The sequence below is a fragment of the Pseudoduganella sp. GW821-FHT05F09 genome (assembly GCF_059419605.1).
Genome location: NZ_JBWKSD010000001.1, coordinates 916,044 through 1,029,296 on the forward strand (window position 1 = coordinate 916,044; position 113,253 = coordinate 1,029,296).

Annotated in this window: 96 protein-coding genes and 1 pseudogene (2 of these 97 running past the window's edge); 51 read left to right on the top strand and 46 right to left on the bottom strand. The window is 66.7% G+C overall.

Features of this window, described 5'->3' with window-relative positions; translation table 11 throughout:
• From AC07S4_RS03860 to AC07S4_RS03940, 17 genes are all read right to left on the bottom strand, one after another.
• Positions 1-383: the 5' portion of an ATP-binding protein gene (locus tag AC07S4_RS03860; RefSeq protein WP_494985333.1), read on the bottom strand. The gene continues 34 nt to the left of window position 1, outside the view; 383 of the gene's 417 nt are visible here — the first part of the coding sequence; it begins with the start codon at positions 381-383; its stop codon lies beyond the left edge, outside the window.
• A complete protein-coding gene (locus AC07S4_RS03865; RefSeq protein WP_494985334.1) occupies positions 380-736 on the bottom strand; it encodes an STAS domain-containing protein in 357 nt (118 codons plus the stop codon). Before AC07S4_RS03865 ends, AC07S4_RS03860 begins: the two co-directional genes overlap by 4 nt.
• Before the next feature lie 7 nt (positions 737-743).
• Positions 744-1,607 carry an STAS domain-containing protein gene (locus AC07S4_RS03870; protein ID WP_494985335.1) on the bottom strand — a complete coding sequence of 288 codons (864 nt, stop codon included), beginning with the start codon at positions 1,605-1,607 and terminating at the stop codon, positions 744-746.
• A gap of 109 nt (positions 1,608-1,716) precedes the next feature.
• On the bottom strand, positions 1,717-3,855 hold the full coding sequence (locus tag AC07S4_RS03875; RefSeq protein WP_494985336.1) for a TonB-dependent receptor plug domain-containing protein: 2,139 nt from the start codon (positions 3,853-3,855) through the stop codon (positions 1,717-1,719).
• A gap of 103 nt (positions 3,856-3,958) precedes the next feature.
• Positions 3,959-4,798, bottom strand: coding sequence for a citrate synthase family protein (locus AC07S4_RS03880; protein ID WP_494985337.1), 840 nt, complete (start codon positions 4,796-4,798; stop codon positions 3,959-3,961).
• Positions 4,795-5,652 carry a citrate synthase family protein gene (locus AC07S4_RS03885; RefSeq protein ID WP_494985338.1) on the bottom strand — a complete coding sequence of 286 codons (858 nt, stop codon included), beginning with the start codon at positions 5,650-5,652 and terminating at the stop codon, positions 4,795-4,797. The genes AC07S4_RS03880 and AC07S4_RS03885 overlap by 4 nt, the downstream gene beginning before the upstream one ends.
• A gap of 10 nt (positions 5,653-5,662) precedes the next feature.
• Positions 5,663-6,412: an SDR family oxidoreductase gene (locus tag AC07S4_RS03890; protein WP_494985339.1), complete on the bottom strand. Its 750-nt coding sequence runs from the start codon at positions 6,410-6,412 to the stop codon at positions 5,663-5,665.
• A gap of 10 nt (positions 6,413-6,422) precedes the next feature.
• Complete coding sequence (locus AC07S4_RS03895; protein ID WP_494985340.1) at positions 6,423-8,279, bottom strand: thiamine pyrophosphate-binding protein; 1,857 nt, start codon at positions 8,277-8,279, stop codon at positions 6,423-6,425.
• Between the two features lie 204 nt (positions 8,280-8,483).
• Positions 8,484-10,595, bottom strand: a complete 2,112-nt coding sequence (locus tag AC07S4_RS03900) for a TonB-dependent receptor plug domain-containing protein (RefSeq protein WP_494985341.1) — start codon at positions 10,593-10,595, stop codon at positions 8,484-8,486.
• A 137-nt stretch (positions 10,596-10,732) separates the two neighbouring features.
• On the bottom strand, positions 10,733-15,193 hold the full coding sequence (locus AC07S4_RS03905) for an EAL domain-containing protein (protein WP_494985342.1): 4,461 nt from the start codon (positions 15,191-15,193) through the stop codon (positions 10,733-10,735).
• 27 nt (positions 15,194-15,220) lie between these two features.
• On the bottom strand, positions 15,221-16,375 hold the full coding sequence (locus AC07S4_RS03910; protein WP_494985343.1) for an ABC transporter substrate-binding protein: 1,155 nt from the start codon (positions 16,373-16,375) through the stop codon (positions 15,221-15,223).
• 180 nt (positions 16,376-16,555) lie between these two features.
• Positions 16,556-17,515: an ABC transporter substrate-binding protein gene (locus tag AC07S4_RS03915; RefSeq protein ID WP_494985344.1), complete on the bottom strand. Its 960-nt coding sequence runs from the start codon at positions 17,513-17,515 to the stop codon at positions 16,556-16,558.
• Between the two features lie 103 nt (positions 17,516-17,618).
• Positions 17,619-18,245: a hypothetical protein gene (locus AC07S4_RS03920; protein WP_494985345.1), complete on the bottom strand. Its 627-nt coding sequence runs from the start codon at positions 18,243-18,245 to the stop codon at positions 17,619-17,621.
• Positions 18,246-18,285: 40 nt separating this feature from the next.
• Positions 18,286-19,146 (bottom strand): DMT family transporter, encoded by an 861-nt coding sequence (locus AC07S4_RS03925; protein WP_494985346.1) that lies wholly within the window; start codon positions 19,144-19,146, stop codon positions 18,286-18,288.
• 54 nt (positions 19,147-19,200) lie between these two features.
• Positions 19,201-20,658 carry a PA domain-containing protein gene (locus tag AC07S4_RS03930; protein ID WP_494985347.1) on the bottom strand — a complete coding sequence of 486 codons (1,458 nt, stop codon included), beginning with the start codon at positions 20,656-20,658 and terminating at the stop codon, positions 19,201-19,203.
• The gene (locus AC07S4_RS03935) at positions 20,645-21,655 is read right to left on the bottom strand and encodes a choice-of-anchor J domain-containing protein (protein WP_494985348.1); all 1,011 of its coding nucleotides are present in this window, start codon (positions 21,653-21,655) and stop codon (positions 20,645-20,647) included. Before AC07S4_RS03935 ends, AC07S4_RS03930 begins: the two co-directional genes overlap by 14 nt.
• A 146-nt stretch (positions 21,656-21,801) precedes the next feature.
• Positions 21,802-22,614 carry a crotonase/enoyl-CoA hydratase family protein gene (locus tag AC07S4_RS03940; protein ID WP_494985349.1) on the bottom strand — a complete coding sequence of 271 codons (813 nt, stop codon included), beginning with the start codon at positions 22,612-22,614 and terminating at the stop codon, positions 21,802-21,804.
• Between the two features lie 55 nt (positions 22,615-22,669).
• On the opposite strand from AC07S4_RS03940, the gene msbA reads away from it, so the two are divergent.
• Positions 22,670-24,547, top strand: a complete 1,878-nt coding sequence (gene msbA / locus AC07S4_RS03945; protein WP_494985350.1) for a lipid A export permease/ATP-binding protein MsbA — start codon at positions 22,670-22,672, stop codon at positions 24,545-24,547.
• On the opposite strand, the gene AC07S4_RS03950 is transcribed toward msbA, so the two are convergent.
• Positions 24,544-25,638, bottom strand: a complete 1,095-nt coding sequence (locus AC07S4_RS03950; protein WP_494985351.1) for an AI-2E family transporter — start codon at positions 25,636-25,638, stop codon at positions 24,544-24,546. The two genes, msbA and AC07S4_RS03950, sit on opposite strands and share 4 nt — an antisense overlap.
• Positions 25,639-25,683: 45 nt before the next feature.
• Complete coding sequence (locus AC07S4_RS03955; protein ID WP_494985352.1) at positions 25,684-26,508, bottom strand: c-type cytochrome; 825 nt, start codon at positions 26,506-26,508, stop codon at positions 25,684-25,686.
• Between the two features lie 131 nt (positions 26,509-26,639).
• Here AC07S4_RS03955 and AC07S4_RS03960 point away from each other — a divergent pair, with 131 nt between their 5' ends.
• From AC07S4_RS03960 to AC07S4_RS03970, 3 genes are read left to right on the top strand one after another with little or no spacing between them, the layout of a single operon-like run.
• Positions 26,640-26,987, top strand: a complete 348-nt coding sequence (locus tag AC07S4_RS03960) for a c-type cytochrome (protein WP_494985353.1) — start codon at positions 26,640-26,642, stop codon at positions 26,985-26,987.
• 53 nt (positions 26,988-27,040) lie between these two features.
• Positions 27,041-28,015 (top strand): cytochrome c oxidase subunit II, encoded by a 975-nt coding sequence (locus tag AC07S4_RS03965; RefSeq protein WP_494985354.1) that lies wholly within the window; start codon positions 27,041-27,043, stop codon positions 28,013-28,015.
• Positions 28,012-30,531, top strand: a complete 2,520-nt coding sequence (locus AC07S4_RS03970) for a cbb3-type cytochrome c oxidase subunit I (RefSeq protein WP_494985355.1) — start codon at positions 28,012-28,014, stop codon at positions 30,529-30,531. Before AC07S4_RS03965 ends, AC07S4_RS03970 begins: the two co-directional genes overlap by 4 nt.
• Here the strand turns inward: AC07S4_RS03970 and AC07S4_RS03975 are convergent.
• Positions 30,528-31,271, bottom strand: a complete 744-nt coding sequence (locus AC07S4_RS03975; protein ID WP_494985356.1) for a DUF481 domain-containing protein — start codon at positions 31,269-31,271, stop codon at positions 30,528-30,530. The genes AC07S4_RS03970 and AC07S4_RS03975 overlap by 4 nt on opposite strands.
• Positions 31,272-31,375: 104 nt before the next feature.
• Positions 31,376-32,146: an SDR family oxidoreductase gene (locus AC07S4_RS03980; RefSeq protein WP_494985357.1), complete on the bottom strand. Its 771-nt coding sequence runs from the start codon at positions 32,144-32,146 to the stop codon at positions 31,376-31,378.
• 109 nt (positions 32,147-32,255) lie between these two features.
• Here AC07S4_RS03980 and AC07S4_RS03985 point away from each other — a divergent pair, with 109 nt between their 5' ends.
• Positions 32,256-33,185, top strand: a complete 930-nt coding sequence (locus AC07S4_RS03985) for a LysR family transcriptional regulator (RefSeq protein WP_494985358.1) — start codon at positions 32,256-32,258, stop codon at positions 33,183-33,185.
• Positions 33,186-33,202: 17 nt separating this feature from the next.
• On the opposite strand, the gene AC07S4_RS03990 is transcribed toward AC07S4_RS03985, so the two are convergent.
• From AC07S4_RS03990 to AC07S4_RS04015, 6 genes are all read right to left on the bottom strand, one after another.
• Complete coding sequence (locus tag AC07S4_RS03990; RefSeq protein WP_494985359.1) at positions 33,203-33,673, bottom strand: Lrp/AsnC family transcriptional regulator; 471 nt, start codon at positions 33,671-33,673, stop codon at positions 33,203-33,205.
• A gap of 92 nt (positions 33,674-33,765) precedes the next feature.
• Positions 33,766-33,978: a hypothetical protein gene (locus AC07S4_RS03995; protein WP_494985360.1), complete on the bottom strand. Its 213-nt coding sequence runs from the start codon at positions 33,976-33,978 to the stop codon at positions 33,766-33,768.
• A 46-nt stretch (positions 33,979-34,024) separates the two neighbouring features.
• The gene (locus tag AC07S4_RS04000) at positions 34,025-35,323 is read right to left on the bottom strand and encodes an NCS2 family permease (RefSeq protein WP_494985361.1); all 1,299 of its coding nucleotides are present in this window, start codon (positions 35,321-35,323) and stop codon (positions 34,025-34,027) included.
• 33 nt (positions 35,324-35,356) lie between these two features.
• Positions 35,357-37,039, bottom strand: coding sequence for an ABC-F family ATP-binding cassette domain-containing protein (locus AC07S4_RS04005; protein ID WP_494985610.1), 1,683 nt, complete (start codon positions 37,037-37,039; stop codon positions 35,357-35,359).
• A gap of 194 nt (positions 37,040-37,233) precedes the next feature.
• On the bottom strand, positions 37,234-39,159 hold the full coding sequence (locus tag AC07S4_RS04010) for a phytase (protein ID WP_494985362.1): 1,926 nt from the start codon (positions 39,157-39,159) through the stop codon (positions 37,234-37,236).
• Positions 39,159-41,696 carry a TonB-dependent receptor gene (locus AC07S4_RS04015; protein ID WP_494985363.1) on the bottom strand — a complete coding sequence of 846 codons (2,538 nt, stop codon included), beginning with the start codon at positions 41,694-41,696 and terminating at the stop codon, positions 39,159-39,161. Before AC07S4_RS04015 ends, AC07S4_RS04010 begins: the two co-directional genes overlap by 1 nt.
• 175 nt (positions 41,697-41,871) lie before the next feature.
• On the opposite strand from AC07S4_RS04015, the gene AC07S4_RS04020 reads away from it, so the two are divergent.
• The 3 genes from AC07S4_RS04020 to AC07S4_RS04030 all read left to right on the top strand — a co-directional run bounded on the left by AC07S4_RS04020 (position 41,872) and on the right by AC07S4_RS04030 (position 45,773).
• Entirely contained in the window at positions 41,872-42,810 is a 939-nt protein-coding gene (locus AC07S4_RS04020; protein WP_494985364.1) for a GGDEF domain-containing protein, read from the top strand.
• Positions 42,807-43,850: an AraC family transcriptional regulator gene (locus tag AC07S4_RS04025; RefSeq protein ID WP_494985365.1), complete on the top strand. Its 1,044-nt coding sequence runs from the start codon at positions 42,807-42,809 to the stop codon at positions 43,848-43,850. Before AC07S4_RS04020 ends, AC07S4_RS04025 begins: the two co-directional genes overlap by 4 nt.
• Before the next feature lie 201 nt (positions 43,851-44,051).
• Entirely contained in the window at positions 44,052-45,773 is a 1,722-nt protein-coding gene (locus AC07S4_RS04030) for a sensor histidine kinase (RefSeq protein WP_494985366.1), read from the top strand.
• Here AC07S4_RS04030 and AC07S4_RS04035 read toward each other — a convergent pair.
• Positions 45,763-47,031 (bottom strand): heme oxygenase-like domain-containing protein, encoded by a 1,269-nt coding sequence (locus AC07S4_RS04035; protein WP_494985367.1) that lies wholly within the window; start codon positions 47,029-47,031, stop codon positions 45,763-45,765. The two genes, AC07S4_RS04030 and AC07S4_RS04035, sit on opposite strands and share 11 nt — an antisense overlap.
• A 199-nt stretch (positions 47,032-47,230) precedes the next feature.
• Here AC07S4_RS04035 and AC07S4_RS04040 point away from each other — a divergent pair, with 199 nt between their 5' ends.
• From AC07S4_RS04040 to AC07S4_RS04055, 4 genes are read left to right on the top strand one after another with little or no spacing between them, the layout of a single operon-like run.
• Positions 47,231-47,590, top strand: a complete 360-nt coding sequence (locus AC07S4_RS04040) for an STAS domain-containing protein (protein ID WP_494985368.1) — start codon at positions 47,231-47,233, stop codon at positions 47,588-47,590.
• Positions 47,587-48,552 carry an MBL fold metallo-hydrolase gene (locus tag AC07S4_RS04045; RefSeq protein ID WP_494985369.1) on the top strand — a complete coding sequence of 322 codons (966 nt, stop codon included), beginning with the start codon at positions 47,587-47,589 and terminating at the stop codon, positions 48,550-48,552. The genes AC07S4_RS04040 and AC07S4_RS04045 overlap by 4 nt, the downstream gene beginning before the upstream one ends.
• A gap of 21 nt (positions 48,553-48,573) precedes the next feature.
• A complete protein-coding gene (locus AC07S4_RS04050; protein ID WP_494985611.1) occupies positions 48,574-50,694 on the top strand; it encodes a CHASE2 domain-containing protein in 2,121 nt (706 codons plus the stop codon).
• 39 nt (positions 50,695-50,733) lie between these two features.
• Positions 50,734-52,404, top strand: a complete 1,671-nt coding sequence (locus tag AC07S4_RS04055) for an alkaline phosphatase family protein (protein WP_494985370.1) — start codon at positions 50,734-50,736, stop codon at positions 52,402-52,404.
• Between the two features lie 65 nt (positions 52,405-52,469).
• On the opposite strand, the gene AC07S4_RS04060 is transcribed toward AC07S4_RS04055, so the two are convergent.
• Entirely contained in the window at positions 52,470-53,063 is a 594-nt protein-coding gene (locus AC07S4_RS04060) for an OmpA family protein (RefSeq protein WP_494985371.1), read from the bottom strand.
• Positions 53,063-53,551, bottom strand: a complete 489-nt coding sequence (locus AC07S4_RS04065; protein ID WP_494985372.1) for a FecR family protein — start codon at positions 53,549-53,551, stop codon at positions 53,063-53,065. Before AC07S4_RS04065 ends, AC07S4_RS04060 begins: the two co-directional genes overlap by 1 nt.
• Positions 53,552-53,590: 39 nt before the next feature.
• Between AC07S4_RS04065 and AC07S4_RS04070 the strand changes: the two genes are divergently transcribed.
• A complete protein-coding gene (locus AC07S4_RS04070) occupies positions 53,591-54,046 on the top strand; it encodes an ATP-binding protein (RefSeq protein ID WP_494985373.1) in 456 nt (151 codons plus the stop codon).
• Positions 54,047-54,062: 16 nt separating this feature from the next.
• On the opposite strand, the gene AC07S4_RS04075 is transcribed toward AC07S4_RS04070, so the two are convergent.
• Together AC07S4_RS04075 and AC07S4_RS04080 are read right to left on the bottom strand one after the other, a co-directional pair.
• A complete protein-coding gene (locus AC07S4_RS04075) occupies positions 54,063-55,544 on the bottom strand; it encodes a methyl-accepting chemotaxis protein (RefSeq protein WP_494985374.1) in 1,482 nt (493 codons plus the stop codon).
• Positions 55,545-55,665: 121 nt separating this feature from the next.
• Entirely contained in the window at positions 55,666-58,374 is a 2,709-nt protein-coding gene (locus AC07S4_RS04080; protein ID WP_494985375.1) for a sensor domain-containing diguanylate cyclase, read from the bottom strand.
• A gap of 200 nt (positions 58,375-58,574) precedes the next feature.
• On the opposite strand from AC07S4_RS04080, the gene AC07S4_RS04085 reads away from it, so the two are divergent.
• The 3 genes from AC07S4_RS04085 to AC07S4_RS04095 are packed head-to-tail and all read left to right on the top strand — an operon-like array spanning position 58,575 to position 63,172.
• A complete protein-coding gene (locus AC07S4_RS04085) occupies positions 58,575-61,304 on the top strand; it encodes a polysaccharide deacetylase family protein (RefSeq protein WP_494985376.1) in 2,730 nt (909 codons plus the stop codon).
• Positions 61,304-61,966: an HAD family hydrolase gene (locus tag AC07S4_RS04090; protein WP_494985612.1), complete on the top strand. Its 663-nt coding sequence runs from the start codon at positions 61,304-61,306 to the stop codon at positions 61,964-61,966. The genes AC07S4_RS04085 and AC07S4_RS04090 overlap by 1 nt, the downstream gene beginning before the upstream one ends.
• 3 nt (positions 61,967-61,969) lie before the next feature.
• Complete coding sequence (locus AC07S4_RS04095; protein ID WP_494985377.1) at positions 61,970-63,172, top strand: glycosyltransferase; 1,203 nt, start codon at positions 61,970-61,972, stop codon at positions 63,170-63,172.
• Positions 63,173-63,174: 2 nt separating this feature from the next.
• Here AC07S4_RS04095 and AC07S4_RS04100 read toward each other — a convergent pair whose 3' ends face one another.
• From AC07S4_RS04100 to AC07S4_RS04110, 3 genes are all read right to left on the bottom strand, one after another.
• Positions 63,175-64,077 (bottom strand): hypothetical protein, encoded by a 903-nt coding sequence (locus AC07S4_RS04100; protein ID WP_494985378.1) that lies wholly within the window; start codon positions 64,075-64,077, stop codon positions 63,175-63,177.
• 77 nt (positions 64,078-64,154) lie between these two features.
• Positions 64,155-65,225, bottom strand: a complete 1,071-nt coding sequence (locus AC07S4_RS04105; RefSeq protein ID WP_494985379.1) for a flavodoxin family protein — start codon at positions 65,223-65,225, stop codon at positions 64,155-64,157.
• A gap of 83 nt (positions 65,226-65,308) precedes the next feature.
• Positions 65,309-67,012: a methyl-accepting chemotaxis protein gene (locus AC07S4_RS04110; RefSeq protein ID WP_494985380.1), complete on the bottom strand. Its 1,704-nt coding sequence runs from the start codon at positions 67,010-67,012 to the stop codon at positions 65,309-65,311.
• 175 nt (positions 67,013-67,187) lie between these two features.
• On the opposite strand from AC07S4_RS04110, the gene AC07S4_RS04115 reads away from it, so the two are divergent.
• The 3 genes from AC07S4_RS04115 (at position 67,188) to AC07S4_RS04125 (ending at position 69,183) form a co-directional block, all read left to right on the top strand.
• Positions 67,188-68,570: an ATP-binding protein gene (locus tag AC07S4_RS04115; RefSeq protein WP_494985381.1), complete on the top strand. Its 1,383-nt coding sequence runs from the start codon at positions 67,188-67,190 to the stop codon at positions 68,568-68,570.
• A gap of 66 nt (positions 68,571-68,636) precedes the next feature.
• Complete coding sequence (locus tag AC07S4_RS04120) at positions 68,637-68,825, top strand: hypothetical protein (RefSeq protein WP_494985382.1); 189 nt, start codon at positions 68,637-68,639, stop codon at positions 68,823-68,825.
• 10 nt (positions 68,826-68,835) lie between these two features.
• A complete protein-coding gene (locus AC07S4_RS04125; protein WP_494985383.1) occupies positions 68,836-69,183 on the top strand; it encodes a GFA family protein in 348 nt (115 codons plus the stop codon).
• A gap of 8 nt (positions 69,184-69,191) precedes the next feature.
• On the opposite strand, the gene AC07S4_RS04130 is transcribed toward AC07S4_RS04125, so the two are convergent.
• Entirely contained in the window at positions 69,192-69,890 is a 699-nt protein-coding gene (locus AC07S4_RS04130; protein ID WP_494985384.1) for a LysE family translocator, read from the bottom strand.
• An 80-nt stretch (positions 69,891-69,970) separates the two neighbouring features.
• Here AC07S4_RS04130 and AC07S4_RS04135 point away from each other — a divergent pair, with 80 nt between their 5' ends.
• The 10 genes and pseudogenes from AC07S4_RS04135 to AC07S4_RS04180 all read left to right on the top strand — a co-directional run bounded on the left by AC07S4_RS04135 (position 69,971) and on the right by AC07S4_RS04180 (position 76,187).
• Entirely contained in the window at positions 69,971-70,924 is a 954-nt protein-coding gene (locus AC07S4_RS04135; RefSeq protein ID WP_494985385.1) for a helix-turn-helix transcriptional regulator, read from the top strand.
• Positions 70,925-70,955: 31 nt separating this feature from the next.
• Positions 70,956-71,723 carry a DNA/RNA non-specific endonuclease gene (locus AC07S4_RS04140; RefSeq protein ID WP_494985386.1) on the top strand — a complete coding sequence of 256 codons (768 nt, stop codon included), beginning with the start codon at positions 70,956-70,958 and terminating at the stop codon, positions 71,721-71,723.
• An 11-nt stretch (positions 71,724-71,734) separates the two neighbouring features.
• Positions 71,735-71,986, top strand: a complete 252-nt coding sequence (locus AC07S4_RS04145; protein ID WP_494985387.1) for a hypothetical protein — start codon at positions 71,735-71,737, stop codon at positions 71,984-71,986.
• A gap of 55 nt (positions 71,987-72,041) precedes the next feature.
• On the top strand, positions 72,042-72,515 hold the full coding sequence (locus AC07S4_RS04150) for an Lrp/AsnC family transcriptional regulator (RefSeq protein ID WP_494985388.1): 474 nt from the start codon (positions 72,042-72,044) through the stop codon (positions 72,513-72,515).
• Positions 72,512-73,165: a LysE family translocator gene (locus tag AC07S4_RS04155; protein WP_494985389.1), complete on the top strand. Its 654-nt coding sequence runs from the start codon at positions 72,512-72,514 to the stop codon at positions 73,163-73,165. The genes AC07S4_RS04150 and AC07S4_RS04155 overlap by 4 nt, the downstream gene beginning before the upstream one ends.
• Positions 73,162-73,608 (top strand): hypothetical protein, encoded by a 447-nt coding sequence (locus tag AC07S4_RS04160; protein WP_494985390.1) that lies wholly within the window; start codon positions 73,162-73,164, stop codon positions 73,606-73,608. The genes AC07S4_RS04155 and AC07S4_RS04160 overlap by 4 nt, the downstream gene beginning before the upstream one ends.
• Positions 73,609-73,618: 10 nt before the next feature.
• The gene (locus tag AC07S4_RS04165) at positions 73,619-74,368 is read left to right on the top strand and encodes a YoaK family protein (RefSeq protein WP_494985391.1); all 750 of its coding nucleotides are present in this window, start codon (positions 73,619-73,621) and stop codon (positions 74,366-74,368) included.
• Positions 74,369-74,410: 42 nt separating this feature from the next.
• Positions 74,411-74,983 carry a helix-turn-helix domain-containing protein gene (locus tag AC07S4_RS04170; RefSeq protein WP_494985392.1) on the top strand — a complete coding sequence of 191 codons (573 nt, stop codon included), beginning with the start codon at positions 74,411-74,413 and terminating at the stop codon, positions 74,981-74,983.
• Between the two features lies 1 nt (position 74,984).
• Positions 74,985-75,497 (top strand): annotated as a pseudogene (locus tag AC07S4_RS04175) (GNAT family N-acetyltransferase); the annotation flags it as partial.
• Positions 75,498-75,893: 396 nt separating this feature from the next.
• On the top strand, positions 75,894-76,187 hold the full coding sequence (locus AC07S4_RS04180) for a GNAT family N-acetyltransferase (RefSeq protein WP_494985613.1): 294 nt from the start codon (positions 75,894-75,896) through the stop codon (positions 76,185-76,187).
• Between the two features lie 8 nt (positions 76,188-76,195).
• On the opposite strand, the gene AC07S4_RS04185 is transcribed toward AC07S4_RS04180, so the two are convergent.
• Positions 76,196-79,030 (bottom strand): M16 family metallopeptidase, encoded by a 2,835-nt coding sequence (locus tag AC07S4_RS04185; RefSeq protein ID WP_494985393.1) that lies wholly within the window; start codon positions 79,028-79,030, stop codon positions 76,196-76,198.
• Between the two features lie 151 nt (positions 79,031-79,181).
• Between AC07S4_RS04185 and AC07S4_RS04190 the strand changes: the two genes are divergently transcribed.
• Complete coding sequence (locus tag AC07S4_RS04190) at positions 79,182-80,882, top strand: DUF4214 domain-containing protein (RefSeq protein ID WP_494985394.1); 1,701 nt, start codon at positions 79,182-79,184, stop codon at positions 80,880-80,882.
• On the opposite strand, the gene AC07S4_RS04195 is transcribed toward AC07S4_RS04190, so the two are convergent.
• A complete protein-coding gene (locus tag AC07S4_RS04195; protein ID WP_494985395.1) occupies positions 80,879-81,877 on the bottom strand; it encodes a sensor domain-containing diguanylate cyclase in 999 nt (332 codons plus the stop codon). The two genes, AC07S4_RS04190 and AC07S4_RS04195, sit on opposite strands and share 4 nt — an antisense overlap.
• A gap of 46 nt (positions 81,878-81,923) precedes the next feature.
• On the bottom strand, positions 81,924-82,700 hold the full coding sequence (locus tag AC07S4_RS04200) for a sensor histidine kinase (RefSeq protein WP_494985396.1): 777 nt from the start codon (positions 82,698-82,700) through the stop codon (positions 81,924-81,926).
• A gap of 170 nt (positions 82,701-82,870) precedes the next feature.
• On the opposite strand from AC07S4_RS04200, the gene queE reads away from it, so the two are divergent.
• The 7 genes from queE (at position 82,871) to AC07S4_RS04235 (ending at position 87,818) form a co-directional block, all read left to right on the top strand.
• Positions 82,871-83,506, top strand: coding sequence for a 7-carboxy-7-deazaguanine synthase (gene queE, locus AC07S4_RS04205; RefSeq protein WP_494985397.1), 636 nt, complete (start codon positions 82,871-82,873; stop codon positions 83,504-83,506).
• A 9-nt stretch (positions 83,507-83,515) separates the two neighbouring features.
• On the top strand, positions 83,516-83,962 hold the full coding sequence (gene queD / locus AC07S4_RS04210; protein WP_494985398.1) for a 6-carboxytetrahydropterin synthase QueD: 447 nt from the start codon (positions 83,516-83,518) through the stop codon (positions 83,960-83,962).
• The gene (gene tadA / locus AC07S4_RS04215; protein WP_494985399.1) at positions 83,955-84,485 is read left to right on the top strand and encodes a tRNA adenosine(34) deaminase TadA; all 531 of its coding nucleotides are present in this window, start codon (positions 83,955-83,957) and stop codon (positions 84,483-84,485) included. The genes queD and tadA overlap by 8 nt, the downstream gene beginning before the upstream one ends.
• 105 nt (positions 84,486-84,590) lie before the next feature.
• Positions 84,591-85,403 carry an esterase/lipase family protein gene (locus AC07S4_RS04220; RefSeq protein ID WP_494985400.1) on the top strand — a complete coding sequence of 271 codons (813 nt, stop codon included), beginning with the start codon at positions 84,591-84,593 and terminating at the stop codon, positions 85,401-85,403.
• A gap of 2 nt (positions 85,404-85,405) precedes the next feature.
• Positions 85,406-86,317 (top strand): alpha/beta fold hydrolase, encoded by a 912-nt coding sequence (locus AC07S4_RS04225; protein WP_494985401.1) that lies wholly within the window; start codon positions 85,406-85,408, stop codon positions 86,315-86,317.
• Between the two features lie 48 nt (positions 86,318-86,365).
• The gene (gene ldcA, locus AC07S4_RS04230) at positions 86,366-87,295 is read left to right on the top strand and encodes a muramoyltetrapeptide carboxypeptidase (protein ID WP_494985614.1); all 930 of its coding nucleotides are present in this window, start codon (positions 86,366-86,368) and stop codon (positions 87,293-87,295) included.
• A gap of 76 nt (positions 87,296-87,371) precedes the next feature.
• A complete protein-coding gene (locus tag AC07S4_RS04235) occupies positions 87,372-87,818 on the top strand; it encodes a hypothetical protein (RefSeq protein ID WP_494985402.1) in 447 nt (148 codons plus the stop codon).
• Between the two features lie 134 nt (positions 87,819-87,952).
• On the opposite strand, the gene AC07S4_RS04240 is transcribed toward AC07S4_RS04235, so the two are convergent.
• On the bottom strand, positions 87,953-88,114 hold the full coding sequence (locus tag AC07S4_RS04240; RefSeq protein WP_494985403.1) for a hypothetical protein: 162 nt from the start codon (positions 88,112-88,114) through the stop codon (positions 87,953-87,955).
• 79 nt (positions 88,115-88,193) lie between these two features.
• On the bottom strand, positions 88,194-88,352 hold the full coding sequence (locus tag AC07S4_RS04245) for a DUF3761 domain-containing protein (RefSeq protein WP_494985404.1): 159 nt from the start codon (positions 88,350-88,352) through the stop codon (positions 88,194-88,196).
• A gap of 441 nt (positions 88,353-88,793) precedes the next feature.
• Between AC07S4_RS04245 and AC07S4_RS04250 the strand changes: the two genes are divergently transcribed.
• From AC07S4_RS04250 to AC07S4_RS04270, 5 genes are all read left to right on the top strand, one after another.
• On the top strand, positions 88,794-90,395 hold the full coding sequence (locus tag AC07S4_RS04250; protein ID WP_494985405.1) for an ABC-F family ATPase: 1,602 nt from the start codon (positions 88,794-88,796) through the stop codon (positions 90,393-90,395).
• Between the two features lie 114 nt (positions 90,396-90,509).
• On the top strand, positions 90,510-91,646 hold the full coding sequence (gene nadA / locus AC07S4_RS04255) for a quinolinate synthase NadA (protein WP_494985406.1): 1,137 nt from the start codon (positions 90,510-90,512) through the stop codon (positions 91,644-91,646).
• Entirely contained in the window at positions 91,643-92,524 is an 882-nt protein-coding gene (nadC, locus tag AC07S4_RS04260) for a carboxylating nicotinate-nucleotide diphosphorylase (RefSeq protein ID WP_494985407.1), read from the top strand. Before nadA ends, nadC begins: the two co-directional genes overlap by 4 nt.
• A 265-nt stretch (positions 92,525-92,789) precedes the next feature.
• A complete protein-coding gene (locus AC07S4_RS04265; protein ID WP_494985408.1) occupies positions 92,790-95,747 on the top strand; it encodes an EAL domain-containing protein in 2,958 nt (985 codons plus the stop codon).
• A gap of 82 nt (positions 95,748-95,829) precedes the next feature.
• Entirely contained in the window at positions 95,830-98,916 is a 3,087-nt protein-coding gene (locus AC07S4_RS04270; RefSeq protein WP_494985409.1) for an EAL domain-containing protein, read from the top strand.
• Between the two features lie 120 nt (positions 98,917-99,036).
• Here the strand turns inward: AC07S4_RS04270 and AC07S4_RS04275 are convergent, their stop codons facing one another.
• Positions 99,037-100,740 carry an MFS transporter gene (locus AC07S4_RS04275; protein WP_494985410.1) on the bottom strand — a complete coding sequence of 568 codons (1,704 nt, stop codon included), beginning with the start codon at positions 100,738-100,740 and terminating at the stop codon, positions 99,037-99,039.
• A 224-nt stretch (positions 100,741-100,964) separates the two neighbouring features.
• On the opposite strand from AC07S4_RS04275, the gene AC07S4_RS04280 reads away from it, so the two are divergent.
• The 6 genes from AC07S4_RS04280 to AC07S4_RS04305 are packed head-to-tail and all read left to right on the top strand — an operon-like array spanning position 100,965 to position 107,312.
• Entirely contained in the window at positions 100,965-102,143 is a 1,179-nt protein-coding gene (locus AC07S4_RS04280) for an acetyl-CoA C-acyltransferase (RefSeq protein ID WP_494985411.1), read from the top strand.
• Between the two features lie 60 nt (positions 102,144-102,203).
• A complete protein-coding gene (locus tag AC07S4_RS04285) occupies positions 102,204-104,084 on the top strand; it encodes an acyl-CoA dehydrogenase (protein ID WP_494985412.1) in 1,881 nt (626 codons plus the stop codon).
• Positions 104,085-104,117: 33 nt separating this feature from the next.
• Positions 104,118-104,900: an SDR family oxidoreductase gene (locus tag AC07S4_RS04290; protein ID WP_494985413.1), complete on the top strand. Its 783-nt coding sequence runs from the start codon at positions 104,118-104,120 to the stop codon at positions 104,898-104,900.
• A gap of 10 nt (positions 104,901-104,910) precedes the next feature.
• The gene (locus AC07S4_RS04295) at positions 104,911-105,906 is read left to right on the top strand and encodes an NADP-dependent oxidoreductase (protein WP_494985414.1); all 996 of its coding nucleotides are present in this window, start codon (positions 104,911-104,913) and stop codon (positions 105,904-105,906) included.
• 11 nt (positions 105,907-105,917) lie between these two features.
• A complete protein-coding gene (locus AC07S4_RS04300; protein ID WP_494985415.1) occupies positions 105,918-106,832 on the top strand; it encodes an SDR family oxidoreductase in 915 nt (304 codons plus the stop codon).
• A 48-nt stretch (positions 106,833-106,880) separates the two neighbouring features.
• Positions 106,881-107,312 carry a GNAT family N-acetyltransferase gene (locus AC07S4_RS04305; protein WP_494985416.1) on the top strand — a complete coding sequence of 144 codons (432 nt, stop codon included), beginning with the start codon at positions 106,881-106,883 and terminating at the stop codon, positions 107,310-107,312.
• Here the strand turns inward: AC07S4_RS04305 and AC07S4_RS04310 are convergent.
• Entirely contained in the window at positions 107,263-108,657 is a 1,395-nt protein-coding gene (locus AC07S4_RS04310; protein ID WP_494985417.1) for an MFS transporter, read from the bottom strand. The two genes, AC07S4_RS04305 and AC07S4_RS04310, sit on opposite strands and share 50 nt — an antisense overlap.
• Before the next feature lie 129 nt (positions 108,658-108,786).
• Here AC07S4_RS04310 and AC07S4_RS04315 point away from each other — a divergent pair, with 129 nt between their 5' ends.
• Positions 108,787-109,695 (top strand): LysR family transcriptional regulator, encoded by a 909-nt coding sequence (locus AC07S4_RS04315; RefSeq protein WP_494985418.1) that lies wholly within the window; start codon positions 108,787-108,789, stop codon positions 109,693-109,695.
• 21 nt (positions 109,696-109,716) lie between these two features.
• On the opposite strand, the gene AC07S4_RS04320 is transcribed toward AC07S4_RS04315, so the two are convergent.
• The 3 genes from AC07S4_RS04320 to ygfZ are packed head-to-tail and all read right to left on the bottom strand — an operon-like array spanning position 109,717 to position 111,765.
• On the bottom strand, positions 109,717-110,466 hold the full coding sequence (locus tag AC07S4_RS04320) for an NRDE family protein (RefSeq protein WP_494985419.1): 750 nt from the start codon (positions 110,464-110,466) through the stop codon (positions 109,717-109,719).
• Positions 110,457-110,747 carry a DUF4936 family protein gene (locus AC07S4_RS04325; protein WP_494985420.1) on the bottom strand — a complete coding sequence of 97 codons (291 nt, stop codon included), beginning with the start codon at positions 110,745-110,747 and terminating at the stop codon, positions 110,457-110,459. Before AC07S4_RS04325 ends, AC07S4_RS04320 begins: the two co-directional genes overlap by 10 nt.
• A 1-nt stretch (position 110,748) precedes the next feature.
• Positions 110,749-111,765, bottom strand: coding sequence for a CAF17-like 4Fe-4S cluster assembly/insertion protein YgfZ (gene ygfZ, locus AC07S4_RS04330; RefSeq protein ID WP_494985421.1), 1,017 nt, complete (start codon positions 111,763-111,765; stop codon positions 110,749-110,751).
• A gap of 118 nt (positions 111,766-111,883) precedes the next feature.
• On the opposite strand from ygfZ, the gene mltG reads away from it, so the two are divergent.
• Positions 111,884-112,870 carry an endolytic transglycosylase MltG gene (gene mltG / locus AC07S4_RS04335; RefSeq protein ID WP_494985422.1) on the top strand — a complete coding sequence of 329 codons (987 nt, stop codon included), beginning with the start codon at positions 111,884-111,886 and terminating at the stop codon, positions 112,868-112,870.
• Between the two features lie 15 nt (positions 112,871-112,885).
• Positions 112,886-113,253, top strand: the 5' portion of a protein-coding gene (tmk, locus tag AC07S4_RS04340) for a dTMP kinase (protein ID WP_228892729.1). 250 nt of this gene lie beyond the right edge of the window; only the first 368 of its 618 coding nucleotides appear in the window; its start codon is at positions 112,886-112,888; its stop codon lies beyond the right edge, outside the window.

Consider the following 113,253-nt stretch of genomic DNA (forward strand, 5'->3'; position numbering starts at 1 on the left):
GTGCCGGCGCCGGGCGCCGTGATGAGATCGAAATCGTCGGTCAAGCGTTTGGCGCCGGACAGGCCCAGGCCCATGCCGCCGCCGGTGGTGTAGCCGTCCGTCAGGGCCAGGCCCACGTCGGCGATGCCGGGGCCGTCGTCGGTGAAGCGCAGCTGCAGGCCCTTGCGCATGCCCTCGCTCATCAACAGCAGATGCGCCTCGCCGCCGCCGCCGTAGCGCAGGGTGTTGCGCGCCAGTTCGCTGGCCGCCGTCACCATCTTGGTTTGTTCGATCAGGCTGAAGCCGAGCGCCACCAGCCGCTCGCGCACCTGCTGGCGCAGGCGTACCACATCCTCGTCCGACCGCAGCGGTATCACCAGCGCGCCGGAAGCGGCGGCGATCATGCGATCTGGCGCTGGAGCAGCTGCACGCCTTTTTCCACATTCAGGGCGGTCTGCACGCCGTCCAGTTTCAAGCCCAGCTCAACCAGCGTGATGGCCACCGCCGGCTGCATGCCGACCAGCACCGTGTGCGCGTCCAGCACGCGCGCCATGGCGGCGGTGTTGCTGATCATGCGGCCGATGAAGGAGTCCACGATGTCGAGCGTGGAAATGTCGATCAGCACGCCGCGCGCGCGGTCCTGCACGATGCGCGAGGTGAGGTCGTCCTGCAAGGTCATGGCCAGGCGGTCGTGCATGTCGACCTGGATGGTGACCAGCAGCAGCTGGCCCATTTTCAGGATGGGGATGCGATCCATACCGGGCTCAGGCTGCCTGCTTGTAGACCACCGAGGCGCCCAGGCGCTTCATGGCGGTCAGGAAGGCGTCGGCCAGCGTGGCCTTGGTGGTCACGTCCTCCAGGTTTACGCCCAGGTGGACGATGGTTTGCGCGATCTGCGGGCGGATGCCGCTGATGATGCAGTCGGCCCCCATCAGGCGCGCAGCGGCCACGGTCTTGAGCAAATGCTGGGCCACCAGGGTGTCCACGGTAGGGACGCCGGTAATGTCGATGATGGCGATGGAGGCGCCGGTCTCGATGATCTTCTGCAGCAGGTTTTCCATCACCACCTGGGTGCGGGCGCTGTCGAGCGTGCCGATCAGCGGCAGCGCCAGCACGTCGCGCCACAGCTGCACCACCGGGGTGGACAGCTCCAGCAGCTCCTGCTGCTGGCGCAGGATCACGCCTTCGCGGCTGCGCTGGTATTCCTCGATGGTAAACAGGCCCAGGCGGTCGAACAGGGTGCCGGTGTCCACCAGCTCGCCGGCCAGGGCGGCGCCGTCGTGCACCAGTTCCTCACGCAGGAAGGCAAACAGCGGCTCCTTGAGCGCGAACACAAAGGTGGCGGTCTCGCTGGGGCTGTAGCCCTGGCGGGCGCGGCTGGAGGAGATTTCAGCCAGCAGGGCGCGCACGTCGGCCCAGGTGGGGCCGTCGATGTCGTAACTGGCGCCGGCCTCGGTCGCCCTGATCAGCAGCGGCAGCAGGCGCACGGCTTGCTGCCGCGTTTCGCTTTCGGCGGCCCGGTCGCGCCGCACCGTGCGGGACAGCATGCCCGCAAGCCAGCCGTCCAAGATGGCATCCTGGCTCTTGGCGAGGATGTTGGCGAGATAGCCTGTGGTTTGCTTGCCCATGCTTACTCCGAAGAAATGATATTAAGGAGGGGCAAGTCTAACAGGTATATGTCAAATCCTTGATTTAATTGACATTTGCTGTGCAGCCCGCGCCGGCGGGCTGTTTGGCTTACAGTTTGTAGCTGGCCTGGACCGAGAACGCGCGTCCGGCCAGCGGCAGGTCGAAGGGCAACGCCAGGCCGGGCGCCAGCGTCGGCTCGCGCGCGTCGGCGTCGAAGATGTTGCGCACGGCGGCCGAGAAGTTCCACTGGTTCTTGCCGCGCCGGGTCGACAGCGTCAGGTCGAAGGTGCGGTAGTCGGCGATGGGCTTGCGCAGGTCGCCGGTGGCGCGCTGGCGCCCGGCCACCCAGTTCAGCTGCGGCGACAGCGTGTAGTTGCCGCCGATATTGCCGCCGAACTGCCAGTCCGCGCGGGCAAACAGATGGTGGCGCGGCGCGTAGCCGGCGTCCTTCTGCGTGGCCTCGTCCACCGAACGCTGCCAGGCGTAGTTGCCCACCAGGCGCAGTTCGCGGTTGACGTTCCAGTTGCCTTCCAGTTCCATGCCGTGGCCGGTCTGGTCGCCCTGGTTGGCGAAGGTGGAGCCGGTGCCGGCCATCACGTTGGGCACCAGGCGGATGATGTTGCCCATCTCGTAGCGGTACAGCGTGAGGTTGATCTGCGCGTCCGCCTGGGCCTGCCAGGAGAAGGCCGCTTCCAGGGTGCGGTCGGTTTCCGGCTTCAGGTTGGCGTTGCCGCGCGCCACAGGGTTGGCCAGGCTGTAGGCCTCGTTGAAGGAGGGCGCACGGAAAGCGCGGCCGTACAGCAGCTTGGCGGTCAGGTCGAAGGTGGCGTCCCACACCAGCGCGAAGCGCGGATTGGTGGTGCCGCCAAAGTCGGAATAGCGGTCGTGGCGCACGCCGGCGGTCAGGGTCCAGTCGGTGGCCAGGCGCCATTCGTCCTGCGCGTACAGGTAGTCGATGCGGCGCTTGTGCGGGCGCATGAAGGGATTGCTGTCGCTGAAGTCCGCCAGGCCCGGCAGCGGCACCGGGGTGCCGTTGGCGGTGTAGGTGAAATTGCGGCGCTCGCGCGTGCGGTACAGGTCCAGGTCGTCGTGCCCTATGCCCACGCGCACGTGGTGGTCCGCGAAGCCGCTGTAGTCGGCGTAGGCGGTGAGCCGGGTGGAGCGCTCCCAGGTTTCCGGGATGCCTATCATGCCGTTCGGGAACAGCCCGGTCGGGAAGCGGGTACCCGGCGGCAGCAGGATGTAGCCGTCCAGTTCCTGCGCGTAGGACTGCGTGCTGATGCTGGCGCCCAGGCCCCAGTTGCGGCTGAACTGCGCGTCCGCCCAGCCCAGGCTGGTGTTGATGCGTTCGCTGCGCCCCACGCCCACCGGGTCCAGCGCGGAGGCGATGCCGGCGCCGCTGCCCTGGCGGTCGCGCAGCTTGTAGCCGAAGCGCGCGCGCCACTGTCCATAGCCGGCTTCCAGGTTCAGGTCCAGCGCGTCGCCGCCGGTGTTGACGCCGCCGGGCGCCAGGCTGGCGTGGGTGCCGAGCAGGGTGTCGTTGCGGGTCTGCGCGTCCGCTTCCAGGGTGCGGTGCTGGCCGTCGGTGGTGCCGGTGCGCAGATAGGCGGCGATTTCGATGGGGCCGAGCTTGCCGCCGTGCTGCACCCAGGCGTCGCGCGACTGGAAGGAGCCGAAGCGCACGCCCACTTCGGTGCCGGCCGCTTCGGCCGGACCCTTGGTGATGATGTTGATCACGCCGGAGAAGGCGTCCGAACCGTACAGCGCCGAACCGGGGCCGCGTATCACCTCGATGCGGGAAATCTGCTCGACCGGGAAGGTGCCCCAGACATTGCCCTTGTTGCCGATGTAGAGCGTGGTGACGGGCACGCCGTTCTGCAGCACCAGCACTTGCGGCGCGTACTGGCTGAACACGCCGCGCATGATGTACAGCGGCGTATAGCTGTTGGGGCTGCGGGAAATATGCAGGCCGGCCACGGTTTCCAGTACATGGTCGAGGTCGGTGGCGCCCATGGCGGCGATGTCGGCCGCCGTCACCACGGAGGCCACGGCCGGCGCGCGGCGCAGCGTCTGCAGATTGCCGGTGGCGATGCTGACGCTGTCGGCGTCGCCATAGACCATGGTCAGTTCGTCTTCTTCGCTGCTGGGGCCGCCTTGCGTCTGTGCCTGGGCCTGGGTTTGTGCGATCAGGGCGGGCAGCGCCAAAGCGACTGCCAGCCAGATACGTGATGCGCGGGAAGACTTCAAGAGCTATCTCCAGAGTGTGATATTTTGCCCATTGTAGCGTGGCACGATTTGCTCATGGGACAAAAAAGCACGCACTGTTGCTAGCGTGCAGCTTGCAAGTTACTTAAGCTTGCAGTTCAGCGGCTTTCCACGCCCGTGGCGCCTGGCCGCTGTACTCGACGGCGTTGCAGGGCGTGGCGAACAGCACGCGCTCGGGCTTTTCCGCCGCCTCCACCACGCAGGGCGCCATGCCTGCTATAAAGATAGGCATGCGCAGCAGCTGCAGTTCGCGCACCGACATGCCCATGTCGGCGATGATGGCCGCGTGCAGGCCCGAGTAGTTCATCTGCAGCTGGGCGTAGCGGCTCAGCAGCACCTGCTCGACCTGCCAGGCCAGCGCCAGGTGGGGGCCGTTGTGCAGGCCCAGGCGTTCTGCCAGCGCCATGATGAAGGGGATGCGCTCGTCGTGCGAATTGATGGGGCGGCCAAAGCCGTAGATCTTGCTGCGCGCGGTTTCCTCCCACACCACGTCGGCCAGCTGCTCGCCGGCCTGCACGCGGCGCAGCGCGGTCTGCAAGAACGTCATGCACAGCATGGTGGCCTGGCCGCCGTAGGTGGTCGCTTCCGACACCGCCATGCCCGCCACCATGGCCAGCGAGGCGCTGCTGCGCGCATTCCCGGCCAGCGCCGCCACGCGGTTGTTCCACAGGCGGGCGTCCGGATAGGAGGTGTGGGTCCACATGGCTTGCACCAGTTCGGCCTGGCCGGCGCTCAGGTGGCGGCCGGTGATGCCGTAGGCGTACAGCTGCACCCATTCCAGGCTGCACAGGTCGCGGTGCAGGTCTTGTCCACGGAACACGGCGTGGCTGCCGGGGAAGGCTGCCCCTACCTTGGTGTGCAGGCGGCCCGCGTGGTGCTGCAGCAGCTCTGGGCCTTGCAGGACTTCGTGTAGTTGCGCGCTCATGCTGCTTCCTTTTCAATGGCGGCCGATGCATAGGCCGATACAGGGACCGGCGGCGTGGCGGCCGGGTCGAGTTCCAGCTTGTAGAAGGGGAAGCGCTTGAAGCCGACGGCCTTCTGTTCCAGCGCGTGGGCGGCGGCGCCGGGCAGGCGCAGCAGCAGATACAGCATTTCGCCTTCGTCCGGGCTGAATCCCAGGTCGTGCAGCACGCAGGCGGCCACGCCGCACATGGCCAGCGGCAGGCCGGCGGCGGCGCGCGCATCGTCCAGGCCTGCGTGCAGCCAGGCCGTGCCGGGGCCGGCGCCCATGCGGTCCAGCGTGGCGAGCAGCTGGCGTACCGGCAGAGGCGTGGCGGCGCCGTGCGGATCGAAGCCGGGCAGATGGCTTTGTTCCGGCCAGACGTCGACCGGGTCGCTGGCGCTGGCGGCGTGGAAGGCGCGCCAGGCGGCCAGGTCGGCGCCGCAGCGCTGCCACATGGTCATGGCGTCGTGCACTTCGCGCGCGCCGCCGGAGCGGCCGGCGCCCACGGCCAGCGCGGCCATCAGCGAGGCGGCGGCGGTGGAACCGCCCACGCCGCCGCACATGGCGGCGTGCACGGACGCGTCGCGCGGGCCGGGATTGGCCAGCGCCACGGCCAGCGCTTCCAGCACGTCCAGCTCGGGACCGGCCGGCAGCTCGGCGCGCAGCAGCAGCCAGAGCATTTCCATCCAGCGCGCGTTGCCGGCCATGGCGCCGTACACGTCGTAGCCACGGCAGTAGGCGGCGCGCGTGGCGAAGGGGTTGTCCGCTTCCGGCGTTTCCTGCCAGATGGCGGTGTGGATCAGGTCTTTGGGCGAAGGGGTAGCGTTGTTTGTCATGTTGTTCTCCTTACAGCAGGCTCATGCCGCCATCGACCACGATCTCGTCGCCCACCATATAGGACGAATCGTCGCAGGCGAGGAAGAGCGCGGCCTTGGCGACTTCATCGGGCGAGCCGAAGCGGCGGCTGGGCGATTTCTCGGCGATGGCCTGCTTCTTGGCTGTGGCCACGTCGGCGGGCAGGCCCAGGCGGTCGAACATGGGCGTGGCGATGGGGCCGGGGCTGATGGCGTTGACGCGGATGCCGCGCCCCACCAGTTCCAGCCCCAGCGACTTCACCAGCGAGCGCAGGCCCGCCTTGGCGGCGCCGTAGATGCTGAACATGGGCGAGCCCATCTGGTTGGCGATCGACGTGGTGACGATGATGCTGCCGCCCGCGCTGAACAGCGGCAAGGCTTTCTGCACGGTGAAGAACACGCCTTTCAGGTTGACGTTCAGCTGTTCGTCGAAGGCCGCTTCGGTGGTCTGCTCGATGGGCGCGGGCTTGGCCACGCCGGCATTAATGAACAGCACGTCCAGGCGGCCGTAGCGCTCGCGCACCTGCGCCATCACGCTGTCGATGGCGGCCAGGCCGCCCGCGTCGCTGCGTATCAGCAGCGCCTTGCCGCCCAGCGCGGCGCCGGCCTGTTCCAGCTTGTGCGGATCGCGGCCGGTGATGGCGAGCTGCGCGCCCTGTGCCTGGAACAGCTGCGCGCTGGCCAGGCCGATGCCGCTGCTGCCGCCGGTAATCAGTACCACCTTGTCCTGTAGTTTGAGCATGGCCGTTCCCTTATTGTCCGTCGTCCATCAGCACGCGCAGGCGGCTGCCCATGGGCGGCACTTCCTCCGGATCGATGTAGACGTCCAGCAGGGTGGGACCCGGATAGTTGCAGATGCCCTTGATGTCCAGCGCCTGCATGTCCTTGGCCGAGCGGATGGTGTGGCCGCGTCCGCCCAGCGCGCGCGACAGGGCTGCGAAGTCGGTGGCGGGCAGCTCGTAGCCGATCTGCTCGGCGCCGCCCAGGCGCTGGCCGTGCTTGACCATGCCCAGCGCGCGGTCGTTCAGGATCACGAAAATCACGCACTGCTGCTCGGCCACGGCCACGGACAGCTCCTGGCCGCTCATCAGCATGCTGCCGTCGCCGGTGATGCAGACCACGGGTGCGGACGGGTTGCCCGCCGCCGTGCCAATGGCCGCGCCTATGGCCCAGCCCATCGGTGCAAAGTGGCTGGTCAGGCGCAGCCAGCCGCCCGTGCTGCGGCGCTTGCCCAAGTCGCGCGCTCGCTCGCCGTCGGCGTTGCGGCGCTCGCCCATGCGGCGGTCCTGCGGCTGCAGATAGTGCGCGGCCCAGGCAATGCTGTTGCCGGCGTCGGCCAGGAAGCGCGTGCTCGGCGGGAACAGCTCGCCCAGTTCCTTCATCAGGCGCTGCGGCTTGATGGGGGCGGCGTCGCTGAAATAGGCGTGCGGCGCTTCCAGCATGTCGGAAGTGCGCCAGGCCTTGAAGGACAGCTCGCGCATGGCGCGGCGGTGCGCCGTGGCCTGGTCGTCCTGCGGATTCTGGCGCTGGATATGGCCCACCAGGCGGTCGAACACCAGGCCCAGGCTGCCGCGCAAATGCAAACGGGCCATGGGCGTGCGCGCCAGGTGTTCTTCGGATTCATCGATATGCACCAGGCGGTTGTTCAGCAGGCTGTCGCACCAGCCGCCGGTGTTCCACTCGCCCATGCTGGTGCCGGCCGCCAGGATCAGGTCCACGGACGGATCGCGCAGCGCCGCCTCGGCGGTGGCGTGGCCGCCAAAGCCGAACACGCCCCGGTACAGCGGGTGCTGCGGACTGACCAGGCCCTTGGCGTCCGGCGTGGTGACGAAGGTCGCACCTTTCAGCGTGGCGAACTGCAAGATCGAGTGAATGGACTCGCCGCAGCCGGAGCCGACCAGCACCACCACGTTGCGGGCGCGGGCCAGCAGGGCGCGCAGGCGCTCGATGCCGCTTTCGTCGATCAGCGCGGCCGGCTGGAGCAAGCTGTTCATGTCGTAGCTGGGGGCGCGCACATTGCTCGGCGCGCGGAAAACGTCCACCGGCACGCTCAGATGCACCGGCCCGGCGGGCGAGCGGGTTGCATGCTGCAATGCAGTAATCAGCTTCCATTCCAGCTGCATGGGATGTGAAATCAGCGAGTTATAGCGCGTGCAATGGCGGAACATGCCCAGCACGTCGATGCCGGTGCAGGAGGACTCCTGCAGCGTGTGTTTGCCGAAGGAAGGCAGGGCCGGCTGGCCGGAAATGACCAGCATGGGCACGCCGTTGCCGTAGGCGGTGGCGACGGCGGTCAGCATATTGGTGGCGCCGGGGCCGGAGGTGGCCACGCAGACACCGATCTTGCCGGTTTCGCGGGCGTAGCCGTCGGCCATGAAGGCCGCGCCAGCCTCGTGGCGGGCCACGATATGGCTTAGATTGCCGCCTTTGCGCAGGTTGCGGGCGATGGCGTCGTACAGCGGTTCGATGGCGCCGCCGGGCACGCCGAACACGTAGTCGACCCCCATTTGTTCCAGGTAGGCGACCAGCAGGTCGGCCATGTCCATGGTGCGTTGGGCGGCGGCAGGACGTGACTGCTCCTGTCGATTGAATTCGACATTGTCAAACATATAAGCTCCTCAATATGGGCGAATCGGCTTTCCGATAAGCCGATATTTACTAGCACTAAAGCAACAATGTATTCTGAAAGGCAATAAATGTTGCAGCGCGAGATAATAGCTTAAATTTCAGGCAATGTGTGAGATTTGGAGAGAATTAGTTAAAAAATTCTATTGCCGATTTAAGAAGGGATGGCCGGAACCGGCCATCCATGCTTATTGCCGGTTTAAGAACACAGCGCGCACGTAGAGCGAGCGGGGCGCCATCGGCAAATCGTTGGGGATGGCGCCCGGGGCCAGGCTGGGCTCGCGCACGTCGGCGTTGAACAGGTTGCGCAGGGCGACCGAAATTTCCCAGTTGCCCAGCAAGCGGCCGCTGCTGAACGCCAGGTCCACGGTGGTGTAGTTCGGTATCGGCGGCCGCGTGTCGCCCGGCGCGCGGTGGCGGTCCGCCACGCGGTTGAGCTGCGGACTGAACACGCCCATGCCGGGCACTTGCAGGTCCAGCCGGCCGTTGATGTGGTGGCGCGGCGCATAGCCCGCGTCCATGCCGGTGGCGGGGTCGATGGAGCGCTGCCACGCGTAGTTGCCCACCAGTTGCAGCGCGCGCGACGCCTGCCACACGGCCTCCAGCTCCAAGCCCTTGCTGCGCTGGTTGCCGGTATTGTTGAACGTGGCGCCGGTGCCCGCTTGCGCGTTGGGCACGCCCCGGATAATGTCCCGCAGCGCATTGCGGAACAGATTCAGGTTCAGCTGCAGATGCTGGCTGGCCTGCCAGCCCAGCGCCGCCTCCAGCGTGGCGATGCGTTCCGGCTGCAGGTCCGGATTGCCGCGCTGGACCGGATTGTTGATGCCGTACTGCTCGTTGAAAGAGGGCGCGCGGAAGGCGCGGCCGTACAGCAGCTTGGCGGTCAGGTCCAGCGCCGCATCCCACACCACGGCCAGGCGCGGATTGGTGGTGGCGCCGAAGTCTGAATAGCGGTCGCGGCGCACGCCGGCGGTCAGCGCCCAGTCGCGCGCAAACTGCCATTCGTCCTGGGCGTTGATGTAGCTGACCTGGCGCCGCTGCGGCAGCAGGAAAGGCTGGATCTGCGAGTAGTCGATCACCGGGCCGGTGGGCACGGGCACGCCGGCCGGATTGAAGATGTAGTTCTTGAAGGTGGCCGTATGGTACATGTCCAGGTCGTCGTGGCCGGCGCCGAAGCGCAGCTTGTGGCCGCTGAAGCCGTGGTACTGCGCGAACGCCGACAGCCGGATCTGCCGCTCGGACGTGTCCGGGTGGCCGATAAAACCGTCCGGGAACAAGCCGGTCGGGAAGCGCGTGCCGGGCGGCGACAGGCGCAAATCGGTGGTGATGCGCTGCTTGAACTCCAGCACGCTGGCGGTGGCGCCCACGCTCCAGTTGGCGCTGAAGTCGGGCGCGGCCCAGCCCAGGTCGGCGTGGATGCGCTCGCTGCGTCCCTTGCCCACCGGGTCCAGCGCCGAGGCCGTGCCCGCGCCGGTGCCGATATGGGAGCGCAGCTTGTAGCCTGCCCGCAAGCGCCACTGCGCCAGCGCCAGGTCCAGGTTGGCGTCGACGGCGTCGCTGCCGGTGTTGACCGGGCCGGGCGCCAGCGAGGCGTGGGTGCCGAAGGTCTTGTCGCGCGCGCTCTGCGCATCGGCCGCCACCAGCGAGCGGAAGCCGTCGGTGCCGCCCACGCGCAGGTAGGCCGCCACCGCCACCGGTCCCAGGCTGCCGCCGTGCTGCACCCAGGCGTCGCGCGTGTTGAAGGAGCCGCCGCCGGCGGCGAAGTGCGTGCCCGGCGTGTCCGCCGCGCTCTTGGTGATGATGTTGATGACGCCGCTGTAGGCGTCGGCGCCGTAAAGGGCCGAGCCGGGGCCGCGGATGATTTCGATGCGGGCGATATGCTCCACCGGGTAGCCGGCCCACAAGGTGCCGCGGCTGCCGGTGAGCAGCGTGGTCATGGGCACGCCGTTTTGCAGCATCAGCATTTGCGGATTGTTCACACTGAAGACGCCGCGCGCGATGTACAGCGGTTCGTAGTTGATGGCCGAGCGCGCCACATGCAGTCCGGGGACGGTCTCCAGCACCTGGTCCAGGTCGTTCGCGCCGATGGCGGCGATGTCTTCGGCAGTGATGACGGTGGCCACGGCGGGCGCGCGGCGCAGCGCCTGTGCCGCGCCGGTGGCGATGCTGACCGAGGATTTGTCGCCATACACGAGGGCGAGTTCTTCTTCCTCGCTCAGGTCTCCGGGGCCTGCGGCCAGCGCGGGAGGGAAGGGCAGCGCCGCAAACAGGAGCGCAGGAACGCAGGGCAAAAACCGCATGGCAGGAAGCAGTAAGGAAACCGGATTGGTCCGCTCCGATTCTCGCATGGCGCCCATGTTGCGCCAAGGACTTGATGTCAAAATACTACAATCCCTGGCGCATTTGCAAGCCGCTTCAGTGCGTGTTCAGCGCGTGTTCAGTGTTTGAGCGGCATGGACTCGCGCTGCTGTATCAGGGCGGCGAACTGCTCGGCGGGGATGGCGGGGCTCAGGTGGTAGCCTTGCATCAGGTCGCAGTTGCGGCCTTTCAGGAAGTTCAGCTGGGCCTCGGTCTCCACGCCTTCCGCCACCACCTCCAGCCGCAGGCTGTGCGCCAGCGCGATGATGGCGGTGACGATGGCCACGTCGTCCGCATCCATCGGCACGTCGCGCACGAAGGAGCGGTCGATCTTGATGATGTCGACCGGGAAGCGCTTCAGGTAGGACAGCGAGGAATAGCCGGTGCCGAAGTCGTCGATGGACAGGCGCACGCCCAGGCCGCGCAGGCGGTGCAGGGCCTTCAGCGTGTCCTGCGCGTTTTCCATCAGCGTGCTTTCGGTGATCTCCAGTTCCAGCAGGTGCGGCGGCAGGCCGGTGTCGGCCAGCACCGCTTCCACGGTGGCGGCAAATTCCTTTTGCAGCAGCTGGCGCACCGACAGGTTGACCGCCACGCGCAGCGGCGGCAGGCCTTGCTCCATCCACGCGCGCAGCTGGGCGCAGGCGGTGCGCAGCACCCAATCGCCGAGCGGATTGATCAAGCCGGTTTCCTCGGCCAGCGGGATGAACTCGTTGGGCGGCACCATGCCGCGCGTGGGATGGCGCCAGCGCACCAGCGCCTCCATGCCCATGATCTGGCCGTCCTGCAGGCTGGCCTGCGGCTGGTAATACACTTCCAGCTGTTCCTGCTCCAGCGCGCGGCGCAAGTCGCTTTCCAGGCGCACGTGCTCGGAGATGGACTGCTCCATGGACGCTTCGTAGAACTGGAAGCCTGTATTGGTCTTCTTGGCGCGGTACATGGCGCTGTCGGCGTGCTTGACCAGGGTGGCGACGTCGCCGCCGTCGTGCGGGTACATGGCGATGCCGACGCTGCTGGTGACGAAGATATCGTGGCCGTCGATCTGGAACGGCGCGGCCAGCACGCGGCAGATGTTGTGCGCGGCGGTGGCGGCGGCGGCCGGGCCGTCGAGGTCGCTCAGCACCACGGTGAATTCGTCGCCGCCGAGGCGGGCCACGGTGTCCACGTTGCGCACGCTGTGGCGCACGCGCTGGGCCACCGCCACCAGCAGGCGGTCGCCGACGTCGTGGCCCAGGTTGTCGTTGACGTATTTGAAGCGGTCCAGGTCCATGAACAGTACGCCGAGCAGTTTGCCGTCGTTGCTGGCTTGGGTGATGCCCTGCGCCAGCAGTTCGAAGAACAGGGTGCGGTTGGGCAGGCCGGTCAGCAGGTCGTTATAGGCCAGGTGGCGGATGCGTTTCTCGGCGCGGTTGGCTTCGATAATGCGGCGCACGCGCTGCGAGAGCACGGCGTAGTGGATGGGCTTCGGTATGTAGTCGCTGGCGCCGGCGGCGAAGGCGCGCTCCACCGAGGAGTTGTCCTGCAGCGCGGTGATCATCAGCACCGGGATGGAACTGCCGCCCGGCAGTTCCTGCAGGCGCGCGCAGGCGGTGAAGCCGTCCATCACCGGCATGACGGCGTCCATCAGGATCACGTCGGGATGGAAGCGCTTCAGCATGGCCAGCGCCTGCACGCCGTCGGCTGCTTCCTCCACCTGGAAGCCGTCGCGCTGCAAGGTGTAGCGCAGCGTGCTGCGGGTGCTGCGGTCGTCATCGACCACCAGCACGGAGGCCAGTTCTTCCTGCGGCGTGGGCGAGTCCTGGTTGTCGGCGCTCATTTCGGCGCTGAGGAAGGCGGCCACGGCGGCATACTGGGCGCGCAGCGCGGGCAGCAGCGGGCCGATCTGGGCCAGCTTGCGTTCGATGGCCAGCGCTTCGATCTGCTGCGCCAGCTGCGCCAGTGCATTGGCGCCCAGGTTGCCCGACGAGCCTTTCAGTGCGTGGGCGCGGGCGCGCGCGGTGTCGCTGTCGCCGCCGTGGACGGCTTGCTCCAGTTCGTTCAGATAGGCCGGGGAGTCTTCCAGGAAGGGCGATACGGCATGCGGCAGGGCCGAGCCCAGGATTTCGCGCAGCTTGTCGAAGACGTCCATGTCGATGGGCGCGGAAGGCGGCGCGCTGAGCAGGCCGCCGGCCAGGGCGTCTCCCTGCGCATCGCCTGCGGAGGACCCGCCGGCCGCGCCGTCGGCGCCGTGCGGCAGCCATTTCTGCAGCTTGTGGCGCAGCTCGACCAGCGTGATGGGCTTGGCCAGGTAGTCGTCCATGCCGGCCGCCATGCATTTCTCGGCGTCGCCGCGCTGGGTGTTGGCGGTCATGGCCAGCAGCGGGGTGCGCAGCCCGGCGGCTTCTTCCGCCACGCGGATGTGGGCGGTGGCTTCGTAGCCGTCCATCTCCGGCATGCTGCAGTCCATCAGTATCAGGTCGAAGCGGCTGCGCTTGGCCGCTTCCACGGCCTCGCGGCCGTTGGCGGCGAATTCGCACACGCAGTTGTTCATGGCCAGCATGCCGGCCGCCACCATCTGGTTGGTGCGGTTGTCTTCGGCCACCAGCACGCGGAACTGGCGCACCGGCAGCGCGCCGGCTGCCTGAGCGTGCTGCGGCTCGGCGCGGCTGCGCCCGGCCAGCAGTTCGTGCAGCGCCTCCAGCAGACGCGCCTGGCGCAGCGGCTTGGGCAGCACGGCGTGGCTGCTGGCCTGCGCGCCGGGCGGCGTGCCTGTGCCGCCGTGGCGGTCCATCAGCAGCAGGTGCGGCGACAGGCCGGCGGCGGCAATGCGGCCGGCCAGGTCGCTGCCCTGGTCGTCGGCCGCGCCGACGTTCATGATGACCACGTGGTAAGGCTGGCCCGCTTCGGCCGCCTCCTTCAGTTCCACCATCGCTTCGCGGCCGCAGCTGCTCAGGTAGCAGGTCATGCCTTGCCGCGTGAGGGCTTGCTTGAGGAAGTCCAGCACGGTGCTGCTGTCGTCCAGCGCCAGCACGCGCACATTGGCCAGCGCGGGGTCGGATTCGAAGCTGAGCTGGGTCTGCGCGGGCTGGCAGCGCACGCTGACGGTGAAGGCGGTGCCGGCGCCCGGCGCGCTCTGCACGCTGATGTCGCCGCCCATCAGGCCGACCAGCTGGCGGCAGATGGCCAGGCCCAGCCCGGTGCCGCCGTAGCGGCGCGTGGTGGACGGGTCGGGCTGGACGTAGGATTCGAACAGATGGTCCTGCACTTCCTGCGTCATGCCGATGCCGGTGTCGCGCACCTCGAACTGCAGGCCGAATTGCGCCTCCGGCGCCAGCTCCACGCGCAAGGTGACTTCGCCTTTTTCGGTGAACTTGACGGCGTTGCCCAGCAGGTTGATGAGGATCTGGCGCAGGCGCAGCGCATCGCCATTGATGCGTTCGGGCACGCCAGGCGTGATGAAGTAGGCCAGCTCCAGGCCTTTCTGCTGCGCCGGACGGGCCACCAGTTCGACCACTTCCTCCAGCAGTTTGCGCAGCTCGAAGTCGGTTTCCTCCAGCGACAGCTTGCCGGCGTCCATCTTGGAGAAGTCCAGCACGTTGTTGATCAGGTCTATCAGCGTGCGCGAGGAGTTCCAGGCCACGTCCACGCATTCCTGCTGGCGCTGCGTGAGCCGCATTTCCTTGAGCATGTCCAGCATGCCGACCACGCCGTTGAGCGGGGTGCGCACTTCATGGCTGACGGTGGCGGCGAACTGCGCCTTCATTTCGGCCATGTTGACGGCGGCGTCGCGCGATTCCTTCAGTTCTGCCTCGCGCTGTTCCAGCACGTTCATCATCTCGTTGAAGGCCTGCGCCATGTCGATCAGGTCGCGCGGCCCGGCCGGCGCGGCGCGCATGCCCGATTCGCCCGCTTCGGCGCGGCGCATCAGGTTGGACAGGGCGTTGAGCGGGTTGATCATGTGGCGCGTGAGCAGGCGCACCAGCGCCAGCAGGATGGCGGCAAACGACAGCGTCAGCGCCATATTGCCCACCAGCAGAGACCAGGTCAGGCGGTTCAGCGTGTCCTTGCCCACCTGGACGTGGACGTAGCCCAGCAGCTGCGGCTTTTGCTCCTGCATCTCGAAGGGCGAGGCTTCGCTCTGGCCGCCGTAGACCGGCGCGCCGAACAGCCAGGCGTCCGAGTTTTCGCCCACCATGCTGGCGTTGGCCGGGCTGGCCTGGGCCGCGTTCATGGCGGCCAGCTTGGCGCTCAGCGGGCCTTGCGACAGCAGCGGCTTGTGCTTGGCGTCGGTAATCTGCACACCGACCACGTCGGGGAAGGCCAGCGTGGTGCTGACCACGTCGCGCGCGTTTTCGGCGGAATGGAACAGCAGCGCAAGGGTGCTTTGGCGGGCCAGGTTGTCGGCGATGCGCTGGCCTTGCTCGGTGAAGTGGTCGCGCATGCGGCCGCGCGCTTCCCAGGAATTCATCAGCGAGGAGAACAGGGCCAGGCCAAGAATGGCGGCCGAAACGATGACGGTCAGCTGGCGGCGGAATCCTGTACGGCGCAAATAATTATGAAACATAGTCCACCGGAAGAAAGCTTCAATAAATCAGGGCTGCGGAAACACGAAATCGAAATTGCGCTGCTGCTGGTGGCCCAGGTTCAGGCCCATGTGGCTGGCGGTGCGCAGATTGATGGCCGTCTGCAGCTCGCGCAGCGGTGTCAGGCTGCGGCGCTTGCCGTCGCCGGCGATCACGCCCAGCGCGGAACTGGCCAGCGTGCGGCCCAGTTCCACATTGTTGGGCGCCATGGCGAACAGCGCGCCTTTCTTCACATGCAGCATATTCGACGAGAACACCGGCACGCCGCTGTTCCACGATTCCTTCAGCACCAGCGGCAGGATGGTGCTTTCCTCCACCGTGGTGCTGTCATGCGGCAGCCACAGCGCGTCGCGCCGGTTGTCGGCCGAGCCGATCACTTGCGGGTAGAGCTGGGCGGCCCGGGCCAGGTCGTTGGCCACGTGGGCCACCAGCTCCAGGCCCTGGGCGCGGGCGGCGTCGCGCGCCAGGCGTATCAGCCAGTCGCTTTTGGCGGGGTCGTACACCACCACCACGCGGCGCAGGTCCGGCAGCAGCGCGCGCAGGCGGGCGAACAGCACCGCAGGGTCGGGCGTGAGGCTGATGCCGGCCACGTTCTCGGCGTCCGACAGCAGCAGCACGCCGCCTACCAGCACGGTGATTTCGCGGTCCAGGCCGGCGGTCGCGTTCAGGCCCTGGCGGCCCAGCGCGATCACCACCTTGGTGCCGTTTTGCTTGAGCGTGGCGTTGAGTTCGGCGATATCCATCTTGGGATCGACCGGGTAGCTGCGCACGCGCAGCTTGGTGCGCTCCTCTATGCCCTGGATGATGCTGGTGAAGGCCGGCCGGAATTGCGGCTCCACGTTGGGGTAGAGCACGGCGATCGTGCCTTTGCCGATGGAGGCTTGTACTTCGGGACGGCGCAGCTGGTCTTCCAGCTGGGCCAGGGTGATGGGGCGCATGAATTGCCGCTGGTCGGCCGCCGGCATGCTGCCGGACTGGATGCGGGCCATAACCTCGCTCACCGTGGAGCGCGCGTCGGCGCCCGCGCCGGGCAGCTCGATGGAGGCGTCGCCTTCGTCCAGTTCGGCGTAGGCAGCCTGCGGCGCGGCGGCCGTCCCCAGCGTCAGCAGCAGCGCGGCGCAAGCGCGCAGGCGGCGGCTGGCGTTAATTGTCATTTTAATCATTATTCTATCCGGTGCGGCCTCGGCGCTATCTCGTACAGCTAGCGCCATGCAACGGCCAAATTACTGCCGGTAGTATATTCCACTTAGCACATGGATTACTTGGTGGATTAGAAAGAAATTCAATTGCTGCGAGTAATAATTAACAAATGAAAAATATTTCTACCCGGCAGGCCCGGTGGATCAAGGCTCCGGGAAAATGGAGTCAAAAGTGCGCTGTTGTCCGAGGGCAACGGATAGGCCGAAGTGGCTGGCCGAACGCCAGTTGAAAGCGGTGCGCACGGCGCGCAGCGGGGTGACGCCGGGACGGGGATTATCGCCGTTCAGCACGCCGATCGCCAGGTTGGCCAGGTCGCGCCCCAGCTCGAAGTTGTTGGGATAGAGCGCGAAGAGCGCGCCTTTTTTCACGTGCAGGATGCTGCTGGAGAAGATAGGCACGCTGCGGTTCCAGGATTCCTTCAGCACCAGCGGCACAATGGTCGATTCGTCCACCGTCACCGGATCGGACGGCAGCCAAACCGCGTCGGTGCGGCTGTCGGCCGAGGCGAAGGCGCTTTCGTAGCGGCGCGCGGCGAGCGCCAGGTCGCCCGCTTCCAGCGCCAGCAGGTCCAGGCCGTGGCTGCGCGCCGCTTCGCGCGCCAGCTTGATCATGGCGGCGTTGGTCTGCGGGTTGTAGACCACGATGACGCGCCGCACGTGGGGCATCATGCTCTTCAGGTTGGAAAACAGCAGCGCCGGGTCGGGCTGCAGGCTGATCCCGCGCAGGCGCTCGTTATCCGGCACCGAACTGACGCCGCCCACCACCACGCCGGTGGAGGCGTCGAAGGCGCTGGCCGCCTGCAGGCCCTGGCGGCCGAGGGCAATCACCACTTTGCCGCCGTTGCGCTTGAGCTGGGCCTGCAGTTCGGCGAAATCGGCATTGGCGGCCACCGGGTAGCCGCGCACGCGCAGCTTGGTCTGCTCTTCGATGCCTTCGATGATTTCAGTGAAGATCTTGCGGTGCGGCTGGCCGATGTCCGGGAAGATCACGGCGATGGATTCCGGCGCGGGCGCGCCGAACGCAGGCCCGCCCGCCAGCGCCGCGCACAGCGCGGGCAGCAGGGTCAGCACAAAGCGGCGATGGCGGAAGTCCAGGTCAGGCAAGGGGCGGGGGCGGCGGTATGGAGGTTGTCGTGTACAAAAATGTACCACGGCAGGGGCTATTGCTCAAAAACATCTTCACCGGGCTGTTGTATAGACATGCGGATCACCACTTGCAGCCAGAATCCTTTTTGTCCGTCAGAATCATGACGGGCACGATGATGAGAGCCAGGATGCCTGTGCCGGCCGCCACGTTCTTGCAGTCGGCGCGCGCGGTGCGGGCCACCGAGCTGCCCAGCGGGGTGTCGCCGGGCAGGCCGTACAGGGGCTTGTCGTAGATTTGCGCCACCGGCGGATCTCCCTTGGTGGATTTGGCGGTGGCGAGCTTGCGGGCCGACTTCATGGCCGCGTTGACGTCGAAATTGCCCGGGGAGGCCGCAGGGGCGGCAGCGAACGGATCGGCGGGCAGCTGGACTTCGGTCTGGGCTTGGGCTTGTGGCGGCGCTTGCGTCTGGGGCTGGGCGGCGGCCACGGTTGCTTCGGGCTGGACCCTGCGCGGCTGCGGACGCTGGCCCGGCTCCGCCCTGGGCTGGCGGACGGCGGCGACGGCTGGAGGCTGTTTGACAGGCTGGAGCGGCGTGGCCGGCTTGGCCGGCAGCTTTAACCAGACCATCATGCGGCGCGCGTCGGCTTGCCGCTCGGGGCGCTTGGGCGCGATGAACATGGCGATCAGCACCGCGTGCAGCAGCAGGGAAACCGCCACCCCGGGCAATAGCGTCCGATTTTTAGCCATGATTCATCTGTGTCGTATTGAATTGGAAGGATTTTACCATTCAAACAAGTTTTTTCGGCTGAAGCGATGACAGCAGTACCGCGCCGACCACCAGCGCACCGCCCAGCAGCACGGTGGCGCCGGGCGCAGTACCGAACAGCAGCCAGGCCAGCGCGATGGCGTACACCGGCTCCATGCAGATGACGATGGCGGCGGTCTGCGCCTTCACCTTCTCCAGCGCGTGGATCAGCATGGTGTAAGCCAGGGCGGTGCAGACGGCGCCCAGGCAGGCCAGCAGCAGCCATTCGCCGGCGGCCAGCGTGGCCGCTTCTCGCCAGCCGAAGGGCGCCAGCAGGCAGGCCGCCGCCAGGCATTGCCACCAGCACGACTGCGTGCCGCTCGCCGCGCTCGACAGATAGCGGTTGAATACCGCGATGCAGGCATAGATGGCGCCGGAAAGTATGCCCCACAGCAGTCCCTCCGTGGACGTGTTGCGCAGGTCGAAGGCGGGGGTGATCAGGAACAGGCCGGCCAGCACCAGCAGCAGCACGGCCACGTCGCGTGCGCGCAGGCGCTCGCCGAGTATGGCCAGTTCCAGCAGCGCCACGAACACCGGGAAGGACGCGAAGCCCAGCGTGGCCAGCGCCACGCCGCCGCTGCGCACGGCCATGAAGAAGGTGACCCAGTGCAGGGCCAGCACCAGGCCCGCCGCGATCAGCCTGGCGATGTCGCGCGCCGCCAGGCCGTGCCACGGCGCGCGCCGGCCATACAGCGCAAACAGGCCGAGCGCCAGCACCGCAAACGCGGTGCGCCCCAGTACGATCATGGTGGGGCTGGCGTGCATGGCCTGGCCGAAGAGTGCGGTGCTGCCAAACAGCATGGCGGCGCAATGGAGTTTGAACAGGGCGCTGGATCGGGACATGGCGCCCATTAGACCCGACTACGCCGAGATTGTCACCAAGCGCCCACCAAGCGCTCACCAGCCTATGTCCTTCAGCAGCGGCAGCGTCAGGTCGCGCGGCGGCGCCACGTCGTGCGTCAAGTCGCCGTTGATGGCCGGTTCCATCAGCTGGTTGGGCTTGGCGGCGGTGCTGTAATGCGAGACCGACGAACCCGGCTCCACGGGATTGGGCGCGTACATCAGGATACGCTTCTGCGCGTCGGCCCCGGCCAGCCTGGCCGGATTGACGCCCAGGCTGGCCGTTACGCCGGAGCGGGTGCGCGAACGCCGCTGCAACTGGGCGCGGATGGCGTTGCCGTCCGCCTGCGATACGCGCACGGAGGGGATGGTGACGGCGGGATCCGCGCCGCCCAGGCCGGTGACCGGTCCCGGCGCGTTGTCGACGACAATCATGGCGATGGCGCCCGCATCCTGGACGTTGCGCGCTTTTTGTACGAAGGTGCAGCTGCCCCGATCCACCAGCGCTACATTGCCATTGACGGCCAGTGCGTTGAGCGGGGACAGCGGGTCGCAGGCCAGGCCCCGGCCGTCGGCCTGGTCCACCACCGGCATCACTTGCCCCTGCAGCGGCGGATTGGCCAGCGGCGGGCCGAAGGAGGCGTCGCCCACCTCGTAGTCGTGGGCGGCGGGGCCGGCCGCCGGTCCGGCGATGGCCAGCCGCGATACCGGGTCCAGCACGCCCGGCACGGCGGCGGTGACCAGGGGACCGTTCCACGACAAGCCGTCGCCGCTGATGGCCGAGGCGGCGCGCTGGCCCGCCGTCAGCTCCACCCATTCGTGTTCCAGCCGGTTGTCCAGCAGGTAGTGGTCCCAGATGGAGGGCGTGCCGGCGTAGTAGTCGCCGCTGGTCTCGTCGGTAAAGGTCTGGAAGCCCAGGCCGTGGCCCATTTCATGCAGCAGCACGGTGACAAAGTCGGTGCCGCTGCCGAAATTGCCGTCCAGGCCGAGGTAGAAACCGGCGCCGGGCAGGCAGTCCGAGGCCAGGCCGAGACGGGAGTTGAAGGTGGCCCCGATGTGCGGATCGCTGGGGGCGGACAGGTCGGAGCCGTGCAGCTTGTTGGCGAGCGCGGCGGGATACCAGGTGTTGGGCTTGGGCGCGCCGGGGAAATCGGAGAACACGTCCCAGGCGCCGGCCGAGCCGAGCACGCCGCTGTTGACGGTGCAGGGCAGCGGATCGAAGCTGGCCAGGATGCGCACCGGCACGCTGCTGGTGAGCTGGCTGCCCCAGATATTGGCGGCGTAGGTGAAGGCGATCAGGCGCTGCTGGCCCAGCGTGGTGCCGCTGTTGCCGCCTACCGGCGCGGCGGGCGTGGGGTCGTTGAAGCCCACGCCCGGACCGTTGCCGTTGATGATGACGATGGGCACGGCGGCCAGCGCCGCGCCGGCGCCGGCCAGCAGTGCAGCTGTCGCCGCTGCGCGCAGGAATCGGAACAGGAATTGGCGCATGGTGCGCGTAACATTAGCGGCGTTCATGGCTGTGCTCCCCGCTATGTTGTTCGCCGTGCAGCGCCGTTTCGGCCGCCTGCGCTCCCTGCACGCAGATGCTGGAAATGGCGCCGTCGGCGCCGCGCGTGGCCACCGAATAGACGGCGCGTGTATTGACGCGCGACTGCCGTGTTCCGTCCGAGCGCTGCTGGACCTGGGGCGGCACTAGTGGCCCGCGCACCTGCTGCGCCCGCAGCACCGCGAATTCGGCCGGCGTGGCGGGGCGCATGGCGCCGGTTTCCGCGTCGCGCACCATGACCATGCCGTCCTGGCCGGCCGCCGTGGCGGCTTGGGTGCCAGCCAGCAGCAGCGCGGCGAGCTGGACCATGCGCCGGGCGGAGCAGGGCGCCGCGCGCCGCCGTGCCCGCCAGCCGATCAGCAGCAGGCCTGCGGCCAGCATCAGCCACTCGCCCGGCTCGGGCACGGCGTTCACCACCAGCGTGTCCAGCCCGATGTAGTCGGCATTGGCCGCCGAGCCCGTGTAGCGGAAGGCGAAGCGCACGCTGCCGCCGGGATCGGCGCTCAGGACATATTGCTGCCAGTTCGCCGGATAGGCGCTGGCGCCGCCCACCGTCATCAGCAAATTGCTGAAATCGCTGATCGACGAGCCGCCGGTCGAATAGCGGATCTCCAGCTGGTCGCTGAAGCCCGGCGTGCCCGCGCTGCGCGTGTAGAAGCTGAGCGTGGCCGCGCCCGGCAGGCTCAGCTGGGGCGTGATCAGCCAGTTGTCGATGGCGCCGCTGCCTTGCGCGGCGCTCAGGAAGTTGGCGGCGGCGTAGGCATTCTCGCCGCCCGCCTGGGCCGGGAAGATGCCGCCGTTGCCCTGGAACCAGGGCGTGCCGGCCGGCGAACTCTGGTTGACGAACAGCCAGCCGCTGAGCGCCCCCACGTTGTCAAACCCGGTGCTGAGGACGGTTACCCCCGCCTGCGCCGGCGGCGCGGCCGCCAGGACCGCCGCCGCCATGAGCGCGTAAAATATTTTCATGATGCACTCTCCTTTTCACTGAGAAATTTCGCGTAGCGCAAGGTGCGGCGCGACAGTTCAGTGTGTAGGGAAGGGCAACGTTAATATATTGATATTCGTCCGGTGTTTGAGCAAGATCAACTGATCAGTTGTCGCTTAGTTGTCGCTTAGTTGTCGAATACCGGCGCCTGCTTGCTCATATTGGCCATCATGGCCGCCTGCAAGTCGTTCGACATCAGCATGGCCGCGTTCCAGGTGGCGATATAGTTAAGGCCGTCTGCCACGCTGTGGTCGCGCGCATAGCTGATCATTTCCTTGGTCCCACGCACGGCCAGCGGCGACTTGGCGGCGATGCCGGCGGCGATCTCGCGCACCCCGCTGGCCAGCGCTTCGCGCGACTCGAACACGCGGTTCACCAGCCGGATCTCGCGCGCCTCCGCCGCGTCCACTTTGCGGCCGGTGTAGGCCAGCTCGCGCGCCATGCCTTCGCCGATCAGCCTGGGCAGGCGCTGCAAGGTGCCCACGTCCGCCGTCATGCCGATATCGATTTCCTTCACGCTGAACCAGGCGTCCGCCGAGCAGTAGCGCATGTCGGCGCAGGTGACCAGGTCGATGCCGCCGCCTATGCAGGCGCCGTGGATGGCCGCCAGCACCGGCTTGCGGCAGCGCTCCAGGCTGCTCAGGCAGTCCTGCAGGTCGAGGATGGTGCGGCGCAGGTTCTCGCGGGTGCGCCCGTCGCAGTCGTTGCGGATGGAGGCGGCCAGGCCCATCATCATCTGCAGGTCGATGCCGGACGTGAACAGCTTGCCTTCGCCTTCCAGCACCACCGCGCGCACTTCCGGCGTGCTGTCGGCCCACTCGAAGGCAGTGCGGATTTCGTGCCACATGGCCAGGTTCATGGCGTTGGCCTTGTCCGGCCGGTTCAGGCGGATCACGGCGACATGCTGTTCCAGGGCGACTTGCAGGGTTTCGTAGGTCATGAAGGTCTCTTTTATTAGGATGATGGGGTGCCGTGGGCATTTTAATGCGATTACAATGCAGGCTTCCGTTATTAGAAACAGTGCTCTAGTGCAAAGCCGCCAACTCTACCTCCGCCTGCTCCGCCAGTTCTATCCCTACCTTGGCGCCATGATAGCCACCCTGGTGGCTATTGGCGTTGCCTCGGCCACCGACGTCCTGCTGATACGCCAGCTGCAAAACGTGGTGGACGCCTTGCAGCCGGCCGCGCCGGCGGCGGGCGCGCTGGGCGGCATCAAGGGTGTGACCGGCGGCATCATGCTGACGGTGCAGGGCTGGCTGGACTCCATACTGCCCGGCAACTCGGCCGGGGCGGCGCTGTGGAGCATTCCGCTGGTCATCACCAGCCTGGCGCTGCTGCGCATGGTCAGCACGTTTTCGGGCGACTACGGCTCGGCCTGGCTGACCAGCCGCGTGCAGGCCAATCTGCGTGAAGCCATGTTCGCGCGCATGCTGCACCTGCCCAACCGCTATTACGACCAGACTTCCACCGGCGCCACGCTGTCGCGCGTGGCCTACGACGCTGCCCAGGTGGCCCAGGCTGGCCTGAGTGTGCTCAACGTGTTCGTGCGCGACTCGGTGGCCACGGTCGGCTACCTGATCGTGCTGATTACCATAGACTGGCAGCTGGCCTGCTTCTGCTTTGGTCTGCTGCCGCTGGTGGCGGTGGTGGTGACGGTGGCGGGGCGCCGTATGCGCCGCCTGGCCTCGGACGCGCAATCGGCCATGGGCGAACTGAGCAGCGTGCTGGACGAGAGCATAGGCGGCCAGCGCGTGGTGAAGATTTTCGGTGGCGAGCAATACGAGCAGCGTCGCTTCCACGACGTGGTCAAGCACAACCGCCACCTGGCGGTGAAGCACGCCTCCACGGCGGCCATCAATTCCGGCGCCATCATGATGCTGGTCGGGATCACCCTGTCGGCCGTGATCTACTTTGCGCTGCTGCGCGCGCGCGCCGGCCATCTGACGCCGGGCGATTTCGTGGCCTTCATGGTGTCGCTGATGGCCATGCAGTCGCCGATCAAGAACCTGACCAAGATTAACGAGCCGCTGCAGCGCGGCCTGGCCGCCGCCAAATCGGTGTTCGGCCTGATCGACGCGCCGGCCGAAGTGGACGAGGGCACGCGCGAGCTGAAACGTGCCAGCGGCGGCATTTCGCTGCAGGGCGTGGGCTTCCATTACAACCCGGCCGATCCGGACGCGGCGCCTGCGCTGCGCGACGTGTCGCTCGACATCGCCGCCGGCGAGACGGTGGCACTGGTGGGCGGCTCGGGCAGCGGCAAGACCACGCTGGCCGGCCTGCTGCCGCGCTTCTACGACGTGAACCAGGGCCGCATCCTGCTCGACGGCCATGACCTGCGCGACTACCGCCTGGCGGACCTGCGCTCGCAGATTGCGCTGGTGAGCCAGGACGTGGTGCTGTTCAACGACACGCTGGCCGCCAACATCGCCTACGGCGACCCGGCGCCGGACCAGGCCCGCGTGGAAGCGGCGGCGCGCGCGGCCTATGCGCACGACTTCATCATGAAGCAGCCGCAGGGCTATGCAACGCAGGTGGGCGAGAACGGTTCGCGCCTGTCCGGCGGCCAGCGCCAGCGCATGGCGATCGCGCGCGCGCTGTACAAGAACGCGCCCATCCTGATCCTGGACGAGGCCACCAGCGCGCTGGACACCGAGTCCGAGCGCCAGGTGCAGGCCGCGCTGGAAGTGCTGATGCAGGGCCGCACCACGGTGGTGATCGCGCACCGCCTCTCGACCATAGAGAAGGCGGACCGCATCGTGGTGATGGAGTCCGGCCGCATCGCCGAAGCGGGCAGCCACGACGCGCTGCTGGCGCGCGGCGGCCATTACGCCCGCCTGTACCAGACCCAGAAGCAGGCGCCGGTTCCGGGCTAGTCCTTGTCCTTCATGCGCGCGGGCGGCCGGGCATCGTCGCCCAGCACGTCCTGCACGTAGAGCATCACCACCAGCACCATCAGCACTGCCGTCATCGGCGTGGCCAGCGCCACCCCGGCCATGCCGAACACCGCGCCGAACGTCACCTGCATGGCGATGGTGAGCGCGGGCGGCAGCGCCACGGTGTGCTGGTCGATCAGCGGTTCCAGCAGATAGCCCTGCACCAGCTGGATACCGCCGAACAGGAGCAGCACGTAGAGCGCCAGCGCCGGGCTGTCCGGGAAGGCGATCAGCAGCGCCGGCACGCCCGCCATCAGCGGCCCCACGTAGGGGATGAAGTCCAGCAGGCCCGCGATAATCCCCAGCAGCAGCGCCATCGGCACGCCCAGCAGGCTAAGGCCGATGGCGGTCATGGCGCCGGCCGCCACCATCGAGCAGGCTTTGCCCACCAGCCATTTGGACAGCGTGGCGCCGATTTCGTCGAGCACGGCGCGGGCGCGCGCGCGGCGGCTGGGCGGCACAAGCGTGACGATGCCGTTCACATAAAGCTGCGGGCGCATGGCGAAGTAGATGCCCACCACGAGGATGATGAGGGCGTTGCCCAGCGCGCCGAATACGCCCGAGAAGAACAGGCCGGCGTTCGGCACCAGGGCGGACATCTGGCGCGCGAGTTCCTTGTTGCTGGGGAGTTCATCGAGCAGGGCGCGCAGCCTTGGGTAGCGCGCCAGGTCGTTGCGCACCTGGTCGAGCGAGGTGGGCACCACCTGCGCCAGGTGGCTGGCCTGTTCCGACAGCTGCGGAGCCATCAGCCAGCCGCCCACGCCGAGCAGCGCCGCCAGCAGCGCGATCACCAGCGCCAGTGCGAGGCGGTGCGAGGGCAGGTGCAGGCGCCGCCAAGCGATGCGGGCCAGCGCGTTGAGCAGGATGGCGAACAGGATGCAGGCGAAGATGAGCAGCAGGGCGTCGGCCGCGAACCACAGCGCGGCAAGCGTCAGCAGGAACAGGGCGGCGATGCCGTCCATCAGCACAACGCGGTGCAGGAAACCGCGCTGGCCGGTGTCGGCCGCCTGCGTGGAGTGGTCGTTGCTCATCCGTATATGATTGCGCATTTCGCGTATGCGTGACGCACGGCGCGTTCAATGCAGGGTCTGCAGGTAGGCGGCGATGTCCAGCGCGTCCTGTTCGGGTACGCCCAGCACCGGCATGGTGGTGTTGGGCTCGACGTGGCGCGGATCGCGCACCCAGAGCGCCAGGTTGGCCGGGGAATTGGGCAGGCGCCCGGCGATCAGCGCGCGGCCGCCGATGCCTTGCAGCGGCGGGCCAACGTAGACGCGCGAGCCGGTCACGCCGGGGATCATGTGGCAGGCATGGCAGGCATACTGCGTCAGCGCTGCGCGTCCGCGTTCGGCCAGGCCGGGGCGCAGCGCGGCTGGCGCCTTGCCCGGCGGGGCGCCGGCTTCCGCCATCCAGTCGCGGTAGCTGGCCTGCGTCATCCGGGGCATCTCGGCCAGGAAGGCCACCGTCGCCCACAAGTCCTGCTCGTCCATGTGGTGCTCCCACGCCGGCATGCCGCTCATCTTGATGCCGTGCCGGACGATCCAGTACATCTCGGCCGGGCGCCAGCGGCGCGCCGCGTCCACCAGCGGGCCGGGCACCGGCTGCATGCTCTGGCCGAACTTCTCCTGCGCCACGCCGGGACCGCCGTGGCAGGCCACGCAATGGCTGCGGTACATAGCCGCGCCGCGCCGTATCAGCGCCGGCTCGTCGAGCGGCGGCGCGGGTATGTCGCGCGCATTGCGCCGCACGGACGCGTGCATGGCCCGCTCCAGCACCGTGTGCACCGGCTGCAGGTGCTGGCGGTTGGCGGCCACGTCGTACCAGCCGCCTTCCACCACCTCGTAGGCGCCCAGCGCGCCAAGCGCAGCCAGCCCGGCCGCTGTCGCAGCCACAGTCTTGAGCATGAGCCGGCGCCGGTTGGATGGCATTGTGTGTGGTCAATAGAAATTAGCCAATTTTGGCATTCTTGTATTATAGCCAGTGACCTCATCAGCACAGGAGTTCTACGGTGCGCACCTACCGGACAGTCGGCTGCATGGCTCTGACACTGGCTACACTGGCCGGGTGCGGCGACGACGGTCCGGCCGCCATTCCCGTGCCCGGCGGAAATGCCGGTGTCGGGAGGGTTCTGCTGGAACGCTACCACTGTGCCGCTTGCCACAGCATTCCCGGCGTCGAAGGCGCGCAAGGCAGAACCGGCCCGGCGCTGGATACCTTCGGGCGCGCCAGCTATATCGCCGGCGACCTTCCCAACTCCCCGGACGTTCTGCAGCGCTGGATTGCCAACCCGGCTGCCATGAAACCCGGCACGGCCATGCCCGCCATGGGCGTGGCGCCGGCCGACGCGCGCGACATGGCGGCCTATCTCTACACGCTGCGCTGACCATGGACGCCGTCTTCGCCCCCGCCAGCGCCGATGCCGCCATCATCGCGCAGATGGCATGGGTGCTCGTTGCGGGCGCCGCGCTGATCTTCGGCGGTGTGATGCTGCTGATGGGGCTCAGCCTGCGGCGGCGGACCGGGGCGCTGCGGCCCGGCCTGTGGATAGTGGGCGGCGGCCTGCTGCTGCCCATCGCCGTGCTGTCGGCACTGATGGCCTACAACGTCCGGCGCAGCACGCAACTGGCCATGCAGACCTCGCAGGGCGCGCTGGTGGTGTCGGTGACGGCCAAAATGTGGTGGTGGGAAGTCCGCTACGCCGACCCCGCCGGGGGCGCGGACATCGTGCTGGCCAACGAGCTGCACCTGCCCGCCGGCCGCCCGGTGTACCTTGCCCTCACCAGCACGGACGTGATCCACAGCTTCTGGGTGCCCGCGCTGGCGGGCAAGATGGACATGGTGCCGGGCCGGATGACCGGACTTGCGCTGCGGCCGTCCAGGCCTGGCGTCTATCGCGGCCAGTGCGCCGAGTACTGCGGCCTCCAGCACGCCAGGATGGCGCTGCACGTCGTCGTCGAGCCGCCCGCCGCCTTCAATGCCTGGCTGGCAAACGAGGCCAGGCCCCAACCGTTCCTCTCCGCGCGCGCTTCGGCCGGGAATGCCGATGCCGGCGGGAGCGCGGCCAGCGGCGAAGCCCGCGCACGCCTGGCGCTGGGACGCAGCGCGTTCGAGCAGCATTGCGCCGCCTGCCACGCCGTCCGCACTGCCGCAGGCCGGCTGGGACCGGGGCCCGGGCCGGAGTCAGAGCCAGCTCCAGCGCGCGCAAAGCTGCCCGGCGCCGGTCCGGACCTGACGCACGTCGCCAGCCGCATGTACCTGGCAGCGGGCACGCTGCGCAACGAACCCGGCGCGCTGGCCGCCTGGATCAGCGATCCGCATGTCCACAAGCCCGGCGTCCGCATGCCTGCGGCTGCGGGCATGGACCCGGCAAAGCTGCAAGCGCTGGCCGCCTACCTGGAGCAACTGAAATGAGCCGCCTGCCTAGCAGCCTCCCGCGCCCGCGCGGCGAACTGGAGCAACTGGAGCGCGTGTGGCGCACGCCCGCCGGATGGCGCCATTTCAGTACCGTCAACAACACCAACATCGGCCGCCTGTACCTCGCCACTGCATTGCTGTTTTTCCTGCTGGCGGGCGTACTTGGCCTGCTGATGCGGCTGCAGCTGGCCGTGCCGGACAACACCCTGCTGGACGCGGCCACTTACAACCAGGTATTCACCATGCACGGCACGGTGATGATGTTCCTGTTCGCCATCCCGGTGGTGGAGGCCTTCGCTGTCTATCTGCTGCCCAATATGCTGGGCGCGCGCGATTTGCCATTCCCACGCCTGTCGGCTTACGCCTACTGGGCCTACGCCATCGGCGGCCTGGCCTTCTTCTGCACGCTGTTCGCCGGCCTGGCGCCGGACGGTGGCTGGTTCATGTATCCGCCGCTGACCGGCAAGGCCTGGTCGCCGGCCCTGGGCGCGGACTTCTGGCTGCTGGGCATAGGCTTCATCGAGATCTCCGCCATCGCAGGCGCCATCGAACTGGTGACCGGCATCCTGTTCACCCGCGCGCCCGGCATGACGCTGGCGCGCATGCCGGTGTTCGCCTGGGCCATGCTGATCGTCGGCCTGATGATCGTGTTTGCCTTCCCGGCGGTGATCGCCGGCACCGCGCTACTGGAGCTGGAGCGCGCCTGGGACTGGCCTTTCTTCATACCGGAACGCGGAGGCGACCCGGCCTTGTGGCAGCACCTGTTCTGGTTCTTCGGCCATCCCGAGGTGTATATCATTTTCCTGCCCGCCGCCGGGCTGGTGTCCACCATGCTGCCCGCCATTGCCGGCACGCCGCTGGTGGGGCGGCGCGCGGTGATCTGGTCCATGGCCGCCACCGGCATCGTCAGCTTCGCGCTGTGGGCGCACCATATGTTCACCGGCGGGCTCACCTTGCTGTCCGCCAGCCTGGTTTCGGCGGCCAGCATGGTGGTGGCGATACCCGCCTCGGTGCAGGTGTTCGCCTGGATCGCCACCATGTGGCGCGGCAGCGTGCGGCGCAGCGGGGGACTGAACGGTCCCGCTTTGTTCATGCTGGGTTTCCTCGCTATCTTTGCGCTCGGCGGCTTGACCGGCGTGATGGTGGCGGTGCTGCCCTTCGACTGGCAGGCGCATGACAGCTACTTCGTCGTCGCCCACCTGCATTACGTGCTGGTGGGCGGCATGCTGTTCCCGGTCTTCGCCGGCATCTGCTACTGGCTGCCGCTGCTGAACGGGCACACCATGTCCGAACGCTGGACGCGCTGGTCGTTCTGGCTGATGTTCGGCGGCTTCAATCTCGGCTTCTTCACCATGCACATCACCGGCCTGCAAGGCATGCCGCGCCGCGTCTACACCTACGCGGCGGACCTGGGCTGGAATAGCCTGAACATGGTGTCCACCATCGGCTCCTTCGTGTTCGCGGCGGGCGTGCTGCTGTTCACGGTGGACGTGGTGCGCACGCTGTGCCGCCCGAGGAAGGACAAGGGCAACCCCTGGAACGCGCCGACCATGGAATGGCTGCCGGACAAGGAGTACGGTCCGCGCAGCATTCCGCTGGTGGCGTCCACCGAGCCGCTGTGGGAACAAGAGGGGCTGGCGCAGCAGGTGGAGCAGGGCGCGCATTTCCTGCCCGGCAGCGCCACAGGGCGGCGCGAAACCATCTTCACCGGCTGGAAGGACGCCAGCCCGCGCTACCTGCTGGTGCTGGCGGGCGACAGCTGGTGGCCGCTGGCGGCGGCCGCCGGCACCGCAGGCTACTTCCTGCTGCTGACCGTGAAATGGACCGTGGCGGCATGGCTGTGCGGCCTGCTGGCGGTGGGCGCGGTGATGGCGTGGCTGTGGCAGACCGACCGCATCCCACCGATGGCCAGCGCCAGGGTGGCCGACAATCTGCTGCTGCCGGTGGGCGAGCGCGGCGGCAAGGGGCATTCATGGTGGGCTTGCGTCATCATGCTGGTGGTGGACGGCAGTATCTTCGCCTCGTTCGCATTTGCCCACATCCACCTGGCGATGCTGCTCGCGGTGTGCCCGCCGCCGGGCGCCAGCCTGGCCGGTACGCCGTGGGCATGGCTGTCGAGTGCATTGTGGCTGGCGGCGGCAGGCCTGGTCGCGCTGGCGTGCCGCCCGGCGCGGATGCTGGACGGCGTATCGCAGCGCGGCTTGCGGCTGCTGGTGATGGCGGCGCTGGCTTGCACGCTGGCCGCTTTGGGTTGCGATATCGCGGGCCAAGTGGAGGCAGGGCTGTCGCCCCGGCGGGATGGCTGGAGTGCGTCGGTGGCGGTGCTGGCCGCGTATCAGGGGCTGCACGTGCTGCTGCTGGCGCTGGCGGCGCCGTATCTGTGCGCGCGCTCCTGGCGCCGTCATCTCACCCCAGCCAGCCGGGCCACGCTGAACAACGTGGCGCTGATCTGGTACTACACGGCGGCGCAGGGCGTGCTGGCGGCGTGGCTGCCGCGAATAGTATCAACTTAGAACGAATACACCAGCGTCAGCGAGGTTTGCGTATCGGTGTTCTTTTTTTCATCGGGCACATTGGTGTCGCTGCGCGCGCTGAAGGCGGCCTTCATCTGCATGGTGCCGTTGATCTTGGTGCTGAGCGCCGTTTCCGCCTGCGAGTGCAGGTTGGACGTGCCGCGTTCCATGCTCACCGTTTGCGTGAACAAGGCCGAAGGGCTGAGCTGCCAGCGCATCGACGCGGCGCCGCGCACGGTCATGCCGTTTTCGGACTCGCCGGTGGCGCGCGTGCCGGTGAAATAGCCCGGACCAAGTTCCACGTCCAGCGTCTTGTCGCGCGATTTGTACCAGCGCGAGCTGTGACCGACCGACAGCGAGCTGTAAGTGGTGTAGGCGCCGAACTTGTCGTCCACATGGGAGCCGAGCACGAACAGCTTCTTGTTGTCGTCCAGCAGCTTGTACGCAGCCTTGGCGGACAGCGCGAAACGCTCGGCCGAGCGCTCGCGCAGCTTGCTGCCGTTGTCGGTGTGGGTTTCGTCTTCTTTGAAATAGCCGCTCAGGATGTACTCGTTGCTCCAGTTTTCCAGCTCCTGGCGCGCATCGATCTTGCCGGTGACGGAGGTGCCGACGGTGTTGCCGGTGGTGGTGATGGCGCCGAGTTCTGCGGAGGTGGACCAGGTGCGTTCGGGAATGTCTTGGGCGGCTGCGCCGCCGTGCGCGACGGCCAGCGTCAGCGCGATCAGGGATATCAGTTTCATGTGCGAAGTGCCGTGCCGGCGGGCCGGTCTGAATACGGTGAGCCAGCATTGTACCCGATTGATACTGGCTCAGCCGCACATGTGACATTCCGTTACGATACTGCTTAAGCTGCGAAGCCGCCGTCGATGGTCAGGCTGGAGCCGGTGACGAAGGCCGCTTCAGGGCTGGCCAGGTAGGCCACCATGCCGGCGATTTCTTCCGGACGGCCGTGGCGCTTGACCGCCATCAGGGCATGCAGGGCTGCGCCGAAGTCGCCGTTTTCCGGGTTCATATCGGTGTCCACCGGGCCAGGCTGCACGTTGTTGATGGTGATGCCGCGCGGAGCCAGGTCACGCGACAGGCCTTGCGCCAGGCCGGTCAGGGCGGACTTGCTCATGGCGTAGGCGGCGCCGCCGGCGAACGGCATGCGCACGGCGTTGGTGCTGCCGATGTTGATGATGCGGCCACCCTTGTCCATGTACGGCAGCACCGATTGCACCGCCACGAACACGGCGCGGATGTTGACGGCCACGGTGTCGTCGAAGTCCTTCAGCGAGAACTCGGCCACGTCGCCCATGCGCAGCACTCCCGCGTTGTTCACCAGGATGTCGATCTTGCCGAATTGCGCGGCGGCCTGCTTGATGGCGGCGATCACCGCGTCCGAGTCGGCTGCGTCGGCTTTCAGGGCCAGGGCGCGGCCGCCGGCGGCGGTGATGCTGGCAGCCAGCGCGTCCGCCACGGCGGACGAGGACTGGTAGGTGAAGGCGACGGCGGCGCCGCCTTCAGCCAGGCGGCGGACGACAGCTGCGCCGATGCCGCGTGCGCCGCCGGTGACGAAGGCGACTTTGTTGGCGAAGGTGGTAGCGGTGGTGATGGTGTTGGTAGCGGTGGTCATTTTGAATCTCCTTGGGGTTGGTTGATGAACCCAGTATGTCCCACGCATTAGGCTCGCGCTAGGTGGTAATCTGCCGTATCAGTTTCAACCAATGGTATAAAATGGTCTAATGGAACCGCTCAACTACCTTGAATCTTTCATCCAGGCTGCAGAAACCGGCAGTTTTTCAGCTGCCGCGCGCCGCCTGGGACTGACGCCCGCCGCCGTGAGCAAGAACGTGGCGCGGCTGGAGGCCAGCCTGGGCCTGCGCCTGTTCCAGCGCAGCACCCGCAGCCTGACCCTCACCAGCGGCGGCGAGCGTTTCCTGCACCAGATAGGCGGCGCCTTCGCCACCGTGCAGGACGCCATCGTCAATGCTGCGGCGGACGAGGGCCAGCCCTCGGGTGTGCTGAAAGTGGGCATGGCGCTGGCCTTTGGCCGGGAATACGTGCTGCCCATGCTGGACGGCTTCCTGGAGCGCTATCCTGCCGTGCTGCCGGACTGGCACTTCGACAACCGGGCGGTGGATTTGATCGGCGGCGGCTTCGACGCCGCCATCGGCGGCGGCATAGAGCTGACGCAGGGCGTAGTCGCCCGGGAGTTGGCGCGGGCGCACGTGGTGGCCGCCGCGTCGCCGGCCTATATGGCGCAGCGGCGCATGCCGGAGCACCCGTCCGAGCTGGCGCAGTTCGACAGCATCGTGCGCCGTTCGGCGGGCACGGGGCGCGCCAAGGTGTGGACGCTAAGGCACGACAACGGCGATGAAGCGTTGGCCGGCGGCCGGCCCCGCATTATCTTCGACGACCCGGAAGCGATGGCGCACGCCGCCATGCGCGGCCTGGGCGTGGCGCTGCTGCCCATGCCGCACGCGGCGCGCTGGCTGAAGAGCGGGGCGCTGATACGGCTTTTGCCCGGCTGGCGCGGGGACGCGGGGCCGGTGTCGGTCTACTACCCCAGCAAGAAGCTGCTGCCCGCGAAGACGCGGGTCTTTGTCGACCACGTGGTCGAGCATTTCCGCCGGCCGGAGATGGTGGCCCTGCTGGACAGCCGAAATTACTAACTAGGTTGCCGCAGCGCCTAAGGTTCGACCGAATGCGCGCGCTTGAGGCAGCGCAGCACGAAGGTGGAGCGGCTGTGGCGCAGGCCGGGCAGTTTGTACAGTTTGCGGCGCAGGAACTCCTCGTAGCCCGCCGTGCCCGCCACCGCCACCTTGATCAGATAATCGTACTCGCCGGTGAGCAGGTAGGCCTCGATCACTTCCGGCAGTTCCGCCAGCGCCTGGCCGAACTTCTCGAAGATGTCGTCGTCATGCCGGTCCAGCGTGACTTCGATAATGACGGTGTCCGGCAGGCCGAGCGCCTGCTGGTTCAGCACCGCCGTATAGCTTTCGATCACGCCGCTTTCCTCCAGCGCCCGCACGCGGTTCCAGCACGGCGTGGTGGACAGGCCCACCTGTTCCGCCAGTTTGGTGTTGCTCAGGCGGCCGTCGCGGCGCAGCGCGCGCAGGATGCGGCGGTCGGTTTCGTCGATGTCTGGTGAATTATTCACGCTGCAGCCTAGAATGAAGAAGAATGTTCTTCATTCTAACGAAAACAGGGTAATTTCAGGAAGCCTATTTTTGCCCTGCGGCCGTATAGTTCTTACATGAACACATCCACCGCCACCGCCCAGAAAAACCTGCGCTTCACCATAGAAGCGGAAGCAGCCCTGTCCACGCTCGAGAACGCGCTCGCGATTTTGCGCCGGGCCGGCATTAGCTTGCGGGACATGCGCATCAGCCAGTGTGCGCAAGGGATGGAGGTCTGGATGCGGCTGGCCGCGCCGGAGGAGGATCTTCTGACGTTGTGCCGCATGCGGCTGCACAACGTCGTCGGCATCCTGGCCATCAAGGAGACGGGATCAGCCCGGAAGGTAGGCGTACTTGAACGTGAACACGGCGGCGATGACCCACACAATGGGTTTCACCTCGCGCGCGCGGCCGGTCAGCAGCTTGAGCACCGCGTAGGTGATGAAGCCGAAGGCAATGCCGTGCGCAATCGAGTACGTGAACGGAATCAGCATGGCGGTGATCCCGGCCGGAACGCTTTCCGTGGTGTCGGACCAGTCTATGTCCGCCAGGTCGCGCAGCATCAGGCAGGCCACGAACAGTAGCGCGGGCGCGGTGGCGTAGGCCGGCACGGCGCCCGCCAGCGGCGCAATGAACAAGCAGGCCAGGAACAGCGCGGCCACCACCAGCGCGGTCAGCCCGGTGCGTCCGCCGGCCTGCACGCCCGCCGCGCTTTCCACGTAGGCGGTGGTGCTGGAAGTGCCCAGCAGCGACCCGGCCACGATGGCGGCGCTGTCGGCCAGCAGGGCCTTGTTCATGCGCTCCATTTTGCCCGGCACCAGCAGGCCGGCGCGGTTGGCCACGCCCATCAGCGTGCCGGTGGCGTCGAACAGTTCAACCAGGAAGAACACCAGCACCACGTTGACGATGCCGACCGACAGCGCGCCCTTGATGTCCAGTTTCAGCAAGGTCGGGTCGAGCGACGGCGGCGCGGAGAAGACGCCTTTGAACTGGTTGCCGCCAAAGACGAAGCTGAGCAAGGTGACCGCGACGATGCCGATCAGGATGGCGCCGCGCACTTTCAGCTTGTCCAGCGCGACGATCAGCATGAAGCCGAAAATGGCCATCAGCGCGGGCGGCTTGTGTAGGTCGCCGGCGGTGACCATGGTGGCCGGATTGGCGGTGACGATGCCCGCGCTCTTGAGCGCGATCAGCGCCAGGAACAGGCCCAGGCCGACGGTGATGGCGGTGCGCAGCGCGTGCGGGATGCCGTTGACTATCATGCCGCGCAGTCCGAGCAGGCTGACGATCACGAACAGGCAGCCTGAAATGAACACCGCGCCCAGCGCGGACTGCCAGGGAATGCCCATGCCGAGCACCACGGCATAGGCGAAGTAGGCGTTCAGGCCCATGCCGGGAGCCATGCCGATGGGGTAGTTGGCGTACAGCGCCATGACGGCGGTGCCCAGCGCGGCGGCCAGGCAGGTGGCGACAAACACGGCTTCCTTCGGCACGCCCGCGTCGCCAAGGATGGCGGGGTTGACGAAGATGATGTACGCCATGGTGAGGAAGGTGGTGATGCCCGCCACCGTCTCCGTCCGCACGTCCGAGCCGGCTTCCTTCAGTTTGAACAGCTTTTCAGCGATGGACATTGCGGCTCCCGTGATTGTGTTGGAAGAAGCATATCATTTCCCGGCCAGCGACCAAATGGCGTTTTGGTAATTCAGGGTATGGGTAACTTGCAGGGCGTCCAGGAAACGGGCGTCGTGCGAGACCACGGCCAGCGCGCCGGTGTAGGCTTGCAGCGCGTGCTCAAGCGCCTGCACCGAGGCCAGGTCGAGGTGGTTGGTGGGTTCGTCCAGCAGCAGGAGCTGGGCGGGCTGCTTGCGCCACAGGGCGCAGGCCAAGGCCGCTTTCAGGCGTTCGCCGCCGCTCAGCCGGGCCGATGGCGTGTGGACTTGCGCGGCGTGGAGGCCGAGCAGCGCCAGGCGGCTGCGCAATTCGCCTTCCGGCAGCGGGCTATCGAGCTCGCGCAGACGCTCCAGGACCGTCATGTGCGCAGGCAGCAGCGCGGCGGCGTGCTGATCCAGCCAGGCGTGGGGCACGCCCACGCGGCAAGCCCCGGACAGCGGCGGCAGCAGGCCCGCCATGACCTTCAGCAGCGTGGTCTTGCCGCAGCCGTTGGGGCCAGTGACGGCCAGCCGCACAGGGCCGGCCAGCGTGAAGTCCAGCGCTCCATGCGCCGCACCGGCGGAGCGCGGGCGGGGCGGCAGCGGGTACGGCGGCAAGGGGTACGGGAGAACTACCGCGTCGAACTCGAGCACGCGCTTGCCTGGCGGGACCGCGCTCGCTGGCAGCAGCAGGGCCACCGGCGCCGGCGCTGTCACGCGGGACGCCGCTTCCCGCACCGCCTCGTCGTGCGCAGCGATGGTCTGCGCGCGGCGCTGCGTGTCGCGCCCTGCTGTCGCTTCGGCCTGGCGTTTCAGTTTGCCGCGCAGGATGGGGGCGATATTGGCCTCTTTGCCCGCCCTGGCGTTGCGTGCGGCGCGGGCCTGCTGCGTGTCGTGCTGCTTGCGCAATGCGCGCTGGGCAGTTTCGCGCTCGTTTCGGGCGTGTTCCAGTGCGCCGTCCACGGCATTGCGGGCTGCATCGCGCTGCGCCTCATAGTGGCTGTAGTTGCCGCCGTAGCTGCGCAGGCCTGAGGCGTCCAGCTCCACGATGCGCTCCATGGCCTCCAGCAGTTCGCGGTCATGGCTCACGATGACGGCGCCGCCGCGCCAGGCCAGCAGGCGCGCATGCAGCCAAGCGCGGCCTGCCCGGTCCAGGTGGTTGGTTGGCTCGTCCAGCACCAGTCCGTCCGCATGGGACAGGAAGGCGCCCGCCAGCGCTATGCGCATCAACTCGCCGCCGCTCAGGTTTGCGGCGCTGTCGCCGGGGCGCAGCGCGGGCATGCCGCAATCGGCCAATGCTTGCGCGAACTCGGAGGCGATGGACCAGCGGCCTTCCAGCAGGTCCAGGTCTTCTGCGCGGACTTCGCCCGCATCCATGCGCGCGAGCGCGTCGAACAGCGGCGCCAGGCCGGCGACTGCGGCCACGGTGTCGGTCGCGGCCGGGCGCACCTCCTGCGGCACGTATGCCAGGCTGCCTGCGCGCAGCACCGAGCCGCTGCCGGGCGCCAGTTGGCCGGACAGCATGCGCGCGAGCAGGCTTTTTCCCGTGCCGTTGGCGCCTACAAGTCCGGTGCGTTCGGCGTGGAAGCTGGCGTTCAGGCGGTCGAAAACCAGCCGCCCGTCGGGCAGGCCGAAAGATACATCACGCAGGGAGATGGAGAAAGCGCCCGAAGACGCGGGCGCATTGGATTGCGCCATTGCCACCGCAACGGTGGCGTGGATACGATTTGCCATAAGTAAGCTCCAGACGGGTCATGCAGCCGCATGGTGCGGACGCATCGTCACTCGCATGCCGCGTTGCGGACCTGCGATCTCTTGCTGAGGGGGCTTACTTGCGCATCGGCGCTTACTCCTGAAAAGGCGCTGCCCGAAAATTGGGCAGCGCCGGCATTTTAACGCAGCTTCAGCGCAGTGGCAATGTCGGACCAGGCTACGTACTTGAAGTTCTGCGGGCCGTCCGGCAGGCGCTTGTAGCCGTCCTGTACCACCAGCATGCCTTCGGTGTATGGCCCGCCGAGATTGGCCGAGCTGACGTCCAGGCCGTCGGTTTCGGACGCGCCGTCTATGCCCACCGCAACGTTCACGCCGATGCGGAAGCTGCCGCGCACCTTGTGCGGCGCGGCCGCGTCCAGCACCACGTAGCTGTTGCTGCCCTGGCTGGACACCACCAGGTAGCTGGCCTGCGCGCCGTGATACAGCGACATGCCTTCGACGTCGGCGGTCAGCACGCCGCCCACCGGCAGTATCATGCTCATGGCCGAACCCTGGTCCGCCGCTGCGGGCAGCGTCCACACGCCGCGTTTTTCCTCGCCCACGAACAGCTTGCCGCTGCGGTCGTCCGCGACGCAGCCTTCCGGCTGGGAAGCGACCTTGAAGCTGCGCAGCAGGGTGCTGGTGAAGGCGCCGTCCTTGCGGCCTATCCGGTAATGCTGGAAGGTGCCGTCCTTGTCGTTGACGAAAGCCTCCAGGCCGCCTCCCGCCGGCTGGTAGACGCAGATGCCGTAGATTTTCTCCAGGCCGGTGGGGAAGCGCACCGCTTCGGCCACGGTGCCGCTGCCGTCTATCGTGAACAGCACCATGGTGTTGTCGTCGCGCTGGGTGGCCAGGGCGAGATCGTGGCGGGCGCCGTCCAGCAGCACGTTCTGGCGAAGGTCCACGTTGTTCAGGCGGCCCGACTCCAGCAATTGCGTCTGTTTGCCCTGCATATCGTAGACCAGCAAGCCTTGCTTCTTGTTGGTGCCGAGCACGCGCGATGCCGCCGGGTTGGCGGGATGGACCCAGATGGCCGGATCGTCCGCAGCGTCGCCAAGGCGGGCCATGGGTTCGGTCTGGGCGCGCGGGATAACGATGGCCGGTGCAGCTGCAGCCGCGGAGCGGACGGCGCCTGCCTGCGCTGGCAGACCGGCGGGCACGGCGCGCCACTGCTTTGCGTCCTCGCTGTTCAGCAGCAGCTCGGCGGCGCCGGCGCCGGAAGCGCGGCCGGCTAATGTGCGGCTGGCCAGCGCGCGGCTGTTGGCTGCGCCTTTCACGGCGCGCGGCGTCTGCGCTTCCCATGCGCCGTTGCGCTGGCTGAACAGGTAGAGCTGCTTGCCCTTGGCGTCCAGCATGGCGAGGCCGCCCGGCAGCAGCGCCAGCGCACCCGGGCCGCCGGCCAGTTTGCCGTAGGGCTGGCGCAGGGCCAGCACATGGCGCTCGCCCGCGCCTTCCGCGTCCGCGCGGTAGGCCCACAGGCCCATGCCGGATTCGCTGACGAACAGCGTGCCGGTGGCGTCGTCCACGCGGCAGTGCCGCACGTGCGTCGGCAAGGCGAGCTTGCGCACCAGCTTGCGCTCGGCGCCGTCCAGCAGCCACTGTTCGCCCTGGCCGTCCTTGGCGATCAGGAACTGGTAGCTGATGTCCTGGGCGTCGCGGTACAGGCAGGCCGCTTCGGCGGCGAAGGAGGGCGCCGGGAAGGGTGCTTGGGGGCGCAGCGTGCCCGCTACCAGGTCGGCGTCGATGGCGACGGCGCGCTCGGCGTTCGAGTCCAGCAGCGTGGCGAGCACGCCGCCGGGCTGGCTGCGCGTGTCAAGCTGCTTGCCGCGCACGGCGTAGCGGGCGCGCTCCTTGCCGCTGGCGTCGAGCAGGCGCAGGGCGTTCTTGTCGAGCGCCAGCCATCCGCCGTCCGGCAGGGCAGCAAGTTCGGCGGCGCCGGCCACGCTGTTCATGGCGGCCGCCACGCCGGTGGCCTGCGCGCCGGATGCGGACGCAGGCTGCACGGCGGAGATCGCGGCCAGCGCCGCAATCGACGCTGCAATAATAGTTGGGTAAGTCTTCATCATCAGAACAGGTTGGCTTTCAGGGAGATTTTGTAGGTGCGGCCATATTGTTCGTACTGCGCGTTATGGTTCTTCACGCCCTGGTAGACGTAGTACTTTTCGTTGTTCAGATTGGACGCCTCGAACTGCAGTTGCAGCTGTTTGCTGATCTGGTAGGCAAACGAGAAATCGAGCTGCTTCTGGCTGTCGACGATGCGGTCCTGCGCCGCGCTCAGGATGTCGCCGCCCATTTCAAGCAGGTACTCGGACTTGTAGTTCAGCGCCAGGCGGGTGCTGACCGGGCCTTGTTCGTAGCCCAGCATCACGTTCATCACGCGGTCCGACTGGCCCGGCATGGAGATGCTCCGCGACAGGACCTTGCCCGCCTTGGTGTCGAAGCGCGCCACATTGGCCTTGGAGTCGCTCAGCGTGGCGTTCACGCCCGCCAGCAGGTTGTTGAATGGTGCGGGCAGCATGCGCAGCGGCTGGTTCCATGCCAATTCCAGGCCTTTCACGCTGGCCTTGTCGCCATTGGCGTAAGACGTGGCGGTGGTGTAGCCCACCCATTTGCCGGTGCCCGCCAGGTTGGTGGTGTAGGTGAAGTTCTTGATGTCCTTGTGGAAGGCATAGGCGGAAATGGTGCCGTCGGTGCCGAGGATGCGTTCCACGCCCAGGTCCAGGTTGCGCGACTGCAGCGGCGCCAGGTCCGGGTTGCCTATGGTTGCTTCGGCGGCGCTGGCCAGGGTCACGCCCGGCGCCAGCTGGCTGAAATTGGCGCGTACCACGGCCTTGGTGACGGCGGCGCGGATGCTGGTGTGTTCATCGGCGTCGTAGCGCGCCTGCAGCGACGGCAGCCAGTTGGTGTAGGAGCGCTCGCGCGTCAGCGGCGTGATGGCCGCGCCGTTGATCTGTGAACCCGCCGCGTCGAAGCTGGTGCGCTCGGCGCGCACGCCGGCCAGTACGCGCCATGCGTCCCAGGACAGGGTATTCTGCGCATAGGCCGAGTCGATATCCTCGCTCATGCTGTAGTCGTTGATGGCCGATTCGGACGCCAGGCGGGCGGCGTTGCGGTCCAGGCCTGCGATGCGGGCGCGCACGGCGGCGGGGGCGATGGCTGTGCCGATGCGGCCCAGTTTATAGTCCAGCTCATTCGCACCCACAAAGGCCGTCATGGACACCGGGCCCGCGCCCCAGTAGTTGCCGCTGGTGGCCTTGCTGCTGTTGTAGGCCCACTGGTTGGTGTCGTTGGTCTTTTCGCGGCGGCTGGTCTTGACGCCGCCCTTCAGCGTGGAGCGCATCTCGCCCACCGCGAAGGTGTGGGACAGGTCGATGCGGGCGTGGCGCTCCTTATCTTCCGAGTAGCGCTGCTGCAGCGTGATCGCGTTCAGGCTGTAGTTGGCGGCGTCGTAGATGCCCGCCGGCGCCACCAGCTGCGGCTTGCCGCCGTCGGTAAAGCCCACGCCCGCGAAGTTGGCGTTGCCGCGGAAGCGCGCGTCGTTGATGGATTCCGGGGTGTCCTCGTTGGCGCGGCTGGCGCCGCCTTCGACGTTCAGCTGCCAGTCGCCGAACTTCTGCTCCGTGCCCAGCACCGTGGAACGGATCTCCTGCGTGTATTTGCGCTGGCGCAGGCGGCGCTCGCCGCGCGCGCTGGCCGTGGCGCCGTCGGCGATGCTGCCGCCGGTAATGCTGCTGATGGTGAGGCGGTCGCGCACTTCGTCGTCGCTGAAGCGGCTCAGCAGGTTGCGCATGAACCAGTTGCTGCCGGCGGCGGGGCGGTAGTCCAGATTGATGGCGGCGGCGCGGCGTTCGCGCACCGGCAGGTAGTCGCGGAACTCAAAGCCGGTCAGCTTGTCGCCGTCCCAGGCGCCGCCGGTTTCCACGTTGTCCGAGCCGAACTTGCGCTTCTCGGCGCTCAGGCCGACGGCCACGCCCAGGTGGCCGTCCATGAAGCGCTGCGCCCACAGGAGGCCGGCGCTGGGGCTGGTCTGTTCGGTGTTCTGGTCGCGGCTCGCCGCTGCCGTGACGGACAGCACCTTGCCCGGCAGGTCGAAGGCGGACAGCGATTTCACTTCCACGGTGGCGCCCAGGGAGTTGGCGTCCATGTCCGGCGTCAGCGTCTTGCTCACTTCCAGCGAGCGGATCAGGCCTGCGGGCAGGATGTCCAGCGCCACGGCGCGGCGGCCCGATTCCGGCGACGGCACCAGCGCGCCGTTGATGGTGACGGCGTTCAGGTCCGGGCCCAGGCCGCGCACGGTGATGTAGCGGCCTTCGCCCTGGTCGCGCTGCACCGACACGCCCGGCAGGCGGGCCAGCGCCTCGGCGGCGTTCTTGTCCGGCAGGCCGCCGATGTCGTCGCTGCTGACGACGCTGATGATGTTGTCGGCCTTGTCCTGCGCGGCGATGGACTTGCGCATGCTGGCCTGCTGGCCGGTGACGACCACGACGCCCGCCATGGAGGTCGATTCGGCGACCTGGGCGTGCACGCCCAGGGAAGTCAGCATGGCCAGCACGCCCATGCTGAGGGCGGACAAGCGGAACGTTGGCGCGGTAGGGATATTCATGGTTTCTTATGGTTGGTTGAATAGTTGAGAGAACGCTGCGCATTGTAGGAAGCGAATATGTCGCTTCTGTTACAAAGGGGCTGCGGCGAGTGAGCTGTTTGCACCTCCCCCGGCGAAGCAGGCGCTGTAACGCTCAGGTCACACGCCGGTCACATGGCGCCGCTATGCTGCCGCCATGCTAAAACTGCACCGCCCCTATCTGATCCTGTCGGCCCTTGGGCTGCTGCTGTTCCCCATGCTGTACGCGAGCCTCGGCGTGGCCAAGCCGCTGTCGCACTGGAAGTGGCTGGATATATTCTGCGAAGGCGGCACCGCGGCCATGGCGGGTATCTGGCTGCTGATTACCTTGAGCAGCCGGCCGGGAGGGCGGGTCACGCGCCTGCTGGCGCTGGGGCTGGCGGCCATCATGCTGGGTTCATGGGCGGACTGCCTGGACGAGTTCTTCCACATCTCCAAGGACCAGCTGTGGGACAACTGGCTGGAGGCGCTGATGCCGCTGGGGATGCTGACGCTGACGGCCGGCATGTACTACTGGCGCCAGGAGCAGTTCAATCTGAACGAACATTTGCAGAAGCGCGAGCGCCTGTTCCGCGACCATCGCGCTTTCGACCGGGTGACGCAGCTGGCCGGCGCGGACTATCTGCGCGCCCAGATCAAGCTGGAACACGAGCGTGCGCCCGGCGCGGCCTGCGCGCTGGTGCTGCTGGATATAGACGGCTTCCACAAGATCAACCGCGAACTGGGCCAGCGCGAAGGCGACCGGGTGCTGCAGGCGGTGGGCCATATGCTGCTGCTCAATCTGCGCAACGAAGACCTGCTGTGCCGCTATGCGGGAGACCGCTACGCCATCCTGCTGCCGGGGATGGGGCAGGCCGAGGCGCAGGAGCTGGCCGAGCATGTATGCGCCATGGTGGGCCGCATGCGGCATTCCGCGCCGGGCGGACGTGTCCGGGTCGGGCTGCGGCATGCCTGCACGCTGGCCGAAGGCAATCCCGAGGCGCTGCTGGCCGAGCTGGGCAAGGCGGTCGACCTGGCGTCCGCGCAGGCAGGCGGCAAGGACGGCGAGGCGGAGCGCAGCCACGGCGATGCGCGGCGCAAGCCGGCAATGGCGTGACCGAGGCGGACTCCGGGGCGGTCGCATACCACGGCGCCGGCGACGCGGTCATCCCCGCGCAGCACCAGCCCTGGCTGGTCCTGGACTACGCGGCCAGCCGCGACGCCGCCTTGCCCGCCTTGTGGCGGGGCACCGGGCTCGATGGCCCCGAGCTGCCGCCCGAAGGCCTGAATCTGGCGCCGCAGCAGTATCTGCAATTGCTGCAAAACGCCGCCCGCGTGCTTGACAGCGCGGACACCGCCTTCATGCTGGGCCAGCACATGCTGCCGGGCCGGTACGGCGCGGCCAGCGCGGCGCTGCTGGCATCGGGCAGCCTGCGCGAAGCCCTGGAGACGCTGGCAGGCAGCCAGCGCGCGCTGTCGCCGCTGCTGTGCCCGCGCTTCCGGCAGGAAGGCGAACTGGCCGCGCTGTACTGGACCGACAGCTACGGCGCGCCCAGCCAGCTTGCCTTCCTGGCCGAGATGCATATGACCGCGCTGGCGTCGATGTGCCGCTGGCTGAGCGGCGAGCGGCTGCCGTGGCGCTTCTGCTTCAACCGCACCCGGCCGCGCTACACCGAACAGCATGAGGTGCACCTCGGCGCCGACCTGCGATTCGATTGCCATCTGGACGCCATGCTGATCGACAGCGCATGGCTGGACCGCCCGTGGCCCGGCAGCGCGGGCGCCGCCGCACCCGCACCAGCACCCGCAGGCCCGGCGCCGGCCGTTCCCCCCAGCTTGCTGACCGCGCTGTACGACTACCTGCTGGCCCGCGTGCGCGCCGCGCCCACGCTGGAGCAGACGGCGGCGGACTTCGCGGTCAGCCCGGCCACGCTGAAACGCCACCTGGCGCGCCACAACACCCATTTCCAGGCCGAGCTGGACCAGGTGCGCACCCACGTCGCGCTCTACCTGTTCCAGACCCGGCGCGCCGACAACGAGGACGTGGCCCGCCACCTCGGTTTCCACGACGCCACCAACTTCCGCCGCTCCTTCAAGCGCTGGACCGGCCAGACCCCCGGCCTGCTGCGCGCCTCCCTGCTGGGCGCCGCACCTTGATCATCGCACCTTGATCATCGCACCTGAATCATCTCTGCGGTGCGGCCGCATTGTTATAGAATAGGCACCCACCCGAACTACGAAGCGGCGATGCGACTACGGACTCACTACTGGCTGCTGGCTATTTCAATTGTGCTGCCGGTTGCCATATTTTGCAGCATTGCCCTCGAAATGCTGTTGACGGCGCAGCGGGCCACGGCCATGCGCCATATCGAAGAAAGCGCGCGTTCCGCCGCGCTGGAGATCGACGCCGAAATCCGGCGCGCCCAGTCGGTACTGCGGGTGCTGGCGAATTCGCACTCGCTGGCCTCGGCCGACCTGCGCCGCTTCCACCAGGAAGCCAGCGCCGCCAACGCCGGCCACGGCGGCTGGATCATCCTGTACGAGCGCAGCGGCCAGCAGCTGGTCAACACCCGCTTGCCATTCGGCGCCCCCTTGCCGGTGCGGCCGGACCCCGGCGTGGTGGCGCAGCAGCTCGACACCGGCAACGGGCTGGTGTCCGGCGTCAAATGGGGACTGGACCTGAAACGCACTTTCGTCACCGTCGAACTGCCGGTGGTCACCGCTGCCGGCGACCGGCGCGTGATCGCGCAGGCTTTCACGCCGGCCTATTTCGAGCAGAGCTTCAAGGGCCGCACCATACCGCCGAGCTGGATCGGGCGCGTGATCGACGGCAGCGGCGTGGTCATCGCCCAGGGCGGCGGGGTGGACGGGCCGTCCGGCACGCGTATGCCTGCCGACCAGCTGGCGCGCGTGCATTCAGCGGCGGCCGGCACGCTGCGCCACGAGGCCGATTCGGGCGCCGGCCTGGTTGCCTACTTTGTGCATTCGGCACTGTCGGACTGGACGGTGATGGTGTCCGCCCCGGAGGCGGAAATCAATGCCGCCGTGGTGCAGGGCATGTCGGTGGCCATTGCCGGCTTCGTGCTGGCGCTGGGTATGGCCTTGTTGCTGGGCGTGTACACCGGGCGCCGGCTGGTGCGCTTTGTTTCCAGCGCATCGAAGGCGGCGCGCGCGCTGGGCGGCGCCAAGCCGGTCTCCGGCCTGCGGCATTCGAATATCGGTGAAATGGAAGCGCTGAACGACGCCATCCGCGATGCGGACATGCGGCTGCGGGCGGAGATGGAGACCCGCGCCAGCGTGGAGCTGGAGCGCAACGAGCTGCTGGTGCGCGAGCGGGCCGCGCGCGAGCACGCCGAGCGGCAGAACGCTGCCAAGGACGAATTCCTGGCGCTGCTGGGCCACGAGCTGCGCAATCCGCTGGCGGCCATCGTCAGCGCGGTGGCGGTGCTGGACCACAGCAGCCAGCCGGGCATGCCGGTGGAGGCGGCGGACGCCGCGCGCGGTGTGCTGCGCAGGCAGTCCGCGCATCTGCGCTCGCTGGTGGACGATCTGCTGGAAGTGAACCGGGCGCTGATGGGCAAGCTCACGCTGAACCGGCGCGAGCTGGACCTGGCGGATGCCACGCGCGGCTGCCTGGAAACCCTGCAAACCGGCGGCCGTCTGAGTAATCACTCGCTGGAACTGCGTGCCGCGCCGGCGCCCGTGTATGCGGATGCGACGCGGCTGGCCCAGGTGATCGACAATATTCTGGATAATGCGCTCAAGTACAGTCCAGCCGGCACGGCCATCGAAGTTCAGGTTGCGCAGCAGGACGGCATGGCGCAGCTGACGGTGCGCGACCAGGGGCTGGGCATAGCGCCTGAGTTGCTGCCGCATGTGTTCAATGCCTTTGTGCAGGGCGAGCAGACCTTGCAGCGCGCGCAGGGAGGGCTGGGCATCGGGCTGACACTGGTGCGCCGCCTGGTGGAAATGCATGGCGGAAGCATCAGCATCACCAGCCCGGGTCGCGGGCGTGGCGCCTGCGTGACGGTACGGCTGCCGCTCCGGCCCGAGCCTGCTGCCGCGCCGGCTACAGATTAAACAGCTGGGTGTAAATGCGCGCGGCCATCAGGCCGGCCGGGCTGTGCTGCAAGGACGGGGCCAGCAGGCGCGATAGCGTGGCCATCGCTTCTTCCTTGCTGTCCGAGGCGGCCAGGCGCGCTTCCAGCAGGCGCAGCTCGCAGCCTATCGCTTCCCAAGCGTGTTCGTCGGCAGGGAAATGGTGGCGGATCACCGGCCGTTCGGTGCGCACGCGCGGCAGCGGCTCCGCAGCCAGGGCCTGCTCGGAACTGCCTGTCTGCTCGGCTCGCTCGGCCTGACCGGCGCGTGCGGCCTGCGGCGGCTGCGCGGCCGGTGCTGTGGCGGGTGAGTTGGCCAGTGAGGTGGCAAGTGAGGTGGCCAAGGGCGGCACGGGGCGGTCGGCAACCGCGTCCGGCGGCAGGACCGGCTCGGCAAGCAGCGGCGCCATGGCGTCGTCGGCGGCGGGCAGAGGCAGGCGGGTGGCCAGCGCGTGCAGGCGGTAGCCGTCGGCGACTCGGCGGTAGAAGGCCGCAGGGTCGCCCACGCGCGCCATGATGCCGCGCAGGCTGAGCAGGGCGGACGGCCCGCTGCCCGCCGCCACGCCGGCGGAGGCAAAAGCGTCCGCGTCCAGGCCCAGTTCGGCCAATTCGTGGCGCGCCACCAACAGATCCGTGCAAGGCTGCTGCCGGCCCAGGTTGTAGCCAATTAATTCTGGCAGGAAATCTTCCCCGCTATGCGCCAGCGCCAGTTCCAGCGCGCCGCCGCGCCAGCGGTCCGGGGCCGCCGCGCCGCCGACTGCGCCGGCGTCCGCAGCGCCCGAGCCCGAGGCCAGCAAATCGCGGTACAGCAGATAGCGGTTGCGGTCCGGCACGCCGTGGCCCAGCTGCTCCAGATAGCTGGCGATCATGGGCTGGAAGTCAACGTCGTCCCAGCGCTCGACCACGCCGTACAGCGAGGCGCCGTCGGCCAGCCGGGCGGGCGCGGCTTCGCGCAGGAATTGGCGCGCCTGCGCAACGGTGGCGAAGTGGCGGCGCGGCGCGCCGTACTCGCGCGCCACCTGGTAGCGGTGGTAGGCGTCCGCAGCCGCCTGCGCATGGTGGCTGATCCACGCCGCCAGCTCATCGTAGCGCAAAGGCAACAGCGGGGGCTGGGCGGCCGCCGCGTTCAACTGGCTGCGTAAAAAAGCGGCGGCATCGCCCGCCGGCAGGGATTCGTTCGCCGACGACAGCGCGGCATAGATGCGGGACGGTGTATCGGAGGAGGCAAGTTGGTTCAGCATGAAGATCTCGCTCTGGCTAGAATTTTTCCAGTATGCAAAATTGTTGCGCCTGTGCGTAGCGGTGAGATTCCCGCCACTCTGTAAGACTAGACTGACAATGGTAAAAAGTCATGTAAGGAAGCTATTTTCCGCGCGCCGGTGGTACACTTCCTGAGGGCAATCTATTCCCATACGCATACAAGCATAGCGAGGCAACATCATGGAACTCCGGCCTCTGGCAGCAGGCGGCGCGACCGTGCTGCGTCCGCAGGGACGCATCGACCACACCCATGCGGACGCATTCCAGCAGGCGCTCGCGCCGCATTTGCGCGACTGCGCGGCGGGCGGGACCAGCCTGGTGATCGACATGGCGGACATCAGCTACATCAGCAGCATAGGCTTGCGCGCGCTGATGCTGGCGCTCAAGCAGGTCAAGCCGCAAGGCGGGCGGCTGGTGCTGGCCGGACTCACGCCGCTGGTGCTGGAAGTGTTCAAGATCAGCCGCTTCGACCTGCTGTTCGAACTTTTCTCCGACCAGCAGGCCGCCGTCGCCGCGCTGGCGGCCGGCCGCGCGGCATGAAAGCCCGCATCTGGGGCGCGCGCGGTTCGCTGCCGGTGGCGCTCACGCACACGCAAATCCGGGCCAAGCTGGTGGCCGCGCTGGAAGGCGCCATCGGCCGGGATCTCGATAACAGCGAAAAAATCGCCGGCTATGTCGACAGCCTGGGCTTCGATGTGCGCGGCACCTTCGGCGGCCATTCCAGCTGCGTGGAAGTGCAGGTGTGGGACCCGGACAGCTGCGCCGAGCACGTGATACTGGACATGGGCAGCGGCGTGCGTCCGCTGGGCGGCGCCAAGCTGGCGCGCTACGGGCCGGGCAAGCCGCAGACCTACCATGTGTTCATGTCCCACCTGCATTGGGACCACATCATGGGCTTCCCATTTTTCACGCCGGCCTATATTCCCGGCAACCGCATCATTATCTACGGCTGCCACGCGCAGCTGGAAACCGCGTTCCGCCGCCAGCAGGAGGCCATCAGCTTCCCGGTCAGCTTCGACCAGTTGGGCGCGCGGATCGAGTTCCGGCAGTTGGAGCCGGGCGTGCCCATCGAGATCAACGGTTTGCGCATCACCGCCAAGCTGCAGCTGCACGCGGGCGACTCCTACGGCTACCGCCTCGAGCACGGCGGCCGCACGCTGATCTACACCACCGACTCCGAGCACAAGCTGGAGGACAGCGCCGCGCGCCAGGGCTTTGTCGACTTCTTCCGCAACGCCGACCTGGTGATCTTCGACGCCATGTATTCGCTGGCGGACTCCATTTCCGTCAAAGCCGACTGGGGCCATTCCAGCAACGTGGTGGGTGTTGAGCTGTGCCAGCTGGCGGGCGCGCGCCAGCTATGCCTGTTCCACCACGAGCCGATCTATGACGACGCGCAGATCGCGCGCGTGCTGGCGGAAACCCGGCGCTTTGCCGAGCTGACCGGCGAGGCGCCGCTGGACGTGGTGGCGGCCTACGACGGCATGGAAATTGAACTCTAGGGCGCCGCGCCCTTGGCCGCCATGCGCCGCTTCCTGAAGCGGATGGCCATCGGCCTGCGCGTGCGCGGGCGGCCGCTGGCGCTGGTCCTGGCGCTGATCTTCGCCTGCTTTCTGGCCGTCCCCGGCGACGGCCTGCTGCCCGCCTTGCGGCTGGCCTTGTTCGACGGCTACCAGCGCGCCATGCCGCGCGAACGCCTGTCCGGCCCGGTGGAAATCGTGGCCATCGATGAAGCGTCGCTGAAGCGCTACGGCCAGTGGCCGTGGCCGCGCACGCGGCTGGCCGAGCTGATAGACAGGATGAACGCGCAGCAGCCGCTGGCGATAGGCCTCGACATCTTCATGCCCGAGGCGGACACCAGCTCGCCCGAAGCGCTGGCCGCGCGCCTGCCCGGCGACGAAGCGGCGCTGAAGGCCAGCCTGCTCAAGTTGCCCGGCTACGACGACGTGCTGGCCGCGTCCATCCAGCGCGCCCCGGTGGTGCTGGGCGCGGCCGGCTTCGACGTGCCCACGCCGGGCGCCACGGCGGCCCTGCGCACCTGGCCGGTGCTTACGCGGGGCGGCGAGCCGCAGCGCCATTTGCGCAATTTCCCGCTGGCGCTGGGCAGCCTGCCGGCGCTGCAGGCCGCGGCCAGCGGGCAAGGCCTGTTGTCGGCGGACCTGGAACACGGCGTGGTGCGGCGCGTGCCGCTGGTGGCGCGCATCGGCGGCGCCGTGCTGCCTTCGCTATCCGTGGAAATGCTGCGCGTGGCCACGCGCGCGCCGGCGGTCCGGCTGGAGCTGGGGCCGGAAGGTGTGCGCAGCGTGAACGTGGGCGACCTGCACGTGCCCAGCCAGCCGTCCGGCGCGGTGTGGGTGCATTTCTCGCGGCCCGCGCCGGAACGCTATATTTCAGCCACCGAGCTGCTGGACGGCAGCGCACCGCCGGACCTGCTGGACAACAAACTGGTCATCGTCGCGCTGACGGGCCTGGGCCTGATGGACTACAAGACCAACGCGCGCGGCGACTTCATGCCCGGCGTGGACGTGCATGCGCAGCTGATCGAAAGCTTCTTCGACGGCCGTTTCCTGCTGCGTCCGGACCACATGCGCTGGGCCGAGTCCGGCGCGCTGCTGGCCTGCAGCCTGCTGCTGGTGTGGATGCTGCCGCGCCTGCGGCTGCGCTTCGCCGCGCTGGCCTGGGCGGCGCTGTCGCTGATGCTGTTCGGCGGCGGCGCGCTGCTGTTCGCGCGCGCCGGGCTGCTGTTCGACGCGCTGGCCGTGTGGCTGGCCATGAGTTTAACCAGCATCAGCCTGCTGGCCAGCCTCTTCGTCAGCGAGAAGGCCGCGCACCGGCGCAGCGACGCGGCCCTGCAGCTGGCGCGCGAGGGCGCGGCCAAGGCGGCCGGCGAGCTGGGCGCGGCGCGGCGCATCCAGATGGCCAGCCTGCCGCAGGCTGCCAGCGTGTTTCCGGCCGAGACGCGCTTCGCCGTGGCGGCGCTGCTGGAGCCGGCGCGCGAAGTGGGCGGCGACCTGTATGACTTTTTCATGCTGGACAGGGAGCATTTGCTGTTCCTGATCGGCGACGTGTCCGGCAAGGGCCTCCCGGCCAGCCTGTTCATGGTGGTGGCGAAGGCGCTGTCCAAGAGCATCGCGCTGCGCGAGACGGCCGCCGTGCCGGACCCGGCCGCCATCCTGAACCGCGCCAACCGCGAACTGCTGCGCGAGAACCCGGAAATGCTGTTCGTGACCGCCATCGCCGGCATACTGCACGCGGGCAGCGGCGAACTGGTGCTGTGCAACGCCGGGCACGACGCGCCGCGCGTGCTGCGCGCCAACGGCGTGCTGGAGCGCCTGCAGCCGGCCGGCGGCCCGCCGCTGTGCGTGATCGACGACTTCGACTATCCGGTGCAACGCTACCGCCTGGAACCGGGCGACACGCTGTGCCTCGTCACCGACGGCATTCCGGAAGCGATGGACGAGGGCGGCAAGCAGTACGGCATGGAGCGGATGGACGCCTTGCTGGCCGGCGCGGGCGGCGTGCCGCCGCAGGCGCTGGTGGACGCCATGCGCGAGGACGTGCGCAGCCATGTCGGCAGCGTGGAGCCGTGGGACGACATCACGGTGCTGGTGGTGCGCTGGCATGGTCATCATCCTGAAACATAGACCGTATAAGATCGCGCGCTAGTTCACCATCGAGCCGCCATGACACTTAAACTTTCGCATACCATTTTCGCCGCTGCCGCCCTGGCCGCCGCTTTCCAGTCGCACGCTGCTGCGCCAACTGCCGCTCCTGCCCAGCCCAAGCTGGTCGTGGTGCTGGTGGTGGACGGCCTGCCCAACGAGCAGGTGCTGCGCTACCGCGACCAGTTCGGCCAGGGCGGCTTCCGCCGCCTGCTGGAGCAGGGCGCCTGGTTCAGCAACGCGCACCAGGCCCATGGCATCACCGTGACGGCCGTGGGCCACGCGGCGGTGCTGTCGGGCGCCTATCCCTACCAGCACGGCGTCATCGCCAACAACTGGATCGACGCGGCCACCGGCGAGCAGGTCTATTGCACGGACGACGCCTCCTACTCCTACATCGGCGAAGAAACCAAGCGCCTGGACGGCACCTCGCCCGCGCGCCTGCGCGTGAGCACGCTGGGCGACGAGCTGCGCTACGCCAGCGGCAACCGCGCCAAGGTGGTGACCGTATCCGGCAAGGACCGTGGCGCGATCCTGCTGGCGGGCAAAACCGGCACGGCCTATATGTACATGGACAAGACCGGCAACTTCGCCAGCTCCACCTACTACATGGCCCAGCATCCGGAGTGGGTGCAGCGCTACCAGGCGGGCAAGCCGCAGAACCGCTACTACGGCAAGAACTGGAACCTGCTGCTGCCTGAATCCGCCTACGCCAACGACATGCCCGATCCCGCCCCCGTGGCCGGCGGCGCGCGCAACGGCTTCCCGTTCTCGTACTACAGCGAAAGCGGCGAGCTCGACAGCGGCTACTACGCGCGCCTGCGCACCGGTCCCTACCTGGACGAGCTGACGCTGGAGTTCGCGCGCGCAGCCGTGGAAGGTGAAGACCTGGGCAAGAACGCGGCGGGCGTGCCCGATCTGCTGGGCGTGAGCCTGTCCTCGCACGACTACGTCAACCACGCTTACGGCCCGGAAAGCCGCATGTCGCACGACCACCTGCAGCGCCTGGACCGCATGCTGGCCGGCTTCTTCAGCTACCTGGACAAGCGCATCGGCATGGACAACGTGATGGTGGTGCTGACCGCCGACCATGGCTTCAGCAACACGGCCGAGTTCTCGCAAGGCCGCCGCGTCGACGCGCAGCGCATCGACGGCAACAAGCTGATGCAAGGCCTGGATGCGCAGCTGGCCAAGGTGTTCGGCGTGGAAAAGCTGGTGGTCGGCTCGGCCAAGGGCAATGTGCTGCCGAATATCTATCTGGACCACGGCCTGATGGAGCAGAACAAGCTCAAGCCGGACGACGTGGAAAAAGCCGCCGCCGCGTGGCTGGAAGCGCAGCCCGGCGTGAGCGAAGTGTACCGCCGCCAGCAGCTCGAAAGCGGCGGCGCCAACGGCACCCGCCAGTCGCTGCTGATGCGCCGCGCCTTCAACCGCCAGGCCTCGGGTGATCTGATTCTTGTGCACAAGGCGTTCTGGTACGTGGGTTCCGGCACCTCCGGCACCACCCACGGCTCGCCATACGCCTACGACACCAACGTGCCGCTGATGGTGATGGGTAGGCAGTGGATCAAACCCGGCGCCTACGGCCAGTACGCGGAAGTGGTGGACATCGCGCCGACGCTGGCGCACCTGCTGCGCGTGCGTCCGCCCGCCGGCGCCGAAGGCCGTGTGCTGACAGAAACCCTCCGTTAATCTCCGCATGGCATACCGTAGGGCGGGTTAGCGGGCCCCGCCCGCGTAACCCGCCAGGCAGGCCCCTAGCGGACCCTGACTTCCACGCGCCGGTTAACCTGCTCAGCCTTGCCGTCAGCAGTCTGCACGGCCAGCTCCCGCTCGCCGCGTCCGGACACGGCAATGGCGTCGGCCGGCACGCCGCCTTCCACCAGCCAGCGCTTGACCGACTCCGCCCGCTTGAGCGACAGCGCGTCGTTGAAGGCCATGGTGTCCACCCGGTCGGTATGGCCGATCACGAGCACCTCGGCGGCGGGCCGCGCCGCAAGTTCCGCCTTGATCTGCGGCAGGCGCGCGGCCGACTCCGGCACCAGGACGTCGCCGCCCGTTTCAAAGTACAGCATGAACACCGCCGCGCGCTGCGGCAGGGCGGCCAGCGGCTCGCGGTAGCGCTGCCGGATATCGGCCTGGTTGCCCGCGCCCACCAGCAGCACGGCCGCGCCATCCACGGCGGCGTTCTGGTAGGGCTGGTCCAGCAGGGCTTCCCCTTTGGACGAGGTCACCACCACGGCGCTGGGCCGCCCGTCCTGGCTGGGCAGCAGCGTGATGCGCTCCCTGGGACCGCTGCCATGCTGCGACAGCGCGGCCACCAGGCAGACTATCCACAATAGGGCGGCCATTATTGGCCGGCTCCGTCGCCCACCTCGATCACGAACTCCGTACCGCGCACGGCCAGCACGGTGCTGGGCGTGGAAAATTTAACCGCCTTGGGCGACTGTTTGGAGAGCTTGCCGGAAATGACGGCCAGCGTGCCGCGCCGCACCGAAGCGTCCAGTTCCCCTTCGTGGGTGGTGGAGTTGAAGGCGAATTTCTGCAGGGCCAGGGTGGTGTTAGGTCCGAGCGCCAGCAGGGTTTCGTCGCGCAGGGTGATGCCCGCGCTGCCGTCTGCGCCGGTGATGATGGAGTCGCTGGCCAGCACGGACGCGCCCACGGCTGCGCCCATTTTCTTGCCTTCGCGTTCTATGCTGACGCTGCCCTTCGCGGTCTTGATCATGCCGGCCGGCTCGGCGGCCAGGGCGGAAGGAGCGGCGAAAACGACGGAAAGCAGCACCGGCAGTACCGGCGCCAGCAGCGCGGCCGCGACAGTCCGCAGGTTTATTGTGCGCATGATGCCCTCCATCACTAGACATTCCGATAATATGCTTGAATGAAGGAAAAGGAAACCAATTCTGCCGCTGGCGGTTGTGAAATTGGCACGCGCTTTGAGGCCAGGCTGGCGTGCGTCCCTGCCGCCACGGCATGCCTTGTTGCAGGCATGCATGCCGCCGGCGCCGATCCCGAAGCCGTGCTGCGCGCCGAATTGATCTTGGAGGAACTGGTGCGCAACACCATCCTGCACGGCTACCGGGGCGACAGCGCCCAGCCGCTCTGGATAGCGCCGGATGCCAACGGCTTTTGCTACGCCGACGCGGCTCCGCCCTTCAATCCGCTGGCCGACGGGCCCTCCGCCAGCCTCACGGCGCCCAATCCGGCCCGGCCGGTGGCGGACCAGCACGTGGGCGGCGCAGGCCTGCCGCTGATACGCCAGCTCTCGTCCAGCATCGTCTATGAATGGGTAGCCGGCTGCAACCGGCTCCGTGTGGCGGTGGCGGCCGGCCCCTGAAGGCCGGCGCCGCCGTTCAGAACTTGGTGAATTGCGACTCGTCCAGCCCGGCGGCGCCGGGCGGCAGGCCGACGGGCTGCACGGCGCTGCGGTGCGCGCGCGGCCGTCCCGATTTCACCTGGCGTACATTGGAACGGTCCGGCTGGCCTTCGATGGCGTAGCGCTTGAACAGGGCCATCAGGTGCGCCAGATGGTCGGCCTGGGTATTCATTTCTTCCGAGGTGGCGGCCAGTTCTTCCGAGCTGGCGGCGTTGGTCTGGGTGGCCTGGCTGAGCTGCACCACGGCCGAGTTGATCTGGCCCACGCCGGCGGACTGCTCCTCGGAGGCGGCGGCGATTTCCTGCACCAGGTCGGAGGTGCGGCGGATGTTGGGCACCATGGCCTCCAGCAGCACGCCGGCCTGCTCGGCCAGCTCCACGCTGTTGGCCGCCACTTCGCCTATCTCCTGCGCCGCCACCTGGCTGCGCTCGGCCAGCTTGCGCACCTCGGCCGCCACCACGGCAAAACCCTTGCCGTGCTCGTGCGCGCGGGCCGCTTCGATGGCGGCGTTCAGGGCCAGCAGGTTGGTCTGGTAGGCAATGTCGTCGATGATGCTGACTTTCTTGGCGATCTGGCGCATGGCCGCCGCCGTCGCCTTCACCACCTCGCCGCCCTTGGCCGCTTCTTGCGCGGCCTTGGTGGCGATGCCGTCGGTAACGCGGGCGTTCTCCGCGTTCTGCGTGATGGAAGCCGTCATCTGCTCGATGGAGGCGCTGGTTTCCTCCACGCTGGCGGCTTGCTCGCTGGACGCCTGCGACAGCGACTGCGCCGTGGCGCTGACCTCGCCGGACGCGCTGGCCAGCACGGCGGCCACCTGCTGGATGTCGCGCACGATGCTGCTGAGGCTGCGCGAGATCCACACCGCCAGGCCGCAGCCCAGCACCGCGATCACCACCGCGAAACCCAGGATCACGCGCTTGGCCTGCTGGGCTATATCGCTCATTTCGGCGGACTCGGCCTTGGTCTCGGCGGCGTTGACCTCCCGCAGCCGGGCGCTGGCGTTGGCGATGCCGGTGTCCGCGCCTTTCACGGCCTTGTCCAGCTCGGCCACCGTGGCGCCTTTCTCGCGCAGCGCTTCCAGGTGCGCCATCTGCAGGCTGTATTCCTTGGTTGCCGCGAGGATGTCGTTGAGCAGGGTCTGTTCCTCGCGCGTGAGGTCGGTGCCGGACAGGTAGCTGTTGACGGCCTTGTCGATCTCGGCGATCTCGGTGCGGAACTTGGCGGCGTAGTCGCCGCCGCGCAGCACGTAGTTCTTGAAGCTGTGGCTGGCCCGGCCGTGCGCGGCCGAGATATTCATCACCGCGTCCTTGCGCGCCAGCGTCACCGTTTCTATGCTGTTCCAGTGGCCGTGCAGCGAACTCAGGCTGGCAAAGGCGGTCAAGCCCAGCAGGATGACCAGTATCACGATGCCGCCCAGCCCTACGTGCAGCCGGGTTTCCATTTTCATGTGCTTGAACATGCTTCCTCCTGATGGCGCGGGCCGGTGAGGATATTGTGACGCGTTCCGGAGGTGCAAATGTCACCAATTCTCACAGTCGCAGAATTACGTCACATTTTTACAAACGGCCATGGCGGGGCCGTCACACGGCCTGGGCGTCCACCACGTAGCAGTCGCGGCCGTTGCGCTTGGCGGCGTACAGGGCCTGGTCGGCGCGCGCGATCAGGCCGGATTGCGTGTCGCTGTCGCTGCCGCCGTCAAACAGCGCCAGCCCCACGCTGGTGGTCACGTGCATGGCGGCACCGGCCACGGTGAAGGGATCGCGCACGGTGGCCACGATCTTGGCCGCCAGCTGGGCCGCTTCGCCCACTTCGTCCACGTTCTCGAACACGATAATGAACTCGTCGCCGGCCAGGCGCGCCACCAGGTCGACCGCGCGCACCGCGCCGTTCAGGCGGCCGGCGAATTCCTTCAGCACCTCGTCGCCGGCGCCGTGGCCCAGGCTGTCGTTGATGGTCTTGAAGTTGTCGATGTCCAGGTAGGCCAGCGCCATGCGGCGGCCCAGGCGCTGGCTGCGCGCCATGGCCTGCTGCAGCACTTCCTCGAACTTGCGGCGGTTGGCGATGCCGGTCAGCGGGTCAATGCGCGCCAGCTCTATCAGCTGCTGCTCGACCGCCTTGATATGGCTCATGTCGCGCGTCAGCGAGTACACGCCGGCCACGCTGCCGTCGGCGCGCTGGTCCGGAACAAAGGTGGTTTCCAGCGTGCGCAGGTCGCCGTGCAGGCGTGCGCGGTGCTCGAAGCCGACGTGCACGCCGCTGAAGGCCTGCTCCAGGTGGGGCAGCGTTCTGGCGTAGGCGGTGGCGCCCATGACTTCCGCCAGCGGGCGCGCCGACAGGCTGGCCGGGTCCAGGCCCAGCCAGTGCTTGAAGGTGGCGTTACCGAAACGCAGCAGGTGCTCGCGGTCGATATAGGCCACCAGGGCGGGCAGGTGGTCGGTGATGAGGCGCAGGCGCTTCTCGCTGGCGGCCTGCTTCAGCTCGGCGTTGCGGCGCTCGGTGATGTCCATCGACATCAGGTAGAAACCCTGTACCGTGCCGGCGGCGTCCGTGTCCGGCACCAGGTCCACCATCAGGTGCAGCATGCGGCCCATTTCCAGGCTGTCGCGCTCCTCGTGCACGCGTTCGCCGCGCAGCGCGGCATCGATGCGGTCCTTCCAGTGCGCGTAAACGTCGGCGCCGAACACCTCGCCGATGGTCTTGCCCAGCATGGCGGCCGGGTCCACGCCCAGCAGTTGCTGATAGTGCTCGTTGGTGAAGCGGTAGCGCAGGTCGCGGTCGATATACGCCACCAGCGCCGGCATGCTGTCGGCGATCATGCGGCTGCGGCGCTCGCTGGCGGCGATTTGCTCCTCGTGCGCCACGCGCTCAGTGATGTCGTGCAGGAAGGCGGTGGCGATGACGCCGCTTTCATGGTGCAGCGTGCCGATCGACAGCTCGAGCGGAATCTCGTGCCCGTCGCGGTGCAGGGCGGCCATGCGGCTGCGCTTGTGGCTTGCCTGCTTGCCTTGCGCGCCGCCGGTCATGCGCGCGAGGCCGGCCGCGTGCGCGCCGCGCTGGCTGGGCGGCACGATCAGCTCGGCCACATTGCGGCCCAGCGCTTCGCTGCGGCTCCAGCCGAACGTCTGTTCGGCTTGGGCGTTCCATTCGGTGATGGTGCCGTCGGCGCGGGTGCTGACAAAGGCGTCGGGCGCGTATTCCAGGATGTTGCGCACCAGCGTTTCGCTGGCCAGCACGCGTTCCTGCGTGGCGGCGCGCTCGGCGGTGAGCTGGTAGAAAGCCTCGCCCAGTTCGCCGATCTCGTCCTGGCGGGCGGAGCGCAGCGAGGCGATGTCGGCGCCGCCCTGGCGCAGCGCGGCGACCCGGCTGTGCAAGCGCTGCAGCGGCGCCAGCAGGCGGTGGATGATCAGCCAGGCCAGCAGCCCGGCCACCGCCGCGAACACGCTGGCGGCGAAGATGGCTTGCCGGCGCAGCTCGATCAGCGGCGCGAAGGCCTCGTCGGTGGGGAAGCGCGCGGCGACGATCCAGCTGGTGGTCTTCAGGCGCTTATACGAGTAGATGCCTTCGCTGCCGTCCTTGTTCCTGGCCTCGGTCCAGCCTTCAAAACCGTTCAGCGCCATTTCCGTTGCGCGGTTGTGGCCGGGACGGTCGTTGATATGGCGCAGCAGACGTTCCGGCGAGGGGTGGTGGATCAGGATGCCGCCGGCCGTCATGATGAACATGAAGCCGGTCTTGCCGGGCTTGAGCGCATTGATGGGGCCGAAAAAGTCGGACTGCTGCAAGTCGATGCTGGCGGCGATCACGTAAGCCACTTCGCCCTGCGGGTCGAGCACGGGCTGGGTCATGATCACGATGGGGCGGCCGGAAAGGCGGCTCATCAAGGGCGCGGAAATCAGGCCCTTGCGCTGGCGCACGGTCTGGTCGAAATAGGGCCGGCCGGTGGCGTCCACGCTGGGCTCCTTCGAGTCCGAGCGCAGCGTGGCCACCATCCTGCCCTTGCGGTCGAACGCCACCACATTGTAGAACTCGGCGTTCACCGCAGGCCGAGCCAGCAGCAGCGCCTGCATGGCGGCCGGATCGCTCTGGATGCCGGGCGGCAGCGCCTCGGGCAGGGTGGAGAGCAGGGCGCGCTTGGTTTCCAGCTGCTCGTCGACGTAGGCGGCGGCGCTGGACAGCACGGCGTATTGCTGGGAGCCGATGACGGCCTTCATGTCGCGCTCGGCCAGCATCAGGGCCAGGATGGTGACGATGGTGGTGGCAGCCAGCACCAGCAGGATGACTACCGTGGTCATCCGGGATTTGAGTGTGCGTGGCAGGAAGCCGCTTGTGGCCATGTTTCGTAGCAAGTCGTTCGGTAGCGTGGAGTATTGCACACCCGGCCCCGGCTAGCTATGGATTTAGCAAGGCTGCGCACGCTGCAGGATTGCCAGTTTTGCAAAAAGCCGCACATGCCCTACAATTGCTGCACTGCATCTAAATCAGGTCATGCCCCGTGATTTCCAAGCCCAAGCTGTTGGCCCTTGTTGCCGCCGCCGCCCTGTCCGCCGCCGGCGCAGGGTATTTCTACACCCACCGCGCCCAGCCGGCCCCGGCTGCAGGCGCGGCCGCCAGCGCCCCCGGGGCTGGCGGCGCAGCCACTGCGCAGGCCCAGCAGCAGGCCATCGCGGCCCAGCTCGGCGAAGTGCTGGCCGCCTACCGCAAGACCATCGTGCTGCTGGCCGACGAGAAATCGCTGGGCGAGGCCGAAAAGGCCCAGGCCAACCGCGTGGGGCAGGGACTGTTCCATGACAACCAGCTGCGCATCGCCCGCGCGGACGAGGCGCTGGCCGCGCTGGCCGCGTCGCCGGACAGCGGCCGCTTCGCCGCGCTGGGCGCCTTGCTGGACTATATAGAAGCCGATCCCGGCCTGTACGACGCCGACCGCCTGGCCTTCCGCGAGCTGCTGCAGGCGCTGCGCGGCCACGTGGCCAAGGACGGCTCGCTGCCCGCCATCAAGCTGCACAAGCGCATCTCGGAAGATATGGACGCGCTGGCCGAGATCGAGCGCAATTACGACCAGGAGATCAGGCAGATCTTCGGCCGCTTCGAGGCGCGCGGCATCGAGCTGAAGCGCGAGCGCTGGGAAGATTATGTGGCGCGCCTGAAAAGGCTGTACAGCCGCGAGCAGATCCTCAAGGAATACGGCGTGGTGCTGCCATATCCGGCCCCGCCCGCCGCTGCCACCGCCGCCGCTGCCGCCGGTTCCGAGGACGGCGAAATCTTCGGCAAGTCCCTGCCCAAAAAAACCGTGGTGCTGACCTTCGACGACGGCCCGCACAAGCGCTACAGCGAAGAAATCGCCGCCATACTCAAGCAGTACGGCGCGCCTGCCGTCTTCTTTTCCGTGGGTCGCAACCTGGGCAGCGTGGATGCCTCGCACCAGGCCAAACTGAACAGCGGCGCGGAAGTAAGCCGCAAGCTCAGCGCGGCGGGCTATACGCTGGCCAACCACAGCTACAGCCACGCCCAGCTGTCCAAGGAAAGCGGCGACAAGCTGCGCGCCGAAATCCTCGATACCGACACGCTGCTGAAGGCGGTGGACGCCGGCCGCTCGCCGCTGTTCCGCTTTCCGTATGGCGCGCGCAACGGCGAGGGCCTGGCCGCGCTGCATAAAGCCGAGCTGAAATCGGTCATGTGGAATATCGATTCGCTGGACTGGGCCGATCCGGTGCCCGCTTCCATCGCGGGACGGGTGCTGCAGGCCGTGGAGAAGGAAGGGCGCGGCATCATCCTGTTCCACGACATCCACGAACGCACCGTGAAGGCCTTGCCGGCCATCCTGGACCGGCTGGTGGCCGAGGGCTACCAGTTCGCGGGCTGGGACGGCAGCAGCTTCAAGGTGGCGCAGGGTACGCCCGCGCAGGGCCAGGCCGCTGCGGCGCCGGTGTCCGCCGGGTATGGCAACTCCTGGGCCATCGTGATCGGCATCGACGATTACGCCAAATGGCCCAAGCTGCAATACGCGGTGCGCGACGCGCAGGGCGTGCGGCAGACCCTGATCGACAAGTTCGGTTTCTCCGCCGAGCGCGTGGTGACGCTGAAGAACGGCGAGGCGACCCGCGCCGGCATCCTGGGCGCCTTCCACGACAGGCTGGCGCACGGCGGCGTGCAGAAGAACGACCGCATCTTCGTCTTCTTCGCCGGGCACGGCGCCACCCGCAAGCTCAGCTCGGGACGCGACCTGGGCTACATCGTGCCGGTGGACGCGGCCCCGGACCAGCTGGCCACTGATGCGATTCCGATGACGGAAATCCAGAACATCGCGGAAAGCTTGAGCGCCAAGCACGTGCTGTTCGTGATGGACGCCTGCTACAGCGGCCTGGGCCTGACGCGCGGCGGCTCCTCGTCGTCCTTCCTGCGCGACAATGCCAAGCGCATCGGCCGCCAGATGCTGACGGCGGGCGGCGGCGACCAGCTGGTGGCGGACGGCGGCCCGAACGGCCATTCGGTCTTCACCTGGACCCTGCTGCAAGGCCTGGGCGGCAAGGCCGACCTGAACGGCGACGGCCTGATCACGGCCACCGAACTGGCGGCCTATGTGGCGCCGGCGGTGGCGGGCGTGTCCAGCCAGACCCCGGCCTTCGGCAGCCTGCCGGGCTCCGAAGGCGGCGACTTCGTGTTCGAGCTGCCGGCCGAAACGGAGTTCCTGGGCGCGGCCACGGTGCAGCTGTCCAACGACGCCATCGCCTTGAATTCCAAGCTGGACGTGCGGCTGGACGCCAAGGCGGACGGCAAGCCCGACGCCACGCCGGCCGCCGTCACGGTCAAGGACCTGCACGGCAAAGAGCAGGCGATCACGCCGCCGCCTGCCGTGCCGGTGTCCGCGCGCCAGCTGGCGCAGCGCGCCAACGACAGGGGCTTGCAGCTCTACAAGGAAAAGCAGTACGCGGCGGCCGAGGCGCAGTTTACCGAAGCGCTCAAGCTGCGCGCCGACTTTGCGCTGGCCGCGAACAATCTCGGCTTTGTGTTCTACAAGCAGGAGCGCTATCCGGAAGCCGCGCGCTGGTTCGAGAACACCATCAAGATGGACCCGTCGCGCGCGATCGCCTACCTGAACCTGGGCGACGCCACCGCGCGCGCGGGTGACGCCAAGCGGGCGCAGGGGGCGTACAAGACCTACCTGGAGCTGGCGCCGAACGGCAGCGGCGCGGCGTATGCGCGGCAGCAGCTGGAGAAGCTGTGATGCGGCTGGAAGGCATCCTGTGGGACAACGACGGCGTGCTGGTCGACACCGAGCGGCTGTTCTACCAGTCCAACCGCGAGCTGTTCCTGCCTTTCGGCATAGACCTGTCGGAGCTGGATTTCTTCAACTGGTACCTGGCCGATAACTGCGGCGCCTGGCATCTGCTGGAGCACCTGGGCATGAGCGGGGAGTGCATCGCCGAACTGCGCGAGGGGCGCAACCGGCGCTACTCGGAGCTGCTGCTGGGCGCGGCCGTGGCGCCCATGGAGGGCGTGGCCGAGCTGCTGTCCGCGCTGTCGCCCCGGCTGGCGATGGGCGTGGTGACGAGTTCCATGGGCAGCCACTTCGAGCTGATCCATTCCAGGCTGGATCTGCTGCGCCACTTCCGCTTCGTGCTGACGGCCGAGCATTACGCCAACAGCAAGCCGTCGCCGGAACCGTATCTGCTGGGGCTGCAAAAACTGGGGCTGGCGCCGGAGCAGTGCGTGGTGGTGGAAGATTCGCCGCGCGGCTTGCAGGCTGCCACGGCGGCCGGCCTGCGCTGCATCGTGCTGCGCAACGCGCTGACGCGCCATTATGATTTTCCGGGAGCCTGGCGCATCGCCGACGACGTGGATGCGCTGCACGCCGAGCTGGCGGCGCTGGCGGACGCGGAGTACTGAACCGTGGCGCGTTTCCATCTGTGCTGGGAACTCGGCGGCGGCCTGGGCCACGCCGGGCGGCTAAAGCTGCTGGCGGCCGCCTTGCTGGCGCGCGGGCACGAGGTCAGCGTCAGCCTGCGCGACGTGGCGCAGGCGCAGGGCATGTTCGCCGGGCTGAACACGCCTGTGCTGCAAGCGCCGCTCTGGCTGCACCAGGTGCTTGGCCTGCCTCCCGACCATGGCAACCATGCCGAGATCCTGATGGCTGCGGGCTACTGGCAAGCCGCACCGCTGGCGGGCTTGGTGGATGCCTGGCGCGGCATGTTCAGCCTGCTGCGGCCGGATGTGGTGGTGGCCGACTACGCGCCAACCGCGATACTGGCGGCGCGCAGCATGGGTGTGCGCAGCGCGTCGGTGGGATCGGCGTTCTCGATGCCGCCCGCCGGGCAGGCGCTGCCGCCGCTGCGCGGCTGGGAGAGCATTCCCCCGCAGCGGCTGGTCGCCGCCGAGGCGCACGTGCTGCAAACGGCGAACGCCGTGCTGGCGCACCATCAAGCTCCCTTGTTCGCCTGGACCGCCGACCTGCTTGCCGGCGATGCCCAGCTGCTGACGACCTGGCCCGAACTGGACCACTACGAACGGCTGCCCGCGCCGTCCGCTCCCGTCTGGCTGGGGCCGGCTTTCCTGCCCGCTGGCGGGGTGGAACCAATCTGGCCCGTTGGCGACGGTCCGAAAGTATTCGCCTACCTGAAAGCGGCTCACGCCGGCCATGCGGAGGTACTGCAGGCGCTGGCGCAGGAGGGCTGCCGCGTGCTGTGCTATTTGCCTGAAGTGGCGAGCGGCAAGACGCCGCCGGTCAGCGCCCCCAATGTGTCGTTTGCGCGCGGCCCTGTGGCATTGCAGGCGGCCCTGGCCGAAGCGCAGCTGTGTGTCACGCACGCGGGGGAAGCGACGCTGGCGCAAGCCATGCTGGCCGGCGTGCCCGTGCTGATGCTGCCGATGCAGCTGGAACAGCTCCACACCGCGCGCCGCATCGCCGGGGCCGGCATGGGCGTGAACGCCGCCATGCTGGGGCAGCCGGTGGCTTGGCGCGAGGTGGTCCGGCACATGCTTGGAACGCCCGGCTATGCCGCCGCCGCCCAGGCATTTGCCCAGCGCGCGCGGGAATACCAGGTCGACGCCATGGCGGCCCGGGTTGCTGGCTTGCTGGAGGACATTGCGGCTTAAGCCTAATACAAGTTAAGCGCTTTGCCGAGCATGCCGACTGCGGTGACGGACAGTGTCACCAGGATGCCGAACAGCCAGCGGATGCTGGTTCGAAACTCCGATTCCGCCGCAATACGCCTGTCCATTTCCCTATCCCAGCGGGTTTGGAGTCCTTGCTCATGACGCTCGCTTCTTGCTTGAAGTTCCTGCTCATGACGTGCGCTTCTTGCTTGAAGTTCCTGCTCATGACGTGCGCTTCTTGCTTGAAGTTCCTGCTCATGACGTACGCTTCTTGCTTCCACCAGTTCAAATGCGCGGCGGGCCCGCTCCTCCGCCTTCTCGCTTTCGCTACGAGCCCGCTCCTCCGACTTTTCGCGTTCGCTACGGGCCAGCCCCTCTGCTTTTTCGCGTTCGCTACGGGCCAACTCCTCTGCTTTTTCGCGTTCTCGTCGCGCGATTTCAGCAGCTTTTTCGTGTTCGCTCTTGGCTAGTTCGAACGCTTTCCACCAGCGCTCGTTTGCCTCCTCGCTTTCACGGAGGTGTTTTTCGTGCTCTCGTCGCCAGAACTCTGCGGCCTGTTCCCGATCATCCTGCCGTTTAGCGTCCAAGCGCAATGATTCGGCCTGCCTGGCCGCCGCCTGTTCCTTGATTTCCTGGCGCCACCTTTCTTCTATGCGTAGCGCCTCCGCTTGTCTGGCCTCGACAAATGCGGAAAACTCCTTGCGCCATTCCTGGCGGTAAGCTTCGAGCTGTTCCTGAAGCGCGCGCAGGCGTTCGTCGACGCGCTGGAAACCGTCATCCATGCGCTGTTGCAGCGTATGTATCAGTGCAACGACGTTTTCCATATTGGCCTCTAACCGGACTATGCGTGCTTCATGACCATCTTCGGCAGGGCGATTGTGGTTGTCAAGCTGGGCTGGACTCATGGCGGAGGCTCCAATGAGAATAACACCTCACTGTCGCTCAACTTGACTGTGCCGCTTTGCGTCAGCGCAAGGACTGCTCACTTAGGCCGGGGCGGAGGCAGGCCTGCGTCCGGCCGCAGGGGCTCGCCCGCACGCAGGCGGGCGATGCCGATGGCGAGCGCCTTGGCGACCGTGCGCACTTCTTGCTGGAATTTGTCGGCTTCGTCGAGCACCTCATGGCTCGCAGCGTAGGATTCGTAATATCCCAGGTAGCGGTCCAGTTCCGCCTGCCCGCCGGCGCTCGCCAGGCCCATCCAGCTTAGCCAGTCCGACAGATTGCGGCGCAGGCTTTCAGCGCCCGCTACGTCGCCGTGCACCACCAGGCCGTAGGCCCGCCCGGCCAGGTGCTTCGGATAGTCCCAGCCTGCCTGTTCCAGCGCCTTGGCCTCGGCAGCCTTTTTGCCATGCGTGCTGGTGGGGTCGGGATTGCCGCCGTCGGCGCAGACCAGGCGGTCTATCATCAGCTTCAATGGACTGGGCGCCTGGTACCAGTACACGGGCGTCAGGATGATGACGCCGTGCGCCGCAACCCACTTTTCGTAAATGTCCGCCATCCAGTCGCTGGTCTGGCGCGTGGCATGGTTGGGATAGCAGCTGCATGGCCAGTGGCATAAGGGCATGGCGGTGGAGACGCAGCCTTTGCATGGATGGATGTGCAAGTCGTAGCTGGATGTGAGCAGGCTCAGGTCCAGGGTGTCTGTTTCGACCTGCTGCGACTCAAGCGTTTCGCGCGCCCATTGCGCCATGCGCCAGGTTTTTGAGACTTCGCCGGGGCAGGTGCCGTCGTTGCGCGCCGCGCCTATGATGAGCAGCGCCCGCGACGGCGACGCAGGGTCTTTCTGGCGGCGTTCGGCCGCCAGCAGCCGCTCCCTGGCTGCAAGCCAATCAACCGATAGTTCGTAGCCCGGGTCCGCATAGCCCGGGCCGGCAGCCCGGGTGAGCGGCGCTTTGCGGTGGGCATGGTAGTTGTTCCAGGCGACTTCCTCGACCTGGTCCAGCGCTTCGCTTACGGCGCCAAAAGCCGGATCAAGGAAGGAACGGCGGAATTGCAGATGGAACTCGCCGCGTTCCAGCGGTTTGGGCGCCTGGCCCTTGCGTATTTCCGTCATCGCGGCCTCCTTGGATGGGCATCAGCTTGTCATCCAATCAGCTTGCCACCCATCCCGCCGCTGCTCTGTACGCTGGCGTACTTTCAGAACTCCTGCCAGTCTTCTGCCTCGCCGCCGTTTGCGGTCTTGCGCGCCTTGGCAGGGGCGGGGGCGGGGGCGGGCAAGCGCGCGGTGGGGCGGCGTTTCGGCATGTGGCTGACCGTGGCGCCGGCCGGGGCGGGGGCGGCGCCATGCCCGCTTGCCGGCGCCAGCGTGAACACGCCCACGGTGCCGGACAGCGACGCGGCCTGCTCGCGCATGGCCGTCGCGGCCGCCGAGGCCTGCTCCACCAGCGCCGCATTGCGCTGCGTGGTCTCGTCCATCTCGCTGATGGCGGTGTTGATCTGTTCGATGCCGTCCAGCTGTTCCTGGCTGGCCGAGGCGATCTCGCCGATGATGTCCGTCACGCGCTGCACGCTGGCCACGATCTCCGTCATCGTCTGCCCGGCCTGGTCGACCAGCCTGGCGCCGCCGTCCACTTTGTCCACCGAATCCGCGATCAGGGTCTTGATCTCGCGCGCCGCCGCCGCCGAGCGCTGCGCCAGGTTGCGCACCTCGCTGGCCACCACGGCAAAGCCCCGGCCCTGTTCGCCGGCCCGCGCCGCTTCGACGGCGGCATTCAGGGCCAGGATGTTGGTCTGGAACGCGATGCCGTCAATGACGGCGATGATATCGACGATTTTGCGCGACGAGGCGTTGATGCCGGCCATGGTGTCCACCACTTGCGCCACGACGGCGCCACCTTTGCCCGCCACGTCCGAGGCCGACAAGGCCAGTTGCCGGGCCTGGCGCGCGTTGTCCGCATTCTGCTTGACGGTTGAGGTCAGTTCCTCCATCGACGAGGCCGTCTCCTCCAGGGAGCCGGCTTGCTGCTCGGTGCGCGCCGACAAGTCGGCATTACCCGCCGCGATTTCGGCCGAGGCCGTGGCGATGTTGTCCGTACCCGCGCGCACCTGGGTGACGATGCGCACCAGGCTGTCGTTCATGTCGCGCAGCGCCGCCGTCAGCTGGCCCGCCTCGTCGCGGGAGCGCACCTCGATGGCCGAGTCCAGCTTGCCGTCCGCGACGGTGCGCGCGATTTTCACCGCATAGCTGATCGGCCCGACGATGCCACGCGTGATGTACCACGCGGTGAAGAGGCTGAGGGCGCCGCCGGCCAGGCCAAGCAGCGTCATGATCAGCCGCGTGCGGCTGGCCGAGTCCTGGGCGGTGCGGCCGGAGGTCTGCATCAGCGCTTCCTGGAAGTCGATCAGCTTGTCCACTGCGGCAAAGTAAGCCAGCTGTTCGCCGCGCACGCGCTGGTGCATGGCGTTGATCCCGGCGTCGCGGTCGCCCGCCTTGATCAGGCCGAGCACCTGCGCGGCGCTGGCTGCATAAGTGGTGCGCGCGGCCTGTATGCGGCCCAGCAGGGCGCGTCCTTCGGCCATGCTCACCACGGCGTCCAGCTTGGCCAAGTCCGCATCCGCCTGCTTGCCGCCGGCAGCGGACTGCTCCAGCGCCTGCTGCACGCTGGCGGCGTCCTGCGCCAGCAGGGCCTCACGCAGGCCCGTGGCCTGGAGATTGGACGAGTCCTTGATGTCGTTCAGCAGGTCGATCTTGCTGTACCGGTCCCCTATGGTCAGCCCGATTTCATCGCTGACGGTCTGCAGGCGGCTGGCGCCGACCGTCACCACGGCCGCTATCAGTACTATGGTCAGGGAGAAGGCAATGGTGAGGCGGTGCCCAATCTTGATGTCGGCAATCTTCATGTTGGTGGCAATATGTTGTGAAAATGAAAAAATAGTGTAACAGTGCCATTTTTATTTGGATAGAAATATTTCTTGATAATAAGTCGCAAAATTAATTGCTGCGGCGCAGAAGCTTGCTTGCGGGCAGGCGCCGGAGTATATTGATTAGACAACTTTCACCGTGGAGGATAGGTCAGTGACCTTACACGCTAGCGCCATACCGGAGAGCTTCCTGGCCAAGTGGCAGAACACCACGGACGTCATGGCCGGAATTTTCGACGTGCCCGCCGGTTTGATCATGCGCGTGCTGCCGGAACAGATCGAAGTGCTGATTTCCAGCCACAGCGAAGGGAATCCCTACGAGCACGAAGAAAAGGCCAATCTGAACACCGGCCTGTACTGCGAAACGGTGATGGCCACGCGCGGCCTGCTGCACGTACCCGATGCGCTGGAGGACGATGAGTGGCGCCACAATCCGGACGTGGCGCTGAACATGATTTCGTATCTCGGCGTGCCGCTGCTCTGGCCGGACAACGAGGTGTTCGGCACCATCTGCGTGCTGGACAGCAAAAAGCGCAACTACCAGAACAAATATGTGGATCTGCTGTGGGAGATCAAGAAAAGCATAGAGCGCGACTTCGTATTGATGCAGCAGCAGGAGCAGCTGGTGGCCAGCAATACCGAGCTGCGCCATGCGGTACGCCAGCAGGAGGCGTTCTCGCTCAAGCTGGCGCAATCCAACCAGGACCTGCACGCGGCGCTGATGCGGCTGACCAGCTTGCAGGACGAGCTGTTGCGCGCGGAAAAACTGTCGGCGCTGGGATCGGTGGTGGCCGGCATCTCCCATGAGCTGAACACGCCCATCGGCAACGGCCTGCTGGCCGCCAGCACGCTGCAGTCGCGCGCCGCCGATTTTGCGCTGGAAATGGAGCGCGGCCTGACGCGCAGCCGCATGCGCGAATTCGCCGGCACGGTGGAGCAGGGCGCCGGCATCCTGATGCGCAGCCTGGACCATGCAGCCAAGCTGGTGAGCAGCTTCAAGGAGGTGGTGGACGAGCAGGCCGCCGACGGCCGCCACCGCTTCGACCTGGGCGAGCTGGTGCGCCAGGTGCTGGCCGGCCTGGATGCAGTTCTGGATGACAGCGGCAACCGTGTGGTGTGCACCATTCCCGACGGCATACAAATGGACAGCTATCCGGACCAGCTGCGGCAAGTGTTGGCGCAGCTGATCGCCAACGCGGTGCAGCACGCCTTCCTGCCCGGCCTGTCCGGCACCGTGACCATCGCGGCACAGAAGGACGGGTATGGCCAGGTGGCGATCACCGTCAGCGACGACGGCATCGGCATACCTCCGGATAACCTGGCGCGGGTGTTCGATCCCTTCTTTACCACGCGCATGGGCAAGGGCGGCAGCGGGCTGGGCTTGCACATAGTCTACAAACTGGTGACAGCCAGCTTGCACGGCACGGTTGAAGCCGGCAGCGGGAGCGGCGGCGCGGGGGCGTGCTTTACCGTCACGCTGCCCTTGTCCGCACCGGCGGCCCTGCGCAAACCGCAGGCGCAGCCGCTGCTGAGCTGACCAGTGCGCCACCTTTGATTGCGCGTATGTAAGATCGTTTGTAATTACATTGCCGGGAGTACTGCCATGCCACGCGGAGCCAGCGCGAAGCGAGAGCGCGAATACAACGAGCTTGAGGAAAAGTTCGAGAAGGAAGGACGCTACAAGGGGCGCGAGTCGGAGGTGGCGGCGCGCATAGTCAACAAGCAGCGCAAGGAGAACGGCGAGACCAAGGAAGACGCAAAGGGCGCTACACTACCTCCTCAAAAAACCTGAGGAGACGGCAATGCAATACATCGGAAGCTGCCACTGCGGCAACGTGAAATTCCAGGTCGAAGGCGAGATCACCGGCGCCGTGACCTGCAACTGCTCGATCTGCCAGCGCAAAGGCGTGGGCATGGCATTCTTCCCGCGCAGCGCGCTCACGCTGCTGACGCCTGAAGACAAGCTGTCCACCTACACCTTCAACAAGCATGTGATCCACCACCGTTTTTGCCCGGTGTGCGGCATCCATACGCATGGCGACGGCGTGGACCCCAAGGGCAATCCCATGGCGGCCGTGAATATCAACTGCATCGAGAACATCGATGTCGATGCGCTGCCCGTGCAGCGCTACGACGGCCGCTCACTCTGATTCCGGCCTCAGCGCACGGTGTGGCCGCCGACCACCAGCATCACCTCGGTGGGCCGCCATTCCGGCGCCAGGCCGCGCACCGCCTGTCCCGCGCTCAGCAGTGCGGTAAAGACCAGCAGCACGCCCATGGCGCGCGCGGCCGCGACCGAGGCGCGCGGATGCTGGTTGAACCAGCCGCTGGCCTGGCTGGACGCGAACGCCAGTGCGCCGTACACGCCGGCCTGCGTCAGCGCCGTGATGGCGCCCAGCACGCCCGATTGCAGCCAGAGCGGCCCCAGGCCGGGCTTGAGGAACTGCGGAAAAATCGCCAGCATAAAGATGTAGGCCTTGGGATTGAGCAGGCTGGTCATCATGGCGCGGCGGAAGATGGCGGGCGGCGCCAGCACTTGCTGTGCAGGCGCGCTGCCGGGGCGAAATACGCTGTCGCTGCGCATGAACGCAATCCCCATCCATGCGATATAGGCAGCGCCCGCCAGCAGTATCGCGTTGAACAGCCCCGGCCATAATTGCAGCACCACCGCGACGCCCGCGCTGGCCATGAGCAGATGGCATACGCCGCCGGCAATGATGCCGCCCACCGCCGCCAGTCCCGCGCGGCGCCCGCCGAGGATGGCGCTGGCCATCACATAAGCCATGTCCAGCCCCGGCAGCACGATGATGCCGAATACAACCACAAAATACAGCCATAGATTGGTGCTTTGTTCCATGAGGGTCTCCTTGTGCGATGGGACCAGCATAAAACGTAAATAGGGCAGATTCCGCCCTGATTCTCTGCTATCTTTGCTGCATGTACCATCCCACCACCCGGGTTCTGGCCGTGCTGGAACTCCTGCAAACCCACGGCCGCATGAGCGGCGCCGACATGGCCCGCCGCCTGGAGGTGGACGGTCGCACCTTGCGCCGCTATATCGTGATGCTGGAGCAGATCGGCATTCCCATCCTGAGCGAGCGCGGACGGCACGGCGGCTATGCGCTGATGCCCGGCTTCAAGCTGCCGCCGATGATGTTCACCGACGACGAAGCATTGGCCTTGTCCCTGGGCCTGCTGGCTGCGCGCAGCCTTGGGCTGGCCGAGGCCGCTCCCGCCGTGGCCAGCGCGCAGGCCAAGCTGGAGCGCATCATGCCGGCCGGCCTGAAGCAGCGCGTGGGCGCCATTGACGAAACGGTGCGCCTCGACTTGGCGCGCGCCACCGCGCCACGGGACAATGCGGCGCTGGTAACGCTCAGTTCCGCGGCGCAGTCGCGCCGGCGCGTGCATCTGAGCTACCTGCCGCCGGGCGGCGCTGCCAGCGAACGCGGCTTCGATCCCTACGGCCTGGCCTTTCTCGATGGCTGCTGGTACGCGGTCGGCTACTGCCATCTGCGGCAGGACATGCGCACCTTCCGCCTGGACCGCATTGTGTCGGCGGCGCTGCTGCCGCACGGCTTTGAGCGTCCGGGCGGCTTCGACGCGCTGGCGCATCTGCGCACCTCGCTGGCGGCCATGCCGCGCGCCTTTGCCGCGACGGTGCTGCTGCATACCGACCTGCATACGGCGCGGCGTTTCTTGATGGACGCCATCGGGCTGTTTGAGCAGACCGCCGACGGCGTGCTGCTGCATAACCAGTCCGACGACCTGGCCTGGTTTGCGCGCCAGCTGGCGGGATTGCCGTTTGGCTTCCGCGTGCTTGCGCCCGATGCCTTGCGCGCCGAGCTCGATACGATTGCGCAGCGCCTGTCGCAAATCGCCGCCGTCCGATAGAATGCGGCGGTTTTTTCACCGATAGGGCTTTATGATTCAGAAGTTGATTGCCGCCGGCGCGCTTGCGCTGGCGTCGGGCTGGGCGCTGGCCGGCGCTTGCCCTTCGCACTATGTCGATGGCCGCGCGCCGGAGATACGCAACGGTAAGCTGGCTTCGGCCACCAGGGAATTGTGCTACGGCGTGTTCGGCGTCATGCATTCCGGGATTACGCGCACGCCGCTGTGGTCGGCCGAGCATCTGACCTCGGGCAATGTTGAACAGGCGCGCGAGCTGGACCGGGAGAACTCCTTCCATCCCGAGCCGCGTTTGCCGCGCAGCGAGCGCGCCGAGCTGTCGGACTATGCGCGCAGCGGCTATGACCGTGGCCACATGGCGCCCAACGGCGACATGCCGGACCGCGCCGCGCAACGCGACAGCTTTACGCTCGCGAACATGGTGCCGCAGGATTCGGACAACAACCGCCAGGTGTGGGCCGGCATCGAGCAGGCCGTGCGCAAGCTGGCGCAGAAGGAGGGCGATCTGTATGTGATCACCGGCCCGGCCTTCCTCGGCAGCGACTTGCGCAAGGTTGGCAATGTGCTGGTGCCCAGCCATCTGTACAAGGTGGTGTACAGCCCGCGCCAGCGCGCCGGCGCCGCCTACTTTGTGGAGAACAAGGCGGACGTGCAGTACGTGACCATGAACGTGGCGCAGCTGGAGGCGAAGATCGGCATCGACCTGCTGCCGTCGCTGACCGCGCGCCAGAAGGAAACCATGCTGCGCCTGCCGAGCGCGAAGCCGCGCAAAGATAAACGCTGAAAGGACATATCATGACCAGGAAATTCATCCCCTACGCCAACGAGGCCGACGTGCTGCATATCGGCGGCCTGACCATAGAGAACCGCGTCGACCGCATCACCATCGCCGGCGATATCGATCTGACGCTGGACCAGGCGGGCCAGGCGGATGCCCGGGCGCTGCACAAGCTGCTGGCCGATGTGCTGGCCAAGCTCGACGCGCAGACGCTGCCGGCAAAATTGCCGCCGCCCGTGGTGCAAAGCGTTAAAAACCCTTTCGAGTAAGGCTAGGACAGTAAATTTGCTTGCGGTGTGATTAAATTCAAGGCAGAATCACTGCATGGATACTCATGACCTGCAAATCTTGCAGCTGATCCAGTCCGACAACCGGCGCTCCGCAGCCGAAATCGGGCAGGAAATCGGCCTGTCCGTCTCCGCCGTCAGCGACCGCCTGCGGCGGCTGAACACGTCCGGCGCCATCGTCGCCAACCGGGCGGTGATTGACCCGGCGCGGGTGGGCATGACGGTGTGCGCCTTCGTCTTCGTGGACCTGGAGCCGCGTGCGGACGAGGCAGTGTTCGCTGCGGCAGTGCGTTCCTTTGCCGAGGTGCAGGAAGCGCATCACATCACCGGCCCCCATTCCTGGCTGGTGAAGGTGCGGGTGCGCGACACGGCTTCCCTGCAGCAGTTCCTGACGCAGCGCCTGAAAGCGGTGCCCGGCGTGCTGCGCACTGAAACCATAATCGCGCTCGACACGGCAAAGGAGACCTCCGAACTGGCCTTCGCTCCGGCCGCAGGGGAGGTTGCGCCATGATGGAATTTGCCTCCACGCTGGCGCGCGGCGCTGTGATCGGCTTCGCCATTGCGGCGCCGGTCGGACCTGTCGGGCTACTGTGCATACGCCGCACCTTCGCGCACGGCGCGCGCACCGGCCTGGCTTCCGGCCTCGGCGCGGCAACGGCCGACGCCATGTATGGCCTTGTCGCGGCCCTGGGTATAAGCGCCGTCGCGGCGCTGCTGATGGAACACGCAGCCACGCTGCGCATCGTCGGCGGCCTGCTGATGGCGGCGCTGGGCGTGGCCGCTTTGCGCCGCGCCCGCGTTCCCGCGCAGCCTGTGGCGGACCAAGCCGCGAGCATGGCCGGTACGGCCACTTCCCGAGGCCTGCTGGGCGCCTTCGGCACCACCTTCGCGCTGACCGCGTCCAGCCCCATGACCATATTGTCGTTCGCCGGCTTGCTGGCGGCGCTGGCGCCGCCGGACGGCAGCATGCGCGGCGGCTTGATACTGGTGGCGGGCGTCTTTGCCGGCTCCATCGCATGGTGGGCCATGCTGGTAGGCGGCGTGTCGGCCAGCCGCCGCGCCGTGTCGGCCCGGACGCTGCGGGCGATTGAAGCCGTTTCCGGCGTCGCCTTGCTGGCGTTCGCCGTCTGGTCCGTCTGCACCGGCGTGGTGATGGCATGAGCGCGCCGCATTTCTCCAGTGACGCGCAGGTCGCCGCGATAGGTAGGCAGGTGCTGGCCGCCACGCTGCCCAAGCAGGAGTGGACGCACGCGGCCCACCTGGCGGCCGCAGCCTGGATTATCAGCGAGCGCAAGGATCTGCTGCCGGCGCGCGATATGCCGGGCATCATCTCGGCCTACAATATTGCGAGCGGCGTCGCCAACACGGACACCGGCGGCTATCACGAGACCATCACGCAGGCCTCGCTGCTGGCGGTGGCGGCCTTCCTGCGCGCGCAGCCGGAAGGCACGCCGCTGCATGCGGCGTGCAACGCCTTGCTGGCTTCGCCCTACGGCCAGAAGGACTGGCTGCTGAGGCACTGGTCGCAGCCGCTGCTGTTCTCGGTGGCGGCGCGGCGCGCCTGGATAGAACCCGATCTCGCGCCGCTCCCGTTCACTACCTGAACCGCAACCCATGCCCATCCACTACGCCAGAAAACTGACCGGCAGCGCGCGCAGCGCGGAGGGCAACCGCCACCTCGGCGCCTTGCTGTGTTTCGTGGCAGGCGCCATCAACGCCGGCGGCTTCCTGGCGGTGCGGCAGTACACCTCCCATATGACCGGCATAGTCTCCTCCATGGCGGACCATCTGGCGCTGGGCGCCTACCATCTGGTGCTGCCGGGGCTGGGCGCCTTGCTGTCCTTCCTCGCAGGCGCGGCCTGTTCCGCCATCATGGTGAACTATGCGCGGCGCAGGCGCATGCATGGCGAGTACGCGCTCCCGCTGCTGCTGGAGGCTGTGCTGCTGCTCGGCTTCGGCGTGCTGGGCGCCCGGCTGGCGGATATAGACGGCCTGTTCGTGCCGCTGACGGTGATGCTGCTGTGTTTCATCATGGGCTTGCAGAATGCGCTGATCACCAAGGTCTCCAAGGCGGAAATCCGCACCACCCACATCACCGGCATCGTGACCGACATCGGCATTGAGTTGGGCAAAATGCTGTACTGGAACGGGACGCACGAGACCGGCCAGCACCGCGTCCAGTCCAACCCGGGGCGCTTCGCGCTGCTGGCGACGCTGGTGTGCGCATTCTTCGCCGGCGGTGTGCTGGGCGCGCTCGGCTTCCAGGCGCTGGGCTACGCGGCGACCGTGCCACTGGCGCTGCTGATCGTGGCGGCGGCCATCGTACCGGCGGCGGACGACCTGATGGGGCGCAAGCACAGCTAGGCACTTGCACTACAATCCAGTATGTTGGATAATTATTCCATCATGACGGATACTTCACTACATCTCCTTATCGCCCGGCGGGTGCGCGAACTGCGCGCGGCGCGCGGTTTATCGCTGGAAGCGCTGGCCTCGCACTGCGGCGTGAGCCGCTCCATGCTGTCCCTGATCGAACGCGGCGAAAGCAGCCCCACGGCCGTGGTGCTGGAAAAGCTGGCCACCGGCCTGGGCGTGACGCTGCCCTCGCTGTTTGAAGCCCCTGCTGCGGCGGGCGACCCCGTTTCGCGGCGCGGCCAGCAGCAATCCTGGCGCGACCCGCATTCGGGCTACGTGCGGCGCAATGTGTCGCCCGCAGGCGTGGGATCGCCCATCCAGCTGGTGGAAGTCGAATTCCCTCCCGGCGCGCGCGTGGCCTATGAAACCGCTGCACGCGAGGCGCAAGTGCACCAGCAAGTGTGGGTGCTGGAGGGCGTGATCGACATCACTTTCGGCGAGGAGCTCTTCCAGCTCGGCGCGGGCGACTGCCTGGCGATGCAGCTGGACCGCCCCATGGCCTTCCACAACCCCGGCGCCAGCACCACGCGCTACGCGGTTGCCATCACCACTATCAGGAGCTGAAATGCGCGATTATCAGGTGCGCCGGCTGACCTCCGTCAGCGCGGCACAAATCCAGGAACTGGCCGAATTGCTGGTCGACTGCGTTGAAGGCGGCGCTTCCGTCAGCTTCATGCTGCCGCTGGGGATGGACAAGGCACTGGCCTTCTGGCGCGGTGTGGCGGACGGCGTGGCGCGCGGCGAACGCGCGCTGATCGTGGCCGAAGATGCCAGCGGCATCCTCGGCACCGTGCAGCTGGTGCTGGCCCAGCCGGACAACCAGCCGCACCGCGCCGACGTGTCCAAGATGCTGGTGCTGCGCCGCGCGCGCCGCCGTGGCCTGGGCGAAGCGCTGATGCAGCACGCGGAGCAGGTGGCGCGCGACAGCGGCAAATGGCTGCTGGTGCTCGACACCGCCAGTGCGGATGCCGAGCGCCTGTACGAGCGCCAGGGCTGGCTGCGCGCCGGCGTGGTGCCAGACTATGCGCTGATGCCGGACGGCGCGCTGTGCGCCACCACTTTCTACTACCGCAAGCTGGAGCCGCTGGCGCTGGACAATCCGGTCTGGAGTGCGCTCGGCAGCGGACACCGCGCCATGGCGCAGCTGAACGGCCTGGCGGCGCGCTACCCACGCGAGGTGTCGCCGCTGGTGGGGCTGCGCGAGCCGTCGCCGCAGGCCTTCGCGGACTTGCGCGCCATGGTGGACGTGGGTGAGGAAGTGTGGCTGCTCACGTCCAATCCGCTGGAGCTGCCGCCGGAATGGGAACTGGCGCGGGTGCGCTATATCGACCAGATGGTGTACGCAGGCCAGGACCGCGTACAGCCGCTTGCCCATGCAGCGCCTTTGCTGGAAATGGGGGCGGACGACGTGCCGGACATGATCGGGCTGGCGGTCGAGACCAAGCCCGGCCCCTTCGTGCAGAAGACCATCACCATGGGCCGCTACCTCGGCGTGCGCGCAGCGGACGGCAGCTTGGCCGCCATGTCGGGCACGCGCATGGCGCTGGAGGAGTTTACGGAGATTAGCGCGGTCTGCACCAGCCCGGCGGCGCGCGGCGCGGGCCACGCGCGGGCATTGATGCTGACGCTGATGGCGCAGATCCAGACGTCCGGCAAGACACCTTTCCTGCATGTGAAAACGGAAAACGGCGCAAAGCAAGTCTATGAAAAACTAGGCTTTGCCGTGCGCCGCGAGGTCTGCTTCAGCGTGATACGCCGTATTGCATAACTACCGCCTTAGTTGGCGAACACCTCGGCCGCAGGCGTGATCCTGACCGCCTCCGGCTTGATGTTCAGCTTCATATTGCCGATCACCTGGTCTTCGTCCAGCACTTCCTTGGGCTTGTTGCCGTCGTACTTGATGGGCGAAGGCGCGTCGCTGACCAGCTTTTCCTTCAGGCCGGCGGCGTCCTTGGTGATCATCACCACCGACAGGTTTTTGGCCGACAGGTGCTTTTTCATGGCGGCGTTCACGTCGTCCACCGTCAGCTTGGACAGGCCGTCGCGCATCAGCTTGGTGAACTCCGGCGTGTTGTACCACTGCGAATCGAGCGCGTAGCCCAGCTGCTGGTCCTGCGTCGAGGTCATGACGAAGACGTTCTTCATCAGGTAGCCGCGCGTGATGTCGAACTGCTCCTTGCTCATGCCCTTGCTGAGCGCCTTGTCCAGCTCGGCCAGCGCGATGCGCAGCGCGAAGTGGCCGTTTTCAGGCGCCACGGGACGGATCCACACCTCGAACAGCTGCGCCTTGCGGCCCAGGTTGGGGTTGGGGAAGAACTGGAACATACCGCGCGGGAAAGCCTCGGTGTAGGCATAGTCGCCGTAGTTCATGCCGCGCAGTTCGCGGATGCGCTGGTACAGCAGGGCGCTCGACGAACGGTGCTCGCCCAGCCAGGTCTTCACCATCCACAGCGCCGGGAAGTCCGGATGCGAACGCGTGACCGTCAGCGGCAGACCTAAGGAAATCGCGGTGGCGCGGGTGTTCTTCTCGATGATTTCCACTTCCAGGCCGTTCGGCATTTTGCCAACCGGCGCCGTGGTGGCGGGCAGGCCAGCGCCTTCCGGCAGCTTGGCCAGCGCCTGTTTCAGCGTCGCGGTCATGGCGTCCGTCACGTCGCCCGAAATGCCGACGCGCACGGCGCCCTGGGTGTAGGCGGATTTCCAGAAGTTCTTCACGTCGTCCAGCGTAATGCTGTCCAGGCCTTTGACGGTGCCCAGCACGGCGTGGCCGTAGCCGCTGCCTGCGAACACATTGGCCTGCAGGCGCTCCTTGCCCAGTTCTTCCTCGTTGTTGTCCTTCAGGTCCGTTTGCAGCGCGTTCTTCTGCGCGTCCTTCAGGCGGCGGAAGTCCTCCTGGCGGAAGCCGGGCGACAGCAGCATGGGCAGCGCGATCTCGTTGAAGGCGGTCCAGTTGTCCTTGTGGATGGAGCCGGTGAAGGTGGTCATTTCCTTGTCGGTCTGCTCGCTGAAGCTGCCCGCCATCGGGAAGAAGGCTTTGGCGATTTCATCGATCTTGCGGTCGCTGGAACCGGCTGCCGCCACCATCGCCGCAGTCAGCGCGGCCAGGCCTTCCTTGCCTGCCGGGTCATGCGCGGCGCCGGCCGAGAACAGCAGCTTGTAGCGGATCTGCGGCAGCGCGGACTTCTGCACCAGGATATCGATATTGGCCGTGCCGTTCTTGGGCTCGAAGCTGGCCAGTTTCGGCAGCGTGGCGATGTCGGCCGGCAGCGCGGAGTGCGACAGGGTCGTGACCACCATGCTGTCGTCGGTCAGGAACTTGCGGCCGGCGGCCAGCAGGTCGGCCGGGGTCAGCGAGTCCAGCACGCGGTAGTAGTTGTTGATGGTGCCGTAGGAACGGTTGAAGTGCACGAAGGAGGCCAGCGTGCCGGCGATCTGCTCGGTGTTGTCCAGCGAGCGGATCACGCCGTACTTCAGCGCGGACTTGGCTTCGGCCAGGGTTTTGTCGCTCACCGCTTCGGAGCGCGCCTTGGCGATGGTTTGCATGATGGCGTCGCGCACGTAGACCGCGTCGTCGCCGCGCTTGACGCGCGCGCCCACCATGGCCAGCGTAGGATCGACGCGGTTGGGCGTGCTGTCGAACAGCTGGTCCACCTTCTGTTCATCCTGCACCAGGCGCTTGAACAGCGGCGAGGTGCGGCCGAAGGACAGCGACAGCAGCATGGACAGCGCGGCCTGTTCCTTGGCTTTTTCCGAGAAGGCCGGGGCTCGGAAGGCCACGGTGACTAGCGGCAGGGTAGGCGTGGCCCAGGGCACGTGCTTGTAGATGGCGCCTTTGGCAGCCGGCTCCACCGGCACGTCGGTCTTGTAGGTGCCGCGCTGCCATTTGCTCCAGTACTTCTCGACCATGGCGATGGCCTTCTGCGGCTCCACGTCGCCCGCCACGATGATGGTGGTGCGCTCGGGGCGGTACCAGCGGTCGAAGAACACCTTGGAGTAGGCATACTGGTTGGGCATGTCCTCGATGTCCTTGATGAAGCCCATCGTGGTGTGCTTGTAGGTGTGCTTTTCGTAGGCGGCGTCGCGCATCACCTCGTACAGCTTGGACATGGGATTGGCGCTGTTTTTGTTGTATTCGCCCAGCACGGCGCGCGATTCGGTCTTGAATACGTCTTCGCTGTAGTCCAGGTGCTGGAAGCGGTCCGCCTCCACCTTCAGCACGGTTTCCAGGTCGTCCTTGGCGAAGGTGGTGTAATAGTTGGTTAAGTCGTCGCTGGTGTAGGCGTTCTGGCGCGCACCGGCCTTGGTGATAATGTCCTGGTATTTTTCGGGCGGGTATTCTTTGGTGCCCCGGAACATCATGTGCTCGAAGAAGTGGGCAAAGCCGGACTTGCCGGGCTCCACTTCGTTGCGTGAGCCTGTCTGCACGGGAATCTGCAGCGACACGATGTTGGGGAAGCCGGTCGGCACAACGATCACTTTCAGGCCGTTGGCGAGGGTTTTCTCTGTGGCCTTGAACGGCAGCAGGTCGGCTTTGCCGGCGCTGCCTTCCGCTGGTGCGGCCATGGCCGGCGCGGCCAGCGCCAGGGTGAGGAATGGTAACAACTTGGACACGTGTTTCTCTCCTTTTTATTATCAAATGCCGCTCGGCGGGTGGTGAGCGGCAACGCGGAAGAATAAAATATTCAAGCGGGAATGCCTAGGCATTTCGGCGTGCTACCATCAAAGTTAAATCGGTCCACCTTTTGCACGTCACATTATGAGTATGAGCAGTGGTATCAACAGCATAGACGCCCTGGCCTATAGCAGCTGGAACAGTGTGCCGGGGACGGCGGTAACGCTGACCTACCAATTCCTGCAAAGCCCGCCGCGCGACGCCACCAGCGACGACGCCAACGGCTTCAAGGCCATGACGTTCGCGCAGCAGCAAGCTACGCGCGCGGCGCTCAATGCCTGGGCCAATGTGGCGAATGTGTCCTTTGCCGAGGTCACCAGCGGCGGCCAGCTGCGTTTCGGCACCAATGACCAGAGCGCGGACAACAGCAGCGGCTATGCCTATCTGCCGGAGGCCGGGGTGCAGTCGGTGGACCTGTATCTGAACAACCGTGGTTATTACAACAGCATATTCACCGCCGGTTCGTTCGGCCCGGCCGTGCTGCTGCACGAGATAGGCCATACGCTGGGCCTCAAGCACCCCGGCGACTATGATTCGGCGGGCAGCAGCGTGGATGGGCCCTTCCTGCCCACCGCGACCGACAACACCGATTATTCGGTGATGTCCTACCGCTACTCGTCGGCCTTCAACAACCGCTACGACACCACGCCCATGCTGTACGACATACAGGCCATCCAGTACCTGTACGGCGCGAACATGAGCTACCACACCGGCGACGACGTATATTCCTTCGGCAGCAGCCAGGCGCCGGTCTGCATCTGGGACGCTGGCGGCAACAATACCTTCGACTTTTCGGCCTGCTTCGGCCTCACCCAGATCGACCTGCACGCAGGGGCCTTCAGCGGCACCGGCAACGGCCTGGCCAATGTATCGATCGCCTACAACGTGACGATACGCACGGTGGTGACCGGCGCCGGCGGCTCCTCGGTCACGCTGAACGACGCGGGCAATGTCATGAAGGGCGGCAGCGGCGCGGACGTGGTGCGCGTGGGCGCCGGCGACGACACCATCAACACCGGCGACGGGGTGGACACGGTGGTGTTCAGCGGCTTTTACGGGAACTACGCCATCGTCCGCACGGCGGAGCAGGTGCGCGTGACGGGGCAGGGCACGGACTTGCTGTCCGGGGTGGAGGTGCTGCAGTTTGCCGACAAGCGCGTCAATGTAAGCGACCTGCTGCTGGCGAGCCAGGGCGGCCCCACCAGCGGCAACGATGTCTTCACAGCCGTGCCCGGCAATGAGTTCATCGACGGCGGCCTGGGGCTGGACACGCTGGTCTACAGCAGCGTGCGCAGCGCTTCCCAGATACGCGCGTCGGGCAAGGGCTACACCGTGACCGACGCCAGCGGCAGCGTGGACGTGCTGACCGGCGTGGAGCGGGTGCTGTTCGGCGACGGCGCAGTGGCGCTCGATATCGACGGCGCGTCCGGCCAGATCTACCGGCTGTACCAGGCGGCGCTGAACCGCGCGCCCGACAGCGCCGGCCAGGGCTACTGGACCTGGGAAATGGACCACGGCCTGGCCCTGGTTTCGGCGGCGGCCTCCTTCGCGGGCAGCCCGGAGTTCATCAACCGCTATGGCGGCCTGGACGACGCGCAATATGTCACGCTGCTGTACAACAATGTGCTGCACCGCGCGCCGGACGAGGCGGGCCTGGCCTGGCACGTGGGCGTGCTGCGCAACGGCCTGTCGCGCGCTGCGGAACTGTTGAATTTCTCAGAATCGCAAGAGCTCCAGGATGGCGTGGCCGCATTGATAGGCAACGGCATCGACTACACGCCTTACGGCTAGCCGTCCTGCGCTTCCTGTGCCTCTTGGGTGAGGCTGATGCGGTTACGCCCCATGTGCTTGGCGCGGTACAGCGCCGCGTCGGCCGTGGCCACCAGTTGGGAGCTGTCGTTTTCCGGCGCGGGCAGGGCGGTTGCCGCGCCTATGCTGACGGTGACGAACTGCTTGCCCGCCCCCAGGTTGGGCAGATGCAATTGCTCCACGCGGCAGCGTATGCGTTCGGCCACGATGGCCGCGCCCTTGAGCGACTGGTTGGGCAGGATCACCGCGAATTCCTCGCCGCCGTAACGCGCCACCAGGTCGTTGGCGCGCATTTCGCTGGCCACTGCGGTGGCGATGCGCTGCAGGCATTCGTCGCCGCCCAGGTGACCGTAGGCGTCGTTGTATTGCTTGAAGTTGTCCACATCGACCATCAGCAGCGACAGCGGCTGCTGCTGGCGCAGCGCGCGCTGCCACTCCGCTTGCAGGGTGCTGTCGAAGCAGCGCCGGTTGGCCAGGCCGGTCAGGCCGTCGCGCGTGGCCAGCTGCTCCAGCGCGATCTGGGCCTTCTTTTCATCGGTCAGGTCGCGCAGGGTTTCCACCACCGCGACCAGGGCGCCGTCGCTGTCGCGCACCGCGCTGGCGTCCACCGCCAGATAGCGGCGCCGGCCCAGGCGCGGCATGTCGCACCAGTTTTCGGCGGTCAGGCTTTCCGCGTCCTCGGCGCGGCGCACGTGGCGGTCGTAGAGCTGGGGCGCATCGCTGCTGCGGCCCTGCACGACCAGGTCGGCCAGCGTGGGGCGCGGCAGGTGGTAAAAGCAGCGCCAATGGTCGGCCGTGCCCAGCACCTCGCTGGCCGGCACCCCGGTCAGGCGCTCGCAGGCCCGGTTCCAGATCAGCACCCGCCCGTGCAGGTCCAGTACAAAAGTGGGGATCACCAGCAGTTCCATCAGCTTGAGCGCCAGGCCTTGATGGGGGCCGGCCTGGGCCGGGTCGAACAGATGCAGAACCTGTGCCATACGATTCCTTATATTTATTGCGTTTGATCCATTGTGCGGCGGCAACTCAGCGCCTTGCTTGATACGGAACAAAGGATGGCTGATTGGCGGCAACAGGCGCGGTGGGGAGGGAAATGGTGAGCGCGGTGCCCTGGCCGGGCGTGCTGGCCAGCACGAAACAGCCGCCGGCGGCGGCCACGCGGTGCTCGATGCCGAGCAGGCCGCAGCCCTGGCGCGGCGGGCCGTCGCGCATGCCCACGCCATTGTCGCGCACCGTCATGCTCAATTCGTCGGCGGTGCGGCACAGGGCGATGCGCACCTCGGTGGCGCTGGCGTGGCGCGCGATATTGGACAGCGATTCCTGCAGCACGCGGAACAGCGTGGCGTCTGCCGCGCAGGCCGCGTCGCTGCCGTATTGGGCCGCCTCGAGCTGGTACTGGATGCCGTTGATGCGGGAGAACTCCGACAATTGCCGTTCCACCGCGCAGCGCAGGCCGTGTTCCAGGCCCACCGGCCGCAGGCCGTTGATAATGCCGCGCATGGAGCGCACGGCGGCGTCGGTGTGGCTGAGCAGGGTGGCCAGGTGCACCCGGGCCGAGGGCGGCAGGCCGGGGAAGCTTTGCAGCGCGCCCAGCTCTATTTTCAGGGTCAGCAGGTTTTGGCCCAGGTCGTCATGGATGTCGCCGGCGATGCGCAGGCGTTCCTCGTGCAGTACGCGGGGATGGCAGGCGTGGGCCGCCTCCAGCGCGCGCTGCAATCGGCTGCAGCGCCACAGCAGCGCCAGCGACAGCGCCGCCAGAAGCACGGAGCAGCCGGACAGGATATCAACGTGGAATGCGGTCATGGAGGGCCTCCAGCTGTCGGAACACAGCCAACATATCCCGGAAGCAATATGTGCACTTTGCTAAATATCAAACTGTTAAGCGGCTTGCACATATGCCTGACAGTTTCGCCACACTATATGGCCGCGCCGCTTTGCGCTATAATTGAAGGTTGACTATTGGGTTAATCATCGTGACTTACAGCATCAAAGAGATTTTCTACACCTTGCAAGGCGAGGGCGCCCACGCGGGCCGTCCGGCCGTGTTCTGCCGCTTCGCGGGCTGCAATCTGTGGACCGGCCGCGAAAGCGACCGCGCCACGGCGGTCTGCCAGTTCTGCGACACCGACTTTGTGGGCACGGACGGCGAGCGCGGCGGCAAGTTCGCCACGCCGCAGGCACTGGCCGAGGTGATCAACAGCCTGTGGCCGGAGACCTACCCGGCCAGCAAATACGTGGTGTTCACCGGCGGCGAACCGCTGCTGCAGCTCGATACCGCCCTGATCGCCGCGATGCACGAGGCGGGTTTCGAGATCGCGATTGAAACCAATGGCACGCTGCCGGTGCCGGAAGGCGTGGACTGGATCTGCGTGAGCCCCAAGATGGGCTCCACGCTGGTGGTCCACAAAGGCAATGAAATCAAGGTGGTGATCCCGCAAAAGGATCAGGACCTGTCCGCCTACGAGGGGCTGGATTTCGAGAACTTCTTCGTGCAGCCGATGGATGGCCCGCTGGCCGAGTTCAACACCACGCTGGCGATCGAAACCTGCAAGCGCAATCCGAAATGGAAGCTGAGCCTGCAAACCCATAAACTGCTGCAAATACCTTAAGTAACTAATATGCTGACCATCACCCGCAAGCTGGAGTTCGACGCAGGCCATCGCATTCCCGACCACAAAAGCCAGTGCCGCAACCTGCACGGCCACCGCTACACCCTCGAGATCACGCTGACCGGCCAGGTCATCAACGCCGAGGGCAACTCGGACAACGGCATGATCATGGACTTTTCGGACGTGAAAACCATTGCCAAGGAGCACCTGGTGGACGTATGGGACCACGCCTTCCTGGTCTACGAGAAGGACCATTCGGTCAAGGAATTCCTGGCCTCGCTGCCCAACCACAAGACCGTGGTGATCGACCGCATTCCGACTGTGGAAAACCTGGCGGCGGTGGCGTTCGACATCCTGAAGGCCGCCTTCAAGGACCGCTACGGCACCGGCCTGCACCTGCACAAGCTGGTGCTGCACGAAACCCCGAACTGCTGGGCAGAGATCACCGATGCCTGATTTGGCGGCAGCCTTGACGCCGGCCCTGCCTGGCGACGAAGCCTTTATGCGCGAAGCGCTGGCGCAGGCGCAGTGCGCCTGGGACCAGGGCGAAGTGCCGGTGGGCGCTGTGGTGGTCAAGGACGGCGTGGTCATCGCGCGCGGCTACAACCAGCCGATAGGCAAGCACGACCCCACCGCGCACGCGGAGATCGTGGCGCTGCGCGCCGCCGCCGAGGCGCTGGGCAACTACCGCCTGCCGGGCTGCGAGCTGTATGTCACGCTGGAGCCGTGCGTGATGTGCTCCGGGGCCATGATGCACGCGCGCCTGTCGCGCATCGTCTACGGCGCGCCGGACCCCAAGACCGGCGCCTGCGGCTCCGTGGTCAATCTGTTCGAGCAGGAACAGCTCAATCACCACGCCCAGACCGTGGGCGGCGTGCTGGCCGACGATTGCGCCGGCGTGCTGAAGGACTTCTTCGCCGCCCGCCGCGCGGCCGCCGCGCAGGCCCGCAAGGCCGCCTCGCCGCCGGCTGTGGAATAAACGCCACTCTCCGCATTTGCCTGCGCCTGCTGCTGGGCTACGCTGCCACCTTGGTGCTATGCTGATGCAAACAGCAACAGGCATTACCCGTGAGCAGGAGATTCAATGCGGTCCCCCAAACAAATAGAAGATGAGGGCGCGCCCGGCGTTGTGCGCCTCGCCCTGGAGCTGCGCGCGCCCTGGGAACTGGGTGCAGCCCTCGCGGCTTACCCCTTCGCCCGCCTGGCGCCCGCCGGCGATGGACATCCCGTCATGGTATTTCCCGGCCTGGCTGCAGGCGACACCACCACCATCGTCTTGCGGCGCTTCCTCAGCGAGCGGGGCTACGACACCTATGCCTGGGAGCAGGGCCTGAACTTCGGCCCCAAGCCCGGCGTGCTGGAAGCGTGCATCGCGCGCATCGAAGAAATCCATGGCCGCACGGGGCGCACCGTCAGTCTGGTGGGCTGGAGCCTGGGCGGCGTGTACGCGCGCGAGATTGCCAAGATGTTGCCGGATAAGGTGCGCGTGGTCGTCACGCTGGGATCGCCGTTCACCGGCAGCCCCAAGGCCACCAATGCCTGGCGCGTGTACCAGCTGGTGTCGGGCGAGAAGGAAATCGACCCAGCGCGTTTCGCCATGCTGAAGCAGCGGCCACGGGTGCCCACCACGTCCATCTTCAGCCGCACCGACGGCGTGGTGGCCTGGCAGTGCAGCATGGAGGAGGAGACCGCCAGCTCCGAGAACATCGAAGTGCATGCCAGCCATGTCGGCATGGGCGCCAATCCCACCGCGCTGTTCGCCGTTGCGGACAGGCTGGCGCAGCCCGAAGGGCAGTGGCGCCGTTTCGATCACGTGGCCCACACGGGCATCAAGAAGCTGCTCTATCTCGATCCCCAGCGGACGCCGTTTTTCCAAAACCTCTTTGGATGGTACTAATCATGCCCACCGCCCTCGCCAACGGAATCAGCATTGCGTATGAAACCAGCGGTGATGCGGCGGGGCCGCCGGTGCTGCTGATCATGGGCCTGGGCATGCAGCTGATTTCGTGGCCGCAGGAGTTCGTCGACGGGCTGGTGCAGCGCGGCTGCCATGTGATCCGCTTCGATAACCGGGACAGCGGGCTGTCCACCAAGTTCGACGGCGCGGGCGTGCCGAATCTGCCGCTGTCCTATTTGAAGAATATCGTGGGCTGGCCGCTGCGTCCGGCCTACACGCTGGACGACATGGCCGACGACGCGCACGGCTTGCTGGACCATTTGAAGATCCCGCAGGCGCATGTGATCGGCGTATCCATGGGCGGCATGATCGCCCAGCTGTTTGCGGCGCGGCATGCGCGGCGCACCTTGAGCCTGACGTCCATCATGTCCAGCAGTGGCAGGCGCAGTCTGCCCGGACCGACACGGGCGGCGCGCAAATCGCTGCTCACGCCGGCGCCGGAAGGCGGCAGCCGCGAGGAGCTGGTGCAGCATCTTGTTGATACTTTCCGCGTCATCGGCAGTCCCGGCTTCCCCATGCCCGAGCACGACCTGCGGGCGCGCATAGGCCGCACGCTGGACCGCTGCGTATGTCCGGCCGGGGTGGCGCGGCAGCTGGTGGCGATCGCCGCCAACGGCGACCGTAGCCCGCTGCTCAAGCAGATCCGCAAGCCCGCCCTGGTGATACACGGCGCGGACGACCCGCTGGTGCCGGTGGACTGCGGCATAGACACCGCCAGCCAGATCGCCGGCGCCGACCTGCACATTATCGAAGGCATGGGCCACGACCTGCCGCCGCAGCTGATAGGGCGGCTGCTCGCCTTGATCGAACCGCACGTGCAAGGTAAGATGGCCCGGCATTCCCAGGCTGCCTGAACGCCCGGGTGCGTGACCTGGGGTTGAGCGGATTTGAGTACTTCAAAAATGGGGAAGGGCGTGGGCATCGCGATCGCCGCGCCGGGCGGCTACGCGCTGGACGAAGCGGCGCTGGCGCGCGGCATCGCGCGCATGGAAGCGCAGGGCTTTGTGGTCCACAACTATTATGAGCCGGAGCTGAAGTTCCAGCGCTTCGGCGGCACCGACGAGGCGCGCCTGGCACAGCTCAACGCGGCGGCGGCCGACCCGCAGGTGCAGGTGGTGATGGCGCTGCGCGGCTCCTACGGCATCAGCCGCATCCTGCCGCAGATCGATTTCCGCGCCATGGCGGACAGCGGCAAGCTGTTTGTCGGCTATAGCGATTTCACGGCTTTCCATATGGGCTTGATGCAGGCCACGGGCCGCATCAGCTTTGCCGGCCCGATGATCTGCGACGATTTTATCCGCGACGAGCCGGTGGACTACACGCTGGACCAGCTGTGGAACTGCCTGCGCGGCCCGGTGCACACCGTGCGCGGGAGCGGGGCGGGCAATCCGGAAGTGGACCTGCACGGCACGCTGTGGGGCGGCAACCTGGCCATGCTGGTGCATCTGCTCGGCACGCCTTATTTCCCGAAGATTGACGGCGGCATCCTGTTCGTCGAGGACATCAACGAGCACCCGTACCGCGTCGAGCGCATGCTGCTGCAGCTGCTGCACGCAGGTGTGCTGGACCGGCAGAAGGCGCTGGTGCTGGGCGACGTGTCGGGCTACAAGCTGGCCGCCTTCGACAATGGCTACGATTTCGACGCCATGCTGGCCTACATCCGCTCGCGCCTGTCCATTCCTGTGCTGACCGGGCTGCCGTTCGGCCACATCAAGGAGCGCTGCACCCTGCCATTCGGCGCGCAGGCGCATCTGGCATCGGAGCGCTCCTCTGCCCAGGCTGGCAGCTTTGCCCTGACCGCCAGCGGCTACCCGACCCTGCCGCCCGCCTGACGATTGAGCAAGCGCAAAGCGCCGGGCGGAGAACGGGGGGATACTGAAAATTCCCCATATTCCGCCTGGAGCGATGATGAACTCCAACGACCAGCCCCCATCCCCGGGCTCGCTTGACTTCCAGCCGCGCCGTGCCAATGATAAGGCTATGCTTTCGCGACTTGCAAATGTTGAAAAAGATCTCGCCGTGGTCAAGACCACGGTTGAGGTAATTCGTTCCAACTATGTGACCAAGGAAGACTTGGCAATTGAGGTTGGCAAGTTCAGCGAGAAGATTGCCAAGGTCAACGAGAACACGGCGCGTGAATTTGCCAAAATTAACGAGACCATGGCGCGGGAGTTCAGCAAGGTCAACGAATTCACCGTGCGTGAAACTGCCAAGACCAATGAAAACACGAGCAACCTTAGGGCTGAGATGCACAGGGAATTCACTCTCCAGACTTGGCGCATCATTGGCGCCATGATAGTCATCTGTAGCTCGATGTCTGCAGCGGTATTTTATATCGTCAGATACGTGCGCTAGGTGGTCACTCTCCCCGTGTGGTCTGCGGATGTCCAGGCGCCGTCGAAGCAGGCGGACGGGTGTTGGAAAGAAGAGGAATTTGACTCCGGTGCAATCCCTGAGGCATCTGCGATTCCGGCCCACTATTCGGTGGGCTATTTTCTTTTCGTATAGTGATTATTCGTCCTGGAATTTTTGTAGCTGCCGCCCTTGTGGGACGAGCCTTTTCCACTGGCATAGTGGCCGCCCTTGGACGGCTTGGCAAAAGATGGTGCGGAAAGAGAGAACGCCAGACAGGCAATAAGCAGGTATTTCATAACAACGCCTCGTGTAAGAATGGATATCTATCCGAATTTATGTATTATTGATTTTCACTTAAATCAGTTGTAATCGGAGTTAGCTTGCGCCCCCGTGAGACGAGCATGCTCCTTGTTTATCTTTTGAATGTGCAATCCATCCATCTTTGCATGTTACGGTGTCGTCACCATTCCCACCTCCGCAGGCCGTCAATGCAGTGAAAATGGCCAAGGTAAAGAAGTAAATTAGGGTTTTCATTATTTTTAGTTGGCTGCTCGCGCTGATGAATTATCTTGTTTCGGGAAAGGAGGCCATGTGGTTTATTGCGCGAAGGTATTATATGAAAATTGACAACGGGAAATCTATTCAATTGTCACGAGAGCAGAGTGTCATTGTGACGAGAAAAGCTGGAATTTGCGTCGGAGATTTTTAGGGGTCGCGATCGAGCGCGAAGCACCTGCGCCATTGGCGTGCCAGCCCGGCCGCTAGTTCATCCGAAACCGGATTCCGCAGAGTAGCTTTTGCGGCGGCCGCCACGCAGCGAGCATGCAGACCTGGCCTCCATCGCACGAGGCGATGAGTGTGGCGGACCAGCCGCCTGGCCCCGTGCCTTGCTATACAGTGGTTTAGGGCAGGTGCTGTATAATGCTGGAAACCTATTTAACACCCTGATTTCATTGGGCAAAGACTAAAAGAAATATGCTATCTACTGCAAACATTACGATGCAATTCGGCGCCAAGCCGCTGTTCGAAAACATTTCCGTCAAGTTCGGCGATGGCAACCGCTATGGCCTGATCGGCGCCAACGGCTGCGGCAAGTCGACCTTCATGAAAATCCTGGGCGGCGACCTGGAGCCGTCGGCCGGCAATGTGGCGCTGGACGTCAACGAGCGCCTGGGCAAGCTGCGCCAGGACCAGTTCGCCTATGAAGAAATGCGCGTGCTGGACGTGGTCATGATGGGCCACACCGAAATGTGGGCCGCCATGCAGGAGCGCGACGCGCTCTACGCCAAGCCGGACGCCACCGACGACGACTACATGCGCGCCGCCGACCTGGAAGGCAAAGTCTCCGAATACGACGGCTACACCGCCGAGTCGCGCGCCGGCGAACTGCTGCTGGGCGCGGGCGTGGACATCTCCCTGCACCAGGGCCCGATGAGCGCCGTTTCGCCAGGCTGGAAGCTGCGCGTGCTGCTGGCGCAGGCGCTGTTCTCGAATCCGGACATCCTGCTGCTCGACGAGCCGACCAATAACCTGGACATCAACACCATCCGCTGGCTGGAAGACGTGCTGAACGAGCGCAATTCCACCATGATCATCATTTCCCACGATCGCCACTTCCTGAACCAGGTGTGCACCCACGTGGCCGACATGGATTACGGCACGCTGAAGATCTACCCGGGCAACTACGACGAGTACATGCTGGCCTCCACGCAAGCGCGCAACCAGCAGTTGGCCAACAACGCCAAGGCGAAAGAGAAAGTTGCCGAACTGCAGGACTTCGTGCGCCGCTTCTCGGCCAACAAGTCCAAGGCACGCCAGGCCACGTCGCGCGCCAAGATGATCGACAAGATCAAGGTCGAGGACATGAAGCCGTCCTCGCGCGCCTATCCCTTCGTGCGTTTCGACGGCGAGAAGAAGCTGCACCGCCTGGCCGTGGAAGCGGAAAACATCTCCAAAGCCTACGACCGCCAGCTGTTCAAGAACTTCAGCATCATGGTGGAAGCGGGCGAGCGCATTGCCATCATCGGCGCCAACGGCGCCGGCAAGACCACGCTGCTGCGCTGCATCGGCGGCGAAGAGATCACCGGCCTGAACGCCGACACCGGCCGCATCAAGTGGGCGGAAAACGCCAACGTGGGCTACATGCCGCAGGATCCGACCGAGGATTTCGCCACCGACCTGACCCTGACCGATTGGATGGGCCGCTGGACCAAGGAAGGCGACGACGACCAGGCCGTGCGCTCCAGCCTGGGCCGCCTGCTGTTCGGCGGCGACGAGGTGAAGAAGTCCGTGCGCGTGCTGTCGGGCGGTGAAAAAGGCCGCATGATGTACGGCAAGCTGATGCTGGGCCGCCACAACGTGCTGCTGCTCGACGAGCCGACCAACCACATGGACATGGAATCGATCGAGTCCCTGAACATCGCCCTGGACAAATACGCCGGCACGCTGATCTTCGTATCGCACGACCGCGAGTTCGTTTCCTCGCTGGCCAACCGCATCCTCGAGGTCAAGGAAAACGAGATCGTCGACTTCCGCGGCAACTACGAGGAATACCTGACCAGCCAGGGCATCAACTAACTGCCCGATCTGCCCGGCCACTGCTTTCGAGCGGCGCCGGGCAGTTTTTTATTGTATGTGCGATAGTGTCGTCATTGTCGCCATCACGTCATCACCCCATCACCTGCCCGCATCATGCAACAGACTCTAGCCATCAAGCCAGTCGAGTACGAGCACCCGCAACAAGGAACCAGCTGCGTCGCGCACGCCTGGGCACGTACCCCGGCCACCCCCAGCGCCGACGAGCGCGCCGTCCTCAAAGAACGCATCAAGCGCCTGCTGAAAGAAAAGCAGGCGGTACTCGTGGCCCACTACTACGTGGACGCCGACCTGCAAGACCTGGCCGAGGAAACCGGCGGCTGCGTTTCCGATTCGCTGGAAATGGCCCGCTTCGGCCGCGACCACAGCGCCAAGACGCTGGTAGTGGCCGGCGTGCGCTTCATGGGCGAAACCGCCAAGATCCTCAGCCCCGAGAAAACCATCCTGATGCCGGACCTGGACGCGACCTGCTCGCTGGACCTGGGCTGCCCGGCCGACGAGTTCACCGCCTTCTGCGACCAGCATCCGGACCGCACCGTGGTGGTCTACGCCAACACGAGCGCCGCCGTGAAAGCGCGCGCCGACTGGATGGTGACGTCGTCGATCGGCCTGGACATCGTCAAGCACCTGCACGAGCAGGGCAAGAAAATCCTGTGGGCGCCGGACAAGCACCTGGGCTCCTACATCCAGAAGGAAACCGGCGCGGACATGCTGCTGTGGCAGGGTTCCTGTCTGGTGCATGACGAATTCAAGGGCGTGGAGCTGGATCTGCTGAAAGCCGAATACCCGAACGCCAAGGTGCTGGTGCACCCCGAGTCGCCGGCCAATGTGGTGGCGCAGGCCGACGTGGTGGGTTCGACGTCGCAGATGATCGCCGCCGCCGTCAACATGGACGCGGACACCTTCATTGTCGCCACCGACAACGGCATCCTGCACAAGATGCGCCAGGCCGCTCCGGGCAAGACCTTTATTGAAGCGCCCACCGCCGGCAACAGCGCCACTTGCAAGAGCTGCGCGCATTGCCCGTGGATGGCAATGAACGGCCTGCAGAACCTGGCCGACGTGCTGGAAAATATGAAGAGCGAAATCCATGTCGACCCCGCCGTCGGCGTGCAAGCCAAGCGCTCCATCGACCGCATGCTGGACTTCGCGGCGGCCAAGAAAGCCAAGGTCGCGCCAAGCGCCGATCTGGCGCAAGAGGCAAAACTGTTCCAGGGTATAGGTCCGGCATGAGTACTTTACGCAATCCCCATGCGCCGTTCGACGGGCCGCTGAAGGCGGCGTTCGAATCCAACCTGCTGGCCGCGCTGCTGGAAGACGTGGGCACCGGCGACCTGACCGGCATGCTGGTTCCCGCCGAAGGCCGCAGCACCGCCCGCGTCGTCGTTCGCGAAGACGCGGTGCTGTGCGGCGCGCCCTGGTTTGAAGGCGTGATGCTGGCCGTCGATGGCGGCATCAGCATCACCTGGCACTACGCCGAAGGCGACATGATGAAGGCGGACAGCGCTGTCTGCACGCTGGAAGGCCCTTCGCGCGCGCTGCTGACGGGCGAACGCGCTGCGCTCAATTTCCTGCAGCTGCTGTCCGGAGTTGCCACCGCCACGCGCCGCTATGCGCAAGTGGTGGAAGGCACCGGCGCCCGCGTCCTCGACACCCGCAAAACGCTGCCCGGCCTGCGGCTGGCGCAGAAGTACGCGGTGCGCGTGGGCGGCGGCGCCAACCAGCGCATGGCGCTGTACGACGGCATCCTGATCAAGGAGAACCATATCGCGGCGGCGGGCGGCATCACCGCCGCGCTGGTGGCGGCCAAGCGCGTGGCTGCCGACGCCGGCGGCGGCGGCGTGACCATACAGGTGGAAGTGGAAAACCTGGCCGAGCTGGAAGAAGCCCTTGCGGCCGGCGCCACCTCGGTCCTGCTCGACAATTTCGACCTCGATATGATGCGCGCCGCGGTAAAGCTCAATGCGGGCCGCGCGCTGCTGGAGGGTTCGGGCGGCGTCAACCTGGACACCGTGCGCGGCATCGCCGAAACCGGCGTGGACCGCATCTCCATCGGCAGCCTGACCAAGGACGTGCGCGCCACCGACTACTCGTTGCGCATTATCGGCTAAGCCGATACGGCAATGCGGCGCGCTTGCGCGGGCCGCGTTGCCGTATTCTTTCCCCGCCGCTGAAAACGCGGTAATATCATTCCGCAGTCTTTCTTGCCAGCCTGTCCGAATTACAGGAGATGCCGCATGAATACCCGGAGTGTTTGTCCTGAACACGGTTGCGCGGGCCCAGCCCATGGCACTGTTCGCTAACTTCCACGCCCGCCTTTCCCGCCTCAGTCTGCGCGCCAGACTACAAACAGTCATCAGTTGTTTAGCTATCCCCATGCTAGCCTCGGCGCTGGTGGTGGTGCTGCTGCATTTGTACGCAGCGTCCGCCTGGCACGCCTTTGCCGAACAGGAGCAGCGCGCGCTGCAACTGGCCTTGAGAGGCAGCGCTTCGCTGCCGGCGCTGGATGCGGCGGCCACGCGCCGCGCCACGCTGAGCGGCCTGCGCGCGCAGATGCGCGACATTGCGGGCCTCAGCGGCGACGAGAACGTGCGCAGCGCAGCGCAGGCGGTTGCCTTGCTCACCTATGAATACGAGGCCGGCAGGGCTGCCGGCGCCGCCGCCCCCGCGCCGCTGGCGCCCTTGCTCGACGAACTGGCGGTGCAGGCCACGGGCGCATCCGCGCAAGCGCATGCGCACGCCGTGCTTGCGGGACGGGTGGCGCTGCTGGCGATGGTGCTGCTGCCGGTGCTTGCGGCGGCGGGCGCGGTGGCTTTGGCCAGCGGCATTACGCGCAGCATAGACGGCACGCTGCGTGACTGCATCGCCTTCGCGGGCGATATCGCGGCGGGCAATTTCAGCCACGGTGGCAGCCTGGCGCGTCCCGCCGCCAGCGCGCGCCGCCTGGATGCGGACGCCGACAGCGCCAGCGAATTCGACATCCTGGTGCGCTCCATGAACCGCATCGCCGACGAAACCGTCACCGCCGCCGAGCGCACGGCGGCGCAGACCGCAAGGCTGGAGCGGGTGGAGCGCTCATGGGCTTTGCTGTCCGCGTGCAGCAAGTCGCTGGTCAAGGCAGGCAGCGAGGCGGAGCTGCTGGACGCCATTTGCGGGCACCTGGCGGAGCTGGGCGGCTACCGCGTGGCCTGGGTGGGCTATGCGCGCGACGATGAAGCCAGGGCCATAGAAGTCGCCGCGCATGCCGGCACGGATGCGGATTACGTGCACGGCCTGCAGTTGAGCTGGGGCGCGGACGTGCACAAGCAGGGCGGCTTCGGCACCGCCATCCACCAGGCGCGCACGGTGGCCACCAGCCAGCTCGCATCGGACCTGGTCTTTACCTGCTGGCGCGAACTCACGCCGCCACATGGCCTGGCCTCGGCGCTGGCGTTGCCGCTGATGCAGGACGGCGAAGGAGGGCGGACCGCGTTCGGCGTGCTGGGCATCTATTCCGAACAGACCCGCCCCGTGGAGGACGAGGAGCTGCAACTGCTGCATGACCTGGCGGACGATCTGGCTTTCGGCATTATCAGCCGCCGCCAGTCGGGGCAGCGCCAGCGCGCCGAGGAGCAGTTAGCCCGCCATGTCAATTACGACGACCTGACCGGGCTGGCCAAGCTGGAAACGCTGCAAGCACAGCTGCAGCAACTGGCCGAGCAGGCGCGCGCCGGGCGCAAGACGCTGGCGGCGCTGCACGTGGACCTGGACCGCTTCAAGGACATCAACGACACGCTGGGCCGCGCCGTCGGCGATCAGGTGCTGGTGCAGGCCGCGCTGCGGCTGGCCCATTGCGCGGGGGAGGGGGCAGTGCTGGCGCGGCCGGGCGCGGACGAATTCGTCATCCTGCTGCCGGGACTTGCCGCGCCGGGCGACGCGGCGCAGATCGCCAGCCGCATGGCGGCGCAGCTGGCCGAACCGCTGGCTGCCGGGCTGCTGCCGGCGGGCGCGCCGGCGATACGCCCGCTTGGCTCCATGGGCATCAGCCTCTACCCCGACGACAGCGCCGAGATAGGCGACCTGCTGCGCAACGCCGGCCTGGCCATGCAGGAGGCCAAAAGGCAGGGCGGCAATACCTGCCGCTACTATGCGCCCGAGCTCAATGTGCGCATGGCCTCGCGCTTTGTCATGGAGTCGGAGCTGAGCCGGGCGCTGGAGCGCGGCGAACTGTCCATGCACTACCAGCCGCAATGCAGCCTGCAGACCGGCGTCATCGTCGGCGCCGAAGCGCTGATGCGCTGGAAGCACCCCACGCGCGGCATGGTGGCGCCGGGCGAATTCATCAAGCTGGCCGAGGAAACCGGGCTGGTGCTGCCGATAGGCGCGTGGGCCATAGAAAACGTCTGCGGCCAGCTCAAGGCCTGGCGCGATGCAGGCGTAAAGTCGCCGCCGGTGGCCGTCAATCTGTCCGCGCGCCAGTTCCAGCAAAAGGACCTGGTGCGCACGGTGCGCAGGGCGCTGGAAAACAGCGGCGTGCCGGGGCGCCAGCTGGTGCTGGAGCTGACCGAGAGCGCGGTGATGCATGACGTGGAAGCGGCCATCGCCACGCTGCGCGAACTGAAGGAACTGGGCGTGGGCATAGCGCTGGACGATTTCGGCACCGGCTATTCCTCGCTGAGCCATTTGAAGCGCTTTGCCATCGACCATTTGAAGATAGACCAGTCCTTCGTGCGCGACATCGCCACCTCGCCGGACGACGCGGCCATTTGCAACGCCGTGATCGGGCTGGCGCACAATCTGCGGGTGCAGGTGGTGGCCGAGGGCGTGGAAACGGAGGAGCAGATGAACTACCTGCGGCGGCGCTATTGCGACAGCATGCAGGGCTACCTGTTCAGCAAAGCCGTGCCGGCCGACGCCTACGCGCAGCTGCTGGCGGGCGGCAAAAAACTGGCCCTGCCGGATGCTGCGGAAACGCCGCCCACCTTGCTGCTGCTGGACGACGAACCGAATATCATCCGCTCGCTGAACCGCGCGCTGCGGCTGGACGGCTACAAAATCCTGGCCGCCACCAGCGCCGCGGACGCGCTCAAGCTGCTGGCCATGAATCCGGTGCAGGTAGTGTTGTCGGACCACCGCATGCCTGAAATGACCGGCATTGAATTCCTCAGCCGCGTGAAGGACCTGTACCCGGACACTGTCCGCATCATCCTGTCCGGCTATGCCGACCTGGATTCCGTGATTGACGCCATCAACCGTGGCGCGGTCTACCGCTACTTCACCAAGCCCTGGGACGACGAGCAACTGCGGGACTGCGTCCAGCAGGCATTTCGCCACCAGCAGTTACTGACGGCTTGAACGTCCTGATCGAAGATATCTTTCCATGTGGCAAATTTCGGACTACTATGTTCTTAACTATTAGAACATTGGAGATGTCGAAATGTCACTGCTCGCGGAGTTTGACAGCCGCCTCGCGCGGCTAAGCCTGCACAGCAGGCTGTGGGCCGTCGTTGCCAGTTTGGCCATGCCTATGCTGGCCGCTGCCTTGCTGGCCGGTTTTGTGCACTTGTACGCGGTGCACGCCTGGCGCGCCTATAGCGGCCAGGAGCAGTACGCGGTGCAGCTGGCGCACAAGGCGGGCGCGGATCTGCGCCTGCTGGACGCGCCCGCCACGCGCGCGGCGGCGCTGCTGGCCCTGCGCGCGCAAATGCGGGACGTGGCCGGGCTGAGCGGAGAGTCCAGCGTGCGCCGGGCGGCGCAGGCCGTCACCGCCAGCAGCTATGAATACGAGGAAAAAGCCAAGGCCGGCGCGGCGCCGCCAGCCGCCGCCACGCTGGCTCCGCTGCTTGACACGGTCAGCGCGCGCGCAGCCGACGCATCCGAACGCGCCCGCGAGCGTGCTTCCCAGCTGGCGCTGAGCGCCCTGGTGGCCATGTTCCTGCTGCCGGCGCTGGCCACCGGCGCCGGCATCCTGCTGGCGCGGCGCTTCACCCACAGCATAGACGGCACGCTGCGCGACTGCATCGCCTTCGCCGGCGCCATCGCCTCCGAGAACTTCAGCCACGGCGGCAGCCACGCGCGTGCGGGTGCGCGCGCCAAGCGGCTGGATGCGGACGCGGACAGCGCCAGCGAATTCGACATCCTGGTGCGCTCCATGAACCGCATCGCCGACGAAACCAGCATCGCCGCCAAGCGCCACGCGGACAACAACGCCCGCCTGCGCCGTCTGGAGCGGGCCTGGGCGCTGCTGTCGGCCTGCTGGCAGTCCCAGTTGCGGGCGCAGGACGAGAAGGAACTGCTGGCGGAGGTGTGCGCCCATCTGTGCGAACACGGCGGCTACCGCGCAGCTTGGGTGGGCTATGCGCGCGAGGACGAGAAATTCAGCATCGAAGTCGTCGGGCACGGTGGCACGGACGCGAACTATGTGCACAAGCTGGCGCTGAGCTGGGGCGAGGAAGTCCACGAACAGGGCGGCTTCGGCACGGCCATCCACCAGAACCGCACCATGACCACCAGCCAGCTGGCCACCGATATGGTGTTCAATGCGGCGGACCGCCCGGAGGTGCCGCACGGCCTGTTGGCCGCCGCCGCCCTGCCTTTGCGGACAGATCCAGAAGCGGCGCCGTTCGGCGTGCTGGGCATCTATTCCGTGCACGCGGAGATTTTCGACGACGAGGAACTCAAGCTGCTGCAAACCCTGGCGGAGGACCTGGTGCTGGGCATAGGCCGCACCAAGCTGCATGCGCAGTGCGTGGCGGTGGCCGCCGCAGCCGAAGCGGAGGCCCTGGAGCGCTCCGCGCATCCGGTCTATTTTGACGACCTGACCGGGCTGGCCACGCTGGAGACTTTGCAGCGCAAGGTTGCGCCGCTGGCCGCGCAAGCCGCCGCCACGCACCGCAAGCTTGGCGCGCTGCACGTGAACCTGGACAGCTTTGAGATCATCAACGAAAAGCTGGGCCGGGAGGTGGCGGACCAGGTGCTGGTGCAGGCCGCGCTGCGTCTGGCGCAGGCGGCCGGCGAGAAGGCCGTGCTTTCGCGTCCAGGCGCGGACGAATTCATCGTGCTGCTGCCCGGCCTGGTGTCGGCGGCCCATGCGGGCAAGATCGCGGCGCGGGTGGCCGCCGCGCTGGCTCAGCCGGTGGACGCCAGCCTGCTGCCGCCGGACACGCCGCTGCTCAAGCTGATGTGCTCCATCGGCATCAGCCTGTATCCCGACGACACGGGCGACGGCCCCGATGGCGGTCCCTTGCTGGCGCATGCGGCGGAGGCCATGCAGCAAGCCAAACAGCAAGGCGGCAATACCTACCGCTACTACGCCACGGCGCTCAATGCGCAGGTGGCGCAGCGCGGCGCGATGGAGCTGGAGCTGGGCCGCGCGCTGGAACGTGGCGAACTGCTGCTGTACTACCAGCCGCAGGCGAGTCTTGCGCATGGCGGCGTCAACTGCGCGGAAGCGACGCTGCGCTGGCAGCATCCGCAGCGCGGCGTGCTGGCGCCGCAGGACTTCATCCGACAGGCCGAGGAGACCGGGATGGTGCTGCCATTCGGCGCCTGGGCCATAGAGCGGGCGTGCCGGCAACTGAAGGAATGGGCGGACCAGGGCTTGCAGATACCGCCGGTGGCGGTCAACCTGTCGGCCAGCCAGTTCCAGCTGCCCGGGCTGGCGGACACGGTGCGGCATGCGCTGGAGAGCAGTGGTGCGCCGGCCGCTTCGCTGGTGCTGGAGGTGGGTGAACATGCGCTGATGCACAACCCTGAGGCGGCGGCCGCCACGCTGCGGCAGCTGCAGGAACTGGGCGTGGGCCTGGTGCTGGACGATTTCGGCAGCAGCCAGGCCTCGCTGTACTGCCTGAAGGAGTTTCCGTTTGACCGCCTGAAACTGGACCCGGCGCTGGTGCGTGAACTGGGCGCCTCGCCCGGCGCAGCGGTGCTGTGCGGCGCGATTGTGGCGATGGCCCATACGCTGGGGGGCAAGGTGGTGGCGGACGGCGTGGAAACGGAAGCGCAACTGCACAGCCTGCAGCAGCGCCATTGCGACGCGGTGCAGGGCGCGTTGTTCAGCAAGGCGCTGCCGGCCGACGGCTATGCGGCGCTGCTCGCCTCCGGCAAAAAGCTGCCGGTGGCGGCCAAGGCAACGCAGGCGCCGGAGGACAGCGCCGTCATGCGGACCTTGCTGCTGGTGGACGCGGAAGCGGCCACGCTGCGCGCGCTGAACCGCGTGCTCAAGGGCGACGGCAGCAAGATCCTGGCGGCGTCCAGCGGGGCGGATGCGCTGGCACTGCTGGAAATTAATCCGGTGCAGGCGGTGGTGTGCGGCGAGCGCCTGTCCGATATGAGCGGCGTGGACTTTTTGGCACAGGCGGCGGAGCAGCGTCCCGGCGCCGAGCGCATCCTGCTGACAGGCGATGAAAGCTACGCGGCGGCGCTGGACGCCCTCAACAGCGGCGCCGCGCGCCGCATCTTCCCCAAGCCCTGGAGCGACGCGCAGCTGCGCGACTGCGTCTACCAGCCGTTGATGCAAGCGTAAAAAAAGCCGCCCAAGGGCGGCTGGAAGGAACGCTGGCGGGGCGTTTGCCCCGCCGTACCGGGGAATCAATCCGCTGCGTAAGGAACGCTGGCGGGGCACAAGCCCCGCCATACCGGGAAATCAATCCGCTGCGTAGATGTCGTTGTGGATGGTCTCTTTCACGAACAGGGCGCCGATGACTGCGGTGATCAGCGCGATCACGATCGGATACCACAGGCCGTAGTAGATGTCGCCCTTGAAGGCCACCAGCGCGAACGAGATGGTAGGCAGCAGGCCGCCGAACCAGCCGTTACCGATATGGTATGGCAGCGACATCGAGGTGTAGCGGATGCGGGTTGGGAACATCTCCACCAGCATGGCTGCGATCGGGCCGTACACCATGGTCACATACAGCACCAGGATGAACAGGATCAATACCATCATCGGCTTGTTCATCTGCGCTTCGTCAGCCTTGGCTGGGTAGCCTGCCGCCTTGATCGCGCCGCTGACTTCCTTCTTCAGCGCAGCTTCGGTATCCTTGCTGGCTTTGTCGAAGTTCAGGCCGTCAGGCGTCATGGTGGCGTTGAAGGCGCTGATTTCCTTGTCGCCCACCTTGATCTTGGCAACGGTGCCTGGCGCAGCTTCCACGGTGGTGTAGGCAACCGAAGCGCCGGACAGCATGCCGGTGGCGATATCGCACGAGGATGGGAATTTCTTGGTGCCGGTCGGGTTGAACTGGAAGTGGCAGGAAGCTGGATCGGCCACCACCACCACTGGCGAGTTTTTCAGTGCGGCTTCCAGGGCAGGGTTGCCGTAGTGGGTCAGCGCGCCGAACAGCGGGAAGTAGGTTGCCGCAGCAATCACGCAGCCGCCCAGGATGATCCATTTGCGGCCGATCTTATCCGACAGCATGCCGAAGAAGATGAAGAACGGGGTGGCCAGCGCCAGCGACAGCGCGGTCATGATGTTGGCGTTCGGACCGTCGATCTTCAGCACCTGGGTCATGAAGAACAGGGCGTAGAACTGGCCGGTGTACCAGACCACTGCCTGGCCCATGGTCAGGCCGACCAGCGCCAGGATCACCACTTTCATGTTGCGCCATTGGCCGAAGGCTTCGCTCAGCGGCGCCTTGGAGGTTTTGCCTTCCGCTTTCATCTTGGCGAAGGCCGGCGATTCATTCATGGACAGGCGGATCCAGACCGAGACGCCGAGCAGCAGCACGGAGACCAGGAAGGGAATGCGCCAGCCCCAGGCGTTGAAGGCTTCTTCGCCGGTGGCGGTGCGGGTGCCCAGGATGACCAGCAGGGACAGGAACAGGCCCAGGGTGGCCGTGGTCTGTATCCATGCGGTGAAGGCGCCGCGCTTGCCTTCCGGCGCATGTTCCGCGACGTAAGTGGCCGCGCCGCCGTACTCGCCGCCCAGCGCCAGGCCCTGCAAGATGCGCAGCGTGACCAGGATGATGGGGGCGGCGATGCCGATGGCGGCATAGCCCGGCAGCAGGCCGACGATGAAGGTGGACGCACCCATGATCAGGATGGTGACCAGGAAGGTGTATTTGCGGCCGATCATGTCACCCAGGCGGCCGAACACCAGCGCGCCGAAGGGACGCACGATGAAGCCGGCGGCGAAGGCCAGCAGGGCAAAAATGAAGGTGGTGGTAGGATCGCCGATAAAGAACTGCTTGGCGATGATGGATGCGAGCGAGCCGTACAGATAAAAGTCGTACCACTCAAATACGGTGCCTAGCGAGGACGCGAAGATGACCTTCTTTTCTTCCGCCGTCATGGGCGATGCTTTGCCGCCCGTGTTGCGCAAGCCGTTGGCGGTGCCGGATGCTGTTGCCATGATTTGTCTCCATATAATTATTGAACCCGAAAGCCAATTCGTTGTTACTTCATTAGCTTGGATGCACTATGGACGCTTAACCTTACGTCATGCTTGCTTCAAACTTACGTCAAGCTTACAAGTGGCCTTAGCCCAAAAAGCACGCCAGAAAAATTTGCGAACGACCGTACTAAAATATGATATTCTGGATAAATCGACTATAAACATCTCACCAGGAGACAAAGATGACTGATGCCGTGATCGTTTCGACCGCCCGTACTGGCCTGGCCAAATCGTGGAAGGGCGCTTTCAACATGACGCACGGCGCCACGCTGGGCGGCCACGCCCTGCAGGCGGCCATTGCGCGCGCCAATATCGAGGCGGGCGAGGTGGAGGACGTGCTGATCGGCTGCGCCAACCCGGAAGGCGCCACCGGCGGCAATATCGCGCGCCAGATCGCGCTGCGCGCCGGCTGCCCGGTGAGCACCGCCGGCATGACCATCAACCGCTTCTGCTCGTCCGGCCTGCAAACCATCGCCACCGCTGCCCAGGCCATTATTGCCGGCCAGGGCGACATCTTCGCCGCCGGCGGCGTGGAATCGATCTCCTGCGTGCAGCAGGAAATGAATCTGCATATGTACAAGGAAGTGTGGCTGTCGCAGAACAAACCGGAAATCTACTGGAGCATGCTGCAAACCGCCGAAACCGTGGCCAAGCGCTACGGCATCAGCAAGGAGCGCCAGGACGAATACGGCGTGCAAAGCCAGCAGCGCGCCGCCGCCGCGCAGGCCGCAGGCCTGTTCAACGCCGAAATCGTGCCGATGACCACGGTCATGGGCGTGGCCGACAAGGCCAGCGGCATGCTGGTGAGCCGCGAAGTGACCATCTCGGCCGACGAAGGCATCCGCGCCGACACCACGCTGGAAGCCGTGTCCAAGATCCGCACCGCCATGCCGGGCGGCGTGATCACGGCGGGCAACGCCAGCCAGTTCTCGGACGGCGCCTCGGTCGCCATCGTGATGAATGCGAAAGTGGCGGAAGCCAAGGGTCTGCAGCCGCTGGGCATATTCCGCGGCTTCGCCGTGGCCGGCTGCGAGCCGGACGAAATGGGCATCGGCCCCGTGTTCGCCATTCCCAAGCTGCTCAAGCAGGCCGGCCTGAAAGTGGAGGACATCGGCCTGTGGGAGCTGAACGAAGCCTTCGCCGTGCAGGTGCTGTATTGCGCCGACAAGCTGGGCATCCCGATGGACCGCCTGAACGTGAACGGCGGCGCCATCGCCGTGGGCCATCCTTACGGCGTGTCGGGCGCCCGCCTGACGGGCCACGCGCTGATCGAAGGCAAGCGCCGTGGCGTGAAATACGTGGTGGTGACCATGTGCATCGGCGGCGGCCAGGGCGCTGCGGGCCTGTTCGAAGTCGTATAAGCAGCAAGCACGGGCGCTCGGAGAAGCGCCCGTTTCATAATTAGATTCCTGAGACTACCTATGCAATCCAAACTCCTGTCGCGGCGCGACATCGATTTCCTATTGTATGAATGGCTGGACGTGGAGGCGCTGAACCAGCGCCCGCGCTTCCAGGACCACAGCCGCGAGACCTTCAACGCGGCCATCGACACGGCCGAGCAGATCGCCACCGAGCTGTTCGCCCCGCACAACAAGAAGAGCGACCAGCAGGAACCGCACGCGGTGCCGGGCGAGCATTGCCTGGAGGTGAAGATCATCCCCGAGGTGAAGGCCGCGCTGGACGCCTACGTGGGCGCTGGCCTGCTGGCGGCGGGCCAGGACTATGAGCTGGGCGGCATGCAGCTGCCGGTCACGGTGGAGAAGGTGCTGGCGGCCTACTTCACGGCGGCCAATGTCTCGACCACGTCCTATCTCTTCCTCACCATAGGCAACGCCAACACGCTGTTGAAGACCGGCACGCCGGAACAGGTGCGCCACTACGTGCGGCCGATGTTCGAGGGGCGCTTCTTCGGCACCATGTGCTTGTCCGAGCCGCAAGCCGGCTCCAGCCTGTCCGACATCAGCACCCGCGCGGAGCCGGATCCGGTGCCAGGCCTGGACGGCGAGCGCCAGTACCGCCTGAGCGGCAACAAGATGTGGATCTCGGCCGGCGAGCACGATTTGGCGGGCAATATCGTCCACCTGGTGCTGGCCAAGATCCCCGGCCCGGACGGCAAGCTGATCCCCGGCGTAAAAGGCATCTCGCTGTTCATCGTGCCCAAGTTCCTGGTCAACGAAGACGGCACGCTGGGCGAGCGCAACGACGTGGTGCTGGCGGGCCTGAACCACAAGATGGGCAACCGCGGCACCAGCAACTGCCTGCTCAACTTCGGCGAAGGCAAGTTCAAGCCGCAGGGCAAGGGCGGCGCCATCGGCTACCTGGTCGGCAATCCGCACCAGGGCCTGGCCAATATGTTCCACATGATGAACGAGGCGCGCATCGGAGTGGGCGCGGGCGCCGCCGTGCTGGGCTACACCGGCTATCTGCATGCGCTGGACTATGCGCGCAACCGCCCGCAGGGCCGCCACCCGGCCGCCAAGGACCCGGCGCAGCCGCAGCTGCCCATCATGGCGCACACCGACGTGCGCCGCATGCTGCTGGCGCAGAAGGCCTACAGCGAAGGCGCGCTGGCGCTGGTGCTGTATAGCTCCCGCCTGGTGGACGAGCAGCAGACCGCCGCCACGCCGGAGGCGCGCGAACACGCGGGCCGCCTGCTGGACTTCCTTACGCCCATCACCAAATCCTGGCCGTCGCAATGGTGCGTGGAGGCCAACAGCCTGGCGATACAGGTGCACGGCGGCTACGGCTACACCCGTGAATACAACGTGGAGCAGTTTTACCGCGACAACCGCCTGAACGCCATCCACGAAGGCACGCACGGCATCCACGGCCTGGACCTGCTGGGCCGCAAGGTGGCGATGCAGGACGGTGCGCTGTTCAAGGCCTTCGCCGGCCAGGTGCGCAAGACCGTGGACCGGGCCGCGTCGGCCAATCCGCAGCACGCTCTGTCCGCCGAGCTGCGCGTGCAGGCGGACGCGCTGGCCGGTGCGCTGCGCCGCATCACCCACGTAACGCAAGCACTGTACGCGGCGGGCGATATGAACAAGACGCTGGCCAACGCCAGCACCTATCTGGAAGCGATGGGCCATATCGTGGTTGCGTGGATGTGGCTGGAGCAGGCCGTGGTGGCGGCGGGCGCGCTGGCCTCCGGCGCGGCGGGCGGCGACGCCGATTTCTACCAGGGCAAGCTGCAAGCCTGCCGCTACTTCTTCCGCTGGGAGCTGCCCAAGGTGCAGCAGCAGCTCGATTTGCTGGAAAGCATAGACACCACCACGCTGGACATGCAGGATGCGTGGTTTTAACAAACACGACAAAATCAGACCGGAGACCAAGATATGCGTACTACCCAAGAACTATTCAGCCTGCAAGGCAAGACCGCACTGGTGACGGGCGGCTCGCGCGGCCTGGGCCTGCAAATGGCGCTGGCGCTGGGCGAGCAGGGCGCCAAAGTGGTGCTGTCCTCGCGCAAGCAGTCGGATCTGGATGAAGCCGTGGCCATCCTGGCCAAGCATGGCGTGACGGCCTACGCCATCGCGGCGGACCTGGCCAAGGAAGCGGCGGTTGGCCCGCTGGTGGACGCGGCGCTGGAGAAGCTGGGCGGCCATATCGACATCCTGGTCAACAACGCCGGCGCCACCTGGGGCGCGCCGGCCGAGGACTACCCGCTGGAGGCGTGGGACAAGGTGATGAACCTGAACATCCGCAGCATCTTCCTGGTGTCGCAAGCGGTGGGCAAGCGCTCGATGATACCGCGCAAATACGGCCGCATCGTCAACATCGCCTCCATCGCCGGCCTGGCGGGCAACCCGCCCGGCATGCAGACCATCGCCTACAACACCTCCAAGGCGGCGGTGATCAATTTCACCCGCACGCTGGCGGCGGAGTGGGGCGTGCACGGCATTACCGTCAACGCGATTGCGCCGGGCTTCTTCCCGTCCAAGATGACCGCCGGCCTGCTGGCCGCGCTGGGCGAGGAACAGATGGCGGCCGAAGCGCCGCTGCGCCGCCTGGGCGACGACGAAGACCTGAAAGGCCCCGTGGTGCTGCTGGCGTCCGACGCGGGCAAGCACATCACCGGCCAGACCCTGCCGGTGGACGGCGGCGTGTCCGCACTGTAAGGAGAACAGCATGAGCACTTATCAGCGCATGGTCCTGGCTTCCCGCCCCAGCGGCGAGGTGCAGGCCTCCAACTTCCGCCTGGAGACGGCGGATGTTCCCGCCATCGCGGACGGCCAGATCCTGATCCGCAACCATTATTTGTCGCTGGACCCATATATGCGGGGCCGCATGAGCGACGCCAAGAGCTACGCCGAGCCGCAGCCGCTGGACGCCACCATGATAGGCGGCACCGTCGGCCAGGTGGTCGAGTCCAGGCATCCCAAGTTCGCCGCGGGCGACTTCGTGGCGGGCATGTTCGGCTGGTCCGAGATCGGCGTGTCCGACGGCGCGCTGCTGCGCAAGCTGGACACCACGCATATCCCGCTGTCGGCCTATCTCGGCCCGGTCGGCATGCCCGGCATGACGGCGTGGTTCGGCTTCAACCAGATCATGCAGGCCAAGGCCGGCGAGACGGTAGTCGTGTCCGCCGCCAGCGGCGCGGTGGGCAGCGTGGTCGGCCAGCTGGCCAAGCTGCGCGGCTGCCGCGCGGTGGGTATTGCGGGCGGCAAGGACAAATGCGACTACGTGGTCAATGAACTGGGCTTCGACGCCTGCATAGACTACAAGGCGGGCAACCTGGACGGCGACCTGGCCGCCGCCACCCCGGACGGCGTGGACGCCATCTTCGAAAACGTGGGCGGCGCCGTGTTCGACGCGGCGCTGGCCCGCACCAACGCCTTCGCCCGCGTTGCGCTGTGCGGCATGATCGCCGGCTACAACGGCGAAGACGTCCCCATCCGCAACGCGCGCGTGCTGCTGACCAACCGGCTGACGGTACGCGGCTTCATCGTCTCCGAGCATATGGAGCTGTGGCCGCAGGGCTTGACCGAGCTGGGCGGACTGGTCGCCACCGGCAAGCTGAAATACCGCGAATCCATAGCGGACGGCCTGGCCGCCGCACCGGAAGCATTCATGGGCCTGCTCAAAGGCAAAAACTTCGGCAAACAACTGGTTAAGCTCATCTAAGGCGGACATTCATGAAAAATTTCCAAGACAAAGTTGCCGTCATCACCGGCGGCGCAGCCGGCCTCGGCCGCGAATTCGCCATCAAGGCGCACAAGCTGGGCATGAAACTGGTGCTGGCCGACGTCCAGCAGGACGCGCTGGACAAGACCGTGGCCGAACTGAAGGAGCAAGGCGCGCAGGTGATCGGCCTGATCTGCGACGTGCGCAAGGGCGAGCAGGTGCAGGCGCTGGCGGACGCCGCCATGAAGGAGTTCGGCTCGGTACACCTGGTGTTTAACAACGCCGGTGTGGGTTCGGGCGGCCTGATCTGGGAAAACACGGTGGCGGACTGGGAGTGGGTGCTGGGCGTCAACGTCTGGGGCGTGATCCACGGCGTGCGCATCTTCACCCGGCTGATGCTGGAATGCGCCAAGAAGGAAGAGGGCTACCAGGGGCATATCGTCAACACCTCCTCGATGGCGGGCGTGGTCAATCCGACCGCGATGGGCGTCTACAACGTGTCCAAGCATGCGGTGGTCTCGCTGTCCGAGACGCTGTACCACGACCTGAACCTGGTCGATGCGCCCATCGGCGCGTCGGTGCTGTGCCCGTTCTTCGTCCCGACCGGCATCAACCAGTCGCACCGCAACCGTCCGGACGACGTGAAGATGGACGCCAAGCCCACCCGCAGCCAGCTGGCTTCGCAGGCGATGACGGACAAGGCCGTCACCTCAGGCAAGGTCACCGCCGAGGACGTGGCCAACATCACCTTCCAGGCGATAGCGGACGGCCAGTTCTACATCTACACGCACCCGCAGGCGCTGGGCGGCCTGAAAACGCGCATGGAAGACATGACCACCGGCCGCAACCCGACCGACCCCAACGAAGCGACGCCGCACATCCGCCAGATGCTGAAGGACATGGTGAAAGGCGGTAGCGCGGGTTAAGGCCTGCATGCGACAATTGTGCTTTCGCATTCATGGAGCACGGCAGGCATGGGCACTCGGCACGATATCCGTTTCGGCGACTGGACCGAACTGCAGCGGGACGCGAAGATCATCCGCATGGAGGTCTTCGTGGTGGAGCAGAACGTTCCCGCCGAACTGGAGATGGATAATAACGACGCGGCCTGTCTGCACGCCGTGGCCTATGACGCAGCCGGCGTGGCCATCGGCACCGGCCGCCTGCTGCCGGACGGCCATATCGGCCGCATGGCGGTGCGCAAGGCGGGGCGCGGGACCGGCATCGGCGGCGCGCTGCTGCAAGGGCTGATGGAACAGGCCAGGCTGCGCGGCCACAAGCGCGTGGTGCTGGGCGCGCAGACGCACGCCGCCCCATTCTACGAAAAGCACGGCTTCGCCATCGTCGGCGAGGAATTCATGGAAGCGGGCATTCCGCACGTGGAGATGGCGCATTCCTTTGAATGATGGCGGCGGCAGCCAGGGCCAGCACGGCGGCAACGCCGAACGCGGCCCGCATGCCGCCCAGCGCGTACAAGGCGCCCATGGCCGATGCGCCTGTAATTAATCCCAGATTGCGCGACAGATTGAGCAAGCCGGAGACCACTCCGCGCTGGCTGGCTTCGATGTCCGCCATGACTGCGGTGTTGTTCGCCGCCTGGAACAGCGCGTAGCCTGCGGTCAGCAGCGCCAGCGGAGCGACGTATCCAGGCACGCCGCAACTGGCGGCCGTCCAGGGCAGGACGCTTGCGCCGGCGGCCATGCCTGCCAAGCCGGCCAGGCCCGCCCGGTGCGCGCCTATGCTGTCCACCAGGCGCCCGGCGGGCACGCCGCTCAGCGCCGCCACCAGCGGACCAGCCGACATCACCAGGCCGATCTCCGCCGCCTTCAGCCCCAGGGCGCCGCCAAGATAGAACGGCCCGACCACCAGCGTTGCCATCACCACCGTCGTCACAAGGGCGCTCGCGGCAAAGCCCGCCCCCAGCACGGGATGGCGCAGCATCTGCAGGCGTATCAGCGGCGAGGCGGACTTCTTCTGCGCCAGCGCAAATAGTCCGCCGCCGAGCGCCGCGCCCAGCAGCAATAGCGCGTTCAGCCAGCCGAAATGCCCGCGCCCCAGCGTCATGGCCAGCGCGAAGGCGGCCAGTGCCAGTGCAAGCAGCAAGGTGCCCAGCTGGTCGAACTTTGGCCGTGGAGAGCCCGCAGCAGGGGCATCGGCGGGCAGGAAGCGATAGGCGAGCAGGGCGGAGAGCGCTCCAAGCGGGACGCTGATCCAGAAAATCGCGGGCCAGCCGGCCAAGGCGATCAATCCTCCGCCCGCCGTCGGCCCCAAGGCGGTGCCGACGGCGGACATGGTGCCCAGCAAGCCCATGGCGGCGCCGGTCTTCTCCTTGGGCACGGCGCTGGCCGCAAACGCCATCGCAAGGGACATCATGGCGGCGGCGCCGAGCCCTTGCAACGCGCGTGCCGCGATCAGCTGCCACAGTTCCCCAGCCAAGGCGCACAAGGCCGAGGCAAGCGAGAACAGGACCACCCCGCCGACCAGCAGCCTGCGTCTGCCCAGCAGGTCACCCAGCCTCCCTACGCTCACGATCAGCGTGGTGATCGCCAGCAGATAGGCCAGCACCACCCACTGGACGTGCTGGAACGGCGCGTGGAAGCCGGCCGTCAGCGTCGGCAGTGCGACGTTGGCGATGCTGGTGCCCAGCGAGGACAGCAGCGTCGTCAGCGAAAGCGCGGCCAGCGCACGGCGGGCTGCGGCTGTGAGCGGGATGGGAAGCGCGATGGGAGGCTGGATCGGCCGGGTATTCATGCTGGTTCTCCTGCGGATTGGTCTGCAGCCATCGTAGCCGAGCGCCATCCATGGCGGAAGGCGCACGGGTTGCAGCTTATTAGTGCGTTTAACGCCATATATTCCGTGCTTCCGTGCTATCGTTGCCGCATGACCGCTCCGGACCTCAACCTGCTCATTACGCTGGACGTGCTGCTTGCCGAGGGCAGCGTTGCTCGTGCGGCCAGGCGCTTGCGGCTCAGTCCCTCGGCCATGAGCCGGGCGCTGGCGCGGCTGCGGGAGACCACTGGCGATCCCTTGCTGGTGCGCGCCGGACGCGGCCTCGTGCCCACGCCGCGCGCGCTGGAGCTGCGCGAGCGCGTCAGCCAGCTGGTTCAGGACGCCGAATCCGTCCTCCGGCCGGCGGAGCGGCTGAACCTTGCCGCGCTGGAACGCAGGTTCACGATACGCGCGCGGGAAGGCTTTCTCGACAATTTCGGCGCCGAACTGATCTCCCGCGCCGCAGCCGAAGCGCCCGGTGTGCGCCTGTGTTTTGTGGACAAGCTGGACAAGGAAAGCACCGCTCTGCGCGACGGCACGGTGGATCTGGAAACCGGGGTGGTGGGCAAGGCGACCGGCCCCGAAGTGCGCACCCGCGCGCTGTTCCGTGACCGTTTCGTGGGCGTGGTGCGCGCCGGCCACCCGCTCAGCGCAGACGCCGTAACGGCGGCGCGCTATGCCGAAGGCCGGCACATCGCCGTGTCGCGGCGGGGGCAGGAAAGAGGGCAGATAGACGAAGCGCTGAGCCAGGCAGGGCTGGAGCGGAAGGTAGCCACCATCGTCGGCAGTTTTTCGGCGGCGCTGGCGCTGGTGCGCGCCACGGACCTGATCGCCAGCGTTCCCGAGCGCCAGACCGGCAAGCTGCGCGACGGCCTGCACAGCTTCCCGCTGCCGCTGGCCGCGCCGCAAATCACCGTCTCCATACTCTGGCACCCCCGCATGGATGCAGACCCCGCCCACCGCTGGCTGCGCAGTCTGGTCCACACCATTTGCTCGGGCTCCGAGCTACCACCCGTATGACCTGCGTTCAAAGCTGCTGTTTTACTGGATGAGCATTTCGTGCAGCACAGCGGGGCCATCGGCATAAAGCTTGACCACGGTCGAGCTGCGGGTGCCGTAGCCGGGGGACTCGATGCGGACGGCGGACAGCAGGCGCTCGACTTCCAGCGGCACGCCGGTTTCGGGCAGGCGCAGGTCCGGGGCGCGGGTGGTGTCGGCCAGCATTTCGAAGTAGGCGTCGTCGGGCGCGCCCAGGCACAGCAGGCTGGCGAACTGGGCTTTGGTCTTCAGCACCTTGGGCCACGGCGAGTCCAGCGTGGCGTTGGACAGGCCGTAGATGCCCGGCGCGAGCGGCTGGCCGTTGCGGGGATCGTCGCCGCCCTTGTTCGAGTACCAGATCAGGGTGTCGCGGTCGCCGATGACGAGGTTGAAGCCGTTGTAGGCGTCCGCGCCGGGACGGATGTGCTCCACATACTCGGCCGGCGACATGCTGCCGGCCAGAAAATCGGACACCAGCTGGCCGCGCGAGGGCGCATCGGCCTTGTGCTCCAGCGGCGCGCGGATATTGGTGATGGCGGCAAAGCGCGGCGAAGCGACGCCGGCTGCGGCATCGGTTTGAGCGACGCCCATCCAGCTGCCGCCCGCCTTCAGGTCGCGGCCCGCGTAAATGCGCGGCTGCTCCGGCCACGGCCCGGCCGGGGCCGCTTCGCGGGCGTAATATTCATCGCGGTTGGCAGCAGCGATCAGCGGCACGGCCGGCACCACTTGCCAAGCGAAAACGATCAAACACATGAGTTGAAATCCGTAAAAACTTCGGTGTGGCGGGGGCCGGCCGTGAGCGGCAGCAGCCCGGATTGCTGGACGGCGGCCGCCAGCGCGGCCTCGAACCCGTCCGGCACCGCCGGATAAACTTCCATCCAGGTCTGCAAGCCATCTTTGGCCTGCGGACGGCGCTTCAGCTGCGGCAGCGCGCCGCAAGCGCTGGCCAGTCCGGCCTGCATGGCCGTGACCGCGCCGTGCAGGCTGGCCGTGTCGGCCTCCCGCACCTGGTAGTAGATGTACAAATCGGCCATGCTAGACGTCGAGCTTGTCCAGCACGTAGGGCATGGGCAGGAATTCCAGCGGCACGCCGTCCGCCGAACCCAGGCGCACAGCGCCCTGTTCCAGCGCGTCCAGTTTCATTTCCACCAGCGCGTCCACGCCGCCCAGGCCGTTCGGCGCGGCGTTCACCACCATGCCGCAAGGCTGGGACGGATCGGCCTCGGCAAAGACTTCCGCGCCGGCTTTAACGTCGCCATCGGCCAGGCGCACCAGCGCCGTGCGGCGCTTGAGCTTGCCCAGGTACTGGCTGCGCGCGACGATTTCCTGGCCCGGATAGCAGCCTTTCTTGAAATTGACGCCGCCCAGCAGCTCGAAATTGATCATCTGCGGTACAAACTGCTCCTGTGTGGCGGCGCTGATCTGCGGCACGGCGGCGTGGATTTCCGCCAGGCGCCAGGCCTCGTTGCCGCCCACGTTCAGCTTGTCCGCCAGCACGGGCGCGACGGTTTCCGCGATTTCGGCCGAGGTGATCCACAGGTAGCGCGGCGCGCCGAACGCGTCCGCCAGGCGCAGCAGCGTGCCCAGCGGGTGCTCGATCTTGCTGTAGGGTTGCTCCGGCAGCGGCTCGAACCAGGTCTGCAGCACGGCCTCGGCCATGCCGCCGCCCAGGGCCAGCACCACTTGCGTGGCGGGCGCCTCGGTGGCGTCGGCCAGCTTGGTCTTGGCGCGCATCACGAACATGGACAGGCGTTTCTGCAGGGCGGGCTGGATTTCGCGCGGCAATTGCAGGAAGATGGACTCCTCGTTGCGCCATAGCAGGAAGGTGGCTTGCAGGCGGCCTTTCGGGCTGCAATAGCCGGCCAGGCGCACGTCGTCCAGGCCCAGGTGCTCGACGTCGTTGGTCAACTGGCTGTGCAGGAAAGTGGCCGAATCCGGGCCGCTCAATGCGATCAGGCCTTGGTCGGTGACGGCGGCAACAAAGCCCACGGCCAGTTCGGTCGGGGTCAGTGGCTTGCCCTGCGGCGTTAAAAGTTGATTCCAGTTACTCATAAATTCCAATAATTTGACGATTAAAGCATTATCATTACGGCCTAATTATAGTGATGTAGAAGAATTCGCGCCGGACGCCGCAAAAAAGCGGTTTCCCCGCCTGAAAAGTGGCTAGCAAATGGCATTCATAAAAAAGACGATTATGTTGGGCATCCTGGCTGCGGCGGCGGCAGGGGGCGGCTTTGCCTGGTGGGCCGGGCAGCCGATTATTACGGAAGAACCCGCCATCGAATTCACGATCGTGCCCGGCAGCGGCGCACATGCGGCCGGCCAGCAGATCGCCGAGGCGGGCATACCCATCCAGCCGCTGCTGTTCAACCTGCTCGCGCGCTTTACGCAAAAGTCGTCCAAGCTCAAGGCCGGCGCCTACGAGCTCAAACCCGGCACCACGCCGCTGCGCCTAATCGACCAGCTGGTGCGCGGCGAATTCGCGCAGGAGCAGCTGACCATCATCGAAGGCTGGACCTTCCGCCAGATGCGCCAGGCCGTGGCGGCGCACAAAGGCCTGAAACACGACACCATCGCCCTGTCCGACACCGAACTGATGGCGCTGGTTTCTCCCGAGTTCAAGGCGCCCGAAGGGCTGTTCTTCCCGGATACCTATCTGTTCGCCAAGGGTTCCAGCGAGCTGGCCATTTTCCGCCAGGCGCACACCATGCTGATCGCCAAGCTGAGCGACGCCTGGGAAAAGCGCGATCCGAACCTGCCCTACAAAAACCCGTATGAAGCGCTGACCATGGCCTCCATCGTGGAAAAGGAAACCGGCCAGAAGTCCGAGCGCAGCATGATCGCAGGCGTGTTCGTCAACCGCCTGCGCCTGGGCATGCTGCTGCAGACCGACCCCACCGTGATCTACGGCATGGGCGCGCGCTACGACGGCAAGATCCGCAAAAAGGATCTGGAGACCGACACCCCTTACAATACCTACACCCGGGCCGGCCTGCCGCCCACGCCGATCGCCTTGCCGGGCGTGCAGTCGCTGACGGCGGCGCTGTCCCCGGCCAAGACGGGGGCGCTGTATTTCGTCTCGCGCGGCAACGGCACCAGCAAGTTTTCCGACAATCTGACCGACCACAACCGGGCAGTGAACCAGTATCAACGTTAAAGAATCAACAGTTACATGAAACACTACAGCGGCAAGTTCATCAGTTTCGAAGGCATAGACGGCGCCGGCAAATCGACCCATATCGGCTTTGTGACCGACTTCATCCGCGCGCGCGGCGTGCAGCTGGTCAGCACGCGCGAGCCGGGCGGCACGCCGCTGGGCGAGAAGATCCGCGAGCTGTTCCTGCATGAGAAGATGCACCTGGAAACCGAAACCCTGCTGGTGTTCGCCAGCCGCCGCGAGCACCTGGCGCAAGTGATCGAGCCGGCGCTGGCGCGTGGCGACTGGGTGCTGACCGACCGCTTCACCGACGCCAGCTTTGCCTACCAGGGCGCCGGGCGCGGCCTGGACCGCGCCAAGCTGGAAACGCTGGCGCACTGGGT

Excerpts from the sequence above, each read along its gene's own strand:
- AC07S4_RS03895 (WP_494985340.1), bottom strand. The coding sequence starts at position 8,279 with ATGTTTGACAATGTCGAATTCAATCGACAGGAGCAGTCACGTCCTGCC.
- AC07S4_RS04000 (WP_494985361.1), bottom strand. The coding sequence starts at position 35,323 with ATGTCCATCGCTGAAAAGCTGTTCAAACTGAAGGAAGCCGGCTCGGAC.
- AC07S4_RS04045 (WP_494985369.1), top strand. The coding sequence starts at position 47,587 with ATGAAAGCCCGCATCTGGGGCGCGCGCGGTTCGCTGCCGGTGGCGCTC.
- AC07S4_RS04130 (WP_494985384.1), bottom strand. The coding sequence starts at position 69,890 with ATGGAACAAAGCACCAATCTATGGCTGTATTTTGTGGTTGTATTCGGC.
- AC07S4_RS03985 (WP_494985358.1), top strand. The coding sequence starts at position 32,256 with ATGGAACCGCTCAACTACCTTGAATCTTTCATCCAGGCTGCAGAAACC.
- AC07S4_RS03880 (WP_494985337.1), bottom strand. The coding sequence starts at position 4,798 with ATGAGCGCGCAACTACACGAAGTCCTGCAAGGCCCAGAGCTGCTGCAG.
- AC07S4_RS04070 (WP_494985373.1), top strand. The coding sequence starts at position 53,591 with ATGAAGGAAAAGGAAACCAATTCTGCCGCTGGCGGTTGTGAAATTGGC.
- AC07S4_RS04145 (WP_494985387.1), top strand. The coding sequence starts at position 71,735 with ATGACCAGGAAATTCATCCCCTACGCCAACGAGGCCGACGTGCTGCAT.
- AC07S4_RS04170 (WP_494985392.1), top strand. The coding sequence starts at position 74,411 with ATGACGGATACTTCACTACATCTCCTTATCGCCCGGCGGGTGCGCGAA.
- AC07S4_RS04290 (WP_494985413.1), top strand. The coding sequence starts at position 104,118 with ATGCGTACTACCCAAGAACTATTCAGCCTGCAAGGCAAGACCGCACTG.
- AC07S4_RS03960 (WP_494985353.1), top strand. The coding sequence starts at position 26,640 with ATGGCTCTGACACTGGCTACACTGGCCGGGTGCGGCGACGACGGTCCG.
- AC07S4_RS04100 (WP_494985378.1), bottom strand. The coding sequence starts at position 64,077 with ATGAGTCCAGCCCAGCTTGACAACCACAATCGCCCTGCCGAAGATGGT.
- AC07S4_RS04060 (WP_494985371.1), bottom strand. The coding sequence starts at position 53,063 with ATGGCCGCCCTATTGTGGATAGTCTGCCTGGTGGCCGCGCTGTCGCAG.
- ldcA (WP_494985614.1), top strand. The coding sequence starts at position 86,366 with ATGGGGAAGGGCGTGGGCATCGCGATCGCCGCGCCGGGCGGCTACGCG.
- AC07S4_RS04040 (WP_494985368.1), top strand. The coding sequence starts at position 47,231 with ATGGAACTCCGGCCTCTGGCAGCAGGCGGCGCGACCGTGCTGCGTCCG.
- AC07S4_RS04035 (WP_494985367.1), bottom strand. The coding sequence starts at position 47,031 with ATGCTGAACCAACTTGCCTCCTCCGATACACCGTCCCGCATCTATGCC.
- AC07S4_RS04225 (WP_494985401.1), top strand. The coding sequence starts at position 85,406 with ATGCCCACCGCCCTCGCCAACGGAATCAGCATTGCGTATGAAACCAGC.
- AC07S4_RS04075 (WP_494985374.1), bottom strand. The coding sequence starts at position 55,544 with ATGTTCAAGCACATGAAAATGGAAACCCGGCTGCACGTAGGGCTGGGC.
- AC07S4_RS04155 (WP_494985389.1), top strand. The coding sequence starts at position 72,512 with ATGATGGAATTTGCCTCCACGCTGGCGCGCGGCGCTGTGATCGGCTTC.
- AC07S4_RS03975 (WP_494985356.1), bottom strand. The coding sequence starts at position 31,271 with ATGAAACTGATATCCCTGATCGCGCTGACGCTGGCCGTCGCGCACGGC.
- AC07S4_RS04195 (WP_494985395.1), bottom strand. The coding sequence starts at position 81,877 with ATGGCACAGGTTCTGCATCTGTTCGACCCGGCCCAGGCCGGCCCCCAT.
- AC07S4_RS04275 (WP_494985410.1), bottom strand. The coding sequence starts at position 100,740 with ATGGCAACAGCATCCGGCACCGCCAACGGCTTGCGCAACACGGGCGGC.
- AC07S4_RS04090 (WP_494985612.1), top strand. The coding sequence starts at position 61,304 with ATGCGGCTGGAAGGCATCCTGTGGGACAACGACGGCGTGCTGGTCGAC.
- AC07S4_RS03970 (WP_494985355.1), top strand. The coding sequence starts at position 28,012 with ATGAGCCGCCTGCCTAGCAGCCTCCCGCGCCCGCGCGGCGAACTGGAG.
- ygfZ (WP_494985421.1), bottom strand. The coding sequence starts at position 111,765 with ATGAGTAACTGGAATCAACTTTTAACGCCGCAGGGCAAGCCACTGACC.
- AC07S4_RS04320 (WP_494985419.1), bottom strand. The coding sequence starts at position 110,466 with ATGTGTTTGATCGTTTTCGCTTGGCAAGTGGTGCCGGCCGTGCCGCTG.
- AC07S4_RS04280 (WP_494985411.1), top strand. The coding sequence starts at position 100,965 with ATGACTGATGCCGTGATCGTTTCGACCGCCCGTACTGGCCTGGCCAAA.
- AC07S4_RS03940 (WP_494985349.1), bottom strand. The coding sequence starts at position 22,614 with ATGACCTACGAAACCCTGCAAGTCGCCCTGGAACAGCATGTCGCCGTG.
- AC07S4_RS04200 (WP_494985396.1), bottom strand. The coding sequence starts at position 82,700 with ATGACCGCATTCCACGTTGATATCCTGTCCGGCTGCTCCGTGCTTCTG.
- AC07S4_RS03925 (WP_494985346.1), bottom strand. The coding sequence starts at position 19,146 with ATGTCCCGATCCAGCGCCCTGTTCAAACTCCATTGCGCCGCCATGCTG.
- AC07S4_RS03930 (WP_494985347.1), bottom strand. The coding sequence starts at position 20,658 with ATGAACGCCGCTAATGTTACGCGCACCATGCGCCAATTCCTGTTCCGA.
- AC07S4_RS03980 (WP_494985357.1), bottom strand. The coding sequence starts at position 32,146 with ATGACCACCGCTACCAACACCATCACCACCGCTACCACCTTCGCCAAC.
- tadA (WP_494985399.1), top strand. The coding sequence starts at position 83,955 with ATGCCTGATTTGGCGGCAGCCTTGACGCCGGCCCTGCCTGGCGACGAA.
- AC07S4_RS04315 (WP_494985418.1), top strand. The coding sequence starts at position 108,787 with ATGACCGCTCCGGACCTCAACCTGCTCATTACGCTGGACGTGCTGCTT.
- AC07S4_RS04005 (WP_494985610.1), bottom strand. The coding sequence starts at position 37,039 with ATGGCGCAATCCAATGCGCCCGCGTCTTCGGGCGCTTTCTCCATCTCC.
- AC07S4_RS03920 (WP_494985345.1), bottom strand. The coding sequence starts at position 18,245 with ATGGCTAAAAATCGGACGCTATTGCCCGGGGTGGCGGTTTCCCTGCTG.
- AC07S4_RS04105 (WP_494985379.1), bottom strand. The coding sequence starts at position 65,225 with ATGACGGAAATACGCAAGGGCCAGGCGCCCAAACCGCTGGAACGCGGC.
- AC07S4_RS04310 (WP_494985417.1), bottom strand. The coding sequence starts at position 108,657 with ATGAATACCCGGCCGATCCAGCCTCCCATCGCGCTTCCCATCCCGCTC.
- AC07S4_RS04325 (WP_494985420.1), bottom strand. The coding sequence starts at position 110,747 with ATGGCCGATTTGTACATCTACTACCAGGTGCGGGAGGCCGACACGGCC.
- AC07S4_RS04295 (WP_494985414.1), top strand. The coding sequence starts at position 104,911 with ATGAGCACTTATCAGCGCATGGTCCTGGCTTCCCGCCCCAGCGGCGAG.
- AC07S4_RS04285 (WP_494985412.1), top strand. The coding sequence starts at position 102,204 with ATGCAATCCAAACTCCTGTCGCGGCGCGACATCGATTTCCTATTGTAT.
- AC07S4_RS04300 (WP_494985415.1), top strand. The coding sequence starts at position 105,918 with ATGAAAAATTTCCAAGACAAAGTTGCCGTCATCACCGGCGGCGCAGCC.
- AC07S4_RS03905 (WP_494985342.1), bottom strand. The coding sequence starts at position 15,193 with ATGTTTCATAATTATTTGCGCCGTACAGGATTCCGCCGCCAGCTGACC.
- AC07S4_RS04250 (WP_494985405.1), top strand. The coding sequence starts at position 88,794 with ATGCTATCTACTGCAAACATTACGATGCAATTCGGCGCCAAGCCGCTG.
- AC07S4_RS03995 (WP_494985360.1), bottom strand. The coding sequence starts at position 33,978 with ATGCGGCACAACGTCAGAAGATCCTCCTCCGGCGCGGCCAGCCGCATC.
- AC07S4_RS04245 (WP_494985404.1), bottom strand. The coding sequence starts at position 88,352 with ATGAAAACCCTAATTTACTTCTTTACCTTGGCCATTTTCACTGCATTG.
- AC07S4_RS03935 (WP_494985348.1), bottom strand. The coding sequence starts at position 21,655 with ATGAAAATATTTTACGCGCTCATGGCGGCGGCGGTCCTGGCGGCCGCG.
- AC07S4_RS04010 (WP_494985362.1), bottom strand. The coding sequence starts at position 39,159 with ATGATGAAGACTTACCCAACTATTATTGCAGCGTCGATTGCGGCGCTG.
- AC07S4_RS04240 (WP_494985403.1), bottom strand. The coding sequence starts at position 88,114 with ATGAAATACCTGCTTATTGCCTGTCTGGCGTTCTCTCTTTCCGCACCA.
- AC07S4_RS03890 (WP_494985339.1), bottom strand. The coding sequence starts at position 6,412 with ATGCTCAAACTACAGGACAAGGTGGTACTGATTACCGGCGGCAGCAGC.
- AC07S4_RS04080 (WP_494985375.1), bottom strand. The coding sequence starts at position 58,374 with ATGACCACGGTAGTCATCCTGCTGGTGCTGGCTGCCACCACCATCGTC.
- AC07S4_RS04140 (WP_494985386.1), top strand. The coding sequence starts at position 70,956 with ATGATTCAGAAGTTGATTGCCGCCGGCGCGCTTGCGCTGGCGTCGGGC.
- mltG (WP_494985422.1), top strand. The coding sequence starts at position 111,884 with ATGGCATTCATAAAAAAGACGATTATGTTGGGCATCCTGGCTGCGGCG.
- AC07S4_RS03900 (WP_494985341.1), bottom strand. The coding sequence starts at position 10,595 with ATGCGGTTTTTGCCCTGCGTTCCTGCGCTCCTGTTTGCGGCGCTGCCC.
- AC07S4_RS04055 (WP_494985370.1), top strand. The coding sequence starts at position 50,734 with ATGACACTTAAACTTTCGCATACCATTTTCGCCGCTGCCGCCCTGGCC.
- AC07S4_RS03885 (WP_494985338.1), bottom strand. The coding sequence starts at position 5,652 with ATGACAAACAACGCTACCCCTTCGCCCAAAGACCTGATCCACACCGCC.
- nadA (WP_494985406.1), top strand. The coding sequence starts at position 90,510 with ATGCAACAGACTCTAGCCATCAAGCCAGTCGAGTACGAGCACCCGCAA.
- msbA (WP_494985350.1), top strand. The coding sequence starts at position 22,670 with ATGCAGGCTTCCGTTATTAGAAACAGTGCTCTAGTGCAAAGCCGCCAA.
- AC07S4_RS04135 (WP_494985385.1), top strand. The coding sequence starts at position 69,971 with ATGTACCATCCCACCACCCGGGTTCTGGCCGTGCTGGAACTCCTGCAA.
- AC07S4_RS04120 (WP_494985382.1), top strand. The coding sequence starts at position 68,637 with ATGCCACGCGGAGCCAGCGCGAAGCGAGAGCGCGAATACAACGAGCTT.
- AC07S4_RS04065 (WP_494985372.1), bottom strand. The coding sequence starts at position 53,551 with ATGCGCACAATAAACCTGCGGACTGTCGCGGCCGCGCTGCTGGCGCCG.
- nadC (WP_494985407.1), top strand. The coding sequence starts at position 91,643 with ATGAGTACTTTACGCAATCCCCATGCGCCGTTCGACGGGCCGCTGAAG.
- AC07S4_RS03955 (WP_494985352.1), bottom strand. The coding sequence starts at position 26,508 with ATGCTCAAGACTGTGGCTGCGACAGCGGCCGGGCTGGCTGCGCTTGGC.
- AC07S4_RS03965 (WP_494985354.1), top strand. The coding sequence starts at position 27,041 with ATGGCATGGGTGCTCGTTGCGGGCGCCGCGCTGATCTTCGGCGGTGTG.
- AC07S4_RS04235 (WP_494985402.1), top strand. The coding sequence starts at position 87,372 with ATGAACTCCAACGACCAGCCCCCATCCCCGGGCTCGCTTGACTTCCAG.
- AC07S4_RS03870 (WP_494985335.1), bottom strand. The coding sequence starts at position 1,607 with ATGGGCAAGCAAACCACAGGCTATCTCGCCAACATCCTCGCCAAGAGC.
- AC07S4_RS03910 (WP_494985343.1), bottom strand. The coding sequence starts at position 16,375 with ATGATTAAAATGACAATTAACGCCAGCCGCCGCCTGCGCGCTTGCGCC.
- AC07S4_RS03950 (WP_494985351.1), bottom strand. The coding sequence starts at position 25,638 with ATGAGCAACGACCACTCCACGCAGGCGGCCGACACCGGCCAGCGCGGT.
- queD (WP_494985398.1), top strand. The coding sequence starts at position 83,516 with ATGCTGACCATCACCCGCAAGCTGGAGTTCGACGCAGGCCATCGCATT.
- AC07S4_RS04125 (WP_494985383.1), top strand. The coding sequence starts at position 68,836 with ATGCAATACATCGGAAGCTGCCACTGCGGCAACGTGAAATTCCAGGTC.
- AC07S4_RS04050 (WP_494985611.1), top strand. The coding sequence starts at position 48,574 with ATGCGCCGCTTCCTGAAGCGGATGGCCATCGGCCTGCGCGTGCGCGGG.
- AC07S4_RS04110 (WP_494985380.1), bottom strand. The coding sequence starts at position 67,012 with ATGAAGATTGCCGACATCAAGATTGGGCACCGCCTCACCATTGCCTTC.
- AC07S4_RS04150 (WP_494985388.1), top strand. The coding sequence starts at position 72,042 with ATGGATACTCATGACCTGCAAATCTTGCAGCTGATCCAGTCCGACAAC.
- AC07S4_RS04265 (WP_494985408.1), top strand. The coding sequence starts at position 92,790 with ATGCTAGCCTCGGCGCTGGTGGTGGTGCTGCTGCATTTGTACGCAGCG.
- AC07S4_RS03865 (WP_494985334.1), bottom strand. The coding sequence starts at position 736 with ATGGATCGCATCCCCATCCTGAAAATGGGCCAGCTGCTGCTGGTCACC.
- AC07S4_RS04030 (WP_494985366.1), top strand. The coding sequence starts at position 44,052 with ATGCGCCATATCGAAGAAAGCGCGCGTTCCGCCGCGCTGGAGATCGAC.
- AC07S4_RS04160 (WP_494985390.1), top strand. The coding sequence starts at position 73,162 with ATGAGCGCGCCGCATTTCTCCAGTGACGCGCAGGTCGCCGCGATAGGT.
- AC07S4_RS04015 (WP_494985363.1), bottom strand. The coding sequence starts at position 41,696 with ATGAATATCCCTACCGCGCCAACGTTCCGCTTGTCCGCCCTCAGCATG.
- AC07S4_RS04305 (WP_494985416.1), top strand. The coding sequence starts at position 106,881 with ATGGGCACTCGGCACGATATCCGTTTCGGCGACTGGACCGAACTGCAG.
- AC07S4_RS04020 (WP_494985364.1), top strand. The coding sequence starts at position 41,872 with ATGCTAAAACTGCACCGCCCCTATCTGATCCTGTCGGCCCTTGGGCTG.
- AC07S4_RS04165 (WP_494985391.1), top strand. The coding sequence starts at position 73,619 with ATGCCCATCCACTACGCCAGAAAACTGACCGGCAGCGCGCGCAGCGCG.
- AC07S4_RS04190 (WP_494985394.1), top strand. The coding sequence starts at position 79,182 with ATGAGCAGTGGTATCAACAGCATAGACGCCCTGGCCTATAGCAGCTGG.
- AC07S4_RS04270 (WP_494985409.1), top strand. The coding sequence starts at position 95,830 with ATGTCACTGCTCGCGGAGTTTGACAGCCGCCTCGCGCGGCTAAGCCTG.
- AC07S4_RS04180 (WP_494985613.1), top strand. The coding sequence starts at position 75,894 with ATGGGCCGCTACCTCGGCGTGCGCGCAGCGGACGGCAGCTTGGCCGCC.
- AC07S4_RS04220 (WP_494985400.1), top strand. The coding sequence starts at position 84,591 with ATGCGGTCCCCCAAACAAATAGAAGATGAGGGCGCGCCCGGCGTTGTG.